Raw genomic sequence first — 111,980 nt, 5'->3', positions numbered from 1 at the left:
GTGGCCCTCGTCCAGATCGGCGGCGAGCACCAACTCCCGTTCATCCGCTGGGCCGAGACGAAGCTGCTGCCCGCCCTGCGCGAGCTGTGAGGCCTCGGCCTTCAGCCGCGCGTGCCGACGGGGTCCGGCTCGCCGCGTCCACACTTTTCCACATCGTGGGAAGGTCGCGGGTAGCGACGAGGAGCGGTGAGCCGGGTTCCCGCCGGGGCGGGGTGCCCGTCGCGCCGTGCCCCACGCGGGCGGTCAGCCCGTGAGGACGCCCGGCAGTGCGAGGGCGCCGAGCAGGGCGGTGCCTGCCAGCAGCCAGGCGACGTAGTCCCCGATGTGGCCGGAGTGCAGCCTGCGCAGCGGCTCGCTCCAGCGGTACGGTTCACGGCGCGCCCCACCGCGCACCGCCGCGGTGGCCAGACCCGCCGCCAGGGCCGCCGATGCGAGCCCGAGCATCACGCCCGGCGGCGTCCAGTGGGGCGCTTGGTGCGCGTCCACGCCGAACGCCCGGCCCGTCGCGTGCGCCAGTGCGGGCACCAGCCCCGTCGTCAGCGACCCTGCGAGCAGCAGCGCGGGCACCGCGAGCATGGTGGCGGGCACCCGGCCCAGCCGGCCCTCGGTCTCCGGCTCCTCGCCCTCGCCGCTCGTCTCGTACGCCGGGTCGCCCAGCGGCGCCGGCCCGATGCCCAGGAACACCCGTGCGGCCACCCGGAGCACGGCTCCCGCGGTCAGCGCCGACACGGCGACGAACAGCACGGTGAAGCCACCGCCCGCCGCCTCCTCGGTCACCGACTTGCCCAGCCCCGTGCCGAACGGCGGCAGCCCCGCCAGCGCCAGCGCTCCGGCCGTGAAGAGGACGGCGACGAGGGGCAGCTCCCGGGCGCGGCCGTGCAGCTCGTGCTCGTCGACGCTGCCGTAGCGGTCGAGCAGGATGCCGGTGCAGGCGAACAGGGCGGCCTTCGCGCCCGCGTGGCCCAGGATGTACAGCGCCACCGCGCCGGTCGCCTCCGGCCGCAGCAGGCCGACGCCGACGAGGAAGAGCCCGGTGTGGGCGACCGTCGAGTAGGCGAGCAGCCGTTTGATGTGCCGCTGCTGCCAGCACATCAGCGCGCCGACCAGTGCGGTCAGCGTGCCCAGCACGACCAGGGCGCGCTCGGCGTCCGGCGCGGGCAGGCCGCCGGGGCCCGCGAAGACGGTGGTGTGGACCCGCCAGGTGCCGTACACCCCCAGCTCCACCATCACCCCCGACAGCAGCATGCACACGGGCGTCGGCGCCACCGCGTGCGCGTCGGGCAGCCAGAAGTGGAAGGGCGCCGCGGCCGCCTTGACCAGCAGGCCGGTCAGGACGAGGGCGAAGGCTGCCAGGGTCAGCGCGTCCGGCCCGCCGTGCGCGTCCAGGCGCGCCCCGATCTGCCGCATGCCCAGCTCGCCCGTGCGGGCGTAGAGCAGCACGATGCCGGTCAGGGTGGCGTACGCGCCCAGCGAGTTGACCACGCCGAAGGTGAGCGCGCCCTGGACGGCCTTCGCCTCCTCGACGCGGTAGCCGGTCAGCGCGTACGCCACCACGCTCATCAGCTCGAAGAACACGAACGCGTTGAACAGGTCCCCGGTGAGCGCGAAGCCGCACATGCCCGCCTGGAAGAGCAGGACCAGCGCGGGGAAGGAGCCCGCCTGGCGCCGGGGCGGCTCGTCGAAGTAGCGCCAGGAGTAGACGAGCACGGCGACGACCAGCACGGAGACCAGTGCGGCGAGCCCGGTGCCGGGGCCGTCCCCGACCAGCACGATGCCGACGCTCGCCCCGTCCTTGGGGCGCCAGCCGCCCACCCACTCCTCGGTCGCGGCGGGACCGGCGCAGGAGTGGACGAGGAGGACCAGGCACAGGACGGCCGTCGCCGCGGCGGTGCCGGCGCCGACCGACTCGGCGACGATCCTCGGCAGCCGCCGCCCGGCGGCCACCAGAGCGGCGGCGCCGAGCAGCGGCAGGGCCACGACCAGTGGCAGCAACTGGCTCATCCGCGCAGCTCGGACAGCTCGTCGGGATCCACCGTGCCGTGCCGCTTGGCCACCTGCATCACCAGCGCGAGCAGCAGCGCGGTCACCGTCGCCCCGACCACCACATCGGTCAGCGCCAGCGCCTGCACCACGGGGTCGACGACCGGCCGGGAGCCCGGTTCCAGGTCGGAGTGGACCGGCGCGGTGGCGCCGTCCCGGTAGCCCACCGAGAGCAGCAGCACATAGGTGGACGACTGGCAGACCGCCAGACAGCCCACCGCGTGAACCAGATGGCGGCTGGTGGCGAGGCCGTAGCAGCCCGCCAGGAAGATCCAGCCGGCGACCAGGTACGGCAGTACGGACATCACCGCGCGCTCGTGCCCCCGTTCATGCGTCTCGGTCCTTTCCGCCGGCCGTGGTGCTCTGCTCGATCTCCACGGCCTGGTCGAGGAAGCGGGCGAGCAGCACCACCACCGCGCAGCCCACCTCCATGCCGACCGCCGCGTTGAGGAGCGGGACGGTGCCGCCCGAGGCCAGGGTGTTGAACGTGCCGTACGGCAGCAGGGTGTTGGCGAGGAACGCCGAGCCGCCGACGAGTCCCGCGACGCCGAGGATCAGATAGGTCGCCTCGCCCGCCGCGTCCCCGACCTCGTAGATGCCGACCGGCCGGATCCGCTCCAAAGCGCGGTAGTCGGCCCCGATGTAGAGCAGGTGCAGTGCGGTCGCCACGACCACACCGCCCTGGAAGCCGCCGCCGGGGCTCAGCTGTCCGTGCGCGATGACGTAGAGGCCGGTCAGCAGCGCGATCGGCAGCAGGGCCAGGGCGTACCGGCGGACGGGAGCGGCCACCTTCTCGGGGGCGGGGCGCACCTGGCGCTCGTCGCGGGTCTGGCGCAGCAGGACGACGGTCCCGAGCACCGAGGCGAACAGGATGGTCTCCTCGCCCAGGGTGTCGAACGCCCGCTGGTCGAAGTTGACGGACGCGATGGTGTTGGAGGTGCGGCGGGCCAGGGAGGCCTCGACGGCCCGGTCCCCGTAAGGGTGGACGGCGCCGCCGAAGTCCGGCAGCCGCAGATACGCGGCGGCCAGCAGCGCGGCCACACCGAGGCCGCCCAGCGCCAGCACCCACAGCCGCAGCCGCCGGCTCACCGGCCGCCGTCCTTGGGCCGGCCCCGGCGCCGCACCTTGCGTACGGACAGCAGGATCAGCAGCGGGGTGAGCGCGGAGCCGACCGCGAGCTGCGACAGGGCCACGTCCGGTGCCTGCAGCACGGTGAACAGGACGGCCAGCGCGAGTCCCAGCACCGCGAGCACCAGCGCCTGGCGGGCCGGGTCGCGGACCGCCACCGCCGCCGTCGCGGACGCCGCGACGAGCAGCAGGGCGACGACCACGGGCAGCTCAGCCATGGGACGCCTCCGTGTTCCGGTAGCCGCCCGCGACCGCCCGGGACGCCACGACGTTCCCGGCGACCAGCAGGGCCCCGGTCGCCAGCAGTTTGGCCATGGCCCGGCCCGGTCCGGTGGCCGCGCTCGTCGCCACGACCACCGCCGTGGTGGCGAGGGCGGCGGCCGCGGTCAGCACATCGGTGTGGGCCGGGCGGGGGACCAGGTCGTCGGCGAGCAGCCGTGCGTACACCAGGGTGCCGACCGGGCCCAGCACGGCGAGCACCAGGGCGAGGTCGGTGTACGACGGCCGCCCGTAGCCCTGCGCGAGCAGCAGCATCACCAGACAGACCACCGAGGTGGCGAAGTTCTGGGCGACCACCCGGCGTCCCACCGGCCCCGTCGCCACGCCCCACACCACGGGTGCGAACCCCACCGCGAGCAGGACGGTCGCACTCCACAGCCAGCCGTTCACCGGCCGCTCATCGCCCGTCGGGCCGCGCAGGCGGCGATCGCCGCGAGCAGGGCGCTGCCCGCCCCGACGAACGCCTCCAGGAGGTCGACCGTACTGATAAACACCAGCCACGCGGCCATCAGCAGGAGCCACCACGCGAGGAGTTCGGCGGTCACGGCCGCCGCTCGACCCATCCGTACATCACCTCGACAGCGGTCGGGAGCCGGTGGGCGCGCCCGGGCCGGGCGCGTCCGCGTCGTATGGAGTGCGCTCATGAAAGCACCGTGAGCACGCGGGCCGCGGACGGCGCGCGGCGCCACCGCGGCACACCGCGCGCCTGGCCGCCCCGGCCCTCTCCGGGCGAGCGGGTACCCGGCGGCCGGGGCGGCAATCCCCCGGACGGCGGGGCCGCTGTTTCGCCGGGGCCACCGAGGGCACCCGGCACCGGGCCGCGGCCCATGTGGCCGGATACCCGGCGGTCGGAGATGCTCGGTCGTAACGCGGCGCAGGGCCGGGTCCGCACGCGGTGCGACACGAAGGGAGCGCACGCCATGCAGGTGGCATCGACCCCGTGGGTGCGCGATGACGTCCACGGCGGCTGAGGGCGACGACGGCCGCGAGCCGGAGCCGTCGTCGGCGGGGCCGGAGCGCACGGGTGCGCTGCGGGGTGCGAGCCGCCGGGGTGTGGGCGGCCGGTCGTGGTTCGCCGTCGGGTTCTCGCTGGGCCTGGGCGCGACGCTGGCGTGGCTGACCGTGCAGACCGTGCTCGAGGTCGGCAGTCTGCTCACCCTGCTGCTGCTCGCGGTGTTCCTCGCGCTCGCCCTCGAACCCGTCGTCGTCTGGCTCACCCGGCACGGGATGCGCCGCGGCTGGGCGGTGGCGGCCGTCCTGGTGCTGCTTCTCGCGGTGTTCGCGGGGTTCCTGGCGTTGGTCGTCCCACCGGCCGCCGACGAGATCGACGCGCTGGTGAAGGCCGTGCCCGGCTGGCTGCGGGACTTGCACGACCACAACTCCACGCTGGGCCGGTTCGAGGACCGCTACCACCTGGTGGAGAAGGCCAAGCGCCAGTTCTCCTCCGGCGGGGCGGCCGGGCTCGCCGGAGGGCTGCTGGGCGCCGGGAAGTTCGTGGTGGGCGCGGTGACCTCGGCCGCCATCGTCGTCGTGGTGACGGTGTACGTGATGGCGTTCCTGCCCGCGCTCAAGGAGTTCTGTCTGCGCTTCGTGGCGGCCCGCAAGCGCCCGCACGCGCAGGAGGTCACCGAGGAGGTCCTCAACCGCGTGGGCCGTTACATGCTCGGCAACGTGGCCACCTCCGTGATCGCCGGCGCCGCCACCTTCGTCTGGTGCATCGCCCTGGGGGTCCCCTATCCGGCGGCCATGGGCGTCTTCATCGCCCTGATGGACCTCATCCCCATCGTCGGCACCACCATCGGCGGCATCGTCGTCAGCCTGGTGGCCCTGTCGGTGTCCCTGCCGGTCGCCCTGGCCACGGCGGGCTTCTACGTGGGGTTCCGGCTGGCCGAGGACTATCTGATCGTGCCCCGGGTGATGCGGTTCGCCGTGGACGTCCATCCGCTCGTCACGGTGGTGGGCGTCCTGGTCGGCGGGGCGCTGCTGGGGGTCGTGGGCGCCCTGGTCGCCATCCCGGCCGCCGTCGCCATCGGGATCGTGCTGGACGAGCACGTCTTCTCGCGGACGGACGCGTCGTGACGGCGAGTGTCCGCTCACTCTCGTAACGGCGGGCGTCCGCTCACTCTCGTACGCCGGGCCACGGGGAAGGGGCTGGATGCCGAAAGGCGGTCCAGCGGGGCGTCGCGCTAGCCGGACGTCGGCGGGGGAGCGGCCGGGGCGAGCGGGGCGGGGCGCGCGCGCCGCAGGTAGCGCTCGGCGGCGTGCACGGCCTCGCGGGCGGTGCGCTCGCCCATGAGCACGCAGAGCGTGTACGCGGTGTCCTCGAAGCGTCTGCGCAGAGCGGGATCGTGGGGCTGTGCCAGGACCGCGCGTTCGTGCGCCCGGTAGTGCGAGAGCAGCCGCGCGAGGATCTCCTTGTCGGGCAGCAGCATCATGTCCTCCTGAACAGGGGGCGGGCCCCAGCCCACCCATCCTGACCGCGTCCGCCGAACCGCGCGAGCCGTAGCGCTGCGCTCCGTGACGATCCATGCGAGCGGGGCCCCGCGGAGTGCTCCGCAGGGCCCCGCAGCGCCAGGGGCGCCGGCTACTCCCGGAAGGCGTCCTTGGCCTTCTCCTTGGCCTGCCGGAGGTCGCCCTTCGACTTCTCGGCGCGGCCCTCGGCGGCCTTGCTCTCGTTGCCGACCGCGCGGGCCACCGTCTCCTTGGCCTTTCCCTTGGCCTGCTCGGCCTTCGCCTTGGCCTTCTCGTTCTTTGCGGTCACGGTACTCACACCTTGATCTTTCGGGAATTCCGTCGGTCACATCCGAGTGTGACCGCTCAGTGGGTTCTCAAACGTGCACCCGCACGCCGGGAATTGCCCCGGTTAGCGCATTCACCATCGGTACCAACGGCTTCGCCGCCCGCTGCCGGCGGCCGGACGCGCGACGAAACCCACGAGCCACAGCACCAGAACGACAAGGGCGACCCACCACAGGACCTGGAGTGCGAAACCGGCGCCGAAGAGAAGCAGCGCGAGCAGCAGAACGACAAGCAGGGGAACCATGCTATGCACCTCCGATAAAAACGAGTCCCCCGGTCGGGCCGGGCCATGCCCGGTGAATTCAGGACAGGTCTTTCCGGGAATTCCGTGGCCGGGATCCGTTCAGGCCGTACGGTCGCCACGCGTGCGGCGGCCGGCCGTGGCGGCGTCCGTCACGTCGAGGAACACCTGGTCGGCGTCGGGCCAGATGTTGGCCACCGAGTCCTTGATCCGCTCGCAGACCAGCTCGATCTCCTCGCTCTCCATCCCCGGCACCAGATCGACCCGGGCCGCGACCAGCGCGGAGTCGGTGCCGAGCCGCATGGTGAGCAGTGCCTCCACGCTGTCGATCTCCGGCTGGGCGGCGAGCAGCGACCTGATGCGGTCGCGCATCTCGGGGTCGACCGCCTCGCCGATGAGCTGGTCGCGCGCGTCCTTGCCGAGCCGGTAGGCCACGTAAAGGAGCAGTACGCCGATGGCCAGCGAGGCCGAGCCCTCCCAGACGGCCTGCCCGGTCGCCATGTGCAGGGCCATCCCCGCGATCGCGAGGGCCACGCCGAGGACGGCCGTCCCGTCCTCGGCGACCACCGTGCGCAGCGCGGGGTCGCGCCCGATGCCGCCGGACTGGCCGCGCACCTGGTGCAGGGCCCGCAGCAGGGACGCGCCCTCGGCCACGAGGGCGACCCCCAGGACGATGAGTCCGGCGATGTACCCGGAGTGCGACTCGTGGGCGCCGGAGCGCAGCGCCTCGATGCCCTGGAAGACGGAGAAGCAGCCGCCCATCACGAAGATGCCCACCGCCGCGAGCAGGGACCAGAAGAAGCGCTCCTTGCCGTAGCCGAAGGGGTGGCGGTGGTCCGGCGGGCGGCGGCTGCGGCGCAGCGCGGCCAGCAGGAAGACCTCGTTGAAGCTGTCCGCGACGGAGTGGGCCGCCTCGGAGAGCAGCGCCGGCGACCCGGCGACGACCCCGCCGACCGCCTTGGCCACGGCGATCAGCAGATTGGCGCCGAGCGCGACGAAGACGGTGAGCCGGGTACCGGAGTCCTTGCTCCCGCCGGCCTTGGCCGTCCCGCCGCCGCTGTTCCGGCTCACCGTCCGAGCTCCTCACCGGGACCGCCGCCACCGGGACCGTCCGCGCCGGAGGGCTCCACCGGCAGCAGCGGGCCGAGCGGGCCGAGGTCGATGTTGAGGTCCTCCGGGCGCAGCCCGAACCTCGACCTCAGTTCGCCCATCCGGTCCTCGAGGAGCATCAGGGTAAGCCCGATGCGCTCCTCCTGCTCGTCCGTGAGCTCGCCGGTCTCGACCCGGCGCAGCGCCTGGCGCTCCATGAGCTGGCGCAGCAGTTCGACCACGGTCAGCACCAGCCGCGCCAGATCGCGCTCCACCGTGTCGGGGTCCAGCTCCACGCGCCGCCGCCCGCTCATGCGCCCTCCTCGGAGCCGAAGGGGCCGTACGGGTCGTCGTCGGCGGGCAGCGCGGGCGCGTCGCTCCCATAGCCGAGCGGCGCAGCGCTCTCACAGGCGCTCTCGAACGGCGAGGGCACCTGTGCGCTCACCGAGCTGATCAGCGCGTTCAGGTCGATCCGGACGAGGTCCACGTCCGCGATGCGCAGGGTGAGGTCACCGGCGAGCACCACGCCTCCCGCGAGCAGCCGGTCGAGCAGGTCGACGAGGGCGACCTGCCGCTCGGCGTACGCGGCCTCAGTGGACGGCGTCGGGCTCACCGGCTCCTCCTCCCCGCGCGTCCACCGTGCCCGCGAAGGAGTACGGCGCCCACGGCCCGGTGACCTCCACCCGCACGCCCGCCGCCTGCGACCGGTGCCGCTCGACGAGCGAGACGAACTCCGCGCTGCGCTCGCGCGGCACCAGATAGGCGGCGTTGAGCACGTTCTCGCCGGGCTGCCCGGAGACCCGCGTGCTCTGCGGCCGGTGCAGCCGCTGCGCCTCGGCGTGCCCGGACAGCTCCCGGTGCAGACTGCGGGAGAGGTCGCCCGCCCGGCGCCAGGTGTCCTCGCGCTCCTGGCGGTGCCCCAGCCTGCGGCGCAGATACTCCCGCCCGGTCGCGGGCTTCGCCCCCGGCGCCGCCGCGGGCTTGGGGCTCGCGGCCTCCGCGTACACCTTGACGCCCCATTCGACCCGCCCGTCCAGCCGCTCCAGGGCCGGTACGAACATGGCGCGCCCCTCGTCGAGCAGCCGGCGCACCCCGCTCGTCTCGCGGCAGACCGTGGCGAGCCGCAGGGGAACCGCGCAGGTCACCGAGGACAGCGCGGCCACCACCGCCTGATGGGCGCGGGCAGTCGCGGCGAGCCAGTCCAGGTCCTCCAGATGCCTGCGCAGCGGGGCGGCGTCGAAGTCCGCGGCGGGCACCGGGCTCGCCGCGGCGCACAGACCGCCGTGCTCGATCAGCCTCGGCGGCTCGCCGTCCAGCGCGCGCACACCGTCGGGCAGCGCGCCCTCGAAGGGCCGCACGACCGCGTAGACGTACCAGAGCGACTCATTCATCACGTGTCACCTCCGCCCGTTCCTCCGGGGAGCCGTAGCGGCTCTCCAGCTCGGCGACCCTGGCCTGCAACTGCTCGTTCTCGCGGGCGAGTTCCCGGCGGCGGGCGGCGCCGGAGAGCGCGGGGTCGTCCTCCCACCAGTCGATGCCCATTTCCTTCGCCTTGTCCAGCGAGGCCACGATGAGACGCAGCTTGATGGTGAGCAGTTCGATGTCGAGGAGATTGATGCGGATGTCCCCGGCTATGACGATTCCCTTGTCGAGGACGCGTTCGAGGATATCGGCGAGATTCGCGCTGCCACCGTCCGACGCATACGGATCGGAGAGCCGTCCCGGGGTGGTCATCAGCGCCTCCGCGAACCGGACTTGGCGGGGCGGCGACCGGATTCCTCGGGCTCGGGCTCGTCGGCCGCGTCCTCTTCCCATTCGTCGTCGTATTCGACGGCGTCGGATTCCTCGGCGTCCTCGGGAGCGGTGTCGGCGTCTTCCTCGGGAAGCTCCTCGTCCTCCTCCGGCTCTTCCTCGTATTCGCCCTCGACCGGCTCCTCGCCCTCAGCGGGCTCCTCCTCGTGCTCGTCCGGCTCGTCGTCATAGGCCTCCTCGTAGCTGTCCTGCGAGGCCTTCTCGCTGCCTTCCACTTCCTCGTCGCGCGTCTTCTCCTCGCGCTCCAGCGCGTCCTCGTGGCTGAGGACCACCTCGCCGTCGCGGATCTCGCCGCGCCAGCCGTCGGGGGCCTCGCCGCGCAGGGCGATGTGCCGGGCGTAGTTCTTAAGGTCGAGCCGGGCCCGGCGGCCCTGGGCGCGCCAGATGTTGCCGGTCCGCTCGAACACGCCCTTGGGGTAGTACTCGATCACCAGCAGCACCCGCGTCAGGGAGTCACCCAGCGGATGGAAGGTGACCACGCCCTTGGTGGTGCCCTTGGCGCCCTCCGAGGTCCAGGAGATGCGCGCGTCGGGGATCTGCTCGGTGGTGTGCGCCTTCCAGCTGCGGCTGGACCAGAAGACCTTCAGCTTCCAGTCGGAGGTCGTGTCGTCCGCGCGCTCGGCGCTGCGGACCCCCTTGGTGAAGTGCGAGAACTCCTGGTACTGGGTCCACTGGTCGTACGCGTCACGGACCGGCACGCCGACGTCCACCGACTCCATGATGACGGTGGGCTTGCGGCCGCCGCCGCCCTTGCCGCGCTTGCCGCCGAGGTTCTTGACCGCCTCGGTGACGTTGTCCTTGAGGTGGCCGGCGCCCAGCTCCAGGGCGGTGCGCATGGGCCCCTTGCCCTCGGTGAGCTTGCGGCCGCCCTTCAGGGCCAGCGCCGAGAACCCGGGGCTGCGCCCCTCGGCGATGTCGTTCAGCTTCACCGTGGACTCGCCCAGTTTGCGCCCGATGCCGGTCAGCGCCCGCTCCAGCTGGGCGAGCGCGAGGGCCTGGACCTCGGACTTGAGGCGGTCCGTGACCGCGCTGTCGACCAGCCGCGTCGCCTGCTTCCCCTCAGTCACGGGAGCGGCCCCCCTTCGCCTCCGCGCGCTCCGAGGAGCGGCTCTTGGTACCGGTGGTGCGGCGCGCCGCGGTCTTCTTGGCGCCACCGACCGCCCGGCGCGCCGGCTCGGACTTCTTCGCCGACTGCGCCTTCTTCGCCGGCGCGGACCGCTTGGCCCGGTCGGTGGTCTTCCTGGCGGTGTCGCCTGCCTTCTCGGCTCCTTCCTTCGCGTCCTCGGGCACCACCCCGGCGATCCGGTCCTGGACGTCGAGGGTGCGGTCGTGCAGCCTGTCCGCGATCCCTTCGAGCTGCCGGTTGACCAGGGCGCCGGTGGCCGCCTTGCCCACCCCGCGCAGGTCCTGGCGCAGTTGGTCGCCGATCTCCTTGAACTGGGGGTTGTGCTCCAGCTGCCCGGCCGCGAACTCCGCGAGCGCCCCGGGGCTGAGTTTGAGCCGTTTGCCCAGCACCATGGTGCCGATGCCGAAAGCGAGCTTGGCCTTCTTGGTGCGACCGAGCACATAGCCCGCGCCTACCGCGAGCCCTATTGCCAGCCGGTTGTTCATCGTGATGGATTCCTGTTCTCCAGCCGGTCGAGGAGCTCGTCCTCGCGGCGGTCGAACTCGGCCTCGTCGATCTCGCCCGCCATCAACTTCTCCTCCAGCAGGGCGAGTTCGTTGCGTATGGCCGAGGGGTCGTAGTACTGCTGTTCCGCCTGCGCCACCACCTGCTCCAGCACCCAGAAGGTGCCGCGCACGGGTGCCGCCGGGAGCAGCAGCAGTTCCTTGAGCAGGCCCACGCGGACCCTCCCGTCGGCTCGCTCAGTCCGTGAAGCTGTACGGGGGCAGCGGGCCGTGCACCTGGACGACGAGGTGCGGGGCCTCCTTGCGCAGGGCCGCCACGGACGCCACGAACTCGTCGGCGCGCTCGCGTGCCACCAGGTACGAGAGGTTGGCGAGCCAGCCCGTGGACTGCGGCCCGGGCCGCTCGTCCTCGGCGGCGTGCTCCAGGGCCCGCTGGATCAGCACGGCGTCCCGCGCCTCGCGCTGCTGGACCGCCGCGGCGATCCGCTCGCCCAGGTGCAGCTTCTGCTCGTAGGTGCCGCCGCCCGCCTGGCGGTTGGCCTCGCTCATGGCGCGCAGCTCGGGGCTCTCGGAGAGCACCTGGTGCAGCACGGCCTCCTCGTCGTGGGCGGCCTTGATGTTGTACTCGACCTTGCCCTCCAGCGCTTCGAGGCGCTCCAGATACCGCTCGCCGTGCTCGGCGAGCGCGGCCCGTACGGCCTCGTCGTCGGGGGAGACGCCGCCGAACCGCATCGGCAGCACCGCGCCGCCCGCGCCCGCCTCGGCCAGCACGCTCTGATGCGCCATCAGATCGCGCCGCTTGGGCCGCAGGTCCTCAGGGGCGTCGCTGACCAGCGCCACCAGATCGCCCTCGGCGACGGTCCGCACCGGGCGCGGCGGATCGCCGACGCCGCCCATCTGCTCGGGCAGGTGCGCGTGGGTGCGGTGCGCGATCCCGTAGACGTACGTGGTCATTCCTGCTCCTCCTTCCGGCGAGCGGCGGGGCGCCGGGTGCGCGGGCGCTTCTCCGGCTCCGACTCGCCTTCCTCACGCGCCTGCTGGAAGGCGTCGGAGATGGTCTGGGCGGCGCCCGAGAGCGCGCCCTTGGACTTGCCGCGCGCACCGGACTCGGTGATCTCGCCGACCAGGTCGGGCAGTCCGGGGCTCTTGCGCGGGCCCGCCTCCAGGTCGAGCCGGTTGCAGGCCTCGGCGAAGCGCAGATAGGTGTCGACGCTCGCGACGACCACCCGTACGTCGATCTTGAGGATCTCGATGCCGACGAGGGAGACGCGCACGAACGCGTCGATCACGAGCCCCCGGTCGAGGACGAGCTCCAGCACGTCGTAGAGACCACTGGTCCCGCCGCTGCCGCCTTGTTGTGCCGGGACAACCGTCATGGTGTCCGCCCCTCCTTGTCTGTGAAGTCGTACCTGATGTGACGTGGTGTCAGGCGCAGGTCGTGTCCGTGGTACGCGCTCACGGGTTGCGGTCGGCCCGCCCCCGCTCGTACCGGCGCAGCCGCCGGTAGCCGGTCAGCTCGCCGTGCCGGTCCAGCTCCACCTCGTAACTGGCGAGCAGGCTCATGGTGTCCGGCACCCGGGCGAGCTCCAGGACCTCGATGCGCAGCAGCCAGCCGTTCTCCGAGCGTTCGAAGGAGGAGACCGACTCCGCCTCCATGCCGGTGAGTTCGGCGAGCTGGGCCCGGGCGCCGCGCAGCACGTCCATAGCGCCGGGCAGCTCCTCCTCCTCGGCCTTGCGCCTGTCCGCTGACTGGTTCTCTGATGTGTTCGCCATGTCACCTCGCGTCTGAGGCCTTTCGGGTAGCCCCGCGCGGGCGGGGCAAACCCGTTCGATCAGCTGGTGACGACCCGTTCGTAGAGCACCCGGACGGTCGCCGTGATGGACGCCGCGTCGATCCCCGCCTCCGCCAGCTGCTCCTCGGGGGTGCCGGAGCCGGGCATGTTCTCCACCGCGAGCCGGACCAGGCGGGGCATCGTGCGGCCGTCGGAGAAGCACTCGGCGACCGCGTCGCCGATGCCGCCCTCGACGCGGTGGTCCTCGATGGTGACCAGACACCCCGTCAGAGCGGCCGCCTCCTGGAGCACCTGCTCGTCGACCGGCTTGACCGAGTAGAGGTCGACCACCCGCACCGGGATGCCGCCCTCCTCCAGCGCGTCCGCCGCGACCAGCGCCTCGTGGACCGTGACGCCCGCCGCGACCAGCGTCACCTTGTCGTGCGGCGAGGAGCGCAGCACCTTGGCGCCGCCGACGGGGAACTCCTCGTCGGGCCCGTAGAGCACCGGGGTGTCGCCCCGGGTGGTGCGCAGATAGCGGATGCCCTCCCCGTCGGCCGCCGCCGCGACGAGCCTGGCCGTCTGGTTGGCGTCGCAGGGGTAGAGCACCGTACTGCCGTGCACCGCGCGGAACATCGCCAGGTCCTCGAGCCCCATCTGCGACGGCCCGTCCTGCCCGATGGCGACCCCGGCGTGCGAGCCCGCCACGGTGAGCGAGGCCCGGCTGATCGCGGCCATCCGCAGGAAGTCGTGGGCGCGGGTCAGGAACGCGGCGAACGTGGCGGCGTACGGGGTCCAGCCCCGGGTCGCCAGTCCCACGGCGGCCGCGATCATCTGCTGTTCCGCGATGTAGCACTCGAAGTAGCGCTCGGGGTGCTCCTTGGCGAAGAGCTCCGCCTTCGTCGAGTCGCCCACCTCGCCGTCGAGCACCACCACGTCGCCGCGCGCGGTGCCGAGGGCGGCGAGCGCCTGCCCGTACGCCGTGCGGGTCGCGACCTTGTCGCCGACTTCGTAGCGGGGCAGTTCGAGGCGGCCGGACGGCGGTTTGGGCGCGCGGCCCGACGGCGGCGCCGCCACGTCGACACGGATGAAGCGGGGGCCGCCGAGCTCGGTCACGGCGGCCTCGGTGTCCGGCAGCGGTTTGCCGTGCAGGCCCTCGCGGTCCTCGACGGAGGCCACGCCCTTGCCCTTCACCGTGCCCGCGAGGATCGCCGTGGGCTGCCGCGAGGTGGACGCCGCCTCCTTGTAGGCCGCGTCGATCGCCTCGACGTCGTGGCCGTCCACCTCGATGGTGTGCCAGTCGAAGGCGCGGAACCTGCGCGCGTAGGCGGCGAGGTCGCGCTGGTGGCGGGTGGGGCCGCGCTGGCCGAGCCGGTTGACGTCGACGATGAGGGTGAGGTTGTCCAGATGCTGGTCCCCGGCGTGCTCGGCGGCCTCCCAGACCGAGCCCTCCGCCAGCTCGCTGTCGCCGCACACCACCCAGACGCGGTACGGAAGGCGGTCGAGGTGCTTGCCCGCGAGCGCCATGCCGACCCCCACCGGCAGCCCCTGGCCGAGCGAGCCGGTCGCCACGTCCACCCAGGGCAGCTTCGGCGTGGGATGGCCCTCCAGACGGCTGCCGAGCCTGCGGAAGGTGAGCAGCTCCTCGTCGTCGACCACCCCGGCCGCGCGGTACATCGCGTACAGCAGCGGGGAGGCGTGCCCCTTGGAGAGGATCAGCCGGTCGTTGGCGGGGTGCTCGGGCTTGTCGAAGTCGTACCGCAGATGTCCGGCCAGCAGCACGGCGGCCAGATCGGCCGCGGACATCGAGGAGGTGGGATGGCCGGAGCCGGCGGCCCCGGCGGCGCGGACGGCGTCGACCCTCAACTGCTGTCCGAGCTCGGTCAGTTCGGTGCGGTCGGCGGTGCGGGCGCTCTTCATGGTCAGTCCTTTCGGGTCGTGGCCGCGGGGCCGCCGGGAAGGCGGGCCTGCTCCGGCGTCGCCGTGTCCAGCGGCACCGACCAGGACCGCACCAGGCCCAGCTGGACACCCTGGCGGGGGAGTGCGGCGTCCAGCAGCCAGTCGGCCGCCACCCGCACCCGGTTGCCGGGCATGGCGGCGAGGTGGTAGCCACGGGTGACGGCTCCGGCGAGCGGGCCCGACAGCGGCACGCCCAGCGGGTTGGCCGCGGCCTGCACCCCGCCGAGGTCCACGGCGAACCCCAGGTCATGGTGTTTGTAGGGCTGTTGGACGCCGTGGCCGAGGGAGGCGGCGACGTTGAGCGCGGCCGTCTTGCCCTGTCGGGCGGCGTGCTGCGCGGTCATCGGGGTGAACTCGCCCGGCCGGGTCAGATCGGGCACCGCCGCCGCGTCGCCGCAGGCGAACACCTCGGGCCGGCCCGGCACGCTCAGCTGCGGCTCCACCAGCAGCCGCCCGCGCTCCACGGACAGGCCGAGCTCGGAGACCAGCGGATCCGGCCGCACTCCCACGCACCAGATCAGCGTGCGGGTCGGGACGAACTCGCCGTCGTCCAGGTGCACGCCGTCCTCGGTCGCCTCCTTCACCGAGGTGCCGGTGCGTACGTCCACACCCCGGCGGCGCAGCACCCGGTCGGCCGTGCTGGACAGCCTGCGGTCGAGTTCGGGCAGCAGCCGGTCCGCGATGTCGACCAGGATCCAGCGCGCCGGTGCCCGCCGGTCCAGGGCGTCCGTGAACATCTTCCCGTGCGCGGCCACCTCGGTGCCGGTGTAGCCGCCGCCGACCACCACGAAGGTGCGCCGTGCGGACCGCTCCGCCGGGCTGTCGGTGCCCTGCGCGGCCAGCTCCATCTGCCGGGTGACGTGGTCGCGCAGATACAGCGCCTCGGGCATCCCCCGGAAGCCGTGCGCGTGCTCGGTGACCCCGGGCACCGGAAGCAGCTTGTTGACGCTGCCGACGGCGAGCACCAGCCGGTCGTACTCCAGCTCGCCCTGCCGCCCCTCGGGTCCGGTGTAGTGGACCTTCGAGCCGTCCAGGTCGACCCGGTCGGCCTCACCGAGGACGAGCCGTACGCCGGGCAGCGTCCCGCGCAGCGAGACGGTGACCCGGCGCGGCTCCAGGATCCCGGCGGAGACCTGGGGGAGCAGGGGGAGGTAGAGGAAGTAGTCCGTCGGGTTGAGCAGGGTGATCCGGGCGCGGCCGCGCATCCGGCGGGAGAGGGTGCGGGCGGCCTGGTATCCGGCGAACCCGGCCCCCACGACGACGATGCGGGGACGGTCCGGAGTATGGGTGGTCACGTACGGCTCCCGTGGGCTGGGGGCAGGCGGACAGATCTCCCGCGTGCCCTCGGCGGGCGGTGCCAAACACGGTGGTGGTGTCACCCGGCCGGATGACGGAGGCAACCCCGGAGCCCCATCCTCCGTCCGGCCGGGTACGAAGCCGCTGTACGAGCCGTGACGCGAAGCCGGGTCGTGGTCAGAACGCGGAGTGGGTGAACCAGCGCTCCAGCAGCTCCGCGTCCCCGTCGGTCCGCACCGCCTCCGACGAGCGGTCGAGGCGGCCGTAGACGAGCAGCAGGAGGTCGGCGGCGGTGGCCCGGACGGTGGCGTCGGCGGCCCTCCCGTCCTCCCCCCGGACCGGGCCGAAACCGTCGGGACGCAGCTGTACGAGCCAGTCACCGTCCGCATCCGCGCAGGTGAAGCGGATGTGCTGGACCCGGCCGGCGCCCCGCAGCTCGGTGACCCCGGGCGCGAAGAACGCGGCGAAGGGCAGGTTGACCAGGAACTCGTCGACGCCGTCCCGGGCGAGCGCCGGGTCGATTTCGGACGGCAGGCCCAGCGTCCGCTCCGCGTCGAAGCGGTGCACCAGGGTCTCGAAGAGCATCCGGCGCACCCAGAAACGGGCGTGGCCGTCCGCGCCCCACACCCACATCGGAGCGTCGAGGTCGGTGCTCGCGAACGCCTCGGCGGCCTCGTCCGCGCCCGCCGCCAGCCAGTCCGCGTACCCCTCCGGCCGCTCCGGCAGCCGCATCTCCACGTCCCGGCTCCTGGGCCGCTCCTGGACCAGGCCGCGCAGCAGCGCGGTGAACATGCGCTGGGCGCCGCCGGTGTGCCGCACCAGGTCGAGCAGGGTCCAGCCGGGGCAGGTGGGCACGGGGAGCGTGAGGTCGGCGCCCTCGAGCAGGCCCGCGAACCGGGCGCTCTCCGCGGCGACGGCCGTGCGGTGGTCGAGCGGTTCGGCAGTGTTCATGGGTGCGCGCCTCCTGGCAGACCGGGTCTTTCCCCGGAGAGCGTGTCACAGCCGCCCCGGCCCCGGGCCGGGGGTACCCGGGCGCCGGGGCGCGGGTGCCTCGGCCCTGCCCTACTCCACCGCGGCGCTGGCCAGCACCGCGTCCACCTCACGCCCGTCGATCTGCTCGGCGGGCTCGGACGCCCCGGCCGGGGACTCCGTGACGCCGAGGAGGAAGGCCGACCGGTCGTCGCCGCGCTCGACGATGGTCAGCCGGATCCGGCCCGCCCTCCCGCTGTCGTCGTGCACGTTCAGCACCACGGTGTGGGCGGGGCGTCCGCTCACCGTCGTGGCCCGCGACTCCTCCCGGCTCGATGTGCCGTCCGGATAGAAGAACTCCGCGTTGGAGCGGGCCGCCGTCTCCGTCCGCTGCTTCAGGGAGGACTCGTCGACCGGCGCGCCCCGCCCGGCGAGCACGGCGGCTCCGCCGTGGCCGTCCGGCCCCTTGGTGGTGATCGACGAGGTGAAGGCCTGGATCAGGTCCTTGCCGTCATTGCGCTTCCAGCCCTCGGGAACGCCGTACGAGAGCCCGGCCGCGCTGTCCGTGACGCGCGGCCGCCCGGCGAGCGGGGAGTCGTCCTCGTCGCGGGCCAGCCACCACACCGCCGCCCCGGCGAGGAGCACCAGGACCAGCGCGCCGACGGCGCCGGCGAGCCAGGCGCGCCGGGCGGGCGGCCGCCCGGGCTGGAACGGAGGCGTGGGCGGAAGGGGCGGCGGGCTGACGAAGGACGGTGTGGTCATGCCCCCAGCTTCCGGCTCCCGGCCGGGCGCGCACCTGAGCGGTCGTACTCAGTTCCCTACTCAGATCCCCCTGGTGGACACCCGTATCGGGTGGAGGGGCACACCAGTTCCCCCAAGCGCCGTTTCGATCCGGCTGAGCCCGGGGAAGGAAAGGCGCCATGACCACACTCGGCGCCGTCTTCCGTCCGCAGAACGCTCCCGAACGTCTCCGCTCCGTCGCCCTCGCCGCCGACGCGGCCGGTCTCGAACAACTCTGGCTCTGGGAGGACTGCTTCCTGGAGAGCGGCATCGCCGCCGCGTCGGCGGCGCTGGCGTGGACCGAGCGGCTGCACGTGGGCGTCGGGCTGCTGCCGGTGCCGCTGCGCAACGTGGCGCTGACCGCGATGGAGAGCGCGACGCTGCACCGGCTCTTCCCCGGTCGCGTCACCCTGGCCGTCGGGCACGGCGTGCAGGACTGGATGGGGCAGGTCGGCGCCCGGGCCGAGTCGCCGCTGACGCTGCTGCGGGAGCATCTGGAGGCGCTGCGGGCGCTGTTGGGAGGCGAGAGCGTCACCGTCGCCGGGCGGTATGTGCGCCTCGACGGGGTCGCGCTGGACTATCCGCCGCACGGGCCCGCCCCGGTGCTCTCCGGCGCGACCGGCCCGCGCACCCTGCGGCTGTCCGGCGAGGCGTCCGACGGCAGCGTCCTGGTGGCGGGCACCGGCCCGGACGGGGTGCGCCGGGCCCATACGCTCGTCGACGAAGGGCGCACCGCCGCCGCCCGCACCGGCCACCACCCCTTGGTCGTCTATCTGCTCGCCGCCACCGGGCCGGACGCCGGCGCCCGGGTCCGCGCGGAGCTCGCGGCGAAGAAGGGCGGGGACGGGTTCGGCGTCGCCGGGGACGCCGCTGCCGTCGCGGACGCGGTGCGCGCGCTCGTCGAGGCGGGGGCGGACAGCGTCGTCCTGGAGCCGACCGCCGACGAGCCGGACACCGAGGCGTTCGTACGGTTCACCGCCGAGGAGGTCCGCCCGCTGGTCCCGTGACCGGCCTCACCCGGCGCTGGAGCGCGCGAGGGCGAACCCGGCGCCCTCGCGCCGGATTTCGACGACCCCGCCCCGCCGGGAGGAGGCCACCGGCCGCTGCCGGGAGGCCCGTCGGGGAGATCCCGCCCGCGCGACGCCGTGGCCGGGGGACGATGGGGGCGTGCCGATACGCAGACGAACCACGCCGCAGCCCGCCCCGGTCGACGACCCTCTCCTGGAGCAGGCCCTCTCCGACCTCGACTGGTACGCGCGGGCCCGCGACCGGGCCCGGCGGTGGCACTGGGTCACCGAACTCGGCGCCCTGTCCACCGGCGCCGCCACCGTGGTGGCGGCGGGCATCCAGGCGCCCCCCGCCACCACGGCCACCCTGGCCGGACTCAGCGTCTTCATCGGGGGGTTCCGGCAGGTGTTCAACCACACCGAGCGCCATGTGCTGGCCGCCGAGGCCTGGTCGAGGCTGCGGCTGGCGATCCGGCGCTACCGGCTGATCCCCGAGGCCGAGCGGGACGAGGAGACCCGGCGGCGGCTCCAGGAGGAGATGGAGGACGTGGCCACCAGCGAGCTGCGCGACTGGGCGGCGAGCCGCCGCGCACTCCAGGCCGGGCCGCTGCCGGGGGGCGGGCTCACGCAGTGACACCGCGGGAGCCCGCCCGGGCCGTGACGCCTCAACCGACCTGCCACCGCTGGTACGCCGAGCCGTCGGGCTTCTGCTGGGTGACCAGGGCGCCGTCGGTGGCGGACGCGGTGGTCAGCAGGAGCGCGCTGTTCTTGTTGGCCACCGAGTAGCCGCCCGCGCCGAGCGCGGTGAGCTGCCAGTGCTGACTGTCGCGGCCGGTGCAGCCGGCCTGGACGACGGCCGCGCCCGCGGTGGTGGAGCTCCCGGCCACGTCCGCGCACAGTTTGGAAGCGCCGTTCACCATCGTGTAGCTGCCGTCGCCGTTGAGGGTGAGCTGCCACTGCTGGTTGGGACCGCCGTGCGGGGTCCAGGTGATCAGCTGGGTGCCGGACGTGCCGGAGCTCGCCGGGTCGTCGAGCGCCTTGCCGCTCGCGGTGAGGGTACGGGTGCCGCTCAACTGGCCGCCGTACACCTCGAACTCGTACAGCGAGTAGCCGTACGAGGTGCCGCGCTGGGTGCCGTACAGGCGGATGTAGCGGCCGGAGCCGGAGAGCCCGGTGAGGTCCTGGACGCCGCCGCTGCCGCTGGTGGTGGAGTAGAGCGTGCGCCAGGTCGTGGCGTCGTCGGAGACCTGGATCTGGAAGGCCTTGCCGTACGCCGCCTCCCAGCGGAGCACCACGCGGCCGACGCTCTGGGTGGAGCCGAGGTCGACCTGGAGCCACTGCGGGTCGCTGTAGGCGCTGGACCAGCGGGTTGCCGGATCTCCGTCGGTGGCAGAGGCGGGCGGGAAGCCGGCCGTCTCGGTGCTGGAGGCGGTGGTGGGGCGGTTGCGGGCGAGGTTGCCGGGCTGGGCGAGGCCGGGCCAGGCGGGGTTGTGGCCGACGGCGGCGACGATCGGGGTGAAGGCCGCGTAGCCGCTCACCGGCTTCGGGGACCCCCAGGTCTGCTGGGCCAGGCCGCGCAGCGGGTACATGATGCCGCCCGCGATCTGGTCCTCCGTCTCGGCGCCCGGGTTGTCGCACCACACATGGATCAGCGAGCCGGGGTTCTTGGCGGGGTCGCTCAGGGTGGTGCCGCCCTGGAAGAGGTCCGGGGTCCACGTCTCGTACATCCACTTGGTGTCGGGCTTGGCGCCCCCGAGGACGTAGTAGGTGGGTGTCCAGGACTCGTTGGCCACGGTGTGCCCGGCCGCCGCCAACTGCTGCGGGGTGAGGCCGTAGTTGTACCAGTACTCGACGAGGATGTCCGCGTTCGGGGTGACCGTGCCGTCGCCGGACTTGATGCCGTCGTTCCACATCCGGGTGGTCTTGCCGCCCGCCCGCACCAGCGCGTCGGCCCAGTTGACGTATCCGTAGTAGGTGTCCTTGGCGGTGGCGTTGGACCCGTAGTGGGCGCGGGCGTAGCCGAGCAGCTGGGGGTAGGCGTTGTAGTCGGTGACGTACTCGTCCGCGCCGATGTGCCAGTAGCGGGCGGGGAAGAGCGGCAGGTACTCCTCGACCAGGTCCTTGATCAGGGTGTACGAGCCGGGCAGCGACAGGTCGATGAACTCGGCGCTGGCCGTGCCGGAGCTGTTCTTGAGCCTGAGCTCGGGGTGGGCGGCCAGGATCGCGTTCATATGTCCCGGGGTGTCGATCTCCGGGACGATGGTGACGTGGTACTTCTGCCCGAGCGCCACCAGATCGGCGATGTCCTGCTTGGTGTAGTGGTCGGCGGAGACGATCTCGGGGTGGGTGGAGCTCTCCAGCCGGAAGCCGAACGTGTCCGACAGATGGAAGTGGAAGTAGTTGAGCTTGAGGTAGGCCAGCTCCTTGATGTGCTGCTTCACCCAGGGGACCGTGAAGAACTTCCGGCCCTGGTCGATCATGAGGCCGCGCTCGGGCTTGGTGGGCCAGTCCACCGCCGTCCCGGCGGGCACCGAGGCGGACTGGTGCAGCAGCTGGAGGAGCGTGCGGGTGCCGTAGAAGGCGCCGGTGCCGGTCCCGGCCCTGATGGTGACGGCCGGGCCGACGGTCATCCGGTAGCCCTCGGCCGGCAGGGAGGTGTCGCCGAGGGTGAGGCCGATGTCGCCGGTGGCGGGGGTGCCGGTGACGACGGCGACGGTCCGCCCGGTCTGCGCGGCGAGGTCGTCCGCCAACGTGGCGGCCTCGTCGGCGAGTTGGGTGGCGTAGGCGGGGTCGACGGTGATCCGGCTGGTGGCGGTGAAGGTGTACGCGCCGGAGCCGGCCGTCCACTGCCGCAGCGCCGGAACGGTCTGCGGGACCGCGGCGGCGGCCCGTGCGGGAGCGGCGGCGACAGCGGGCAGGGCGAGCGCGGCCAGTGCGCAGACCGCGGCGATCAGGAATCTGAGCAGTCGCATGGCGAGTCCCTGGTCATGGGAGGGGCAGGGGGCGTGCGAGCGGGTGGCGCGGTGCACCAGTGCAGCGCAGCGCCGCACACATGTCAATAGATGCTCGAAACCTCGCTGGAACGAGCACGATCGAGCAGAGAGTGGCGGGGAAACGGGCCGCCGGCGCGCGAGAAAAACCCAAGAGGCGGCGACGAAAACACATGTACTCCGGCCGCCCCCGGCAGTGGGATCGGGGCCACCGCCCCTCGGAGAGAAAGGACGACGAGCTGTGTCACGCCTGCGAAGAGCCCTCGCGACAGCGGCCGCCGCCATCCCCCTGCTGTCCGGCGCCGTACTGGCCCCGGACACCGCCTCGGCCGCCGCGCCCGACCCCACGTACACGGTCTCGATCGGGTCGGTGAGCCCCTACAAGTACCCGACCGACACCCCGGCCTCCTCCTACGTCGACAAGGACGGCACCTTCTACTTCCAGCAGTCCGCCGCGCTCTACGGCGCCAAGGACCCCCGGTACTGGGACTTCTACACCGGCAGGGACTTCGACGACGCCACCCGTTCGACCGCGGTGAGCGACGCGGTGAACCCGGCCAACCCCAGCGACCGCAACAACGACACCACCTGGCGCTGCAACAACAGCCCCACCGGCGTGGAGGCGACGGCGGCCGGGTCCGGCTCGGGCTACTCCCAGAAGAACTTCTGCGACCTGGTCGGGGTGTGGGTCGACCCGGACACCGGGGACTGGTACGGCCTGGTGCACAACGAGTTCACCCCGCAGCCGTTCGGCGACGGGCTGCACTACGACGCCATCGACTACGCCGTCTCCCGGAACCAGGGCAAGGTGTGGACCATCCTGGGCCACGCCATCACCTCGCCGTACCCCACGGCCCGCGGTGACGCGAAGACCTTCCCGAAGCAGACCTACGACTACGGCGACGGCGACCAACGGCTCTTCGTCGACCCGGCCTCGGGCTACTTCTACGTGTACTACGGCTCCCGGATCGTGCCCAAGGGCGGCGTCGGCGGGAGCACCGGCGGGCTGGCGCATGTGGCGCGGGCGCCGATCTCGTCCAAGATGGCGAGCGGCTCCTGGTCCAAGTGGTACGACGGCGCCTGGTCGCAGCCCGGTGTGGGCGGCCGGGAGAGCAACATGGTCCCGGCGACCCCGGCCAACCCCGGCGGCTACACGCCCGTGGCCGACGACTACGACCCGGCCAACGGCGGCACCGTCGACCAGCAGGTCGCGGCGGGCGAACTCCCCGCCAAGTCGGACCTGTTCATCATGAACATCGCCTACGACGCCCATCTGGGCCGCTACATCGGCGAGCCCGAGGTCGTCTCGGGGACGGCGCCCCAGCGCTTCTACGTGACCGACGACCTGGCGACGCAGAAGTGGCGTCTGATCGGGGACTCGGGCAGCTACACCTCCGGCTCCTGGTACCGCTGGATGGTGGACTCCGCGAACCGGACGAACTCCACGATCGTCGGCAAGACCTTCCGCTCGTACTGCTCCATCGCCTGCGCCCGCTCCGACGGTGAGTACGCCGACGTCACGGTGAGCTCGTCCGCGCCCGCCGCGCCGCCCGTCGACCCGGCGAAGACCTACCGCATCGGCAGCGGGTCCGGCCGGGTGCTCGTCCAGGCCCCGGGCGGCTCGTCGGTCACCTCGGCGGGCTCCGCCACCGGGTCGGCCCTGGAGGCGTGGACCTTCACGGGCAACGGCGACGGCTCGTACCGGATCGCCAACGCGGCCACCGGAAGCCTGCTGGGCGTCGACTCCGCCGGGAAGTCCGGCCGCGCCTGGGCGGCCAAGCCCTCGGCGACCGCGCCCGGATCCGGCGGGCCCACCGTCGGGCAGCAGTGGTTCCTGGTGCCCGAGGTGTCGTCCGGCGGTGCGCGCAGCGGCGCGTACCGGCTGGTGAACCGCTACAGCGGACTGGTGCTCGGGATGTCGTCGCAGGCCACCCGGCTCGCCGAGACCACGCCGGTCCGCACCTGGACCGACCCGACCGGCGGCGGCGTCGGCGGTTCGCGCACCGCCGCCGAGCAGACGCTCACCCTGACCGCGGCCGGCCCGGCCCCGGCGAACCTGAACGGCCCGCACACCCTCGCCGTGTCCGGCAAGGCGCTCGACGACCCCGACTGGTCCAAGGCGACCGGGGTGCGGCTGGTCACCTGGTCGCTCACCGGCGGCGCCAACCAGACCTGGAACCTCACCCAGCAGTCCGACGGCTCGTACACGCTCGTCAACGCCCACTCCGGCCTGTGCGCGGACGACGAGGGCGGGGGCACCGCGCCGGGCACGGCGGTGATCCAGTGGACCTGCACCGGCGGCGCCAACCAGCACTGGAGAGTCACCCGGCTCACCTCGGGCGCGTACACCCTCACCAATGTGCACAGCGGACTGCTGCTGACGACGTCGTCGGCCTCCGACGGCGGCCTGGTGACACAGCAGGCCGACGCCCGGACGGCACTTCAGCAGTGGACGATCACCTGACGGGGGCGCTGGTGCGGCTCAGTCCCGCGCGGCCGTGAACACCCCCGCGCGTGCGGCGGCGGCCGCGGCCTCGGCGGCGCGGTCGGCGGCTGCCTCGTCGAGGGGGGCGCCGGTGGTCAGCAGCCGGTAGTACAGGGGGGCCGACACGGCGCGGATCACCTCGCGCGCGTCGGTCCCCTGCGCCAACTCCCCGCGCTCGACGGCCTGTTGTACGCACGGCGCCCACTCCGTGACACGTGTCTCGTAGAAGCGGTGCAGGGCGGCGGCCGTCTGCTCGTCGCAGGTCGCGGCGGCGATCACGGCCTTGAAGAGCGGGCCCTGGCGGGCGTCGGCCAGGGTGCGCTGGACGAGCCGGGCGTTGGCGCGCAGATCACCCAGGAGCGTGCCCGTCTCGGTTCGCGGGAGCGACTGCTCGGCCATGTCCGCGAGGAGGTCCGCGACCAGGCCCGCCGGAGTGCCCCAGCGCCGGTAGACCGTGGTCTTGCCGACCTCGGCGCGGCGGGCCACCTCGGCGAGGTCCAGCTGGGCGAGCCCGCCCCGCGCGAGCGCGTCACCGGCGGCGGCCAGCACCGACGCCCGTACGCGCGCGGTCCTCCCACCGGGCCGGACGGTCCCTGGATCTGCGTCTCCCGGATTCATAACGGGACTCCTGTTCCATTAATGGCCGATGCTCTGCTACGTTGAGGGCACATCCTAACGGAACCGCAGAACCGTTAGCGGTCGCCAGTGCGGGCGGCCGCACCGGCTGTGCGGAGAGCTGCGCACGGAGAGCCGTGCACGGAGAGGAACGGTCATGGAATACAGGAGGCTGGGCGCGTCGGGGCTGATGGTGCCGGCACTGAGCTTCGGCGCCGGCACGTTCGGCGGCCGGGGCGAGCTCTTCGGCGCCTGGGGCGACACCGACGCCCAACAGGCCCGCCGACTGGTGGACATCTGCCTGGAGGCCGGGGTCACCATGTTCGACACCGCCGACGTCTACTCCGCCGGCGCCTCCGAGGAGGTGCTCGGGGCGGCGGTCAAGGGGCGGCGCGACGAGGTGATCCTCTCCACCAAGGCCGGACTGCCCACGGGTGACGGGCCGGGCGACGCGGGCACCTCCCGCTCACGGCTCATCCGGGGCGTCGAGGACGCGCTGCGCCGCCTCGGCACGGACTACATCGACCTCTTCCAGCTGCACGCCTACGACGCGGGGACGCCGATCGAGGAGGTCATGGCCACCCTCGACGACCTCGTGCGGGCCGGAAAGATCCGCTACACCGGCGTCTCCAACTTCTCCGGCTGGCAGCTGATGAAGTCGCAGGCCACGGCGGACCGCCACGGCTACCAGCGCTACGCGGCCCACCAGGTCTACTACTCCCTCGTGGGCCGGGACTACGAGTGGGAGCTGATGCCGCTCGGGGCCGACCAGGGGGTGGGCGCGGTGGTGTGGAGCCCGCTCGGCTGGGGGCGGCTCACCGGGAAGATCCGCCGCGGGCAGCCGCTGCCGGAGCAGAGCCGGCTGCACACCACCGCGGACTTCGGCCCGCCCGTCGAGGACGAGCTCCTCTACCGCGTGGTCGACGTGCTCGACGAGCTGGCGGGGGAGACCGGCCGGACCGTCCCGCAGATCGCCCTCAACTGGCTGCTGCGCCGCCCCACCGTCTCCTCGGTCATCATCGGAGCCCGCGACGAGCAGCAGCTGAGGCAGAACCTCGGCGCGGTCGGCTGGAGCCTGACCGACGACCAGGTCGCCCGGCTGGACGCGGCGAGCACCCGGACCGCGCCCTACCCGTACTTCCCGTACGAGCGCCAGGAGGGGTTCGCCCGCCTCAACCCGCCGATGACCGGCCGGGGGGCGCAGGGGCAGGCGTGACCGGGGTCAGGCGGCGTACTCGGGGACGTTCGCCCCGGCCCAGGCGGCGAGGACGCGGGCGCACTCGGCCACCGACTCCCGCCACGTCCTGGCCGCGCCCTCGCCGGCCTCGTCGCTGACGTGCTTGACCATCTGGAGCGGGACCCCGGCCCGCTGGGCGACGGACGCGAGCGCGTAGCCCTCCATGTCGACCAGGTGAGCGCGCAGCGCCAGCCGGGCGCGCGCCTCCTCGTCCGCGATGAACGTGTCGCCGGTCGCCAGCGTCGGCCCGTCCCGGTCCGACATGTCCAGCTGCGGGCCGTACAGCTCGCCGGTCAGCGCGGCCAGCACGTCGCTGTCCAGGTCGTGCTGGAGCACCGAGCCTATGACGTGGGTGCCCGTCCACCCCGGGCGCAGCGCCCCGGCCGTCCCCAGGTTGACGACGCGCGAGGGGCGCGGGCCGCGCCCCAGGACGGTGGCCAGCGCGCTCGCCGCGTTCACCTTGCCGATACCGGTGAGCAGGACGGGCAGATCCGTGTCGAGGAACTGCGCCTCCTCCTTGACGGCCAGCACGAGCAGCGGGCGGTTGGTGTCGATGTGTCCGGAGAGCTCCATGGGGACCAGGGTATTTCCGCGCGGCCGGTGCTCCGGCAGCGGGTGGGGTGTCCGAGGGTGAGCGGCTGACCTGCGCCCCGTTTGATCCTCGCGTTTCAAGGAAGGCGCAGCGGAGGGACGGCGCACCACGCCTCCCGCACACTTCCCGCACACCGGGACCAGCAACTGAGGGAATGGAGAACGCCATGGCTGCCGTGAAGAGCTCGCTGCCGGATGCCGACCTGAAGGTCGTGGGGACCGCGCTGCAGGGCGCCCTGGTGGATCTGGTGGATCTGTCACTCGCGGCCAAGCAGGTGCACTGGAACGTGGTGGGCCCGCGCTTCCGCTCGGTCCACCTCCAGCTCGACGAGGTGGTCACCACCGCGCGTACGCACTCCGACGTGGTGGCCGAACGCGCCTCCGCGCTCGGCATCACCCCCGACGGCCGGGCCGCCACCGTGGCGGAGTCCTCCGCCATCGGCACCGTGCCGGAGGGCTGGATCAAGGACACCGAGGCCGTGCAGGTGCTGGTGGTGGCGCTGGGCCGGGTGGTCGAGCGGATGCGTGAGCGCATCGCCGCCACCGAGAAGCCGGACCCGGTCACCCAGGACCTGCTCATCGCCGTCACCGGCGAGCTGGAGAAGCACGCCTGGATGTTCCAGGCGGAGAACGTCTGATCCGCGGTTGGAGGGCCCAGGGCGTACGCCCTGGGCCCTCCAACCGCCGGGTCGCTACGACGTGTGGTGGTCGTGCTCCGGGGCGTCCGGCCCCTGCGGGTGACCCGGCGGGGCCTCGGCGTCGGGCGTCTGCCAGGAGTCCGCGCGCGGCTGGGGCTCCTGCGGGGGCGCCGGCCGCCGCGCGGCCCGGCGGCTGCCGTACCAGAAGGCCGCGATCAGCACGGCCACCACGAGGGCGCCCACGATCACGAACAGCCAGGACGACGAGGTGCTCGCGGCGAGGGTCTGGGACAGCGTGACGGTGTTCATGGGTGGCTCCTAAACGAGCTGGGGTCCCGGCCGGGCCGCCGTCCTAGGCGAGCTGCGGCAGGACCTTGGTGCGGTAGAAGTCGAAGAAGCCGCGTTGCTCCTTGCCGATCTGGTTGACGTACACGGTGTCGAACCCGGCGTCGGCGTACTCGCGCACCGCGGCGAGGTGCACGTCCACCTCGCTCCCGCAGGGCACGTTCTCGCCCACCCGCTCGGGCGTCACCAGCTCGGACGCCTGCTCGAAGTGGCGCGGTGTCGGCAGCACCTGAGGCAGCTCGCCCGGCAGCTGCTCGTTGGCCCACAGCCGGTGCGCCTCGTGGACCGCCGCCTCGCGGTCGGGCCCCCAGCACACCTTCAGCCCGGCGGACACGGGCTTGCCGCCGCCTCCGCCGCGCCGGAAGCGCTCGATCAGCGCCTGGTCCGGTGCCATGGCGACGAGACCGTCGCCGGCCCGGCTCGCCAGCTCCCCGGCCTGCGGGCCGAAGGCGGACACGTCGATCGGCACCGGCTCGTCAGGAACGGTGTACAGCCGCGCGTTCTCCACGGTGTAGTGCTTGCCCCGGTGGCTGACCTGATCACCCGTGAACAGCAGCCGCATCACCTGGATGGCCTCTTCCAGCATCTCCAGCCGCACCGAGGCCTCCGGCCAGGCGTCACCGAGGATGTGCTCGTTGAGGGCCTCGCCCGAGCCGACCCCGAGGCGGAAGCGGCCACCGAGCTGTACGGCGCTGGTCGCGGCGGCCTGGGCGACGACCGCCGGGTGCATCCGCACGGTCGGGCACGTCACCGCGGTCTCCACCGGCAGCGAGACGGCCTCCGACAGTGCGCCGACCACCGACCAGACGAACGGGGACTGGCCCTGGCTGTCGTTCCAGGGGTGGTAGTGGTCGGATATCCACAGTGAGGTGAATCCCGCCTGCTCGGCCATCCTGGCCTGCTCGACCAGCTCGGCGGGCGTGTGCTCCTCGCTCGACAGGAAGTAGCCGTACTCGGTCATCGCCGCTCCTCGGGACGCGCTGGTGCACGCCGGGTGACCGGTGGGCGCGAAAGAAAACATCCACCGGGCGGCCGTGTGAGGTGCCCGCGCGCGGGTACCGGGCCAAGCGCGCCGGTCGGGCCCCCGGCGGCCGGGCCGCGGCTCGACGGTCCGGCGTTTTCAGCGGGTCCGGCGGATGCGACGGTTCGACGGTTTCGACGGAGAGGGTTTTCCATGGGCGCGACCGGCGGGACGGCCTCACGCGGTGGCGAGCCGCAGGAGCGCCCCTCCCTGGAGCAGGCGCTGCGCGACCGGGTGGACGGCGAGGTGCGCTTCGACGCCGGCAGCCGCGGGGCCTACGCCACCGACGCCTCCAACTACCGCCAGGTGCCGATCGGCGTCGTGGTGCCGCACACCGTCGAGGCCGCGGTCACCGCGATCGAAGTGTGCCGTGAGTACGACGCCCCGGTGCTCTCGCGCGGCGGCGGCACCAGCCTGGGCGGGCAGTGCACCAACACCGCCGTGGTCCTCGACTGGACCAAGTACTGCAACCGCCTGGTGTCGGTGGACCCCGAGCGGCGTACGTGCGTGGTCGAGCCCGGTATCGTCCTGGACGAGCTGAACCGTCAACTGGCGCCCCACAAGCTGAAGTTCGGGCCCAAGCCCGCCACCCACAACCACTGCTCGCTGGGCGGCATGATCGGCAACAACTCGTGCGGTGCCTCGGCCCAGGCGTACGGCAAGACCGCCGACAACGTACGGCGTCTGGAGGTCCTCACCTACGACGGCACCCGGATGTGGGTGGGGCCGACGACGGACGCCGAGTTCGAGGAGATCATGGCCGCGGGCGGGCGCCCGGCCGAGCTGTACGGCGGGCTGCGCGAGCTGATCGGGCGCTATCTGGGCGAGGTGCGGCGCGGCTATCCGCCCATTCCGCGCCGGGTGTCCGGCTACAACCTCGACGCCCTGCTCCCGGAGAACGGCTTCGATGTCGCCCGAGCCCTGGTGGGCAGCGAGAACACGCTGGTCATCGTGGTGCGGGCGGAGCTGGAGCTGGTGCCGGTGCCGCCCTTCGAGTCGATGCTGGTGCTCGGCTACGACGACATCTGCGCCGCGGCGGACGACGTGCCCCGGCTGCTCTCGCACAGCGAACCCACCCAGCTGGAGGCGCTGGACGACCGGATGGCGCAGCTGATGCGCGCCGAGCACGCCCATGTCGAGTCGCTGGACAGCTTTCCGGCGGGTCGCAGCTGGCTGCTGGTGCAGTTCGCGGGCGACACCCAGGAGGCGGTGGACGAGCAGGCGCACGCGCTGCTGCGGGCGCTCGGGCGCGACGCCGAGGACGACACCGTCACGTTCTCCGACGACCCCGCACGCGAACAGGAGATGCTCAAGGCCCGCGAAGCCGGACTGGGGGTGACCGCGCGTCCGCCGGACGAGCGCGAGACCTGGGAGGGCTGGGAGGACTCGGCGGTGCCGCCGGACCGGCTCGGCGACTATCTGCGCGACCTCAAGGAGCTGTTCCACGAGTTCGACTACGACCACCCCTCGCTGTACGGGCACTTCGGGCAGGGCTGCGTCCACACCCGAATCCCCTTCGGGCTCAAGACCGCCGAAGGGGTCGCGGACTTCCGCGCCTTCCTGTTCAAGGCGGCGCGGCTGGTGAGCTCGTACGGTGGCTCGCTCTCCGGTGAGCACGGCGACGGCCAGGCCCGCGCCGAGCTGCTGCCGGTGATGTTCGGGGACGCGCTGGTCACCGCGATGAGCGAGGTCAAGGCGCTCTTCGACCCCGGCAACCGGATGAACCCGGGCAAGGTCGTCTCGCCCGGGCCCGCCCAGCCGCACCGCGTCGACGAGAACCTGCGGCTCGGCCCCCGCTGGCGCCCCGCCGCCTCACGCACCCGCTTCGCCTACCCGGACGACGACAACTCCTTCACCCGGGCGGTGCTGCGCTGCGTCGGCATCGGCAACTGCCGCACCCACAGCGGCGGGGTGATGTGCCCGTCGTTCCGGGCGACCGGCGAGGAGGAGCACTCCACCCGGGGCCGGGCCCGGCTGCTCTTCGAGATGCTCGACGGACACACCGACTCGCCCGTCACCGACGGCTGGCGCTCCACCGCCGTACGCGACGCCCTCGACCTGTGTCTTGCCTGCAAGGGCTGCAAGTCCGACTGCCCCACCGGCGTCGACATGGCCACCTACAAGGCCGAGTTCCTCTCCCACCACTACGCCGGCCGGCTGCGCCCGGCCGCCCACTACGCGCTGGGCTGGCTGCCGCTGTGGGCCCGGCTCTCCCGGGTGGGCCCCGGCGCGGTCAACGCGCTGCTGCGGGCGCCGGTGCTCGCCAAGGCCGGCAAGCGGCTGGCCGGGGTCGCGCCCGAACGCGAGGCCCCCGCCTTCGCCGGGCAGTCCTTCCTCCAGTGGTGGCGGGCCCGCGCCACGGCCGAGCCCGTGCCGGGCGACCCGAAGGCCGTGGTGCTGTGGCCGGACACCTTCAGCACCTACTTCCACCCGGCGGTCGCCCGCTCCGCCGTGAAGGTACTGGAGGACGCCGGGTTCCGGGTCGCGGTGCCGAGCCGCCCGGTGTGCTGCGGCCTCACCTGGATCTCCACGGGCCAACTCGGCGTCGCCAAGCGGGTGTTGCGCCGCAGTGTGCGCGTGCTGCGGCCGTGGATCGAGGCGGGTACGCCGGTCATCGGCCTGGAGCCGTCGTGCACCGCGGTGTTCCGCGCCGACGCGCCCGACCTGCTGCCCGAGGACGAGGACGTACGCAGGCTCGCGGGCCGCTTCCGCACCTTCTCCGAGCAGCTGGTCAACCACGCCCCGGACGGCTGGCACCCGCCGACGGTGAGCCGGGCCGCCACCGTGCAGACCCACTGCCACCAGCACGCCGTGCTGAAGGACGACGCCGACCGCGAGCTGATGCGCCGCAGCGGCCTGGACGCCGACGTCCTGGACGCCGGCTGCTGCGGTCTGGCCGGGAACTTCGGCTTCGAGCGCGGCCACTACGACCTGTCCATGAAGATCGGCGAGCAGGGCGTGCTGCCCGCCGTGCGCGACACCGCGCCCGATGCCCTGGTGCTCGCCGACGGCTTCAGCTGCCGCACCCAGATCGAGCAGGGCGGCACCGGCCGCCGCGCGCTCCACCTCGCGGAGGCGCTGGCCCTGGGCCTCGGCGGGCCCCTTCCCGCCGACCACCCGGAACGGGCCGCCGACCGCCCCGCCACCCCCTGAGCCTCCTGTCCCCACCCCTTGGAAAGGTCACATCACATGTCGATGAAAGTCTCCGACTACGTGCTGGAACGGCTGCGGCAGTGGGAGGTCGAGCACGTCTTCGCCTACGCGGGCGACGGCATCAACGGCCTGCTCGCCGCCTGGGGCCGGGCCGACGACCAGCCCCGGTTCATCCAGGCGCGGCACGAGGAGATGGCCGCGTTCGAAGCGGTGGGCTACGCCAAGTTCTCCGGCAAGGTGGGGGTGTGCGCGGCCACTTCGGGCCCCGGCGCGATCCATCTGCTGAACGGCCTCTACGACGCCAAGCTCGACCATGTGCCGATCGTGGCGATCGTCGGGCAGACCAACCGCAGCGCCATGGGCGGCTCGTACCAGCAGGAGGTCGATCTGCTGAGCCTGTTCAAGGACGTGGCCTCCGAGTACTGCGAGATGGTGACCGTCCCCGAGCAGCTGCCCAACGTCATCGACCGGGCCATGCGCACGGCCGCCGCCCGGCGGACCGTGACCGCCGTGATCATCCCGGCCGATGTGCAGGAACTCGACTACGAGCCGCCCGGCCACGCCTTCAAGATGGTGCCCTCCAGCCTCGGCGCCGCCCGCTACGCGCCCGTCCCCGCCGACGACGAGATCGCGCGCGCCGCCGAGGTGCTGAACGCGGGGGAGAAGGTGGCCGTGCTGGTCGGCCAGGGCGCGCGGGGCGCCCGGGCCGAGGTCGAACAGCTCGCGGACGTGCTGGGCGCGGGCGTCGCCAAGGCGCTCCTCGGCAAGGACGCCCTCCCGGACGACCTGCCGTACGTCACCGGGTCCATCGGCCTGCTGGGCACCCGGCCCTCGTACGAGCTGATGCAGGACTGCGACACCCTGCTCGTGGTGGGGTCCAGCTTCCCGTACACCCAGTTCCTGCCCGAGTTCGGCCAGGCGCGGGCGGTGCAGATCGACATCGACCCGTTCATGGTCGGACTGCGCTATCCCTTCGAGGTCAACCTCGTCGGCGACTCCCGGGAGACGCTGACACGGCTGCTGCCGAGGCTCAAGCGCAAGAAGCACGACAAGTGGCGGAAGAAGATCGAGAAGGACACCGCCCGCTGGTGGGAGGTGATGGAGCGGCGGGCGGCCGTCGACGCGGACCCGATCAACCCCGAGTACGTGGTGCACTCCCTCGACGCGCTGCTGCCCGACGACGTCATCCTCGCCGCGGACTCCGGCTCTGCCGCCAACTGGTACGCGAGGCACCTGCGGATGCGCGGCACGATGCGCGGCTCGCTCTCCGGCACGCTGGCCACGATGGGGCCGGGCGTCCCGTATGTGATCGGCGCCAAGTTCGCCCACCCGGACCGCCCGGCGCTGGCCATCGTCGGTGACGGGGCCATGCAGATGAACGGGCTCGCGGAGCTCATCACCGTCTCGAAGTACTGGCAGGAGTGGGAGAACCCGCATCTGATCGTCGCCGTGCTCAACAACCAGGACCTCAACCAGGTCACCTGGGAGATGCGGGCCATGTCCGGCGCCCCGCAGTTCCTGCCCTCGCAGCAGCTGCCCGATGTGCCGTACGCGGACTTCGCGCGCTCCATCGGGCTCGACGGCGTCCGGGTGGAGAAGCCCGAGGACGTCGAGGGCGCCTGGCGGCGGGCGCTCGCCGCGGACCGGCCGTGCGTGGTGGAGTTCCTCACCGACCCGGCGGTTCCGCCGATCCCGCCGCACGCCTCACTGGACCAGATCGAGGCCGCCGCGGCGTCGATCGTGAAGGGGGACAGCGACCGGGTCGGCATGATCCGGCAGGGCCTGAAGGCGAAGGTCCAGGAGATGCTGCCGGGCGGCAAGCACCGCGAGTGACCGGCCGGGTGGCCACACCCGACGACCGGCGAACCACAGTGAACGAGGCAGAAGGAGTCACCCCATGAAGCCCACCGCCGCATCCCAGGCGCCGCCGGAGCAACGAGTCCAGGTGGTGCTCAGCGCGTGCTCGGCCGCCGACGCCGAGACGGTGCTGGCCGCGCTGTGCCGGTACTTCTCGGTGGACGCGGGCGACGAGGGAACCGGTCACGGGCCCGCGAGCCCCGATCCGGCGCGTCCCACCGTGTGGACGGCGAGGTTCGACACCTCCCGGGTGCCGGAGGAGGTCAGCCGGTCCGCACTGGGCGACACGGTGACCGTCGACGCCCAGGGCGGACCCGTCGCGGTCGCCCGGCTGCGGGACGTCCTGCACCGGACCTTCGAGGTGGAGGACGCCGGGACGGCCTCCGGCGACCAGGAAGTGGATCTGCAGATGCGGCTGCGGGGGCGGTAGGCGCCGGCGTACGCGGACGGGTGCGGGCCGAGCCCGCGACCGGCGTGCACGGGGCCTCCCGAGGCCCCGCGCACGCCCGCGCTCGTCCTCGGACCGCACGCGGCAGGGGCTCCTGGACTCCTCCCCGTGCCCCACGGCCCGTGGCTGAGCGGAGCACTCCGGCCGCGGGCCGTGTTCCGCCCGGGATAGGTCAGCCCCGCTGTTCCAGCTCCGCCACCGGGCTGTCGTCGAGCGCGGCCAGCAGCGCCGCCGGGTCGTCGTACACCGCCGTCGCCCCCGACTCCTCCAGGTCGGCGCGTGGGATGCCGCCCGCCAGCACGCCCACCGGCCGGACCCCGGCCCTGGCCGCCGCCTTCATGTCCCAGACCGTGTCACCGACGAACACCGACGACCCGGCGTCGCCGTCGACCAGCTCCAGCGCCTGGTGGACGGGGTCGGGGGCCGGCTTCCCGGACTCGACGTCGTCCGCGCTGGCCACCCCCGCGATCACGTCGTCGGCGTCGATGGCCTTGCGCAGCGCGCCCAGTTCGGCTCCGCCCGCCGAGGTGGCGAGCACCACCCGCCAGCCCCGCCCGTCCAGTGCCCGCAGGAGATCCGCGGCGCCCGCGACGGGAGCCAGCCGCTCGAAGTACGTGGCGTACAAGGCCGTGTGCGTGGCGCTGAGCTCCTCGTCCTCGTCCTTGTCGCGGTCCTCGCCCAGCAGATGGGCGATCAGGTCCTCCGAGGGCAGCCCGACCGCCCGGTGGATGTCGTGCGTCGCCACCTCGTGTCCGGCCTGCCGGAACGCCTCCCACCAACACACCACATGCAGATGGTTGGTGTCGACGAGGGTCCCGTCGACATCGAAGATCGCCGCGCGCGTCATACCGGCCGCCTTTCGCCCTGCCCTGACCTTGACCTTGACCTTGCTCCGACCGTACGGGTCGAGCGGCTCAGCCGCCCGTGCGGCGCGCCCTCGACCACCGCAGCACCGCCGCCCCCGCCAGGGCGCCCGCCCCGGCCGCGAGCGCGGGGTGGCGGGCGAGGGCCGCCTGGGGCGAGCGCCCGGTCGCGCTCTCGTCGAAGGCCCCGTGTGCGCCGTGGTCCTCGCCGGGGCGCTCGTCCAGCGGCTGCCACAGGTTGCCGGGCCCGGCGACCGGCGGAGGCGAGTCGGTTTGCTGCGAGGAGTAGCCCGTACGGGCCAGATAGCGGTCGAGCGCAGCAGGGACGAACCGGTTGGCCCAGAGGGTGGCGACCGTGGAGGCGCCGACGTAGTACTGCTTGCGTCCCGGGTGGTCCGCCGCGTACCCGATCGTCCGGGCCACGACCTCGGGCTGGTAGATCGGCGGCACCGGCTGCGGGTGCTTCGGCAGCCGTGAGCGCACCCAGGAGAACTGCGGGGTGTTCACCGCCGGCAGCTGCACCACGGTGATCCGCACGCGGCTTCCGTCGTGCAGGAGTTCGGTGCGCACCGACGAGGTGAAGCCGTTGACGGCGTGCTTGGCGCCGCAGTACGCCGACTGGAGCGGGATGGAGCGCTCGCCGAGGGCGGAGCCGACCTGGACGACGGCGCCGCGGTCGCGCGGGACCATCCGGGCCAGGGCGGCGCGGGTGCCGTTGACGTAGCCCAGATACGCCACGTCCGTCACCCGCTGGAACTCCTCCGGGCCGATCTCGGCGAAGGGCGCGAAGACGGAGGTGAAGGCGACGTTGATCCATACGTCGATCGGCCCGAACTCGGCCTCGGTGAGCTCGGCGGCCTTCTCCACCTCCTGGTGGTGGGCGACGTCGGTGGGCAGCACCAGGGCCCGCCCGCCGGCCGCCGCCACCTCCTCGGCTGCGGCTTCGAGCCCTGCCCGGCCGCGGGCGAGCAGCGCGATGTTCGCGCCGCGCCGCGCGAAGAGCCGGGCGGTGGCACGGCCGACGCCGGCGCTGGCGCCGGTGATCACCACGGTCTGCGGCATGATCTCGTCCCGTCCTTCTTTCCACGTCTTCACGGGGCCCGCCCGGCCGGTTCCGGCGGCCCGGCGACGGGGTACCCCGCGAAAGGCCGCCCATTCCCCTGAACGGACACCGTTTGGACTCCGGAAATGCGGTCACCGAAAAGGGGTCACCGATAAATCGTCCCCCGAAATGTGTGTGGCCGCCCAATGGGGGCACACGGAGGGCTGGAGGTTGATTTCCATGGTCCCGTTGCTTCTCGTTCTACTGCTGGTGCTGATCCTTTTCGGCGCCGGCTTCGCACTCAAGGTCCTGTGGTGGGTCGCGATCGCCGTACTGGTGCTGTGGCTCATCGGCTTCGTCGCGCGTCCCAAGGGTGGCTCGGGCCGCTGGTACCGCTGGTAGCGGCGGTTCCCGCGGCAGGTTCCGTCAAGGCCGAAAACGCGATGTGTCGGCCGGGGGAACTCGGGCACCCGGCTTGTCGGGAGAGAGCGTCACCGAGTGGTTTACGCGGCGACGCTCTTCCGGCGCACAACACGAAAGGAAGCACGTTTCATGACGGAGAACATCTGGGGCTACCCGGAGACCAGTGGCCACCTCGCGGGCGCGGATCTGCGCGGCTGGAGCGTCGAGGCCACCGACGGGAGCATCGGTAAGGTCGACAAGCACTCCGACGAGGTCGGCTCCGCGTACATCGTGGTCGACACCGGTGTGTGGATCTTCGGCAAGCACGTGCTGCTGCCCGCCGGTACCGTGACGCAGCTCGACGCGGCCGAGAAGAAGGTCTACGTGAACCGGACCAAGGCCGAGATCAAGTCCGCTCCCGAGTTCGACCGGGAGAAGCACATCGGTGACCCCGGCTACCACGACCAGGTAGGTGGCTATTACAGCGGCCGCCCGCCGGTCGTCTGACACCGGCATCAAAACCGTCTGACAACAGCAGGTCGTGCCTCAGCGGGGCCGCCCGGGCCGAGAGCCCGGGCGGCCCCGCTGCCGGTGCGCCCGAATTCACCAACTGCCGGGAACAATAGGCGAGTCGGCGGCATTGCGGATTCCGGCCTCGCCCATTCCGTAACCGTGCACTTCCGGTGAAACGGGCTGTATGGATGCTGCGGGGGACAATTGTGTGAACTCCGTTGTGCGCGCGGGAAACGGATGGAGATACGCGGCCGAGGGAATGCCAGGGGCGCCGTCGTACGGGTGTGGGCATACGCGGGACGCCGTCGGCCGGAGCTGGTTAGATCGGTTGAGCGCGATCTGGGCGTGGATCGCGAACGGCGCCCGCCAGGGCAGAGGGAGACACGATGACCACGGCCAGCAGCACGGACACGGGATCGCCCGCCCGGCGCGGTGCGGAGAGCCACGATCTGCTCCGTGTGCACGGCGCGCGCGTGAACAACCTGAAGGACGTCAGCGTCGAGATCCCCAAACGGCGGCTTACCGTGTTCACCGGTGTCTCCGGCTCCGGCAAGAGCTCGCTGGTCTTCGACACCATCGCCGCGGAGTCGCAGCGGCTGATCAACGAGACGTACAGCGCCTTCGTACAGGGCTTCATGCCCACGCTGGCGCGGCCCGACGTGGACGTCCTCGAAGGGCTGACCACCGCGATCGTCGTCGACCAGGAGCGCTTGGGCGCCGACCCCCGCTCCACGGTCGGCACCGCCACGGACGCCAACGCGATGCTGCGCATCCTCTTCAGCCGGCTCGGGCAGCCGCACATCGGGCCGCCCAACGCGTTCGCCTTCAACGTCCCCTCGGTCCGGGCCAGCGGCGCGATCACGGTGGAGCGCGGGGCCGGGAAGACCGAGGCCGTGAAGGCCACCTACCAGCGCACCGGCGGTATGTGCACCCGCTGCGAGGGCCGGGGTTCGGTCTCCGACATCGACCTGAGCCAGCTCTACGACGACACCAAGTCGATCGCCGAGGGCGCGTTCACCATCCCCGGCTGGAAGTCGGACAGCTTCTGGACCGTGCGGGTGTACGCCGAGTCGGGCATCCTCGACCCGAACAAGCCGATCCGGAGGTTCACCAAGAAGGAGATGCACGACTTCCTCTACGGGGAGCCCACCAAGGTGAAGGTGGAGGGTGTCAACCTCACCTACGAGGGGCTGATCCCGAAGATCCAGAAGTCGATGCTCTCCAAGGACCGGGAGGCGCTCCAGCCGCACATCCGGGAGTTCGTGGACCGGGCGGTCACCTTCACCGCCTGCCCCGAGTGCGACGGCACCCGGCTCAGCGAGGCGGCCCGGTCCTCGAAGGTCGCGGGCATCAGCATCGCCGACGCCTGCGCGATGCAGATCAGCGATCTGGCCGCCTGGGTACGGGAACGCGACGAGCCGACCGTGGCGCCGCTGCTCGCCAACCTCGGGCGCACGCTCGACTCGTTCGTGGAGATCGGCCTCGGCTATCTCGCGCTCGACCGGCCGTCGGGCTCGCTGTCGGGCGGTGAGGCGCAGCGCGTCAAGATGGTTCGCCACCTCGGCTCCTCACTCACCGATGTCACCTATGTCTTCGACGAGCCCACCACGGGTCTGCACCCCCATGACATCGCGCGGATGAACGACCTGCTGCTGCGGCTGCGCGACAAGGGCAACACGGTGCTGGTGGTGGAGCACAAGCCGCAGACCATCGCGATCGCCGACCACGTCGTGGACCTCGGCCCCGGCGCGGGGACCGCGGGCGGCACCGTCTGCTTCGAGGGCACCGTCGAGGGGCTGCGGGCGGGCGACACCGTCACCGGCCGCCACCTCGACGACCGGGCCGCCCTCAAGGAGAAGACGCGTACGCCCAGCGGTGTGCTAGAGATCCGGGGCGCGACCGCGCACAACCTGCGCGAGGTCGACGTCGACCTGCCGCTGGGCGTGCTCTGCGTGGTCACCGGTGTGGCGGGCTCCGGCAAGAGCTCCCTGGTGCACGGCTCGGTGCCGCCGGGCGCGGGCGTGGTCTCGGTCGACCAGGGACCCATCAAAGGCTCCCGGCGCAGCAACCCCGCCACGTACACCGGGCTGCTGGACCCGATCCGCAAGGCGTTCGCCAAGGCCAACGGGGTGAAGCCGGCGCTGTTCAGCGCCAACTCCGAGGGCGCCTGCCCCGGTTGCAACGGCGCCGGGGTGATCTACACCGACCTGGCGATGATGGCCGGTGTCGCCACCACCTGCGAGGAGTGCGAGGGGAAGCGGTTCGAGGCGTCGGTCCTCGATCACCACCTCGGCGGCCGGGACATCAGCGAGGTGCTGGCGATGCCGGTGAGCGAGGCCCTTGAGTTCTTCGCCGACGGCGAGGCGCGCACCCCGGCGGCGCACCGGATCCTCACCCGGCTCACCGACGTCGGGCTCGGCTACCTCACCCTCGGCCAGCCGCTCACCACCCTGTCCGGCGGCGAGCGGCAGCGGCTCAAACTTGCCACCCATATGGCCGAGAAGGGCGGCGTCTACGTCCTCGACGAGCCGACCACCGGTCTGCACCTGGCCGATGTCGCGCAGTTGCTCCAGCTGCTGGACCGGCTCGTCGACGCCGGGAAGTCGGTCATCGTCGTCGAGCACCACCCGGCGGTGATGGCGCACGCGGACTGGATCGTGGACCTCGGCCCCGGGGCGGGCCACGACGGCGGCCGGATCGTCTTCGAGGGCACCCCGGCCGACCTGGTCGCGGCGCGCTCCACCCTGACGGGTGAACACCTGGCGGACTACGTCGGCGCGTGAGCCGAACGGGGCCCGGCAGCCGCCGGGCCCCTGCCACAAAACCCACAAAACCGCTCAGGCCTTGACGCTCTGGCTCGTGACCAGGTCGATCACTGCCGGAATGCCGCCTTCCGTGAAGGCCCGGTGCTGCCGGTCGGCGCCGGTTCCCCGCCGCAGCAACCGCTGCATCAGGGAGTGCACCTCCAGTCCGTCGCCCGCCGCCTCCAGGGCGGGGCCGATGTGCCGGGCCAGCTGGCACAGCACATCGCCGCAGCTGCGCCGCTGCCCGGCCGGGTCCAGGAGCACACCGTTGAGCCCTTCGCGGGCCGCGCGCCAGGTCGCGGCCTGGAGCAGTTCGAGCGGGCACTCCGGCACCGGGTCGCCGTCCTTGTGCTCGCGGATCGCGGTGGCGACCAGGGCGCGGATGATGCCGGCGAGCATCACCGCCTCGTCGACCCGCACCTGCACGTCCAGACAGCGCACCTCGATGGTGGGGTAGCGCTCGGAGAGACGGGCGTGCCAGTAGAGCTGCCCGCTGTCGCTGACCGCCCCGGCGCTGATCAGCGCCTCCGCGCGGCTCTCGTAGTCGTCGAGGTCGACGAAGCGCGGCGGCGGTCCGCTGACCGGCCAGCGGCTGAAGACCAGGGTGCGCCAGCTGGCGAAGCCGGTGTCCCGGCCGTGCCACAGCGGTGAGTTGGCGGACATGGCCAGCAGGGTGGGCAGCCAGACACGGATGCGGTTGAGCACCGCGACACCGACCTCCCGGTCGGGTACGCCGACGTGCACATGCATCCCGTTGATCAGCTGCTCGTCGACCAGCTGTCCCGCGTTCGTCTGCATCGCCAGATAGCGGGGACGCGGCGTGACCGGGACGGGTCCGGCGCCGTTGACGGGGGCGGCCCCCACGGCGGCGACCCGGCACCCCAGCCGCTCCGCCGCGGTCCCCACCGTGTGCCGCAGCCGCACCAGATGGCCCCCAAGCTCCGCCATGGCCACGCAGACCGGGGTCGCGACCTCCACCTGAGCCTGGAGCAGCTCGAGCTGCACCTCCGGCTCCTCGACCGTGTCCGGTCCGGTCAGCGCCCGTACCTCTTCCGAACGGGGCAGGGGCCGGCCGGTCACGGGGTCCACCAGCAAATACTCTTCTTCGACCCCAAAGGTGAGCATGAGAGGTGGTTACCCGCCCGTGGACCGCGCGAACCGACGTGCGTTTGCGCCACTCGGCCGGTACGGGCCCGGCGCAGACCCGGCGCGTGGGGCGCACACGTGGCGGTCGGAGCAGTGGGACGGGCTGCCGAGATGCCGGAGGGCGTCGGCTGTACGAGGGTGGAGACTCCGCCGACCCGAGGAGCCGTGAGGATGGAAGCAAGCGATGGCCCGCGTGACCCCGGCACCGAACCCGGCTCCGCAGCGGCCGAGCGCGGAGGCGTACTCCCGCCGACACACTCACGCGTCACCCTGCGGGTGAACGACACCGAGCACGTCCTCGAGCTCGACCACCGCACCACGCTGCTCGACCTGCTGCGCGAGCACCTCGCCCTGACCGGCTCGAAGAAGGGGTGCGACCAGGGCCAGTGCGGGGCGTGCACGGTGCTGCTCGACGGTCGGCGGGTCAACAGCTGTCTGCTGCTGGCCGTGTGCCAGGAAGGGCGCGAGGTGGTCACCGTGGAGGGGCTCGCCGAGGCGACGGTCGCGGACGGCGGTCTGCACCCCCTGCAACAGGCGTTCCTGGACCGCGACGCGCTCCAGTGCGGCTACTGCACACCGGGCCAGCTCTGCTCGGCCGTCGGCATGCTGGAGGAGGCCAAGTCGGGTCAGCCCTCGGTCGTCACCGACACCGAACGGCCGGGCGACGCCCCCGTACAGCTGACGGTGGAGGAGATCCGGGAGCGGCTCAGCGGCAACCTGTGCCGCTGCGGGGCCTACCCGCACATCGTGGAGGCGGTTCAGGAAGTGGTCGTACGGGACATGGCCGCCAGGGAGGTGACGGCGTGAAACCGATGACCTATGTGCGCGCCCGCAGCGTCGAGGAGGCTGCCGCTGCCCACGCGGGCCGCCCGGACGCCCGGTATCTGGCGGGCGGCACCAACCTCGTCGACCTGATGAAGCTCGGTGTGGAGCGGCCCGAGCTGCTCGTGGACATCACCCGGCTTCCCCTCGACCGGGTGGAGGAGCTGCCCGACGGGGGGCTGCGGATCGGCGCGACCGTGCCGAACAGCGACCTCGCCGGGCACCCCGTGGTCCGCGAGCGGTACCCGGTGCTGTCACAGGCGCTGCTCAGCGGCGCCTCCGGCCAGTTGCGCAACGTGGCCACCACGGCGGGAAACCTCCTCCAGCGCACCCGCTGCGCCTACTTCCAGGACCTCGGCAAACCGTGCAACAAACGGGTGCCGGGCAGTGGCTGCGGCGCCCTGGAAGGCGTCAACCGCGACCACGCGGTGCTCGGCCACTCGGAGCACTGCGTCGCCACCCACCCCTCCGACCTCGCCGTCGCGCTGGCGGCCCTGGACGCGGTGGTGGAGATGGCGGGGCCCGGCGGCGGCCGGACGGTGGAGCTCACCGAGTTCCACCGGCTGCCGCAGGACAGCCCCGACCAGGACACCGTGATCCGCCCCGGCGAGCTCATCACCGGTGTGCTGCTGCCGGCCCTGCCCACCGGTGCGCTCTCGCGCTACCGCAAGGCGCGCGACCGGGCCTCGTACGCCTTCGCCCTCGCCTCGGTGGCCGCCGTGGTCCAGCTGGACGGGGGAGTGGTCCGCCAGATCGGCGTCGCGTTCGGCGGTCTGGCCCACCGCCCGTGGCGCGCCCGGCGCACGGAGGCCGCGCTCCTCGGCAGCAGGGCCACTCCCGAGGCACTCGCCCAGGCCGTGGACGCCGAGCTCGCGGCCGCCGTCCCGCTGCGGGACAACGCGTACAAGGTGTCGCTCGCCCGTGACCTCGCGCGCGAGGTGCTCGGTTCGCTGATCGCCCGGTCCTGAACACCCCGTAAGGAGAGCCGCCGTGGGATCGAGCTCCAGTGCCCTGGGTGCGTCCGTCGAGCGCCGGGAGGGCCGTGCGAAGGTGACCGGCGCCGCCAAGTACGCGACGGAGTACGGGCCGCCCGGCCTGGTGTACGCCTGGCCGGTGCCCGCCACCGTCGCGCGTGGGGAGGTCGCCTCCCTCGACACCTCGGCCGCCCTGGCGCTGCCCGGTGTGCTCGCCGTCCTCACCCCGGACTCCGCGCCCCGGCTCGCCGACGCGGACGATCCGACGCTGGCCGTGCTCCAGGACTCCCGGGTGCCGCACCACGGCTGGCCGGTCGCGCTGGCCGTCGCCGAGACCCTGGAGACGGCACGGGCCGCCGCCCGGGCGGTACGGGTGAGCTATACGAGCGAACCGCACGATGTGACCCTGACCTGGGACCACCCGGACGCCTATCTCCCCGAGGAGGCCAACGGAGGGCACCCCGGGGAGCGCCGGCAGGGCGATCCCGAGGGCGCCTTCGCCGAGGCGGCGGTGCGGGTGGACGTGTCGTACACGGTGCCGCCGCTGCACAACCACCCGATGGAGCCGCACGGGGCGATCGCGCTGTGGCGGGACGACGACCTCACCGTCTTCGACACCAGCCAGGGCGCCGACACCGTACGCACCGTCCTGGCCGGGCTCTTCTCGCTGCCCGAGGAGCGGGTGAGCGTCGTCAGCGAACACGTCGGCGGCGGCTTCGGCTCCAAGGGCACCCCCCGCCCCCATGTCGTCCTCGCCGCCCTGGCCGCCCGGCACACCGGCCGCCCGGTCCAACTCGCCCTGCCGCGCAGGGAGTTGACCGAGCTGGTCGGCCATCGCGCGCCCACCCTGCACCGTGTGCGCCTCGGCGCCCTGCCCGACGGCACCCTCACCTCGCTGATCCACGAGGTGACCACGCACACCTCGCGGGTCAAGGAGTTCGTCGAGCAGGCGGCCGTGCCCGCCCGGGTGATGTACGCCAGCGGCAGCAGCCGCACCACCCACCGGGCGGTGGCCCTGGACGTGCCCACCCCGTCCTGGATGCGCGCACCCGGGGAGACACCCGGTATGTACGCGCTGGAGTCCGCCGTCGACGAACTCGCCTGTGCGCTGGGGATGGACCCGGTCGATCTGCGGGTGTACAACGAACCCCCGGTCGAACCGGACAGCGGGAAGGCCTTCAGCAGCCGCCACCTCGTGGAGTGCCTGCGCGAGGGCGCGCGGCGCTTCGGGTGGGCGAGCCGCGACCCCCGGCCGGGGGTGCGCCGCTCGGGGCCGTGGCTGACCGGCACCGGAGTCGCTGCCGCCACCTACCCGGTGCTGGTCTCGCCCAGCCGCGCCACGGTCACCGCCCACCCCGACGGGCTCTACGTGGTACGGATCAACGCCACCGACATCGGCACCGGCGCCCGTACCGTACTCGCGCAGGTCGCCGCCGACGCGCTGGGCGTCGGGGTGGACTCGGTGCGCACCGAGATCGGTGTCACCGGGCTGCCGAAGGCCGCGCTCGCGGGCGGCTCCGCCGGCACCGCGTCCTGGGGCTGGGCCGTGCACGAGGCGTGCCGGGATCTGGCCCGTCAACTCGCCGACGGCCAAGGCCCGTTGCCGCCCGGGGGCCTAACCGCGTCGGCCGACACCGAGGGCACGGCGGACGCGGAATCCCCCTACGCGCGGCACGCGTTCGGCGCCCACTTCGCCGAAGCGGCCGTCGACACCGACACCGGCGAGGTCCGGGTGCGCCGGCTGCTCGGGGTGTACGCGGCAGGGCGGATCCTCAACGCCCGCACCGCCCGCTCGCAGTTCATCGGCGGCATGGTCATGGGCCTGGGCATGGCGCTCACCGAGGCAGGCAGCGTGGACCCCGCCTCCGGCGCCTTCATCGGCAGCGACCTCGCGGGCTATCACGTGCCCAGCCACGCCGACGTGCCCGCGATCGAGGCGCACTGGATCGACGAGGAGGACCCGCACCTCAACCCGATGGGCAGCAAGGGCATCGGCGAGATCGGCATCGTGGGGACGGCGGCCGCCATCGGCAACGCCGTCCACCACGCCACCGGGGTGCGCCTGCGCGAACTGCCGCTCACCCCGGACCGCGTACACGGCACACTGCCGCGCGGGTGAGGGTCACACGCGGCGGCGGTGGCTGGTGTCGCACCACGGGTAGGTGCGGCTGCGGCGGCAGGTGCACAGGGCGACCACACAGCGGTCGGAGAACGCGCTGGTGCCGTCCTCCAGGACCACTTCCACCGGCCCCTCGACGAGGACGGGCCCCTCGCGCCGCACCCGGATGCGGCGCGGCTCCTCAGACGGGTCGTTCGGCACGGATGACCACCAGCTCTTCCGTCGTCCTGTCGTCCTCGATCAGCCCCTGCTCGTCGAGCCACTCCCGCCGGGACCGCAGCACGGGCCCGAAGGGGATGAACCGGCGCGCGATGACCGCCGCTTTCAGGCCCGCGGCACGCAGCTCGCGCAGGCTCGCCTCGGGCCCGCTGAGCGCGGAGTGGACCATCAGCAGCACACCGCCGGGGCGCAGCAGCAGCGGTGCCTCCTGGCAGATGCGGCGCACCAGGAGCCGCCCGTCGTGGCCGGCGTCCCAGGCCCGGGCGGCGCCGTGCCGGGGTGCGGTCGCGGCGCGCGCGGGAACGTAGGGAGGGTTGCTCAGAATGAGGTCGTAGGCGCGGTCCGCGACCGGTTTCAGCAGGTTGCCGCGGACCACCCGGACCGGCAGCCCGGCCAGCCGGGCGTTGAGACGCGCGGTGACCACGGCGCGCCAGGAGATGTCGACGGCGGTCACCCTCGCTCCGCGCCGGGCCGCGGCGAGGGCCAGCGCGCCGGTGCCGGTGCCCACGTCCAGGACCTGGGCGCCCGGGGGCACCGGCTCGTCGCGCAGGGCCTCGGCCAGCAAGGCGGTGTCGGCCTGCGGGGTGTAGACGCCGGGTGGGGCCAGAAGTGTCATGAACCCCGAGTGCCCGGCAATCCGGGAAAGATCCTCGCAAATACGCGTTTATCGGTCCGAAGACGGCTCCGGCCCGTCCTCGGCGCCGTCCTCGAAGGAGCCCGCGAGCGGCTTGCGCAGCGAGGTGCGGCCCGCTCGCCAGTGACCGAGCAGCTCCTCACCGAAGCGGTCCTCCAGGAACACCGTGGCGTCGATCCCGAACGCCACGTCGGCCGCGAGCTCCGGCTCCTGCTCGAGCAGACCGCCGATCACCTCGTGCCGCACCACCTGCTCGTGCACCGCGTCGGCCTCCACGTGCTCGGTGTAGAAGAGCTCCGCGGCCGGGCCCGCGCCCGCGCGCTTCATCGCGAGCGCCAGACGCCGGGACCCGGGCGAGGAGGTGACCTCCAGGGTCGCGAAGTGGCCGACCAGCGCGCCCCGCAGCGCGCGGTGCAGCCCCAGCAGCGACATGAGGTTGACGGTGGCGAGCATCGCCGCCGACCCGGCGTCCAGATAGCGCCCGTAGGCGGTGTCGAGGCCGAGGTCGGTCATCAGGTCGGCGAAGAGCTTGGCGTGCACCCGCTCGGCGCGCCCGCCGCCGAACTCGTCGAACTCCACCGCCGCCATCCCCGCCTTGGCCCGCCCCCACAGCCTCGGAAGCACCCAGGCGTGCGGATCGGCCTCCTTGAGGTGGTAGAGCGAGCGCTGGGCCGCGTACTCGCGCAACTGCCACAGCCGGCCCTCCTCCTGGAGGTAGTGCGAGACGCCGGTGCCGTGGACGGGCTCCACCAGGAGCTCGCCCATCGCCTCGTCCACGTCGTGCCCGCGCGCCGCGTCACGGCGCAGCGCGGCCAGGAAACGGGCCTCCAGCAGGGCGCGCGCGGTGAGCAGCGCCGGATCCCACTCGCAGGCGTCGTCCACCCCGGCGAAGCCGCGGTAGTGGGGCTCGTAGCAGACGTACAGCGCCAGCTGGAGGTCGTCGCCGTAGGGGTCGGCGCGGTCGACGGCCGCCGCGTCCGGCAGCGGGGTGTCCTCGCCGCGCAGGTGGGCGATCACCGCCGCGGAGACCTCCCCGCGGGCTTCCGGCAGGGCGGGGCCCCGTTGATCGATGGTCATGACATGTGGGTACCCGCAGAACGCCGTCCGCAACGGGCGCCCCGGCCGTTCCGCCGGGGCGGGGCCCGGCTGATTGCGATCCGTGAGAGCGGGTACCGATGCGTGACCGCGCGCGCCACGCGCGGCAGCGGGCGGCCGTGCCGGGACGCGTACGAGTGGCAGGAGGACGTCATGGACAGCGACGGCGACAGCGGGCGGCGTTCGGACGACGGGCGCGACGAGAGCCCCGCGGACCGCGCCGACCGCAAGTGGGGCGACCTGCTCCAGGAGATCAGGGTCGCCCAGACCGGGGTGCAGATCCTCTTCGGCTTCCTCCTGACCGTCGCCTTCACCCCGCTCTTCCACCAGCTGGGCCACGTGGAGAAGGGCATCTACGTCTGCACGGTCGTCCTCGGCTCGGTGACCACGGGCGCCCTGGTGGCTCCCGTGTCCTTCCACCGGATCCTGGCCGGCCGCCACATCAAACCCACCGCCGTCATCTGGGCCTCCCGGCTCACCGTCGTCGGCCTGGTACTGCTGCTGGCCACCATGACGTCCTCGCTCGTCCTGGTGCTGCGGGTGGCGTCGCACGGCGGGTACTGGCCGTGGCTGGTGGCCGGGGTGGTCCTGTGGTACCTGGTGTGCTGGTTCGTGCTGCCGCTGTGGGTGCGGCAACGGCACTCGACGGACCGGCGGCAGTGAGCGCGTACACCTCCCCGCGCCGGGCGGCTGACCGAGAGCCGGGGGCGCCGCGCGGGTAAAATCCGCAGGAGACACGCCGGCCCGCTCTGCGACCACTCGGGACGGGGGATGCCGTGAACAAGCCGGTGCAGCAAACCTCGGAGACCGTGGGCGGGCAGACGGCCGCCACCATCGCCGCGCTCTTCGCCGAGGCCGGCCGGCTCCGCGCCGAGCGCGCCCGCCGGCACCTCCTCGACCTGGCCACCGGCGTCCTCGCCGCGCAGCTGGAGGTCGGCCCCGCCCAGGCGCGCGAGCACCTGGAGAACCTCGCGCGGGCCGCCGGTGTGCACCTCGAGGACCTCGCCGCGGACGTGGTGAACGGCGTCGCGGGCGAACCCGGGGCCGCCCCCGCCGTCGAGAGCGGAACACCCCTCGCCGACGCCCGCAGGTCGCGCCGCGCCCTGGCGGCCGCCGAGACCCACGACACCGTCGACGAATCCGCCCGGGCCCTGCTGGAGGGCGGACTCGCACCCCTGGGCGCCCAGAGCCTGTGGCTGTGGCGCCTCACCGAGACGGGGTGTCTGCGGCTCACCGGGCACGCGGGGGTCAGCGCCGCCGAAGCGGTCGTGTGGCAGTGGATCCCGCCGGGCGCCCCGGCGGTGTTCCACTCGGCCGTCGTCGAGGGCACCCCCCGCTGGCTCGGCTCCGGCCCGCCCGTGGGGGAGGTGCTGCCGGGTCCCGGCAGACGGGCGGCCCGGGCGCTGCTGCCGCTGGCCGTCCAGGGGGCCGTGGTGGGCCTGGCGCTCGTCGTGTGGCCCGGCCAGGTGGATTTCGAACCACGGCTGCGCCGCGCCCTCACCGGCCTGGTGGAGGTCGCCGGGACCGTGCTCGAGGGGATCGAGGGCGGGCCGCCGGACCTCCCCACTCTGATGGACGTACTGGATGCGCTCGGCCACCCCGCGATGGTGCTGCGGGGAGCCCCGGAGACCCTGGCGCTGTCCGTCGAGTACACCAACCCGCCCGCCGACCGGAGCCTGGGCGCCGCCGCGCCGCCCGTCGGCCGGCCGCTCGCCCTCGCCTTCCCGTACGTCCACGCCGAGCTGGCCCGGCTGGCCCGCGGCGCCCACGCCTCGGCCCGGCGGCAGAGCGTGGCCCGGCTGCCGCGGAGCGCGGGGGAGGGCACGGGGGCCCCGCTCCTGGACGTACGGGTGCTGCCGGCGGGCGGCGACCGCACCGTGGTGCTCTGGCACGCCAGCAGCGACCCCGAGATGTCCGCCACCCGGGCCGTCGGCCACCTCGAAGGCGTGGCGCTGTTCCGGGACAGCGTGGTCGGCGGCGAGTCGGTGTGGTCGGCGCCCGCCTACCGCATCTTCGGCATCGACCGGGCCGCGGCGCCCGTCCCGCTGCTCGCCATGCGCTCGTGGCTGCACCCGGACGACGGCGACGTCCTGACGCAACTGCTCACCACCCTCACCGAACACCAGCGGGGCGCGCTCGCGGTGCTGCGGATCATCCGGGCCGACGGCACCCTGCGGTACGTCCGGGTCGCGGCCGAGCCGCTGGTCGACGACGGGGTGGTCACCGGCATCAGCGGCGTCTACCAGGACGTCTCCGCGAGCCGGCGCACCGAGGCCGCGCTCACCGCGACGTTCGACCAGCTCACCGCCGTGCAGAAGCAGGCGGCCATCCGCGACGAGATGGCCCTGCGGCTCCAGCGGGCCATCGTCCCGGAGTCCCTGGGGATCCAGGAGCTGCCCGGCCTCTCGGTGGCGGCCCGCTACCGGCCGGCCGCGCAGGAGTACCGCGTGGGCGGCGACTGGTACGACGCGCTGCCGCTGCCCGACGGCCGGGTGCTCCTCGCGGTCGGCGACATCGCCGGACACGGCATCGACTCCGCGACCGGCATGGTGGCGCTGCGCAACGCACTGCGCGGACTGGCCTTCAGCGGCCACACCCCGGGGCGGCTGATGCAGTGGCTCAACGAGGTGACGCTGCGCACCAGCGGCAACCCCACCGCCACCGCCGTGTGCGCCCTCTACGACCCGGCCGACCGGTCGCTGCGCTGGTCCAGCGCGGGCCATCTGCCGTTGCTGCTGCTGCGCGAGGGACGTGCCCGGCTGCTCGACGGGCCGCACGACCTGCTGCTCGGCGCGACGCCTTCGGTGACCTACCAGGAGGTCCACACCCCGCTGCGCCGCGACGACACGCTGCTGCTCTACACCGACGGCCTGGTCGAGCGCCGCCACGACGCGCTGGACCAGGGGCTGGAGACGCTGATGGGCCTCGCCGAACGGTGGAGCGGCTGCGCGGTCGACGAACAGGTGGACCGGCTGCTCGAAGCGGCGACCGGGGACACCGACGACGACACCAGCGTCGTCGCGATACGTGTACGGTGCTGAACGCCCTTCGTACGTACGGGAGTTGGTCACCCCCTTCTTGCCCCTCCCGGCTCACTCCGCCTTGAGGTGGTCGTGGATGACGGCCAGCAGCCGGTCCGCGTCGACGGGTTTGGCGACGTACTCGTCGACCCCGGCCGCGAGTGCCTTGGCGCGCTCGCCGGGCATCGCCTTCGCGGTCACCGCGATGATGGGGAGATGGGCGAAGCGGGGGTCGCGGCGGATCTCGGCCGTGGCGGCGTAGCCGTCCATCCCGGCCATCATCACGTCCATCACCACCAGGTCGACGTCGTCCCGGGCGGTCAGCAGATCGATCCCGGCCTGGCCGCCCGCCGCCGTCAGCACCGCCATCCCCGCGTGTTCGAGGACCTGGGTGAGCGCGAACACGTTGCGGGCGTCGTCGTCGATCACCAGCACGGTGTGCCCGGAGGGCGCGGGCAGGACGTCCGGTGCGGGCCGCGGTACGGGCGGCTCCTCGGTGAGCCGGTCCGGGCGCCGGCCGGACGGGCCGCCGAGCGGCAGGAAGAGCGTGAAGGTGCTGCCCCGGCCCACCGCGCTCTCCGCGACGATCACCCCGCCGAGCAGCCGGGCCACCTCGCGGCTGATCGACAGACCGAGGCCCGTGCCGCCGTAGCGCCGTGCGGCGGTGCCGTCGCCCTGCTGGAACGCGCCGAAGACGCTCTCCAGCCGGTCCTCGGGGATGCCCACCCCGGTGTCGGTCACCCGGAAGGCCAGCGCGGGCCCCGACAGGCCGAGCGCCGGCGGGAGCTCGTCGGCGGCGGTGGTGTGGATGTCGAGCTGGACATGGCCGGTCTCGGTGAACTTCAGGGCGTTGGAGAGCAGGTTGCGCAGGATCTGGCGCAGCCGCGCCTCGTCGGTGGTGAGCTCGTCGGGGATGCCGGGGGCGGCCACCACCTGGAAGTCCAGGGCGCGTTCGGCGGCCACCGGGCGGAACGTCGCCTCCAGGTATTCGAGCAGCTGGCGCAGGGAGAACGGCTCCGGCCGGATGTCCATCTTCCCGGCCTCAACCTTGGACAGGTCCAGGATGTCGTTGATGAGCTGGAGCAGGTCGGAGCCCGCGGAGTGGATGACCTCGGCGTAGTCCACCTGCTTCTCCGTCAGATTGCCCTCCGGGTTCTGGGCCAGCAGCCGGGCCAGGATGAGCAGGCTGTTCAGCGGAGTGCGCAGCTCATGGCTCATGTTGGCGAGGAACTGCGACTTGTACATCGACGTCCGCGACAGCTGCTGGGCCCGCACCTCCAGCTCCTGGCGGGCCTGCTCGATCTCCAGGTTCTTGCCCTCGATGTCACGGTTGCGGTCGGCGAGCAGCGCGGCCTTCTCCTGGAGTTCGGCGTTGGAGCGCTGGAGCTCCTGCTGCTGCTCCTGCAACTCCTGCGAACGGGCCCGCAGTTCGGCGGTGAGGCGCTGGGACTCCCCGAGCAGCTGGTCGGTGCGGACGCTGGCGATGAGCGAGCCGACGTTGACGCCGACCGTCTCGATGAACCGGTCCAGGAAGTCCCGGCGCAACTCGTCGAAGGGGCGCAGTGCGGCCAGTTCCACGACGCCGAGCACCTGCTCCTCGACGACCACCGGCAGGATGACCAGCTGTCCGGGTTCGGCGTGACCGGCCCCGGAGGCGATCGTGGCGTAACCGGGCGGCACCTGGTCGACCACGACCGTACGCCGTCTGCGGGCGGCCTCGCCCACCAGCGACTGGCCGAGGAGGAAGCGGCGCGGCGCCGCGGCCGGGTCGTCGGGCGAGCCGTAGGAGGCGGTCATGACCAGTTCGGTGCCGCGCCGGTCCTCCTCGGTCAGGAAGAAGGCGCCGTACTGCGCGCCCACCAGCGGCGGCACCTCGCTCATGATCAGCTCGGCGAGGTCGGAGAGGTTGGCGGCGCCCTGCACCAGCCCCGAGACCCGGGCGAGGTTGGTCTTGAGCCAGTCCTGGGCCTGGTTGGCCCGGGTGGTGGCCCGCAGGGACTCCACCATCGCGTTGATGTTGTCCCGGAGCTCACCCACCTCGCCCGGCGCGTCCACGGTGATCGAACGGGTCAGGTCGCCCTCGGCGACGGCGCTGGTCACCTCGGCGATCGCACGGACCTGACGGGTGAGGTTGCCGGCCAGCTCGTTGACGTTCTCGGTGAGCCGCTTCCAGGTGCCGGAGACGCCCTCCACCTCGGCCTGACCGCCGAGCCGCCCCTCCCTGCCGACTTCCCGGGCGACCCGGGTGACCTCGGCGGCGAACGACGACAGCTGCTCGACCATCGTGTTGATGGTGGTCTTGAGCTCCAGGATCTCCCCGCGCGCGTCCACGTCGATCCTGCGGGTGAGGTCGCCGCCCGCCACGGCGGTGGTGACCTGGGCGATGTTGCGCACCTGGCTGGTCAGGTTGCCCGCCATGAAGTTGACGTTGTCGGTGAGGTCCTTCCAGGTGCCCGACACCCCCCGTACGGTCGCCTGGCCGCCCAGCTTGCCCTCGGTGCCCACCTCCCGGGCCACCCGGGTGACCTCCTCGGCGAACGAGGAGAGGCGGTCGACCATCGTGTTGATGGTCTCCTTCAGCTCCAGGATCTCCCCGCGCGCGTCCACCCGGATCTTCTGGGTGAGGTCACCGCGCGCCACCGCCGTGGCCACCTGCGCGATGGAGCGCACCTGGGAGGTGAGGTTGTCGGCCATGGTGTTCACACCGGAGGTCAGCTCCAGCCACACACCCCGTACCCGTGGCTCCCTGGCGTGGCCGCCGAGCAGCCCCTGGCCGCCCACCTCCCGGGCCACCCGGGTGACCTCGGAGGTGACCAGGGACAGCTGCTCGACCATGCCGTTGTAGATGGTCGCGATCTCGCCGAGCAGGCCGCCCTCCTCGGCGGGCAGCCGGGCCGACAGATCCCCGTCCCGTACGGCCGTGAGCCCCGCGAGGAGTCTGCGCAGCGCGTCCTCGGCGGGCTCCGCCGGGGTGTCGGGGGAGCCGTCGCCGGGGATGCGGGCGGGGACGTCCATCGCAACCTCGCATCGAGCCGTCAGGGCGCACGGCCCGTGAGCGGCTCGCGCGTGCGGAGGTCCGCGCGTGCGGCGCACTCAGCGGGCGCCTCCACTCTGGCACGATCGGCCCGCACCGACATCCCGGGGGCGCCGCGTCCCCTTTACTGCGGCCGGTCCCTTTACCGCGGTCTCAGTGGGCCGTTCCGGGCGTGCGGGGCACCGGCACCTGGAACCACACGGTCTTGCCGTGCCCCCGTGGCACCCAGCCCCAGGCCGAGGACAGCCTCTTCAGCAGATACAGGCCGTGCCCCGAGGAGCGGGCGGCGCGGTGTCTGCCGTGCGGGTGCGGCCGCTCAGGGTTGTTGTCACTGACCTCCACCCACAGTTTGCCGTCCGTGCGGTCGAGCCGAAGCTCGTAGGGGCCGTCGCCGTACGTGCACGCGTTGGTGACCACCTCGGAGACCAGCAGCAGGACGTCCTCCACGGCGGCGCGCTCGTGCGCGCCACGGGGGCCCAGCCACTCCTCCAGGACCTGACGGGTCAGATCACGGCACTGGCCCACCACACCGGGCCCTGCGGCCAGGCTGAACCGGCGGCTGTCGGTCACACGCTCCTTCGTATGTCCGCTATACATACCAAGACGCGTGCCCCCGCCCTCGACAGATGAACCACCTTCGGCATCAAACAGCACGAAAACGGGCATCATGCTCTCAGGACGCTCGGCCGACGGACCCGCCGCCACCCGGCGGCGCAGGCCCCGCCCCGTCGAAGGAGCCCCATGTCCACCGCCCGTGAAGCCATGATCCGCACGCAGCCGCCGACGGCACCCGCGTCAGCGGTGCGGCGCCGTGCGCTGGACGGCATACCCGAGACACCCCGGCCCCAGGACCTCGGCACCGAGGCCGCGCAGTCCCTCTCCCACGCCATGTTCCGCCGCCTCGCCGCACTTGACGAGGGCACGCCGGAGCACGCGTACGTACGCAACACACTGGTCGAACTCAACCTCAGCCTGGTCAGGTTCGCGGCCCGCCGGTTCCGCAACCGGGCCGAGCCGATGGAGGACATCGTCCAGGTCGGCACCATCGGACTGATCAAGGCGATCGACCGCTTCGACGTGGAGCGGGGCGTGGAGTTCTCCTCTTTCGCGCTGCCGACCATCACCGGCGAGATGAAGCGGTTCTTCCGGGACACCAGCTGGGCGGTCCAGGTGCCGCGCCGGCTCCAGGAGCTGCGGCTGCGGCTGACCGGGGCCACGGCGGCGCTCGGGCAGGAGCTGGGGCGCCCGCCGACGACGGCGGAGCTCGCCGCCCGCCTCGGCGTCTCCGAGGCGGAGGTCGTCGAGGGTGAGAAGGCGGCCAACGGGTACATGGCGCGCTCCCTGGACCTCCCGGACGAGGACTCCGGAGCCGGACACGGGCCGCTGCGCGGGCTGGGCGAGGAGGAGGGTGCCTTCGAGGTGATCGACTCGCTGGAGTCCCTCAAGCCGCTCATCGCGGGCCTCACGGACCGCGAGCGCACACTGCTGTCGCTGCGCTTCGGCGAGGAGCTGACGCAGGCAGAGATAGGCGCCAGGGTGGGGCTGTCCCAGATGCACGTCTCGCGGCTGCTGGCGCAGCTTCTGGAGCGGCTGCGCGGGGCGCTGCTGGAAGACGCACCCGAGACCGGCCCGGACCCGGGAGGGGCCGGGGCGGCCCCCTCAGCGAGTCCGTGAGAGCCGAGTCCCCGACAGCCGCTCAGTGAGTTTCTGAGTCCCCGCCGGGCGCTCAATCAGCCGGCACGTGCGGGATCAGCGCCCTTCGGACAGGTGCGCCCGCTCCACCCACGACGGCAGTGCCACCTCCAGCCAGACCACCTTGCCCGCCCCCACCGGCGTCGACCCCCACTCCTCGGCGAGCCGGTCGAGCACCATCAGACCGTGGCCGCCGGGCAGCGAGGGGGCACGGGGGCGGCGCGCCGGGACGAGGGGGCTGCCGTCGGCCACCTCGACCCGCAGCCGGCCGTCCTGGTGGCGCAGCACCAGCTCCCGGGGCCCGCCCGCGTGCAGACAGGCGTTGGTGACGACCTCGGAGACCAGCAGGAGTACGTCGTCCACGCGCTCGCGGTCGTCCCTCGCCGGTGTCGTGGTCCACCCCCAGTCGGCCAGTGCGACCGCGGTGAAGTCACGGCAGCGGGTCACCACACCCTTCGTACCGAAGAGCTCAAGGCGGCGGATCTGGCTCCGCCCGGCCCGGCTGGTCTCACCCATCGCCTTCTCCGCTACCCCGGTGGAGTGCCCGCGAACGCCTCGTCCAGATCGGCGTGGACACGGAACACCGCGTCCGCGCCAGTGATCTCGAACATCCGGGCGACGGGCGGTTGGAGGGCCGCGAGCTCGATCTCGGCGCCCTCGGTCTGCGCGGCCGCCGCACGGGCCCGCAGCAACGCGTTGAGTCCGGTCGAGTCGCAGAACCGCAGACCTGCGCAGTCGACCACGATCCGTGCCGGAGCGGCCTCGATCTGCTGCGCCAGGGCGGTGCGCAACGGCTCGACCGTGTCGTGGTCCAGCTCGCCGGTGAGCGAGAGCACCGCCGCCCCGGCGACCTGCCTCGCCGCGACGGCGAACCGTCTCTCCTCGGCGGTGTTCCCGCCGTGCGAGTCGTCGGCCGTGTCCGCTGCCATGGGTTCACCCGTCCTTCGCCACTGCTCGGTGGTGCTTCGCACCGGGGCGCCCGACGGCGCCTGTAGGAGAAGAGTGCCCAATGATCGGCACTCTAGTGCGCAGGGCGGGGCCCGGCGCGGCCCCGGCCCACCCATCCTCCCCGGCGCGGCCCGCTTCCGCGATCGGTGCGGCCGGGCCGGTGGAGCCCGGCGCGACACGGTTTGAGCCGCTGTCACCGGGTGACCCGGCAGAAAGCGTGACAACCGAGAACGAGAGAAGGGGACCATGGGCATCAGCGACAGCGCGGCCCGGCTCGCGGCCGAGGCGGACATGAAGCAGCGCGCCGAGCACGCCACGCACCACACGAGCACGGCGGCGGGCGGGGCCCAGCGGGCGGTCGGCCAGGCGGCCCGTACGGTCCGGGACCACACCCCCGCGCCCGTACGCCGGGTGACGGCCGCGGCGGCGATGGCCGGGCGCGCCCGGCCCCGGCAGCTCGCCTCGGCCGCGGTGGCCGTGACGGGAGCCCTCCTCGTACTGCGGCGCCGGCGCGACCGGAAGAGGTGACCGCGGGCGGCTCACCCCTTCCGGTCCCGTCGACGGCACCCGGCCGGAGACCCGCCCGGGCTCGTTCGGCGTACCCACCGGAGACCCGCTCCGCCCTGTTCGGCGTATCCGGCCGGAGACCGAACCGTCCCGTTCGGCGTACTTGACCGCAGAGCGCGCCCCCGTACCGCTCGGCTTGTCCGGGAGGCCGCCCAGCCGCCCCGACCGGCCCTCCAGGCCGCCCCGACCGGCGCTCCAGCCGCTTCCCGACCGGCCGCCCGGCCCCTCCCGCCCCGCCCGACCGCGCCCCCGGCCCCCGCCCCGGTCGCACGCCGGGGCCCGTGGGCGCAGCATGGAAGGCGGAAAGTCGTGCCGATCGGCCTGGGCCTGGCCAGCGGGCGTGTCCCGCGCAGGGGCGTACGGGTGAGGAGGCCGGTGATGGCTGGTGCGCAGTCCTACCCGGCCGGTGCGGGGGCGAGAGACCCCTCGCTGGTGGCGGGCGGCCTGCTGGACGTGCTCGGGGTGGCCGCGGTCGTCCTCGACGACGAGGGCCGCATCCGGCTGTGGAGCCCGCAGGCCAAACGGGTGTACGGGTACACCGCCGAGGAGGCACTCGGGCAGTACGCCGCGAAGCTGCTGGTGTCCGAGGAGCACCGGCACGTCGTCCTTGAGCTGTTCGCCCAGGTGATGTCCGGCGAGGGCACCTGGGCCGGGGTGTTCCCCGTCCGCCACAAGGACGGCAGCACCCAGCTGGTGGAGTTCCGCAACGTACGCCTGGAAGCCGGCAACGGCCGGATGTTCGCGCTCGGCCTGGCCTCCGAGCAGGCCACCGTGCGGCGGGTGGAGCGCGATCTGGCCCTGTCGCTGCGGCTCGTCGACCAGTCGCCCATCGGCCTCGCCGTCCTCAACACCGAGCTGCGGTACGTCCTGGTCAACCCCGCCCTGGAGCGCATCAACGGCATTCCGGCCGACGAGCACCTCGGACGCCGGATCGTCGACGTCCTGCCCTTCCTGGACGGGACCGCCGTCGAGGCGCGGATGCGCGACGTGATGGCGAGCGGGCGCCCGGTGCTCGACGAGTTCACCACCGGCCGCACCCCCGCCGACCCCGAGCGCGACCACGCCTGGCTGGTGTCGGTGTACCGGCTCGACGACCAGGCCGGACACGTCCTGGGCGCCGCGGTGTCCGTGGTCGACGTGACCGAGCAGCACGAGGCCGCGGTCTCCGCCGCCCAGGCCCGCCGCCGCCTCTCGCTGATCGCGGACGCGTCGGTGCGTATCGGCACCACCCTCGACCTGGAGGTGACGGCCCGTGAGCTGGCCGACGTCGCCGTCCCGGAGGTCGCCGACATCGCGGCCGTCGACGTGCTCGACACCGTGCTCGCCGGGCCCCGGCCGGAGGCGGACGGCGGCGCGGTGCGGTTCCGCGCGCTGGCGCTCAACGCGGCCTATCCCACCGAAGCCACCGCCGCCGCCGACCCGGTCGGGGACGTCGCCCTGTACGGGCCCACCCGGCTGGTCACCCAGTGCGCCCGCACGGGCCGCCCGGTGCTCGTCCCCAAGGTGCGCCCCCAGGACCTGCCGCGCATCGCCCGCAACGAGGACGCCGTCCATCTGCTGGCCGCCGCCGGGGTCCACTCCTATCTGGCGGTGCCCCTGATCGCCCGTGGCCAGGTCCTCGGCGCGCTCGACCTCAAACGCGCCCGCAACCCCGCCCCCTTCAGCAAGGACGACGTCCTGCTCGCCACCGAGCTGGCCGCCCGCGCGGCGGTCTCCATCGACAACGCCCGCTGGTACCAGCGCCAGCGCGACACCGCCCTGCTGCTGCAACGCCATCTGCTGCCCCAGCGCCCCGCCGCGCCCAGCGGGCTGGACATCGCCTACCGCTACCAGCCGGCCGCCGCTGACGACGAGACCGGCGGCGACTGGTTCGACGTCATCGCGCTGAGCGGCGACCGTACGGCCCTGGTCGTCGGCGATGTGATGGGCAGCGGCATCAACGCCGCCGCCACCATGGGCCAACTGCGCGCCACGGCCCGCGCCCTGGCCCGTCTCGACCTGGACCCCGCCACCGTACTGACCCATCTGGACGCGGCCACCGCGGACCTGGGGGACGCGACGGCGACATGTGTGTACGCGCTCTACGACCCGCACACACGGCTGTGCCACATCGCCGTGGCCGGTCACCCGCCGCCGGTGCACGTACGGCCCGGCCGCCCGCCCCGGCTCCTGGAACTGCCCACCGGGGCGCCGCTGGGGGTGGGCGGTGTGCCGTTCTCGACCACCGCCGTCACCCTCGACCCGGGCGAGGACCTCGTGCTGTACACCGACGGTCTGATCGAGACCCGCGACCAGGACATCGACACCCGCCTGGCGACCCTCACCGATCTGCTGACCGGGCCCAGCCGCCCGCTGGAGGACACCTGCGACTTCCTGCTCGCCGCGCTGCGCCGCCCGGACACCCACGACGACGTCGCCCTGCTCATCGCCCGCGCCCACGCACTCGCGCCCGCCTGACCGGCCGCCGGCCGTGTCCCAGAGCCTGCTTCCGCGCAGAGGCTCTTACATCCGGGTGCCGAAGTCCTGTGTCCACCAGGGCCCGCCGGAGCCGTAGTGGATCCCGACCCCCAGCTCCTTGAAGGCGCAGTTGAGGATGTTCGCGCGGTGCCCGGGGCTGTTCATCCAGGACTTCATGACGTCGGCCGGGGTCTGCTGGCCCCGGGCGATGTTCTCCCCGTAGGTGGACCACTGGTAGCCCGCGGCGTGGATGCGCTCGCCCGGGCCCGCCCCGCTCGGGTCGGTGTGGTCGAAGAACCCCTGGGCCGCCATGTTGTCGGAGTGGCGCTGGGCGGCCGTGGCGAGCTGGGCGTTGTCGGTCACGGGGCCGCAGCCGTTCCTGGCCCGCTCGTCGTTGACGAGGGCGATCACCTGCTGGGCGCCGGACCCCTGCTTGGCGAGGCCGTTCGGCGTGCTGGGGGTGTGCTTGGCGGGAGGCTGTGCGGCGGCGCTGTGCGGCGACGGGCTGTGCGCGGACGGCTTCGGCGAGGCGGCCGAGCGGCTCGGCGAGGGCGAGGAACTCGGTTTGGCGGAGGGCGAGTTGGTCGATCGCACGGGCGACGGACCGGTGGCGGTGGCGCTCTCGGGGGTGGCGGAGGCGACGGCGGCGTCGGCCGGGGCGTCCGCGACGGTGTGGCCGGGCCCGGCCGGGTCGTTCGAGAGGTGGATGACCACGGCCAGGCCGCCTATCGCGGTGGCGCCCGCCAGCACCGCGGCGGCCCGGCGCCGCCGTCTGGCCCGGTCCCGGTCGCGCCGCAGCTCGCTCCGGGTGGCCGCCTCGGACTGGGTGCCCCGGCCCCGGGGAGCCTGCCGGTGGCGGCCGGGCGTCTGCGGGCGCGGGGGTTCCGTCGCACCCGCTTCGGCCGTCCCGTACGCCGTGGGCGCGAGGCCCGGCCCCCGGTGGGCGGCCAGCGCCGCGAACAACCCGGCGACCGGGGCCACCGGCACCAGGGCGAGCCCCGCCAGCAGCCCTTCCGGCGGTACGAGTCCGGCGCCCAGCCCCGAGCACGCCGGGCACGCCCGGGTGTGCCGGGTGATGCGCTTGCGCCACAGGGCCGAGGGCACCCCGTCCCAGAGCGCGAGCAGACCGGTGAGCTCGTGGCAGCGCGGGGCGACCGCGAGGGTCCGCACCACCTGGCGCGAGGCGTCGAGCCGCTCCTTCATGCGCTGGACCCGTACGGCCGTGTGCTGCGGGGACAGTTCAAGCGAGTCGGCCACCTCGGCGCGGGTCAGACAGCCCGCCGTCTCCAGCCACCACAGCGAGAGCAGCCCCCGGTCCTCGGGCTCCAGCCAGCGGGTGGCCTCGGCGGCCTCCCGGCGCTGCCCGGAGAGCCCGAGCCGCAGGATCGTCAGGTCGACGAAGTCGGCGCCGGGGTCGGGCAGGTCGCTCGTCTCCTGGATGCCGGTGGCGTCCTGGCGGGTGCGGGCGCGCTGCCAGTACTGGCGCAGCTGGTTCATGGTGATGGCCACCACCCACGACCGGAAGCGGTCGGGGTCCCGGAGCCCCGGCAGGCCGTCGAGCATCCGCAGCACGCTCTCCTGGACCACGTCGTCGACGTCGGCGTGACCGTTCAGCGCCCGCCCGACGATGTTGTAGACCAGCGGCAGACAGGCCGCGACGAGCTCGTCCTGGGCCTGCTGATCACCGGCTCGCGCCGCCGCGACCGTCGCCGTCCCGTACTCCATGTCCACGCCTCGTCCACTCTCCCCGGGCCCCGGTGGTATCCGGGCTCCAACCGACTGCTTCTCCACCGTGGGAGAGGGGCGGGCGAGGGGCGGATAACGAAAATCCGCGGAGATTTTCTACTGTCACGTCACGTCATGTGCCGTCACGCCGGGCCGGGTCGCACCGGCTGGAGTCGCGTCGGTCGAGGAGTGGGTGGCGTCGGGTGGCGCGGGGCTCGGCGGACAGGTGCTGTCCGCCGGGCTCCATGCTGCTGATGCCGTATGGCGAGAAAGCCATCGACCCGGTCCAACCCCCGACGGACGAGAGGTGTCAGGCCTTCACGGGCACGGCGTCGGCGGTGGGTGTGCCGGTGGCCCGGCCGCCCGGCTTGCCGGGACGGGCGGTGTAGAAGACGGAACCCTGCTTGCGCTCGCGCTCGAGCTCGCCCTTGGCGACGAGTGCTTCGAGGGTGTTGCGCACCACCTGCGGGCTGGTCGTGCGGTCGGGGTGGGCGGCGGTGAGTTCGGTGAGGATGTCGGCGACCGTACGCGGCTCCTGGTGGCCGGCGAAGAGGCCGAGGACGACCTCGCGCAGGGTGGGACCGGAGGTCTCCGCCTTGGCGCGGGAAGTGGCCTTCTTCGCCGGAGCGGTGTTCTTGCGCGGGGTCCGGGCGGGCTTGGCCGCGGACTTGACCTCGCTCTTCTTCGACCGGGGGGTGGGCACCTTGGCCGGTGCGGCCTCGGTGGCCGCGGCCTTCGCGGTGTCCCGGTTGCTCGTGGTGCCGCGCGCGGCCTTCGGGGTGCTCGCGGGGGTGGGGGCCGCCGCCGCGGCGGCGGCACCGGTGAGGGTGTGGTGCATGGTCTGGAGCAGACCGTGGTCCTGCTCCAGGGACTCCAGTCGGCCCTTGAGCGCGTCGAGTTCGGCGCGGATGCGTGCCTGGTCCTGCTGGTTGGCTTCCAGATCGGCGGTGACCCGCGCCGCGTACTGGTCCTTGAGTGTGTTGGTGTCCGGCTCGTCCGCCATGGGAGTTCGCTTTCCTCGTGCTGGATGGTGCCGCCGGGTGCCGGCCCTTGCTGCGGGCACAGCACAGGCGATTACGCAAAAAGATACACACGTTGCCCAAACAACCGCAGCCCGTCTGAATCGCCTGCACACTAAAGAGTTGATGAGAGAAACCCCCGCCGAGGTCGCCGCGAGTGCCGTTGACAGTTGCCGGGTGAGTGGGATCACAGGGTGTGCGGGGGAACGGTGTTGGGGTGGGGCGCATCTGTTTGCCCGGAGCGGGGATTTCGATCGGCGTGTGTGCGGAGGTACGGCGCGGGTGTTCCTTTCCCGCCCGGTGCCGTCTTCCGCGGTGCACCGCCCTTCGACTTTCGGAGTTTGTGATGAAGCGCCTCTCCACGGGACCGGCTGCGGTGCTGGCTCTCTGCTCGGCCCTGCTGGTCGCCGGTTGTTCCAGCGACAGCGAGCCGGTGAACTTCGGCAAGGAGGACGGCAAGGGAGCGAGCCGGAGCAGTCAGCCGCCGAAGAACAGCAGGGTGCGGTTCCCGACGAACCCGCGCGAGTGGAGCACGCAGCGCGAACTCAAGGACGGCACCAAGGTGGTGCGCACGACGCTCAAGGGCCCGAAGTCGGGCTTCGAGGGCAAGGTGTGGGCGTGGGCGCCGAAGGAGTACTTCGAGGACAAGTACAAGGACAGTGCTTTCCCGGTGCTCATCGCGCTGCCCGGCAGCAACGGCTATCCCAGCAACTACTGGTACGGCGGTGACCTGAAGCTCCAGGAGACCATCGCCGAACAGGCGAGGAAGGGCAAGAGCCTGCCGTTCGTCGTGATCATGCCGGTGCTGAACGCGGACAAGAAGAACTACTACGACGGCAGCGACATACCCGGCCGGGCGAAGATGGGCACCTGGATGTCGGACGACGTGCCGGACCTGGTCCGGGAGAACTTCCGCACCTTCAAGGACCCCAGGGGGTGGGGTTTCTTCGGCTCGTCGTCCGGCGGATACGTCGGGATGAAGATGATGCTGCAATACCCCGACCGCTTCGGCGCCGCGATCGCCGGTGGCCCGGACACCCGCCCGGACTCCCCGCTGTGGAACGGGCACGAGAAGGAGAAGCAGGCGAACAACCCGGAGAAACTGGCCCAGGACCTGATCAACAAGGGCGGCCCCACGGTGAATCTCTCGATCATGCTCGGGACCAAGGAGTCGGGTCAGCGCAAGGTGAAGGACTTCCTCACCACCTACGGCAAGGGTCCGGTCAAGACCAGTCTGCATATGATCCAGAACGGTGAGCACAGCGGACGCCAGTACGCGAAGTCGCTCGCGGACGGCCCGCTGGAGTGGATCAGCAAGCGGATGCTGGCGCCGTCGTCCTCGTAACGGCTGCCGCACCGCCACCAGGAGTGTGACCGGCGTCACGGGCATGGACCGGTCGCCCCGGGGCATTCGCACGTCAGGCCCCGTCGCGTCCCCCGTCGCGACGGGGCCCACCCCCCTCCCGAAAGCGAGGGGATTGACTTGTGGGAACCCTGGGCAGGTGCGCAGGGGTGAAGGCGGGCGGTTCCGCACGCAGGACGGGGGCAGTGAGGTGAGTGAGGAAACGGCTCCGACGTGGAGGACCGGACTGGTGCCGGTCGACGCCGCCGAGGCGCGCCGGCGCGTGAAGGCGCTGCTGGGCGCGGCGCTGGGCCGTCCTTCCGTGTCGACGCAGGACCCGGTGGTCGCGGACGCGCTGCTGGTGACGTCCGAGCTGGTGACGAACGCGCTGCGGCACGCGGGCGGCGTCACCGCCTTTGAGGCGATGGCCGACCGCGTCGGGCTGCGACTGGTGGTCGAGGACGCGAGTTCCGGGCTGCCCTCGATGAAGGAGCCCGGCGGTGACTTCACCCCGGGCGGCTACGGATGGCCGATGATCTGCCGACTGGCGACCAGCGTCACCGTGAGCCTGATGCCCGCGGGCGGCAAGCGCATCCAGGTCTTCCTGCCGCTGGGATCGGCCTGAGTGCTGGACGCGCTGTTGCGCGTGCCGGCCGCGCTGTGAGTGCGCCTCTACCTCTGCTTTGAGCCCGTTTTGAGCGCGTCTGAGCGCGGTGATGAGCCGCACCAGGCGGTACGGCTTCGCCATTGCACGGCGACTCCACTGCGTGTCCACTGCGCGGCGAGCCGGTGCCAAGGTGCTCTGTCGCACCTTGGCACCGGCCCGGAACAGGGGCGTCGCGCGTCAGTCCGCGACGACACCCATCCCGGTGCGCAGCTTGGTGAGGATCCGGCGCAGGATGCGGGACACCTGCATCTGGGAGACGCCGAGCGCCTCACCGATCTCCGCCTGGGTGCGCTCCTCCACGAACCGCAGATGGACGACGAAGCGCTCGCGCTCGGTCAGGGTGTCCATCGCGGGTGCGAGCGCGTGGAAGTCCTCGACCAGCTCCATCGCTGGGTCCTCGCAGCCGATGATGTCGGAGAGGGCGGCCTCGCCCTCCTCCTCGTTGCCGGAGAGGGCGGCGTCGAGGGACGAGGAGTGGTAGCCGTTGGCGGCCAGCTGGGCCTCCAGGACCTCCTCCTCGCTGATGTCCATCAGCTCGGCGAGCTCCTTGACGGTGGGGGAGCGGTCCAGGCGGCTCTCCAGCTCGGCCCGGGCCTTGCCCAGCTCCGTGCGGCGCTCCTGGAGCCGGCGCGGGACGTGCACGGCCCAGGTGGTGTCGCGGAAGAAGCGCTTCATCTCGCCGACGACATAGGGCACGGCGAACGTGGCGAACTGGGTCTCGCGCGACAGCTCGAACCGGTCGATGGCCTTGATCAGACCGATCATGCCGACCTGGACGACGTCCTCGATCTCGTCCGCGTACTGGCGGAAGCGCCGCGCGGCGAAACGCACCAGTGACATGTTCATCTCAATGAGGGTGTTACGCGCGTACTGATAGGCAGGCGTTCCCTCCTCCAGTACCGCGAGTTGCTCGAAGAAGAGGCGTGACAGCTCCCGCGCGTCACGCGGAGCGAGCTTGTCGGGGCACTCCACCAGGGGCAGCTCGGGCGCCACCTGGGTCCGCTGACCCGCCATGGTGCTGACCTCGACCGTCGTCATGATCTCTCCCTGGATCGACCTAATGGCTTTCACGCGTACCAACGCGAGGAGCGTGTACCCGGTAACCCACTTTCCACACGGACCTGTTCTCGAGCGGCTGAAATTCGGTGGTCGGGGGCCGCGCCGACGGGCTCAGAACCTGCGCCAGCGTGCCATCGCGAAGGAGAACAGCCCGAAGAGCGCCAGGCCCGCGGCCACCGCCATCAGCAGCCAGGGCCCCGCCGGGGTGTGCGCGAAGGAGCGCAGGGTGTCGTCCATGCCCTTGGCGCGGCGGGGGTCGAAGCCGACAGCCGCCCACAGCGCGAAGCCGCCGGCCGCGGCGAAGACGGCGCCCCGGGCGACCCCGCCCGCCACACCCGTGCAGTCCACCGCCAGACGGGTGCGCGGTGACATCTCGGTGAGCCGCATGCGGTCGTGGTACTTGCGCAGCGCCGCCCGTGCCGCGAGCCATCCGCCGACCCCGATCGCGACGACTCCGGCCGCCCCCACCATCCACCGCCCGCCCGGCAGGTCCAGCAGCCGGGCCGTGAGGTCCTGGGAGGTGCGGTCGCTGGAGCCGCCCTCGCTGCGGCGGTCGCCGAGGGCGTACGTCGAGACGGTGTACGCGACGAAGCCGTAGAAGAGACAGCGCCCCCCGGAGACCAGCCGTTTGCGCGCCTTGCGGCCATCGGCTCCAGCGGCGCCGAACAGCGCCTCGGACAGGCGCCACACCGCCATCCCGGTGAGCCCCACCGCCAGCGCCCACAGCGCGACCGTGCCCAGCGGGCGGTGGGCGATCTCCGCCAGCGCCCCCTCCCGGTCGGCCTGCCGGCCGCGGTCGCTGCCCATGGCGACCCGCGCCGCCAGCAGTCCCACCAGCACATAGATGGCCCCGCGCGCGACGAACCCGGCCCGTGCGGCCCCCTCGACCACCGGACCCCGAGCCGCCCGCCGGGCCCGGACCCGTCCGGACACCGTCACCGTACCCACCTTCACGGCACCTCCCGGGGTGCGGGTTCCCCCGGCCGACGACCGCAATCCCGCCATGCGCCGGGCGGGGGCGTTCACGGTCCGGACCGGTTGTCCGCGTCTTTCGACGGACAACCGCCGGCTGTGCCGTGACTGCTCCACAGTGGTGCTCCGAGCGAGTACGAGGAGAGCGGATGGCAAGCCGGGGCGGCCGGCCGTGGGGGCCGTTACGGGGGACGACCCCCCAGGAGAACCAGACGGCGGCCCTGCTGCGGAGCTGGCTGGAGGAGACGGGCGTCACCGTCGCCGCTCTGCACGCCGCGCTGCGCCGCGGCGACGTCCTCAGCGGGCCGGTTCCGTGCCGTACGACGGTGGCCGAGCGGCTGGCGGGCCGCCACCTCTCCGGTGAGTTCGTCGACGCGGTGGCGACGGTCTGCTTCGACGCCGCCGACCGGCCCGACCGCGTCACACAGGCCCGCCGGCTCCTCGCCTCCCCCGTCCGCCCGCCCGAGACCTACGTTCCGCTTCCGGCGCCCGGTGGCCGTGCGCCGGGCGCGCCGCCTCCCGTGGCCGGGGCGGCCTCGCCCGAGGAGGTCGCGCAGCTGCGTCTGAATGTGGTGGAGATGCGCCGACGGATGCGCAGGGCTATGGACGACAACGCCGTCCTGATGTCCGAGCGCGACGAGCTGTCGCGGCGCTGCGCCATCCTGGCCCGCGCCCTGTCGGCGTCGCAGTCGGCGGTACGGGGGTTGACCGAGCGGTTGGAGAAGCGCGCCGCGGCGGATGATCCCGGCGACGAGGACTCCGGGGGGCCCGAGCCGCCGGTGGAGGGTCCGGGCGGTGGCCCGGGAGGCGTGGGGAGCTCCGGCGGTGGCCCGGGAGGCGTGGGGAGCTCCGGCGGTGGCCCGGGAGGCGTGGGGAGCTCCGGCGGTGGCCCGGGAGGCGTGGCCGGCTCGGGGCGCGGTGGTCCCGTACCGCATCCGAGCTCGGCCCCCGCCCCCGCGCGAGGCCCGGTCGCCACCCTGGTCGCCGACACCCGCGCGCCCGGTCGGGGCCCCGGCCTGCCGACGGGCGCGGCCGGTCTGCCGCCCGCCTTCGAGGCCTTCTTCGCCATGAACGTCTCCCGCTACGCCGCCTACGCGCGGCTGCACCTGCGCGAGGCAATGGCCGAGACCGCCGTCATGGCGACCTTCGAGGCGATCCTCGGGGACTGGCTGCTCTTCCTCCAGCAGCCCCACCCGTCGGCCTGGGCGTGGCAGATACTGCGCCGCCACGTCACGGAGCAGGCCCGCCGGGTGTCACCCCAGCAGGTGCTGCGCCAGGCGATGCGGGACGCGCGGGTGTCCCTGGGCGGGATGGACAGCGAACTCGGCCTCTACGACGCCATCGCGCAGCTCCCCGAGCGGCAGTTCGACGTGATCGTGCTGCGCTTCGTCCTCGGCTACTCGACCGACCAGGTCGCCCACGTCATGGGCCTGTCGCCGGGCACGGTCCGCAGCCATCAGCGCATGGCCCAGCGGTACCTGGCCGCGCGGATCGGCGTGCGGGAGGCGGAGGTGGAGGGGTGAGGCGCACGAGATGGACGCGGAAGTCGACGACGTTCCCAGAAGGAGACCCCGTTGAGCGACCAGAACGACGACGGCCACGGCCGGGCCCCGCACCACGTACCGCCGCCGGTCATCAGCATCGTCGCCCACCGGGGCGCCCAGGTCCGGGTGGACGCCGCGATCACGAGTGCGGACCTGCTCGGCCGTACGGCCGTGCCGCCGAGCGGAGAGCCGGCGTCCGGGGACCGGCCCTTCTGGCACCGCACCTCGGTGGTGTGGAGCGCGCTGGCGGCGGTCGCGGCCGTCGCGGCGGTGGTCATCGGCTGGGCGGCGGGCCGGTGAACGCGGTGGTCCGTACAGAGCAGGGACGCGGTGAGGTCCGACCGCCGGGAGTGGCTGTGGCTCGCGGTCAGGTGAAGGTGGCCGCGTGGTCGGCCGCCCAGCGCGCGAAGGGCAGCGGGGGGCGGCCGAGGACGCGGCGCGCGGTCCCTGTCGCCGGGGAGCCGCCCCGGGCGGCGGCGACGATGAACTGCACGACCGAGGCGGCGACCCGCGGCGAGCCGAAGCGCTCGAACTCGCGGCGCGCCTGAGCCTCGGTGAGCTCCTCGATACGGATGCGCCGACCCGCGGCCGCTCCGATCAGCTCGACCTGGCGGCGCTGCGACACCAGCTCGCCGCCCGTGAGGAGGTCGCTGACCGCGGCGTCGGGGCGGCCGGTCAGCGCGGCGACCGCGGCGGCGGCGACATCGCGCTCGTGGATCGGCGCGGTGGCCGCCTCCGGGTGCAGCAGCCGCACCACGCCCTCCGCGCGGATCGAGGACGACCAGGCCAGCGCGTTGCCGGCGAGGACGAGCGGGCGGATGGGCGTCCAGCGCAGCCCGGAGGCGGCGAGTGCCGCCTCCGTCGCCCGGTGCTCCTCGGCGATCGCGTTGCCGCGCGCGTACGGCAGGAGCACGCTCCCGGAGGACAGCACCACCACGTGCTCGACGCCCGCCGCACGGGCGGCCGCGGCGAAGTCGGCCATGCCCGTGGCCGTGGCGTACACGAACACCTTCCGTACGCCGTCCAGCGCGGCCGGGAGCGTCCGCGGCCGGGTGAGGTCGGCCGCGACCACCGGGACCTCGGCGGGCAGGTCGGCCTTTCGCGGGTCGCGGGCCGAGGCCCGGACCGGCTCGCCGAGGGCGAGTAGCTGGTCGAGCACCTGCCGTCCGACGCTGCCGCGCGCCCCGATCACCAGGGTGGTCATGGGTGTCCTCCTCGGTCGCCTTCGTCACCTCGGTCGCTTTGGTGGGGAGCAGTTTGGGCGGAGATTTCCGGCAGGTGCAAGCATGCCAGAACGGGGCTTACCGGGACATACGGCATAAAATGCATTTACCGACCAGTCCGCTTCCGAGGGAGGCCTCGATGCGAGCGAGCGAGGGTGACCAGCTGGTGCAGCACGGCAGGGTCGTCGGCCAGCACGACAGGATCGGTGAGATCGTCCAGGTCCTGGGCGAGAACGGCACACCGCCCTACCGGGTGCACTTCCCGGACGGCCATGAGTCGATCATGGCGCCGGGTCCCGACTGCGCGGTTCATTCGAAAGCCGGGTCGAAGGAGGAGTACCGGTAGCCGAGGTTACGGAGTCGTCCCGGGTGTCCCGGGCGGGCGTACGGCGGTGCACGACCTGGAGGCCCCGGGGTGCGTCACGGTGTGAGCGTCGCCGGGGACTGGGCGTCCTCGACGAGGACGCGGGGGCTGCCCGTTCCGTCGGCCGGGGTCTGCCAGATGTCGGCGTGGTCCCTGCCCCGGCGCAGCGCGTAGGCGACCGTGCGGGAGTCGAGCCAGACCGCCTGGTCGTCTACGCTGTGCTGCTCGGCGAGCGGGGTGACGTGGCCGGAGGCGAGGTCGAGCACCGAGAGGCGCCAGCCGTGGCGGGGGTCGCCGTCGCGGGCCGCCTTGAAGGCGATCCGGGTGCCGTCGGGGGAGAGGGAGGGGCACTCCACACCGTCCCGCACGGTGTTCAGCCGGCGGGTGGCGAGGTCTCCGCGCACCAGATAGCGGTGGCCCGCCGTGGACATCGTGGCGTAGAAGTGGCGGTCGTCCAAGGCGAAGGTGACGCCCCAGAAGTTGAGGTCCTTCGCGTGGTAGGGCCGGTCCGCCACCGTGACCGCCCAGTCCTCCAGGGTCGCAACGAGCGTGTCGGTGCGGGTGTCGAGGATGCCGACGCGCGTGGAGAAGCGGCCGCCGTTGTAGGAGTCGCCGGTGACGAACACCGTCCAGGCCACCAGATGCCCGCTCGGCGACACCCGGGCCCGGTTGGGCACGCCCACCAGCGGTATCTCGGTGCGGACCCCCAGGTGGGCGTCGAGGACCGTCAGCTGATAGGTCGTCAAGTTGCTGTCGAGGCGCAGACACAGGCCGGTGCCCGCCGCCGCGTGGAAGCGGGCGCAGTTCAGGCGGGCGACGGTTCGGGGGGCGGCCGCGGACACCGTGATCAGCCGGCCGTGGCTGTCGGAGGCGGTGCTCAGCGCCGCGAGCCCGGGCCGCTCCTGGACGGAGGGGGAGCCCGGGAGCAGCGTCACCGCGCCCTGCTCGGCCACCTTGGCCGGGGCGTCCGGGCGGGCCGCCACGATGGCCGAACCGGCCAGCACGGCCAGCGCGGTGAAGCCGACCGACGCGCCGATGACCCGCCGCCGGGGCGAGCGCGAGAGCCGGTCGAGCCAGGTGGTGGTCATCGGACGGTCTCCTTCGTACGGTGGCCACGCAGAGCCGTGAGCGTCACACCCGCGGCCGCCGCCACCGCCACCACCGCGAACCTGCACGCGGTGGCCGGACCCCAGGCGGCCCAGGCGAGGCCGAAGGCGACGGACGAGGTGACATAGGCGAGGGCCTGCGCGGTCTGGACGCAGGCGAGGCCGGTCGTGCGCAGGGCCTCGGGGAAGGCGGGGGCGGCCAGGGCCATCAGGACGCCGTCCGTGGCCGCGTAGAACGCCCCGTACAGACACAGGCACGCCACGGTCACCGGGGTGCCGGAGAGCGGGCTGCCGAGCAGCAGATACACCCCGCCCAGCGCCAGATAGCCCCAGCGCAGCATCACCGCCCGGCCGTGGCGGTCGGCGAGCGCGCCGAGGGGCGGGGCGAGCAGGAGGTAGACGAGGCTGGTGCCCACCGCGAGCCAGGGGAACCAGCCGGTGGAGAAGCCCTGGCGGCGCAGCAGCACCAGATAGACGAAGCCGTCGCCGACGGTGCTCAGGCCCAGCGCGGTGGCCGCGTACAGCAGGCGCCGGGTGTCGGCGCGGCGCAGCAGGCCCAGTGCCGCACGCGGTGAGGGCGCGGCGGTGGGCGACGGGCGCCGTTCCACTCGGTCGCGGGTGAAGAGGGCGAGGACGACAAGGGCCGCGGCCGCGATGCAGAAGCTGGTGAGGAAGAGCGCGGAGAACGCCTGGGACGTCGTGCTGCCCGCGGCCGACAGCACCGCGAGCGCGACCAGCGGCCCGGCGAACGCCCCCGCGCTGTCCATCGCGCGGTGCACCCCGAAGGCCCGGCCGAGCAGGGGCTCGGGCACCGACAGGGTGATCAGGGCGTCCCGGGGCGCGGTGCGCAGACCCTTGCCCGCGCGGTCCGCGACGAGCACCGCGCCGAGCGCCGGCACGCTCCCGGCGGCGATGAGGCCTAGCTTGGCCAGCGCGGACATGCCGTAGCCCGCCGCCGCGACGGCCTTGCGGGTGCGGAAGCGGTCCGCCACATAGCCGCCGACCAGGCGCAGCAGGGCGGTCGCCCCGGTGTAGAGGCCGTCCATCACACCGTAGGCGGCCGGGCCGAGGTGCAGGGTGAGGACGAAGTACAGCGGCAGCACGGCCGTGACCATCTCCGAGGAGACGTCGGTGAGCAGGCTCACCGTGCCGAGCGCCAGCACGTTGGCGCCGACGGCCGTGAGCGCGCCGCGCCGGCCCGGGCCCGCGCCGCCCCGCGACGGGCGGTCGATGGTGGAGAGATACACGGCGTTGCCGCCTCCTCGGAGGATGTACGTATGCCGGGGTGCACGGACGGGTGGTGCCGGTGCCCCGGGGGCTCTGGTGGGCGCCCCGGGGCACCGGTCGAAAGGGCCGCGGATCAGCGGCGGCCCTCACCTCCCCCCGTCAGGAGGTGGTCCAGGCGTCCGTCACCGGGGACTTGCCGGCCGCGCCGCCCAGGGCGGGCAGCCCGTTGATGTCCTCCAGGGTGCGCAGCAGGCCGTAGTGGTTGAGCTGCGTGGCCGACTTGTAGCCGGTCTTCACATGGGCGCCGACGAACGCGGTGTAGATCTGGTTGACGGAGGTGGAGTGGTCCTCGTCGAAGGTGACGACGAGGAGGCTGTTGTGCGTCTTGGCCCACTGGGCGTAGCCGTCCAGCCTGCTCTTGAGCCAGGAGTCACCTGTGCCGATGGAGCAGTCGTGCATGTCGTCGCACATGTCCGGCGTCACGAACGACACGGTGGGCAGCTTGGTGTAGTCGCTGGGGAAGGTGGAGAACGGCACGTTGTACGAGGCGCCATTGACGGTGGGGAAGTCCACCCAGGGGGCGTGCTTGCGGCGGTACTTGCCGCTGCCGCACCCGGTGTACCCGGCGCTGGGCAGGGCCTCGGAGTAGCCCTTGAAGGTCTTGCCCGCGGCGAGGAGCTGTTGCCCCAGGTTGCCGGTGCGGAAGTCCTTGGGGCAGTCGTCGTTGCTGACGCCCTGCTGGGAGCCCGAGAAGAGGCCGATGTAGTTGGGCTGGCTGGGGTGGGTCAGGGCGAAGGACTTGGTGAAGAGGGTGCCCTGGGAGGCGAGGTTGGTGAAGTACGGGGCGCTGGAGCCGGTGATGGAGCTGTAGTTCTTGTTCTCGAACAGCACGACCACCACGTGGTCGAACGCCGGGAGTGCGGCCGCCTGGGCCACCGGCTGGGTGGCGGGGGCGGACGGTGGGGAGCCGTCCGGCGCGCAGACGCCCAGCGCCAGGAGCGCGAGGGCGGGTACGCCGGCCAAAGCCGAGGTGCGCAGGAAACGCATCACTTGATCTCCTCTTGGTTGGTGTGGGGGGTGGGTGTGGGGGGTGGCGGCCGGTGGGGAAGGGGCGGCGGCTCGCTCGGCGGGGATGTCCGAGGGCCCGGTGGGTCAGTTCCGGGCGGTGGTGGCGCCGGTGTACAGAAGCCGGTTGGGGGTGCCGCTGCCGGCGTTGGAGACCGCACCCTGGGTGGCGGTGTCGGTCAGCTGCCGCTGTACGTCGGCGGGCCGGGCGTCCGGGTGCGCGGACACCCACAGCGCCGCCGCGCCGGTGACGTGCGGCGCGGCCATCGAGGTGCCGGAGAGCGCCTTGGTCGCGGTGTCGCCGCTGTTCCAGGCCGAGTTGATGCCGGTGCCGGGGGCGAAGAGGTCGGTGCAGCGGCCGTAGTCGGAGTCGGAGCGCCGTTTGTCGGAGGAGTCCGCGTTGTTGACGACGACGGCCTCGGCGATGTCGCCCGGCGAGTTGCGGCAGGCGTCGGTGTTCTTGTTGCCCGACGACACCACCCAGGTGATCCCGGCCGCGATGGACTTCTTGATCGCCGTGTCCTCGCTGCTGATCACGGACGTGCTGTTGAGGCTCATGTTGACGACCGCCGGTCGGGCCGCGTGCGCGGTGATCCAGTCGGCCGCCGCGATGATCGCCGAGGTGCCGGCGCTGTCGTGGCAGTCGGTGACGCGGACGGCGACGAGCTTGACGCCCTTGGCGACGCCGTAGTCCTTGCCGCCGACCGTGCCCGCCACATGGGTGCCGTGGCCCAGGCAGTCCTGCCCGCCGCGCCCGTCTCCCACCTCGTCCACGCCGATGCTCGCCCGCCCCTGGAACTGCGTGTGCGTGGTGCGCAGTCCGCTGTCGACGAGGTAGACGGTGACGTTGCTCGCGGTGGTGGCGTACGTATAGCTCTTGTCCAGCGGCAGGGTCCGCTGGTCGATGCGGTCCAGGCCCCAGGACGGCGGGTTGCTCTGGGTCGTGGAGGAGTGCTGGGCCGCGTCCTGCTCCACATATGCCACGGTGGGGTCCGCGGCGGTGGCCGAGGCCTGCTCGGCGGTCATGTCGGCCGCGTATCCGTGGAGAACCGTGCCGTAGGTGTGCCGTACGGTCCCGCCGTGCAGGCGCGTGAGGTGTTCGGCGGCCGCGGCGGGTGAACCGGCGGCCGCGGTCCGGTCGTCGAGGACCACGATGTACCGGCCGCCGATCGCGTCCGGTATCTGGCGCACTCCCGCCGGTGGACTCGCCCCGGCCGGTGGCCGGTTCGCCGCGTGCGCCAGATGCAGGGGCAGTACGGAAGCGGTGGCGAGCAGGGCGGTCAGGGCGCAGAGTCGGGCACGTGCGTGCACGTCAGCTCCTAGGGGGAGGCGGTGAGGGGGCGGACCTTCCGCGTCCGTTTGGTGTACTGCCGTTGCGGGACGCGTGGTGTCCCGTCGTCGCCAGTGGCGAGAACGGGCACCCGCGCCGATGGCGCAAACCGGCTCGAACGTCACCTTCCGTATCCCGCCGCGCGCGGCCGTACCGGCATGGCACGATGTCCGCCATCGACGACACGGGCCTGCCCGAGGAGCTGCGCCGGCTGGGACTGGGGCCCGGCGAGGCCGCGGTGTACACCACGCTGCTCCGGCGCGGGCGCATGCCGGTGGCCGAACTCGCCGAGCGGCTCGGCCAGGAGCCCGGGGAGGCGGAGCGCCTCACCCGCGGGCTCATCGGCCTCGGGCTGGTCGCCGTGCTCGACGGCGAGGCCGACGCCGTCTCGCCGGTCGAGCCGACCATCGCCCTGGACCAGCTCGCCCACGCCCGCGCCGCCGAGCTGCGGCAGGCGCATGTGGCGGCGCTCAACGCCTTCCGCGACTTCCGCCGTTCGGTGCACTCCCAGCCCACCGACGACCTGGTGGAGGTCGTCTCCGGGCCACGGGTCGCCGAGCGCATCTGGCATGTGGAGGGAGCCGCGGAGAGCGAGGTGCTGCGCTTCGACTCACCGCCCTACCACACGGCCGGGGGCCCGAACCCGACCGAAGTGGAGAAACTGGCCCGGGGCGTGGTGTACCGGGTGGTGTACTCCGCGTCCGCGGTGCGCAACACCTCGTACTACGCGGGCAACATCCAGCCGTGCATCGCGGCGGGGGAGCAGGCCCGGGTGCTTCCCACCGTGCCCGTCAAACTCACCGTCTTCGACCGGCGGTTGGCGATCGTGTCGATGTCGTCGGTGGAGGCCGAGTCCAATGACTCGCTGCTGCTCGTGCGCCCCTCCAGTCTGCTCTCCGCCCTCACCGGACTCTTCGAGACGGCCTGGCGCTCCGCCTATCCGATGCATCTGAGCGGTCAGGTGCCGCGCGCGCTGCGCCCCGCGCAGCGCCGGATCCTGGAGCTGCTCGCCACCGGGGTGAACGACGAGGACATCGCCGACCTGCTCGGCATCAGCCGCCGTACCCTGTCGCGGAACCTGGAACAGCTGCACCAGCTCGCGGGCTCCGTCTCCCGCTTCCAGCTCGCGCTGCACGCGGCGCGCCACGACTGGATCTGACGGGAGAGCCGGGCCCTGGTGGGGCCAGGGAAATTGACGGGACTCCGCGCCTCCCGCGTACTACCCTCCCCGGATGCCTGAACTCACCGGTGACGAGCCCCTGTCGGCCCGCTCGCGTGCGCTGTGGCGCGACCGCGACTTCGGGGTCTTCTGGGCCGCGCAGACCCTCTCCGTCGTCGGTGATTCCTTCGCCCTGGTCGCCCTGCCGCTGCTGGTGCTGCACGCGACCGGCTCCGTCGCCCAGATGGGTCTGCTGACCGGCAGCGCGGCGGCGGCCGCCGTCGTCGCGGGGGTCTTCGCCGGGATCGTGGTCGACCGGCTGGACCGCCGGAAGCTGCTGATCGTCTGTGACCTGGTGCGGTTGGCGCTGTACGCGCTGATCCCGCTGGCCTGGGCGTTCGGCCCGCGGATCTGGCTGCTGTACGTGGTGCTGCCGCTCGCCGAGGCCGTCGGGATGCTGTTCTCCGTCACCTATGTCACCGCCGTACGGGCGTTGGTTCCGGGCGACCGCATCACCGAGGCCAACGGCAGGCTGAACGCCACGGCCGCGGCGGCGGGCGTCGTGGGGCCGCTGCTCGCGGGCGTGGTGGCGGCCTGGCTGGGCCCGGCGGCCGCCGTCGCCGTCGACGCGGGGAGCTTCGGGGTGTCGGCCGCCTGTCTGAGCCTCGTACGGTTCAAGGGCCGCGCGCGGCCGTCGGGCGACGAGGCGCGGGGCCCGAGGCGGGAGTCGATGGGCAGGGAGCTGGCCGCCGGGGTGTCGTTCCTGCGGCGGCATCCGGTGCTGCGCAGCCTCACGATCCTGCTGTCGTTCTTCAGCTTCCTGACGCTCGGCCTCAACGACCTGATCATCTATCACCTCAAACACGACCTCGGCCAGGGCGACGACGCCGTCGGCACCGTCTTCGCGGTGGGCGCCCTGGGAACGGTCGTCGGGGCGCTCTTCGTCGCCCCGATCCGCCACCGGCTCGGTTTCGGGGTGACCTGGACCAGCGGGGTCGCGGTCTGCGGGCTCGCCCTGGCGGCGATCGGCTCGGCCGGGAGCGTGGCGGGCGTCGCGGGTCTGACCGCCGCGTTCCTGGGCTGCGTCAGCGTGGCGGGCACCTGCTCGATGTCGCTGCGGCAGGAAGTGACCCCGGACCATCTGCTCGGCCGGGTCACCTCGGCCTTCTGGACCATCCACTACTCGGCCGCCCCCGTCGGCGCGGCCGTCCTCACCTGGGCCGCGCAGCGGTACGGCACCGGCTCGGTGTGTCTGACGGCCGGGGCGTGCTGTCTGCTCGTCGCGGTGCTGGCGCTGTTCACCCCGGTCCGGGCGCGCCGCCCCGAGCAGGCCGGGGCGGTGGCGGGCGGCCCGCTCGGGAGCGAGCCTGGTCAGGAGTCCGCCCGTAGTGGATCATGAAGGGATGAGTGAATCCCTGTCCTCGGCGGCGCCCGCCGTGGTCCGGCTGGCCGGATACACCCGGGCCGACCAGAACGAGATCCTGGGCGACGGCGCCGACCCGTTCGGCGTCGCGGACGCCGGACTGACCTGGCTGCCCAAGGAGGACCACTTCGGCGTCCACCACGAGGGCCGGCTGGTGGCGCACGCGGGGCTGCTGCCGCTGCCGATGTCGGTCGGCGGCGTCGAGGCGCAGGTGATGGGCGTGGGCGGCGTGGCCGTCGCGCCCGATCTGCGCGGCCACGGCCTGGCGCGGCTGGTCGTGGGCGCGGCGGTCGACCACGCGCGCACGCGGGGGCCGAGGCACGCGCTGCTGTTCTGCCGGCCGCCGCTCGTCGCGCTCTACCGGCGCCTCGGCTGGCGGACCCTGGACCGGGACGTCGAGGTGGAGCAGCCCGCGGGGCCCGTGGTGATGCCGCTGCGGACCATGTGGATTCCGCTGCATGACGACGAGCCCTGGCCGGAGGGGCCGGCGCGGCTGCTCTCGTACCCCATGTGAGCCTGGACGGGCGGCGGTTCGAGGGCAGGCCCCGGGCCCGGTCAGCCGTGCTGCGGCGCGGGCTTGAGGATGGCGAAGGGGGCGCCGTGGGGGTCGGCGAGCCAGGCGATGCGGCCGACGTCCGGCACGTCCGACGCGGGCATGATGACCGTGCCGCCGCTCTCCCGCGCCCGCTCCGCCGTGGCGTCCGCGTCGGCCACCGCGAAGTACGGGATCCACCGCGGCTCCATGCCCTCCTGGGCCGGGGCGAGGCCGCCGAACGAGGCGTCCTGCTGGTCGCCCTCGGAGGTGGACAGCACGGTGTACGTCATCCCGGGCGCCGCCATCTCCTGGGAGCGCCAGCCGAACAGCGAGCGGTAGAAGGACAGCGCGGCCGGTACGTCCTGGGCGTGCAGCTCGGCCCAGCACAGCGCGTCCTCCTCGTGCGTGCGCTCCAGGCCCTTGGTGGCGGCGGGCTGCCACACCGAGAAGTCGGCGCCGCCCGGGTCGGTGAGGCACGCCATCCGGCCCGCGTCCATGACGTCGAAGGGCTCCACCCGCACGGTCCCGCCCGCCTGCTCGACCGCCTTGGCGGTGGCGTCCGCGTCCGGTGTCCGGAAGTACACCGTCCACGCCGGGCTCGCGCCCTCCTCGGTGAGCGGGCCCAGCGCGGCGACCGTCCGGCCGTCCTTCTGGAAGAAGCCGTACCCGCCGGCCTCGGGGCCCGCGGACTGGAAGTCCCAGCCGAAGACGGAGCCGTAGAACTGGGCCGAGGCCGCCGTGTCGGGGCTGCCGAGGTCGAGCCAGTTGGGTGCGCCGGTGACGAAGTCGGTGCTGAGCATGGGTGCGTGCCTGCCTTTCGCGGATCCGGCCGGGAGCGGGGAGGCCGCGGCCGGGCCGGTGTCTCCCGAGGGCGAACCGGCCCATGGGCGAACCAGCCCATGACGGATCGTATGGGCACGCTCACGCGGAGGGCATACGGAGCGGCGGAACGGGTGACGCGCGGCCGGGCCGGTCCGGTACGGGCGGGCCGCGTACCCCTCGGCGGGGCGGCCCCCGCCTCTCAGCGGCGTGCCGCGGTCCGCCGCAACCCGAGGCGCCAGGTCCGGCTCGGCTTCCGGCGCTCCCGAGGCTCTTCCCCGAGGTGGTGGAAGCCGCGGCCGAGGCGGCGGCCCAGCAGCAGATACGCCAGCAGCGCGCCGGAGGTGTTGAGGATGACGTCGTCCACGTCGAACGCGCGCCCCTCCACCAGCGCCCCCTGCACCAGCTCGATGAGGACCATCACCACGACCGTGTACAGCAGCACCCGCACCGCCCGCAGCCGTCGGCGCACCAGCACCGGCAGGATCAGCCCGAAGGGCGCGCCGAGCAGCAGGTTGCCGCCGACCTGGCGGCAGGCGGCGAGGAAGGTGTAGTCGTCGGCGTATTCGCGCAGCGAGTGCCCGGGCCGCAGGTTCGACCCCGCGATGTCGCGTGACGCGGGCGAGGGGGTGAGCGTCAGTTTGGCGAGCACGACGGCGAACGCCGCCAGCGCCGCGATCGCGACCAGCGTGATCAGCACCCGAACGGCCATGACCCGCCTGGCAGTTCGGGCCCGGGCCCGCTCGGCTTGAGTGGTCATGCCGAGCGGATTCCCCGGAACGCGGACGGTACGCCCCGGCGCGCGGGGCACGTGCCGACCGCCGCCGCGCCTGCCTTCCGGGCGGACGGCGGGGGGCGGGATCAGGCCCTCACGCGAGGAGCGTGAGGGCGCCGGGCAGGACGCGCGCGGTGACCGGGAGGACCGCCTCGACCTCGCCGTCCGCCCCGTACGGCAGCGGCCGGTCCGCCTCGATGCGCACCTCGCGGCCGCGCAGCACCTCCACCTGCGGGCGGCGGATGTGGCGGCCGTCCTCCAGCTCCCGCATGACGGTGAAGAACAGTCTGCGCGGGGAGTCGTTGAGGATGACCACGTCGAGGAGGCCGTCGTCCACGGCGGCGTCCGGCGCGATGTGCCGTCCGAAGCCGTAGTAGCCGGAGTTGGCGGCGATCACGGTGTAGCCGCTGCGCTCGTGGAGCGTGCCGTCGACGGTGACGCGGTAGTGGGCGGTGCGCCAGCCGAGCACCGCGCGCAGTCCGCCCATGTAGTACGAGGCGGCGCCGCGCAGCAGCCGGGAGGCGTTGGCGTGCCGGTTGGCCACCGCGTCGACCCCGGCGTAGACGCTGCCGAGGACGGCGACCTTGTCGTGCACGGCCGACTCGACCTCGATGGCGTCGACCTTCCTCGGCTCGCCGCGCAACAGCACCTCGGCCAGCGCGGCGGGTTCGGAGGGCAGCCCGAGCGCGCGGGCGAAGTCGTTGCCCCGCCCGGCCGGCACGATGCCCACCAGGGCGTCGGTGCCGGCCAGCGCGCCCGCCACGCACCCGGCCATGCCGTCGCCGCCGACCCCGAGCACCACCCGGCCCCGCTCGGCGGCCCGCCGGGCCAGGGTGCGCGCGTGGTCGAGGCCGCGGCTGTACTCGACCTCCAGCTCCGCACCCCCTTCGCGCAGCAGCCGGGCCAGCGGGATCAGGGCGGCGGCGCCCTGGGACCCGCCCGCGGTGGGGTTGACGACGGCCGTGAACTGTCGCATGGCTACGCTCCGATGGGCGACGACGCTGTGCTGGCGGGCGGGGGAGGAGGTGCCGCGCACCTCAGAGAGCGGGCAGCGGCGGCAGCAGGATGCCGGGGTTCAGGATGCCTGCCGGGTCGAGCCGGTCCTTCACCGCGTGCAGGACCTCGACGCCGAGCGGACCGATCTCCCGGGCGTACCAGTCGCGGTGGTCGGTGCCGACGCCGTGGTGGTGGCTGATGGTGCCGCCCGCCGCGAGGATGGCGTCGTTCGCCGCCCTCTTGGCCGGGGCCCAGTGCGCCACCGGGTCCTCGCCCTGGGCGCTGACCACCGTGAAGTAGAGCGAGGCGCCCGCCGGGTAGACGTGCGAGACGTGGCACATCACCAGCGGCGGGGTGCCCGCCTCGGTGAGCGACCGGGTCAGCGCGGTGCGCACGGCCTCGTACAGGGCGGGGATGTCGGACCAGAAGGCCGCCGTCTCCAGGGTCTCGGCGAAGGCGCCGGTGTCCAGGAGGGCGTCGCGCAGATAGGGCGCGTTGTAGCGGCCGTGGGCCCAGCCGGTGCCGGGCTCCTCGCCGAGCGGCTCGCCGCCCGCCTCGCCGAGGGCGGCGCCCACCCGCGCCCTGCGGTGGGCGACCTCCTCGGGAGCGCCTTCGTACCCGACGATGGCCAGACAGCCCGCGTCGGAGGAGAGGCCGCCGCCGATGGCGTCCGGCTTGGCCAGGCCGATCATGGTCTCGGTCTCGTCGGAGAGGCGCAGCACGGTGGGTAGCGGCCCGTCCTGGGCGAGGGCGCGCAGCGCGGCCTGCCCCTGGGCGAAGGACCCGAAGCGCCAGCCCTCGTAGACCTTGGTCTCGGCGGTGGGGTGCATCCGTACGGTCACCGAGGTGATGACGCCGAACGCGCCCTCGGAGCCGAGGACGAGCTGGCGCAGGTCCGGCCCGGCGGCCGAGCGCGGGGCCCGGCCGAGGTCCAGGGTGCCGCGCGGGGTGGCCACCTGAAGGGCCGTCACCATGTCGTCGAAGCGTCCGAAGCCCGCGGAGGCCTGGCCGCTGGAGCGGGCGGCCGCGAACCCGCCGACCGTCGCCCACTCGAAGGACTGGGGGAAGTGGCCGAGCGTGTAGCCGCGTTCGGCGAGCAGCGCCTCCACCTCGGGGCCGCGCAGCCCGGGCTCCAGGGTGGCGGTGCGCGAGACCTCGTCCAGGGCGACGAGGCGGTTCATCCGGCGCAGGTCCAGCGCGACGAAGGCGTCGTGCCCCTGGGGGGCCAGCCCGCCGACGACCGAGGTGCCGCCGCCGAAGGGGACGACGGCGACCCGGTGTGCGGTGCAGGCCGCGAGGACCGCCAGGACCTCGTCGTGACCGGCGGGCAGCACCACGGCGTCCGGGGCGTCGGCGACCTCGCCGGTGCGGATGCGCAGCAGGTCGGGGGTGGACTTGCCCCGGGTGTGGCGCACCCGGCTCTCGTCGTCGTCGCGAACGTGCTCCTCGCCGACCGCCGCCCCCAGGGCGGCCCGGGCCGCCCCGGTCAGCCGCGACGGGCCGGGCGCGACGGCCGCCAGGTCCTTGGCCGGGGCGGCTGCCGGGCGTACCCCCAGCAGGTCCCGCAGCAGACCCGTCACCTCTTCGGGCAGTGGCGCCGCCTTGGCCGGATCGCCCCAGCCGCTCCACAGCATGTCCACCGAACCCACCTGATCACCCGCTTCGTCGCGCAGTTGTTCCGGTCCCACGGCGTGGGGGGCGGCTTGCCGTCGCCCGTTCCGTCGTTACACTGTGACAGATGAAGCCCATTCGTCACAACCGTCGGGACGACGAGGCGGTGCTCGACGCCGCCCGGGACTGCGTTCTCGCGGTCGGCGTCCGCCGGACGACCCTCACCGACGTCGCCCGCCGGGCCGGGGTCTCCCGGATGACCATCTACCGGCGCTGGCCCGACGTGCGCACCCTGGTGGGCGACGTCATGACACGGGAGTGGGTGTCCGTCACCCTCGGGGACGCGCCCAGCACCGACACCACCCGCCCCGTGCGCGAGCAGCTGGTCGACGGGCTGGTGGCCGGGCTGCGCGCCTTCCGGTCGCACCCGCTGCTCCGCAAGATCCTCGACGTCGACCCGGAACTGCTGCTGCCGTACCTCTTCGACCGGCGCGGGGCCAGCCAGGACGCGCTGCTCGCCTTCGTCCAGGAGGCCCTGGAACAGGGGCACAAGGACGGGTCCGTACGCGCCGACCACCCCACGCGCCAGGCCAGATCGCTCTTCCTGGTGATCCAGTCCTTCGCGCTGTCGCTCCAGACCATGGCCGACGCGGCGGACCCCGACCTCGCCGACGAAGCGTTCTACGACGAGCTCCGGCACATCCTCGAGAGGACCCTCGCCCCATGAGCCCTGCCGAACCCCGCCCGGACTTCTCCCTCACCGCCGCCCGCCGGGCCCGCGACCTGGACCGGCTGGCCGCCGGGACGACCGTCGACGTCCTGGTCGTCGGGCTCGGCGCGACCGGCGCGGGAGCCGCCCTGGACGCCGCCTCGCGCGGACTGTCTGTCGCCGCGATCGACGCGTACGACCTGGCCTTCGGCACCTCCCGCTGGAGCTCGAAGCTCATCCACGGCGGACTGCGGTATCTGGCCTCCGGGCAGCTCGGTGTCGCCCACGAGAGCGCGGTGGAGCGCGGGGTGCTGATGGAGCGCACCGCCCCCCATCTGGTGCGCGCGCAGCCGTTCGTGCTGCCGCTGACCTCCCTGACCTCCCGGCGCAACGCCGCGCTCGCCCAGGCCGGGCTGCGCGCCGGCGACCTGCTGCGCGTCGCCGCGGGCACCGCACGGCGCACGCTGCCCGGCCCGCGCCGCCTCTCGGCCGTCGAGACCCTGCGCACGGGTCCGGGACTGCGCCCGCACGGCCTGTACGGCGGGCTGCTGTCCTGGGACGGCCAACTCGCCGACGACGCCCGGCTGGTGACCGCCATCGCCCGTACCGCCGCCGGGCACGGGGCCCGTGTCCTGACCCGGACCCGCGCCCTGTCCGTATCCGGCGCCGGCGCCCTCGTACGCGACGAGCTGACCGGCCAGGAGCTGACCATCCGGGCCCGGGCGGTCGTCAACGCCACCGGTGTCTGGGCGGACCAGCTGGTCGACGGCGTGAAGCTGCGCCCCTCGCGCGGCACCCACCTGGTGCTGCGGGGCAGCACCCTGCCCGGGCTGACCGCCGGGCTGCACATCCCCGTGCCCGGCGAGACCAACCGCTTCGTGCTCGTCCTGCCGCAGGGCGACGGCCGGGTGTACGTGGGGCTGACCGACGAGCCTGTCGACGGCCCCGTCCAGGACGAGCCCACGCCTCCCGAGTCCGACATCGGCTTCCTGCTCGACGTCCTCAACACGGCCCTGGACACACCGGTCCACCGCGACGACGTGGTGGGCGCCTTCGCCGGGCTGCGGCCGCTGCTCGACGACGCCCCGGAGGAGGGCTCGGGCAGCCGCACATCGGACATCTCGCGGCAGCACGCGGTGCTGACGTCGAGCGAGGGCGTCGTGACCGTCGTCGGCGGCAAGCTGACCACCTACCGGCGGATGGCCCAGGACGCCCTCGACGCGGCCCTCGCCGCCCGGGGCATGGCGGCCGCGCCCTGCCGCACCGCACGGCTGCCGCTGGTCGGCGCCGCCGCGCCGGCGGCGCTCGCGGCCCTGCCCGTACCGCGCAGACTGCTCGCCCGGTACGGCACCGAGGCCACCGCCCTGCACGCGCTCGGCGAGGCCGACCCCCGGTTGCGGGAGCCGGTGGCCGACGGGGTGGAGACCACCCGGGCCGAACTGTGGTGGGCGGCCCGGCACGAGGGCGCACTCGACGCCGGCGACCTCCTGGACCGCCGCACCCGCGTCGGCCTGGTGCCCGCCGACCGGGTCGCGGCCCTGGACGCCGCCCGCGAGGCGCTGGACGCGGCGGCGCACGAGCCCGCCGGTCCCTGAGCACCGCTGCCGGAAGGCCAGGGCCGTCCTGGGCCGGATGGAGCAGCGCGAAGGCGGGCGGCGGCACGGCGTCCGATGCTCTCAGGGGAGACGGGCGAGCCGGACCCGGCCGCCGCCATGCCTTCAGGAGGTACCCACGTGGTCGCACACCTGGCCGGACGCCGCTCCAGGCTGCCGCTGGCCGTCGCCGCCCTGCTCGCCGCCGCGTCGGCCGGCGCCCTCGTCCCGCCCGTGCAGGCCGCCCCGGCGCCCGAGCCGTCGCACGACCGGGGGCTGCAACGCGGACTGGAGCAGCTCGTGGGCGTGCCCGGCGGCCCGCCCGGCGTCATCGCGGTCCTCACCCGTGGCGGCCGGGCCGAGGTCTACCGGGCCGGCGTCGGGGACCTCGGGACCGGGCAGCCGCCCCACGCCACCGACCACATGCGGATCGCGAGCATCGCCAAGGCGTTCAGCGGGGCCGTCGCCCTGCGCCTGGTCGACCAGGGAAAGCTGTCGCTGGACACCACAGTGGGCAGACTGCTGCCGGACCTGCCCACGGCCTGGCACAAGGTGACCCTGCGTCAGATGCTCAACCACACCAGCGGGCTCCCGGACTTCACCGGGTCCGCCGAGTTCCGGGCGATCCTCACCGAGGATCCGCACCACGTCTTCGACTCGCGCAGGCTGCTGGACTTCGCCGCCGGGCAGCCGCTCGCCTTCCGGCCCGGCTCGCGCTACCAGTACTCCAACTCCGACAACATCGCCGTCGCGCTGATGGCCGAGGCCGCGACCGGCTGCCGCTACGAGGACCTGCTCAAGCGCCTCGTGTACCAGCCGCTGGGCCTGCGGCAGACCAGTCTGCCCCCGGGGTTCCGGCTGCCGCGCCCTTATCTGCACGGCTACGCGGTCGACCCGCCCGCCCCGCCGGAGGACGTCACCGAGCTCTTCGACACCTCGGGCGTCTGGGCCTCCGGAGCCGTCGTCTCGACCCCCGCCGACCTGGGCCGGTTCTTCCGCGGCTACGCCGGAGGCAGCCTCGTCTCCCCGCACACCCGCAAGGAACAGCGGAAGTTCCTCCCCGGCGCGGCCTCCGAACCGGCGGGCCCGGGCGTCAACTCCGCCGGACTGGCCCTCTTCCGCTACGCCACGCGCTGCGGTGTGCTCTACGGCCACACCGGCAACACCGCCGGATACACCCAGCTGGCCGCCGCGACCCCGGACGGCAGGAAGTCCCTCACGTTCTCGATCACCACGCAGATCAGCAAGAGCGTCAAACCCGAGTTGCTGCCCCAACTGCGCAAGGTGCAGGAGGACTTCGCCTGCGCGCTGCTGCGCCGCTGAGCGGGCGGAGGTTCAAGGCGCGGGGGAGGCGGGGCGGTGGATCCCGGCGTTCTCACCAACGCCGGGATCCACGCGCTCACTACGAGGCGTCCCGTACCGTCCCGGTGAACTCCGGGCCCGGATGCGGCTGCCATCGCGCGTCGTACGTGATCAGACGGGCGCGCAGCGACTCCACCGGCTCGCTGACGCCGTCCGCGACCGTGGGTACGGACACGTCGGTGCTCGGCCGGCCCGCGGGCACCGTGACCGGGATGTACGGCTCCTCCACGACCTGGGAGAGCGGGCGTGCCGGGGCGGGGGACGCGTCGAAGGTGTCCTTGAGCCACTGCTTGTCGACGTCCGCCGTGGAAAGCTCCGGGCCGCCGCCGACCGGCAGCAGCGGCAGGTCGGCCGAGATCTCGGCGTCGGCGACCGTCGACAGGGACACCCGCCAGGTCAGCGGCTTCCCCTCGACCACATGGTCCGCGACGGGTGTCACGGTGACCTTCGGCATCGGGTCGTCGTCCTGCGCGGTGACACCGCCGCGGTGCGAGCCGACGACCGTGCCGTGCACCGCCTTGACGAATGCTTCCCGGGTGACGTCGTAGCCGTAGCGGGTGTTGCCCCGCACCACGACCGGGACGTCGATCTCATGCCCGCCGGGGCGGACCGTGACCGTACGGGAGGTGACCTTGTCCGTGCCCGGCTCGGGCACGAACAGCCGGACCTGGCCGCTGCCGTGGCCGACGACGCGGACCGGGACGCGGTAGGTGCGCGTACCGGAGTCGCCCTCCTTGACCGTCAGCCGGCCGAGGTCGACCCGGGGCAGCGCGGGCGCGTGCACGGCGGGTGTGCCCGGCTTCCAGCCCCAGGCGTCCATCAGCCACGCCTGCCCGTTCCCGGTGCGCGGGGTCAGCTCCAGGGCGGCGACCCGCTTCAGGTCCAGCCTGTGGGCGGCGGACAGCGGCATACGGATCTCACGCGCCCAGTACGAGGCGGTGCGCCCGGTGCCCGGGAGCCCGTCCACGCGTGCCCGGCCCAGCGCCGCCCGGCGGCCCGAGGCGTCGACGAGGGTGACATCGAGCTGGCTGCCGGTGGTGTTGGGCGGCACGATCAGCCGCAGGGCCAGCGCGTCGCTGCCCGCCAGGGAGACCGGACGGGCGAGCCGTACGGCCGTCGGCGACCCCGCGCCCGTCCAGCGCAGTGCCACCGCGTCACGGCCGGGCTCCCGAGGGGTCTCCCAGGCCGCGAAGTGCGGAGAGGCGCCCTCGGTGCCGGGTGCCAGACAGGCGCGGGCCGGGTCGGGGTCGACCTGGGCGCACACCCGCCCGCCGGAGACGCTGACACCGGGGCCCGGCAGGAACGCGGGGGTGCGGTTGGCGCCGACCGCGTGGGACAGCACCCGGGCGGGGTCCGCCGAGGGGGCGCGGCGGCCGGAGCCGTCGAGGAGCGGGCGCACCCGGTCGTCGCCCGCGACGAACAGCCGGGCCGCCGCCGCGATGTAGGTGGCGCCCGCGCTCTGCTGCCGGGTGGCCGTCAGCCGGGTCTTCGCGCTCGGCGCGCACACCCGGTCGGTGGTGTCGTCGGAGTCGAAGTCGTCCGTGGCGGGCGCCTTGGCCTGGCCCGGTGTCCACTCGCTGTTGAAGAAGTTGTGGTTGGCGCCGACCATGTACACCGCGCTGTGCAGCGCGGCGCCGCGGCTGACCCCGCGGGTGCCGTCCACGTAGATCTCGCCCTGGAGATCCGACACATCGCCGTCGCAGCCCGGCAGGATGGTGAGCGAAGGCACGTCGGGCGCGGGGTTCTGGCCGAAGACGGTCGGGCCGATCAGCACGGTGCCACGGATGTTCCAGCGCACCGGGCCGTGGTAGCCGTCCTCGGCGGCGGGCGGCGCGTAGAGGCTGTCCAGGGCCGCCCGGTTGACGCCCTCACCGCCCCGGGAGTGGCCGACCAGCAGCACCCGGGACGGGTCGGCCGGGGCGACCGCGCGCACGGCGGCCGGTGCGCCGGACCGCTTCGCGCCCCACTGTGCCCAGCGCGCCAGATGCAGCCGGACCAGGGAGGAACGGGCCTGGGCGCCGCCGTCGGCGGCGCTGTCGTCCTGCCCGTTGATGCCGTTGGCCGCGATCGACACCGTCACATACCCCTGCGAGGCGAGGAACTGCTGGGCGCGCAGATAGCCGTCCTGGCTGGGCACCGGCAGCGCACCGGCCGCACACGGCCACTGGCCGGGGTCGCCGTCGTCGGCGCGGTAGCAGGTGTAGTGGCGGCCGTGCAGGAACAGCGCCAGCGGGCGCCTGCCCGGGGCGTTCGTGGGCCCCACCACGGTGCCGCGCATCTCCACCGGAGCCTTGAAGCCCGGCAGCCGCACCGAGTCGAGCGTGTACGCGCCCTTGGCCGTGCGGTACGGGCCCGGTACGCCGGGGTCCACCCGGTTCGCGGGCAGTGGGGCCTGTGGCAGCGCCGGCGCGCTGGGGGCGAGGCCGCTGGGCGGAGGCGGGGTGCGGCCGGTCCCGGCCGCGTCCAGGCGCCGGCCGCCCGCCAGCACCTTCAGCTGGTCGGCCGCGCCGAGCCGCGCGCCGCCGAGCGCCAGCCGGAAGGAGCGCCCGTCCCGCTCGGCCACCGGGTGCCCGAGCAGCCGGTCCCCGGCGTGGAACTCGACCCGGGCGTCGCCCATCGGCACCGCTTCGGGGGAGGTCCAGACGAGCTGGCGGGCGGCGCCGGTGCCGGTGATTCGCCAGCCCGGTGGGAGGCGGTCGTCGTCGGCGGGCCTGGTCAGGGGGCCGGCGGGGCGGGTGGCGGGCTGGGCGTGTGCCAGTTCCGGTGACACCGCCGCCAGCGTGAGCACCGCCAGCGCGGCGGTCACGACGCGTTTCACACGTATCACAGTGGTCGTCCTCGTCGTCGTTCTCGATGGTTCTCGCCGGAGCGCCCCGGGCGACGCCGAGGGTCCTTCGTGATCCGGAGGACGGCAACTCCTGTGAGGGGGTTGCCCGGTGGGGTGCGAGGCACGGTGAGCATGGCCGGAACCCGGCCCGGTGGCGGATACGTGTCCGCCACCACGGGAGCGGTGCGTCCGACGGCCGGCCGGACACACCGCTCTGTCGCGGGAGCATGGCTGACTACCTGTCAGTGAAGTCAGGTCCGGTACGGGGGCGCCCCGGCCGCTCCGGCTCCGGGTCGTCCGCCTCCAGTACGGACACCGCGTGGGCCGCCGAGGCCAGCGTCACATGGCGGTGCCAGCCGGCGTACGAGCGGCCGGTGAAGTCCCGGATGCCGAGGCGGTCGGTGGTCTCCCGGAAGTCCTGGTCGGCGCGGCGGACGAGGCGGCTCAGCCGCATCAGGGTGGGCAGCCGGGTCTCCGTCATATCCGTGAGCCACAGCTCGACGGGGCCCTGGCGACGGCTCTCCGCCACACCCAGCAGGGCCAGTTCACCCGGCCCCGCCAACTGCCGTACGGCGGGCGAGGGGCGGACGCGGATCTTCGTGGTGAGGTGCATCGGGCGGCCGTTCCCGGCGCCGCGCCCGGGCACCGGCGCCGGGCGCATCCGGTCACGCGCCGCCGTCATGATCTGGAGGGCCTGCTGGATCTCGGGCGTCCGGCCCTGCGGCCCGGGGTCGGTCACGGTGAGCTGGACCGCGCCGCTGATCCGGGCGAGGAAGGGGACACCGGCGGCCCGGAACGCGGCGATGGTGGAGGCCAGATCCATATGGCGGGCGTCCAGGACGACCGGCCGCCGCGGCAGGCCCCAGTGGCTCGCCGTCTCCACGGCCGCCTCCACCGCCGAGTCGCCCAGGGTGCGGTCGCCGAGGTCGTCGGGGATGGACGCCTGGCGGCGCCGGATGCGGTCGTCGAGCCAGGAGGAGGACAGGTGCAGCCGCCAGTTGAGCGGGACGCTCATCCGCTCGTTGGCTGCCCACACCCCCACCGCCTGCTGGGCGTTGACGAGCTGGCCCAGCTCGGAGACGAACTGCCGGTCCACACCGACGGAGTTCTCCCCGGTCTTCGGGATCACCATGGGCCGCACCACATACGCCAGCGGGGGATCCAGCTGGGTGATGTGCCGGGCGAGCGAGCGGCGCACCGGGACCCAGTCCCAGGTGGAGTCGCTCACGAAGTGGTGCAGGCTCTGCTCGGTGGCCGAACCACCCAGCAGGGCCGCCATGTTCCGTATCGACCGGCGCCCCTTCGCCCCGAGGAGGCCGCGCAGATACGCGAGGCCCCGCAGGCGCTGGTCCCTGCGGCGCAGTGAGGCGAACAGCACGGTGCTCACCTCGGTGAGCACCCGCTCGTCCCAGCTCGCGGGTGTGTCGGGCACCTGGGCGCCGGGTGAGTGGATGCCGGGTGAGTGGGATTCGTCGTCCGACGGACAGTTCTCCAGTGTCTGCGCAACGGCGTTCATGAGTCCCCCGTGGACCTTGGAATGAGTGGGAGGGCGGCCCGCCCGAACCGGCGAGCCACTTGATTCCGGATCCAACGATGCTCGGCGGGCGCTCGCGCGCCAAGGTAGAGGGGGCACCCTCTGGCCGCCCCGGGGCGAGGGGTAACGCCCCTCCCACGGCTTCCAATCTTCCACCCCGCACTTCTTGCCGGAGAGACATGTCACACGGGTCGATCCGAGGTGGTGGCGGACACCACCGGGAACGGCACGTTCCAGTAAAGGACCGGGTGACCGACTGGTTCCGGCTGTCGAAGTGCCTGGTCAGGGCGGTGTGGAGGCGCCGGTCGGCGTCAGCGGAGGTGTGGTCCGGCCACACATGACACACCCGTGAGGAGGCCGCTCGGAGTCGATGCCGTGCTACCGGCGGTACGGGCCGGGGCGCTCGTCGTATGCCCGCGCTCCCGACGCCTGACACCCTGCCGAGCACGCGAGAACGCCCGGCCGCGAAGACCGTGGAGGTCTTCGCGGCCGGGCGTTCGGGGGCGCGGGAGCGGGACGCGGTGGTGGGGCGCGGCTCAGGCCGAGCGGGCTCCGCTGTGGGCCAGCAGGTCGAGCGAGAGCAGCGGGGCGGTCTTCGCCGGGGCGTCGATCACCGGGTCGCAGGCCAGCACCGCCTGATGGAGACGGTTCATCCGGGGCGACGGTTCAAGCCCGAGCTCCTCGCCCAGCATCCTGCGCAGCCGCTGCACGACGTCCAGTGCCTGGGTGCGCCGGCCCGAACGGCTCAGCGCCAGCATGAACTGGGCGTGCAGATTCTCGTGCGTCGGATACAGCGCGCACAGCGCGCTCAGTTCACCGAGCAGATCATGGTGTCTGCCGAGCCGGAGATCGGCGTCGATACGCTGTTCCTGGACGCTGATCCGGGTTTCCTCCAGGCCCGCCAGATGAATACGCAGAACGGGTCCCGCCTGGACGTCGGAGAGCGCCGAACCCTGCCACAACCCCAGTGCCGTGGAGAGCAGTTCGGAAGCGGCGGCGTCGTTCTTTCCGAGTTCCGCCCTGCCCTGCCGTACGAGGTCGTGAAAGAGATTCACATCGAGCTCGTCGTGGTGGACGGCGAGCATATATCCGCCGTCCCTCGTCTGGAGCAATTCACGCGCCGCCTTGAGGCTGCCGATGCGCGGCACCCGCTTCAGGATGCGCCTGAGCTGCAGAACGTAGGACTGAAGCGTGGAAAGCCCGGTATCCGGAGGGCTTTCTCCCCACAGTTCCTCGATACAGGTGCCGACCGTGACGACCTGATTGGCGTTGAAGACGAGCAGCGCGAGGAGCTGACGCTGTTTGGGCGCCGTGGGGGCGTAATCGTGACCGTTTTCCCGCACGCGCAGCGAACCCAGCACCGAGAATTCCATGACGACCTTCCGCTCGTTCTGGGGGATTGGTGAAACCGTCGACGGCCGACGGCCCCGTTGTTCAGCGAGACTATCCCCGGGCCCCGGTCGGCTCTCCCAGGAGAGTTCAGGATCCGTCAACTCGCTCCATCGCGGCCCCCCATCGGGAGTTCAGTCAGCCTCGCTCGGGATTCCGTAGCGTCGGCACCCGTCGACACGATCCCCGAGGAGGCACACGTGCGACTCGCAGGGAAGGTCGCCATCGTCACCGGTGGCACCAAAGGCCTGGGGTACGCGATCGCCCAGGCATACGCCAAGGAAGGGTGCCGCGTCGTCTGCGCCGCCCGCGAGCCCGACGAGGGGCGCGAACTGCCGCCGGTGGGCGAGGGCGACCTCGCCTACCACCCCGTCGACGTCCGCGACCCCGACTCGGTGGAAGCGCTGATGCGCGACACGTACGAGGCGTACGGACGCCTCGACATCCTGGTGGCCGGCGCGGGCGTCAGCCGGGCCGGACCGGCCGAGCGGCTGGACGCCGCGCACTGGTCGGACGTCATCTCCACCAACCTCAACGGTACGTTTCTGTGCGTGCGTTCAGCGGTCCCGTACCTCGTGCGCGACGGCGGAGGCCGCGTCATCACCCTGTCGTCGGCGCTGGCGACCCGGGTGGCCCCGGGTGCGTCCGCGTACGCGGCGTCGAAGGCCGGGATCGAGATGCTCACCCGGGTCGTGGCCGTCGAGCTGGCGGGCCGGCCCATCACGGTGAACTGTCTGAGCCCGGGCTTCATCGACGAGGGCATGGGGCGCCAGCTGGCCCGCAACGGAGCCGTCTGGGACTACTACCGGGGCAAGATCGCGGCCGGCCGCGCCGGGCGGGCCGACGAGGTCGCCGACGCGGCGCTCTTCCTCGCCGACGACGGCTCCGACTACGTCAACGGCCATGTCCTGGAGGTCAACGGCGGGCTGAGGTGGTGACCGACGGCCACCCCGGCCCGACCGACACCTTCGACAGGCGAGCCCCGTAACGCTCGTATCCGTAACCCTCGTATCCGTGACCCTCGTATCCGGCAGAACACCCCGCAGAACCTCACACAAGGAGAGCGACAACCATGTCCCCATGGACCACAGCGGCTTGGGCGGCGGCCTCGTGAAGGCACTCGTGTCCGGTGACGCCGGACTGCGCCTCGACTCGGTCGCCGAGCCCGAACCGCGCCCGGACCAAGCGCTCCTGGAGGTGCGCGCGATCGGCGTCAACCGCGGTGAGCTCGCCCTGATGGGGCAGCTGCCGCCCGGGTCCCGGCTCGGCTGGGACGTGGCGGGCACGGTCCTGCGGGCCGCCGCCGACGGCAGCGGCCCCGCGGCCGGCACCCGGGTCACCGCGCTCGCCGAGCGCGACGGCTGGGCCGAGCGGACGGCTCTGTCGCCCTCCCGCATGACCCCCGTGCCCGACGGCGTGGACTGGCCCGCCGCCGCGGCCCTGCCGGTGGCCGGGCTGACCGCGCTGTACGCGCTGGAGTACGCCGGGCCGCTGCTCGGCAGGTCCGTGGTGATCACCGGGGCGGGCGGGGGAGTGGGCCGGATGCTGGTCCAGCTCGCCGCCGCCGCGGGCGCGCAGGTGATCGCCCAGGTCGGCTCCCCGGCCCGGGCACAGGGGCTGCGGGAGCTGGGTGCCCGTACCGTCGAGACGTACGAGGAGGGCGCCGCCGGTGCTCCGGTGGACGTCCTCGTCGACAGCGTCGGCGGGCAGGTGCTCGCCGGTGCCTTCGGGCGGGTGCGCCCGGGCGGCACGGTCGTCTGCTACGGCAACACCGTGCGCGAGGAGCTGCGGCTGCCGATGGACTGGGGCCACGCGCGCCCCGGGCTGCGGATCAGCTATCTGCACCTCTTCGACGAGGTGACCCGCCGCGATGTGGCCCGTGATCTCGCCTCGCTGGTACGGCTGGTGGCCGAGGAGCGGCTCACCCCCGAGGTCGCGTCCATCGGCTCCTGGCACGACCCCGAGCCCGCGCTCGACGTGCTGCGGCAGCGGCAGGCCAACGGCAAGGTCGTCCTCACCCTCTGAGACCTTCCTCCCCGGGCCCGGCGGTTTGTGCGGACCGCCGGGCCCTTCCGCTGCCGTCCCGCGCCCCGGCCCCCTCCAGCCGCCGGTCACCGTCCCACCTCCGGTCCTCCAGGGGCCACGGCCACGGTGGAACGCATGAGCCTGCCATCCACGACGCCCGCCGACAGCCGCCCCTTCCGGGTACCGCCGCCCCGAGTGGAGGAGGTGGCCGACGGGATCTTCGCGTACGTCCAGCCCGACGGGGGCTGGTGCCTCAACAACGCCGGGATCCTCGCCGGCCCCCACACGGTGGCGCTCGTCGACACCGCGGCCACCGAGGCCCGGGCCCGCGCCCTGCGCGCCGCCGCCCTCGAACGCGGCGGGGCCGAGCCGCGCACCGTCCTGAACACCCATCACCACGGCGACCACACCTTCGGCAACGCCGTCGCCGCCCCGTACGCCACCGTGATCGCGCACACGCACACCCGCGCCGAGATGGCCGAGAAGGGCGAGGGGCTCAAGCACGTGTGGCCCGACACCCCGTGGGGCGACCTGGGCGGCCTCGGCCGCTCCCTGCCGATGGTGACCTTCGAGGACCGGCTGACGGTGTACGTGGACGAGCTGGCCGTCGAGCTGATGTACGTGGGCCCGGCGCACTCCAGCAACGACGTGGTGGTGTGGGTGCCCGAACACCGGGTGCTGTTCGCGGGCGACGTCCTGATGCCGGGGTGTACGCCCTTCCTCCTGGCCGGGTCGGTCGTCGGCTCCCTGGAGGCGGTCGCACGGCTGCGGGCGCTCGGACCCCGTACCGTCGTGGGCGGGCACGGGCCGGTGGCCGGGCCCGAGGCGCTGGACGAGGCCGAGGCGTATCTGCGCCGGCTCCAGGAGCTCGCCACCCAGGGAATCGAGGCGGGAGTCACCCCGTTCGAGGCGGCCCGGGACGCCCCGCTCGGCGCGTTCGCCCAGCTGCGCGACCCGGAGCGGCTGGTGGCCAATCTCCACCGCGCCTACTCGGAGGCGCTGGGCCGGCCCCTGGACACCCAGATCCGCTCGGCGCCGGTGATGGGCGAGATGGCGCGCCTCAACGGGGGGAGCGCGCTGGCCTGTCTGGCCTGAGCGCCCACACATGACTTCGCCCCGCCGGTCCGACCGGCGGGCGAAGCCGTATAGGTGCGCCGTTACAAGGACGAGGGCGCTAGCCGCGTCCGGCCGGTGTCTCGGCGGAGGGCGCGACGGTGTGCAGGGCGCCCCGGTGGAAGACCAGCGGCGGGCGGGCGGCGTCCACCCCGAGGCCCACCACCTCGGCGACGGCGAAGAAGTGGTCGCCGAGCCGCTGGACCTGGCGCACCAGACAGTCCAGCCAGGCCGTGGTGCCCGGCAGCACCGGGTTGCCGTGCGGTGACTCCCACCAGGTGAGCCCCGCGAACTTGCTCGCGGGGTCGGATGAGCCGCCGCTCTTGGCGAAGCGCGCGCACAGCTCCTGCTGGTCGTGAGCGAGGATGTTGACGGTGAAGGACCCCGCCTCGCTCATCGGCGGCCAGCTGACGGACTTCTCGTCGATGAAGATCCCCACGAGCGGTGGCTCCAGCGACACCGACACGAAGGACCCCACCACGAGTCCGGCGGGCCCGGTGGCCGTTGCCGCGGTGACCACGGTGACGGGACTCGGGACGTGGCCGAGGATGTGCCGGAACAGCTGCGGCTCCACGAACGCCCCCACAGGCGGTGCCCAGGACATGTCGACCTCCCAATGGTGTTCTCCGGTTCACCAGCCATGCTGCGGCCCGCGGTTGGGGAACCGGTCTCAGGCCGATGCAGAGCCGCCGATGAGAGCGTCGGGCGGAGCCCGGCGTCGCCGTGATCCTCCATCCGTCCCCCATCGGCCCGCTCGACGATGGGGGACACCCGTATATGGATGGAGGAGCCGGCCATGCCCGTGCCCCAGCAACGTGACCCCGAACTCACCCGGAAACATCTGACGACCTGGCTCGCCGAACGGCTGCCGCAGGCGCCCGACCTGCAAGTCCGTGTCGAGGTGCCCGAGGGCCTCGGCTTCTCCAACGAGACGCTGCTGGTGGACACCAAGTGGGGGCCGCGAGGCGCCGAGGAGCACCGGCGCCTCGTCGTGCGGGTCGCCCCCACCCGCTACCGGGTGCTGCCGGGCTCGCGGCTCGACGAGGAGTACCGCGTCCTGGACGCGCTGCGCGGCACCGATGTGCCGGTGCCCGGCGTCCTCGGCTTCGAGCCCGACCCCGGGCTGCTCGGCGCGCCCTTCTACGCCATGGACCGCGTCGAGGGCTGGGTCCCGCCGGATCTGCCCTCGTACCACCGCGACGGCGGCCCGGTGGCCGCGCTCGACGAGGCCGGCCGGGCCGCGGTGTGGTGGGGCGGTGTGGAGGCGCTGCACCGCATCCACCGTCTCGACGCCGGCGCGCTGGGCCTGGACGGCCTGCGCCACTCGGAGCACGGGCCGTACGGGCTCGGCGCCCAGCTCGACTACTACGAAGCCCACACGGACCACTTCGGCGGCGCCGACAGCGTCCCGGTCCGCGAGGCGCTGGCGCTGCTGCGCGACGGCCTGCCGCCCGAGCCGGAGCGGCCCAGCCTGCTGTGGGGCGACGCGCGGCTGGGCAACCTGATGTTCTCCGGAGTGGCCCCGGTGGCCGTACTGGACTGGGAGATGACCTTCCTGGGCCCCGGCGAGGCCGACCTCGGCTGGTACCTCTACCTCGACCGCCACCTCAGCGAGGGCGTCGGCGCGCCCCGGCTCCCCGGGCTCCCCGGGCGCGCGGAGACGATCCGGCGCTACGAGGAGCTGGCCGGGCGGCCGGTCGCGGCGCACATGGACTGGTACGAGGTGTTCGCGGGCTTCCGGTTCGCCCTGATCGCCTCCCGGGTGGGCCGGCTCCTTGTCGAGCACGGCCTGGTCGCCGCCGAGGCGGACGTCCCGCTCGCCCGCAACGCCGCCAACCTGCTCGCCCGCACCCTGCGGCCGCTGACCTGAGCCCCACGCTTCCCCCCACGCCCAACCCGCCCCACCCTTACGTAGGTTCCTACCCGTTCAGAGAGGCCGTCCCATGGAAACCCATCAGCACCGCACCGACGCCCTGGTCGTCGGCAGCGGTTACGCCGGATCGATCGCGGCCCTGCGGCTCGCCGAGGCCGGGGTCGCCACGATCGTGCTGGAGCGCGGCCGCCGCTGGCAGGTCGGCGCCGACGGCGACACCTTCGCCACCCAGCACCGGCCCGACGGCCGCGCGTCCTGGCTGAGCCCGAAGTCCCCGCTCACCGACCAGTCGCTCGACATCTACCCCGGCGTCCTGGAGTCCCTGGAGGGCGAGGGCCTGACGATGATCGCCGCGGCCGGTGTCGGCGGCGCCTCGCTGCTCAGCAACGGCACCATGGTCGAGCCCTCGCCGGAGCTGTTCCGCCGCGCCTTCGGGGACTTCCTCGACCAGCGGGAGATGCACGACGTCTGGTATCCGCAGGCCCGGGAGCTGATCGGCTGCTCCCCGATTCCGAAGGACGTCCTCGACTCCGACTTCTACCGCTCCTCGCGGGACTTCATGGACCAGCTGGAGCGGGCGGGCATCCCCTACGACCTGGTCGACCTGGCCGTCGACTGGGACGTGATCCGCGAGGAGATGGCCGGCCGCCGCACCGCCTCGCACATCGCCGGGCTCAACGTCTTCGGTGTGAACAGCGGCGCCCAGCGCAGCATGGACCTCACGGTGCTGGCCCGCGCCGAGGAGAGCGGCCACGTGGAGGTCCGCCCGCTCAGCGTGGTCACGGGCATCCGCCCCGACGGCGAGGGCCACCTCGTCTCGTACGACGAACTGGACGAGCGCGGCACGGCGGTGGCCCGGCACGAGGTGCGCACCACCCATCTGGTGCTGGCGGCGGGCACGCTGGGCACCACCCGGCTGCTGCTGCGCGCCAAGGCCCTCGGACACCTGCCCGGCCTGGACGCCTCGGTCGGCACCCGGGTCGGCAACAGCGAGGTGATCACCGCCCGGACGGGGATGGCCCCCAACAACCCGGCGCAGGGCGGTCCGTGCTCGGTCATCGTCAAGGACTGGCAGGACAACCCGCACGCCCCGGTGACCCTGCTCAACTTCCCCTGGGTGGACGCCCCGTCCGACGAGGGGTGGATCACCACGATCGGCGCATCGCCGACCGAGCCGCTGGGCTCCTTCCGCTATGACGCGGACAAGGACGACGTCGTTCTGAACTGGCCCGTCGAGGACCCGCGCGCGGTGCGGGCCACCCACGCCGTCCAGCACACCCTGGACCGGCTCAACGCGGCCACCCCGGGCAGCAGGACGGCCTTCAACCGCATCGGCACCACCGGCGGCAACGTGGTGGGCGGTGTGCCGCTGAGCCTGGCCACCACCGCCGACGGCGGTGTGCGCGGCGCGCGCAACCTGTACGTCGTCGACAGCTCGCTGCTGCACGGCTCCTCCGGCGCCGTGCCGCCCGCGCTGACCATCTCGGCGGTCGCCGCCCGGGTGGCCTCGCTGCTGGTGGCCTCGGTGACCGGCGCCTGACGCACCCGGTCCGGCCGCGGACATACGAGAGGGGCTCCCCCGATGGTTTCGGGGGAGCCCCTTCCTCGTGCCTGGCGCGGTGCGAAGTCGCCGTCCGTTACCGGAAGTTCGGGATGACCTGCTCGGCGAAGAGGCGGGCGGTACGGGCCGTCTCCTCGTAGGGCGGGTTGCCGGAGATCATCTGGAGGCTGATGGTGACGTCGCCGTACCACTCGCGGATGGTGCGCAGCCGCTCGGTGACCTCCTCGGGGGTGCCGACCAGCGTCTTGTTCTCGGCCACCGACTTGTCGAAGTCGGACTTCTTGATCTTGTCGACGATGGCCTCGTACCCGGCGTACCCCTCGCTGCGGCGGGTGCCCCACGCGGCGACGGCGTCGACCATCACGGCGTTGGTGCGCTGCGAGTACTCACGGCCCTTGGCCATCGCCTCGGCGGAGTCCTCGCTCAGGTAGCAGCCGTAGCTCAGGTGCACCTCGTCGCCGCCCGGGGCGTGGCCCGCCTCGGCGTACGCCTTGCGGTACAGGGTGAGCATCTCCTGCACCTTCTCGCGCTTGGAGATGGACGGCACCAGCAGCAGCCCGTGGCCGTCGTGGCCCGCCTGCTCGCAGGACGAGGGGGTGATGGCCGCGGCCACCAGGATCCTCGGGTGCGGGCGCTGGTAGGGCCGCGGCAGCAGGGTGACCGGGCCGAACTTGTAGAACTCGCTGTCCCAGACCACGTTCTCCTCGGCCCAGAGCTTCTGGCAGGCCCGCAGACCGTCCAGGAAGCGCGGCCGGCTCTCGTCCATGGCCAGCTCGAAGGCGTCGAACTCGTCCGGCAGGAAGGCCCGGCCGAAGCCCACCTGGAGGCGGCCCTTGGAGATGTTGTCCAGCATGGCGAGCTTGCCCGCCAGCTTCAGCGGGTGCGTGAACGCCGGGATCACCGCGCCGGTCACCAGCTTGATGCGGCTGGTGCGGGCCGCCGCCGCGGCCAGGAAGGTGACCGGGTCGGGGCTGTAGCCGCCGTACTTGAAGAAGTAGTGCTCCACGGTCTTGACGTGGTCGTAGCCGAGCTCCTCGGCCAGCTCCACGAGCCGCAGCGCCTCGTCGAAGTAGACGTCGGCCGGCTTCTCCTCGGGGCCGACGGTGGGGAAGAAATTGATACCGAATTCCATGGTCACTCCATGTCGTTGGGGTGTGCGGTGTGCGGTCAGAAGACGACACCGGCGCCGCCGTCCACCGGCAGCACCAGGCCGGTGGCGAAGGACGCCTCGGGGCGGGCGAGGTGGACCAGCCACCAGGCGATCTCCTCGGGCTGTCCGACCCGGCCGAGCGGCACCCGGGCGCGCTGGCGCGCCCGCATCCGCTCGATGCCGGCGGCGTCGAGCCCGGCGTGCTCGCCGATGGGGGTCTCCACCGGCCCGGGTGCCACGGCGGCGACCCGGATGCCGCGCGGCGCGAGCTCCAGCGCCCAGGTGCGGGTGAGGAAGTCCAGCGCCGCCTTGGTGGCGCCGTAGACGGAATGGCCGGGCCAGCCGCGCTGGTTGCCGGCGGTGGTGACGTTGAGGACGGTGCCCTTGGCCGCTTCCAGGTGGGGGAGTGCCTCCTGGGTGAGGAAGAGCGGCGCGAGCAGGTTGGTGGCGACCTGGCGGTGGGTGTCGTCCGCCTCGATGGCGCCGAGCGGGGCGGAGCGCATGGTCACCGCGTTGTTCACCAGGACGTCCAGCCCGCCCAGTTCGCGCACGGCCGCCTCGACGACCAGCCGCGGCCCCTCGGGCGTCGAGATGTCGGCGGCGAAGGGGCGGATCCCGGGGCGCCCGGCCGCGGTCTGGGTGAGCCGCGCGGCTCCCCGTCCCACCGCCAGCACCCGGGCGCCCTCGGCGGCGAAGGCGTGCGCCACCGCGCGGCCGATGCCGGTGCCGGCGCCGGTGACGACGACGCACCGCCCGGCCAGCCCGGCCTCCGCGCCCTCGGCCGGGCCGGTCACAGCTCCGTGCGCTCTCCGTCGGTGCCCACCGGCGACCACCACAGGTTGCCGCGCGTGACCCCGTCGGCGAACAGGGCGCTGCGGCCCTCGACGATCTTGCCGTTCTCCCAGCGCAGCATGTGTACGCCCTCGACCTGGAGCCGCTCGTACGGGGAGACGGTGCCCTCCTCGGCGTGCGCGCGGTAGCCGTCGAGCCGGTAGATGTCGACGGAGATGCCCTCCGCCTCGTTGATCAGGATGCTCAGCGTCTCGGCCTCGATGCGGCCCCCGCACGCCTCACCCAGCTTGCCCATCTTCTGGAGATAGTCGTCCAGGCCGTTGAACCAGCCGGCGAACTGGTGGTTGCCGGGCATCTGGAAGCGCAGGTCCTCGGACCAGTATTCGGTGATCTTGTTCCGGTCGCCGGTCATGAGGGCCGCGTAGGCAGCCTCCACCCGCTCACGTGTCAGATCGGCCATGGTGTTCCTCCTGCTGGGGGCCGGTGTGCGAACCGGCCACGCTGTCATGGGAGTTGACCCGGTGCCGAACGAGCCAGCCGTCGTCGTGACGGACCAGCTCGTCCCGCCCGGTGGTGCTCAGATGGAGCTCGCAGGGCTCGCCGTGGGGGGTCTGGACGAGCACCGCGTAGTAGCTGGTGTGCAGGGCGCCGTCGGCGGCGGGGCGCACGGTCAGCATCCCGATCAGATACCGCCGCACCCGCCCGTCCGCCCGGCGCTCGCCCACCGCCCCGCGGGCCGCCGCAGCGATCGCGGCGCGCCCGGTGCGTACGGGCGGGGCGTTCCCGGCGAAGACCTTGTCCGCCGGGGCCTCCTGCTCGAAGACGGCGTCCTCGGTGAAGGTGAGCGCCCAGCGGTCCACGTCGCCCTCGCCGAGGAGGCGCACCTGGCGGGCGTAGAACCGCTGGACCTCGTCGTAGAGGCGGCCGTCCACGCTCTCCGCGGCCCGGGGCGCCATCGGCTCAGGCCCCGTCGTGGGCGATGTCGCGGTGCTTGATCAGCCACCGGCCGGCCCGCCGGACCAGCACGTCCTCGCCGGTGGTGCTCAGATACACCGAGGCCTTGCCGCCGTGCGGGGTCTCGAAGACCACCGCGTAGTACTGGGTACGGACCGCCTCCTCGTCCCCGGCGCCGGTGCTCTCGGGGGTGGCGACCACCATGGAGAACCAGTGGCGGCGCTGTACGCCCCGCCCGGCGAGCCGGTCCACGCCGCGGCGCATCGAGGTGGCGATGTGCGAACGGCCCTTCCACGGCTCGGGCTTGACGTTCTGCGCGAACACCCCGTCCTCGGTGAAACCCTCCGCCCACTCCTCCGCGTCGCCGGCGTCCAGCAGCTGCATATGGCGGGCGTAGAACTGGAGGATCTGGGCGTACGTGTCCGCCGGGACGGCGGGCAGCTGGGTGCCGGCGGACGCCATCACCGCGGCGACGTCGGGGGTCACCGGGCCGCTCCGGCCTTGCGGGCCACGCCCTCGACCACGACGTCGCTCAGGTGCGGCTCGCCCTTGATGACGGTGCCCAGCGCCTTGAGGCGGGCCCGGAACTCGGGCTCGGCGAGCGCCGTGTCGAAGGACTCCTTGCTGTCCCACTCGGCCACGTTGAAGTAGATGCCCGGCTCCTTCTGGGAGCGGATCAGCTGGTAGCGGATCAGACCGGGCTGCTCCTCCATGAACTCGGCGACGTGCGCGTAGATCCGCTCTAGCTCCTCGGGCTTGCCGATGAGCGTCAGCTTGTTGACGAAGACGACCACGAAGACTCCTCGTTAGGGCGAACGGTGACACCCGGCCACCGGCGCGGTTCCGGGGCCCGATGGCTCCGGCCGCGGGGTGGTGGTGGCCCCGGGGCGCTCTCCACCCTCCGCCGCGCCGCTGATGCCTGGTTGGTGACTCGTTGGAGGAACGACGGCGCCGCGGCGCCACGACCGGGCCCCCAGCCCGTCGGCATCGCGCCCCGATCCGGTCACCGTCCCGGCTGCCGATGCTGAAGGCACCGTCTTGTCCACCGAACCCGGGAGTGTCCGTGTCCGAGGCATCCGTGCCCGTCCTCATCGCCGGCGGAGGTCTGTCAGGCCTGTCCACCGCGCTCTTCCTCGGCCTGCACGGCGTCCGGCCGCTGGTCGTCGAGAAACACCCCGGCACCTCCGCCGTGATGAAGGCGCGCGGGCAGTACCCGCACACGATGGAGGCGCTGCGCATCGGCGGTGTGGCCGACCGGATCACCGCCGCGTCCCCCGGCGGCACCGGCGACTTCTACATGGCGCTCGCCGAGACCCTGTCCGGCCCGGTGCTGCGCGGCATCATGACGCAGGGCGAGATGAGCATGGGCCATGTCTCGCCCGAGGACTGGGCGATGGCCAGCCAGGAGCACACCGAGGTCATCCTCGCCGAGCGCGCCCGCGAGCTCGGCGCCGAGCTCGCCTTCGGCACCGAGCTGGTCTCCTTCACCCAGGACGCCGACGGGGTCACCGCGCTGCTGCGGGACGTGGCCACCGGCGCCGAACGCACCGTGCGCGCCGCCCAGATGGTGGCGGCGGACGGCCGCAAGAGCCCGGTGCGCCGGGCCCTGGGCGTCGGCATCCACGGGCGCGGCCGCCTCGGCGAGGTCTTCCGGGTGTTCTTCGACGCGGACATGAGCGGCCCGCTCCAGGGCCTGGAGGGCGGGGTGGCCGAGGGCCGCCGGTTCGCCCTGTTCCACCTCCTCCAGCCGGTGCCGGGCGTCTTCTACACCACGGACATTCCGGGCCGCTACGGCTACATCCACGGCATGACCAAGGACCAGCCCGACTTCCGCGACTGGAGCGAGGAGCAGTGCGCCGCCCTCGTACGCACCGGTCTGGGCATGCCCGACCTGGAGCTGACGGTGGCCGGCTCGGGCCGCACCGAGATCGTGTGCGAGGTCGCCGACCGCTTCTCGGTGGGGCGCGTGCACCTGGTGGGCGACGCGGCCAAGGTGGTCCCGGCGCCCGGTGGGCTCGGCGGCAACACCGCCATCATGGACGGCTTCTACCTGGCGTGGAAGCTGGCCATGACCGTCCGCGGCCAGGCCGGTCCCGGGCTGCTCGCCAGTCACGACGCGGAGCGCAGGCCGGTCTCCGACATGATCGCGGAGCAGCAGTTCGCCAACACCGTGGAGCGCCTGGGCCCCGACCTCGACGACGGCACCGCGGCCGAGCCCATCCACCCCGTCGTCCAGGTCTTCGGCTACCGCTGTGCCCAGGGCGCCGTGGTCCTGGAGCCGGGCGACGAGGGCGAGCTCCTGGAGGACCCGACGGCCCCCACTGGCCGCCCGGGCTCGCGGGCGCCGTACGTAAAGCTCGACGGCGGCGGCTCCACCACCGCCCTGTTCGGCCGCTCCTTCGTCCTGCTCGCCGGGGCCGAGGCCACCGGGTGGCAGGACGCGGCGAAGAGCGCCGCCGCGGCCCTCGGCGTCGACATCGCCGTACACCGGGTGAGCGGCTGGGAGAAGAGCTACGGCGTGACGCCCTCGGGCGCGGCCCTGGTGCGCCCCGACCGCTTCATCGCCTGGCGCGCGGCCGACGACTCGGGCACCGGCGCCCTGGAGGCCGCCCTGCGCACGGTCCTCGACCGCCCCGCCGGCTGACCACCGCACTTCCCAACCAGCTGAATCGGAGAGAGACATGACCATTCTGGTGACCGGGGCGACCGGCAACGTCGGCGGCAAGGTGCTGGCGCGCCTGCACGCGGCGGGCCATTCCGTACGGGCCCTGACCCGCGACCCCGCCCGTGCCGAACTGCCCGCCGGGGTCGAGGTGGTGGGCGCCGACATGGGGCTGCCGGACACCCTGCCGGACGCGCTCGACGGGGTGCGCAAGGTCTTCCTCATGTCGCTCGGCCACAACAAGCGCACCCACGACGCCAACCTGGTGGCCGTCGCGCGCAAGACCGGGGTGGAGCACATCGTGCAGCTCTCCACGCTCGGCGTCGCGGAGGTCGAGGAGGAGAACGACACCCCGCTGGGCCTGTGGCACCGCCAGGCCGAGAAGGCGCTCACGGAGTCCGGCCTGGCCTGGACGATCCTGCGGCCCAACGGCTTTATGACGCACGCGCTCGGCTGGGCCCGGGCGGCGCGCGGGGACGGCGTGGTGCGCAGCCCCGTCGCCGATCTCCCCGAGGCGCTGGTCGACCCGCAGGACATCGCCGAGGTCGCGGTGCGCGCGCTGACCGAGCCGGGCCACGAAGGCCGCGTCTACGCGCTGACCGGCCCCGAGGCCCTGACGGCACGGCAGCAGGTCGCGGTGCTCGGCGCGGCGATCGGGCGGGAGCTGCGCTTCGAGCAGATCTCCATCGAGGAGCACCGCGCGGTCATGGCGGGGCTGTACGGGGAGGCGACCGCGGACGGCGTGGTGGCGGCGCTGCGCAAGGCGCTGGAGTCCGGCGACGACTTCCGGGGGCGGCTGTTCCCGGACGTGCGGAACGTGCTGGGGCGCCGGGCCCGCAGCTTCCAGGACTGGGCCGAGGCGCACGTCGCCGACTTCGCCTGAGCCTCGTTACGGCACGGTGCCCGGCGTCCCCCTCCGGACGCCGGGCACCGTCGTGTGCGCGGGACGGGCGGTCGGAGCGGCTGCGCTCCGGCCGCCCGGCGGACGGGCGCTCAGGCCGCGGCGCGCGAGAAGGCCCGGGTGCGCTTCTCGTAGCGCGGGCGCCAGACCGCCTTGAAGAGGAAGCGCACCGGCGGCGGCACCACGGCGAGCGCGGTGCGCCGGGTCTCCTCCGAGGCGCCGTCGAGCACCCAGGGGAAGTACAGGGCGCCGCCCTTGACGCCCAGCATCCGCCGCTGCTCGGCGCCGAACGTGTCGTACTCCTGGGCGCTGAGCACCTCCAGGACGACCGGCAGGGCCGCCCGCTCCTCGTGGTCGAGGTGGTGGACCAGTTTGTCGGCCACTGCGGCGACCAGCGCCGGCAGCCGCTGCTGCTGCCCCTGGGCCAGCGCGTCCTCGACGGCCTCCAGCGCCGGGTCGATGGCCTCGTGCTCGGCGTCCATGTCGTCGAGCATCCGCAGTTGGGCGGGGCTGTCGGCGAGCTTGGCGCGCATCAGCGGCCACAGCACCTTGTCCTCGGCGGTGTGGTGGATCGTCAGGAAGGTCTGGAAGGTCTCCCACCCGGTCCGGAAGGGCGAGCCGGGCGCGGTGCCGTTCTCCCGGGCGGCCGCGGCCAGCAGGCCCAGGTCGCGCCGGAAGGCGTCGTGGGTCGCGTACATCAGCGTCAGATCGGGCTGGACGCGGCCCTCGGTGGCGGTCATGGCAGGGGTCCTCTCGCGTGCGGGGTCGGTGGTGCTGCGGACAGCTGCGGCGGCGGTTCGGGATGGTTCAGGGCGGCGCGGCGGCGGGGGAAGACGCCGGGACCGGCAATGCAGCGGTGCATCGTGTTCCGTACCTATGGAACAGCATGCCCCACACAAAGTTGTGGGGCAAGTTGTTCCATAAGCTGGTTCGGGGCAGACTGTCGACAACAGGCGGTACGGGCCGGGGTGTTGTGCCGTCGACCGGCGTGACCTGCGCGGACGCCGTCGCGCTGGGGCAGGCGGGCCGGCCGCGCGCCCTACACTCGTGCCACCACGACGACAGGACGGAGCCGGATGTCCGCCCCCACCGAGCCGAGCCGCACCTCCGAGGCACCGGGCCGCGGGCCCGATCCGCGCGCCGAGCGCAGCCGTGCCGCCGCCCTGGCCGCCGCCCGCGACCTGCTCATCGAACAGGGCTGGGCGGCGGTGACCCATGTCGCCGTGGCCGCCCGCAGCGGTGTGGGCCGCACGACCCTGTACCGGCACTGGCCGGACGCCTCCGGTCTGGTCCGGGACGTCATCGCCGAGCGGATCTCCACCGCGCACACCCCGCCGACCGGCGTGCTGCGCGAGGACCTCGTCCGTGAACTCGACGGGCTGCGGCGCCTGCTGCACGACCCGGTGAGCGACCGCGGGCTGCGCGCGGTCATCGAACGCGCCGGGGTCGACCCGGTCTTCGCCCAGCTCAAGGAGGCGCTCTACCGCGAGGGCTCGCGCGTCTTCCGTACCGTCCTGGACGCGGCGGCGGCGCGCGGCGACCTGGCCGCCGACCTCGACGCGGACCTGGCCGTCGACCAGTTGGCGGGCCCGCTGATGTACCGGCGTCTGCTCGCCGGGCGGGAGATCACGGCCGAGTACATCGAGCGCGTCGTCGACGACTTCCTCGCGGCGCACGCCCCTGACTGAGGGCCTGTCTTCGCGACTGCGACTGCGCCCGCGAGTGCGACTGCGCCCGCGCCCGCCCCGGCACGCGTACCCGGGCGGGCGCGGTGAGCCCCGCGCGGCCGGTCAGCTCACACCCTGCCCGGCCACCGCGTGGCCCCGCAGGGACCCGCTGACCTTGGACAGGCGCAGGGCGAGCTGGATCTCCAGGGCCGGGCCGGGCTGCTGCCACTCGGGGCCGAGGAGCTGCGAGACCCGCTCCAGGCGCCGCGTCACCGTGTTGGTGTGCACCCGCAGCGCCTCGGCCGCGTACGTGGGACTGGCGCCCGCCGCGAAGTACGCCTCCAGGGTGGCCGCGAGATTGGTGGAGCGCCGCTCGTCGTAGGTGAGGATCGGGCCCAGCGTCTGCTCGATGAACGCGCCGATGTCACGGCTGCCGCCCAGCAGCATGCCGACGAAGCCGAGTTCGTCGGCCATCACCGGGGCGTCCGCGTCCTCCTTGCCGAGGATCGTCAGGACGTCCAGACAGGCGGCGGCCTCCCGGTAGGCGGCCAGCAGCTCCTGCGGACCGCCGCTGGCCGAGGCCGCGCCCACCGGGACCGGGCGGCCGAGCGTCTTGGCCAGCCGCTGCTTCACGTCGCGGGCGGCCTCGCGGGCGTCGGAGTGCGGCAGCAGGATCACGAGATGGCCGTTGTGGACCGTTCTGGCGCCCCCGCGGAGCCAGACGAAGGTCGACGTCCAGGTCGACAGGGCATGTCCCTCGCCGGCCGGGAACGGGGTGACGATCACAGCGTGCCGCCGGTTCAGGTCGAGCCCGAGCCCCTTGAGGCGGCGCTGGCAGCGGCGGCTGAAGGGCACGCCGTCCAGCAGCCGGTCCAGCGCCTCGTCGCGGAACTTGCGGTCGGCGGACTCGGCGCCCCGGTTGAGCGTGACCAGGATCGCCGCCGCCTGGACCGCGTACCGCACCAGGTCCATGTCCGGCGCGCGGTCCGCCCCGCAGCGCAGGACGAACGCGCCCCGGTCCTCCTCCCCGGCCCGCACGGGAGCGACCACGGTGCCGTCGTCCAGGTGGACGACGCGCTGCTCGGCGCGGGCGGTGAAGGCGGCGGCGGCCAGCTCCTGCACGTCGTCCCACCGGCCGTCGCCGCGCGCCATCGTGTCGTCGTTCTCGTCGCGCAGCCACAGGGCGCCGTCGAGCAGCCGGCCCGCGGTGGCCGCGAACGCCTTCACGTCGACGCCGCCGAGGGCGAGTTCGACGAGCCGCCGGCCGCTCTCCGCGGTATGCCGCTGGGCCCGCTCCCGGGCACGCAGCCGGTCGACCTCGGCGGCGAGGTCACCGGCCCGGCCGCGGGCGAGGTCGAGGGCCTGGACCGACTTCACGGCGGAGACGGCGTAGGTGGCGACGGTGGACATCGTCGCCACCTCGTCCGCCGTGTACGAGCGGGCGACCCGGTCGCCGCCGAAGAGCACCCCGACCACCCTGCCCTCGCTGCGCAGCGGCACCGCGAGCAGCGCCGTCAGCCCCTCTTCGAGGACGACGGCCTCGATGTGCTCGGAGCGCGGCAGGGTGTCGTCCCGGTGGCAGTCGGCGGTCCACACGGGCGACTGGCCCACCGCGTTGACGGCGTTCAGACCCTGCCAGACGGGGACGCGGGCGACCCCGCCGAGCACGGAGATCGCGCCGTCGGCGGCGCGGATGCACGACCCGTCGTCGCTGTCGAGGAGCAGCACCCAGGCCATGTCCACGTGCAGCAGCAGCCGGGTGCGGCGGACGAGGGTGGTGAGCAGCGAGTCGAGGTCGCCCTGCTCGGCCAGGGCGCGGGTGGAGTCCATCAGGAGGGCGAGCTCGTTCTTGCGCCGCTCCAGGTCGGCCATCTGCTGCTCGATGCCGAGCGCCAGCTGCTCGGCGCGCTCCAGGTCCTCCACGACGTGCGGGGGAGCGCCTCCCCGCCTCGCCTGGGAGGCCGGATGACTGAAGGCGCCGCGGGAGGCCCGCATCGCCAGCAGCTCCAGATAGGTGACGGCATCGCTCAAAGTGGCGGTGTCTTCGGACATTTCACTCCGTACTGTGCACAGGGGGGACCCTCCGTCGAGGCGTTGTGCCGACGCGACGGAGGGCATGGGGGTGAAGGAGGGGGTGTCTCGTCCGCGCCGGTGCGCGCCGCGGGGGACGGCGGCCCGGCGCCCGCAGGCGCGCATCGCGTGGCAGAGCGGCCGTGGGACCGCTGACCTGCTCTTCAGTTCTCCGGCTGCGTTCTTCGTCACCACGACAGGACCCCCCGCGGCCATTAGGACTTCATGACGATGGCGCGATCAAGTAATTTCCCGTGTTTTGGCCAGAACTATGCGTCGTCGGGGGCAGCGGTACGAACGGGTCCGCGGAACCCGCCGAAGGAGCGCCCGGCACCGGGGCCGAAGCGGCGGCCCGCGCGGGCGGCGATTAGGCCGCCGCCAAACCGTTCGCCACCCCGGCCGCCCCCGCCGTAGCCTGCGGGCATGCAGATCCCGACCCATGAACTGACCGCCGACGACCTCGAACTCATCGAGTACGCCCGTGCCATCGTCGAGGCCAACACCGACGGGGAGGCCGGTGTCCACACCATGGGCGCCGCCGTCCGCGGGGCCGACGGCACGATGTACGGCGGCATCAACCTCTACCACTTCACCGGCGGGCCCTGCGCCGAACTCGTCGCCCTCGGCAACGCCCGCGCCTCCGGCGCCCGCGAGCTCTCCACCATCGTCGCCGTCGGCAACCTCGGCCGAGGCGTCGTCGGCCCGTGCGGCCGGGACCGCCAGGTGCTCTTCGACTACCACCCCGGCATCCGCGTGCTCCTCCCCACGGCCAGGGGAGTGGTCGCCGGCGTCCAGATCAAGGACCTCATGCCGTTCGTGACGGCCTGGAGCCTCGAGGAGGGGTCGAAGACCTACGACGGCGAGCAGCCGGGAACGCCGTGACCCCGGCCGCCGCCCCGTGGCGGCCTCACCGCCCGCACAGCGCCCCCGGCGCATGACCCGGCGCATAGGTCCGCCAGGTCCCCTGGGTGATCCGGCCCCCGGAGACGACGCACGCCAGCGCCTCCCACTCCCGCAGGGCGAACGGCCAGCGCACCACCGTCGTCGCGCTGCCCGCCACCACGGCGCGTCCGCCGGGCGCGAGGGCGAGGGCGGTGACATCGCCCTCGTTGTAGCGCAGGGGGCTGCCGACCGGGGCGCCCGTCGCCGGGTCCCAGAGGCGGACCGTGCCGTCCTCCGCCCCGGAGGCCAGCAGGTCCTCGCCCCACACCAGCGAACGTACGGTGTCGGTGTGGCCCGTCAGCGTCCGTGCCGCATGGCCGGAGCCCGTCTCCCAGAGGATGACACGGCGGTCGTCGCTGCCACTCGCCAGCATCTGGCCGTCCGGGGAGAACGCCAGGGCGGGGACGTAGAGGTCGTGGGCCCGCAACTCCGCCGGCGGGGAGGTGTAGGCGGTGTCCGCCCTCCACAGGAGGACGCGTGACCGCTCCCCTCCCCCCACGCCCACCGCCAGCTCGCCGTGCGGGCCCAGCGCCACCGACCTCACCTCGCCCGACCCGCCTGTCCGCACCGGCGGGCCGTCGGCGCCCGTCGGTGTCAGGAGCAGCACCGGCCCCTCCCGCCAGGCGGCCACCGCCGTGCCGTCGGGGGCCGTGCGCACGTCCACGGCGTGCGGGTGGCGAACCACCACGTGCTGGGCGCCCGTCCGGGTGTCGAGCTCGCGCAGGGCCCCGTCGGCGGTGAGCGCCAGGAGCGCCGTGGGCGAGCGCCAGGCCAGGCCGGACACCTCGGAGCCGCCGGTGCTCCACGAGGTGGGGGTGGCGAGGAGGCGGACGCCGCCGTCGGCGGTACCCACGGCGAGTGCGCCGCCGGGGCCGTACGCGAGCGAGGTGACCGCGGCGCCGAACGTGCCCACCGGCTGGGACGCGGGGGAGCGCCGACCCGTCACGTCCCAGGACACCAGCCGGTGTTCGGTGCTGAGCGCCACCAGCGTCCGGCCGTCCGTGGCCAGGTCCCGGACCGCCTGGCCGGGAGGCCCCGTACGGGTCGCACCCTGCGGTACGGGGGAGCCGCGCAGCACCCAGCCGCGCACCCGGCCCACCTCGTCGCCCGTGTACACCACCCCCGTGAGCGGGTCCGCCACCACGGCCGTGGCCACGGGAGCAGCCGCCGTGGCGGGCGTGCCCGCCAGCGCCCGCGTGCCCGGCCAGCCGCTGATCCAGGTGCCGTCGACCGCCACGGGGCGCCGGTCCGGGCCCATGGCCAGCCGGATTCCATAGGGAGCCGCGTGGAGTTCCGCATCCGCCGCCGTCGCCTCGCCCACCGCCGCGACCCGAACCGCCACCACATGCCCGCCCGCCGCCACCGCGGCCAGATGCTCCCTCTCGTCCACGACGATCGACGACACCGAGCCGGGCAGCCTGACCGACGGGAGGGGCAGGGGCGCCTTGCCCGGCACCAACCGCCAGCGCAGCAGTGCGCCGTCGTCCGTTCCGGACAGCAGCACCCCGGCCGACTCGTCGACCGCGACCGCGCCCACCCGTACGCGTGTCGGCGACCCGGCCCGTACGGCGGCCTGTCGGCCCTCCACGTCCTGCACCACCACGGACCCCGCCTCGTCCCCGGACACCAGCCGGCCCGACCGCGTCAGGGCCACCGCCGTCACCGTGTCCTCGTGGCGCGTCCCCGCGCGGCGCACCTCCCGTCCGGTGAGCGGGTCCACCAGGCGCACGGTGCCGTCCGAGCAGCCCACCACCGCCGACCCTCGCGCCGTGAGCTCCGGGGCGAGCACGTTCGCCGCCACGCCGCGCAGATCCGGGACGAGGGACGCCAACTGGCCGTCGGGGGAGGACAGGACGTTCACCAGCGTCTCGCGCGTGGCCCGGGTGTCGCGCACCCGTACGCCGGCGAGCGCGATGAGCGCCGCCGCGTCGCGCCGCTCGCCCGCCGCCGTCCGCGCCTGGGCCGCGAGCCGCAGGGCCTCCACGGTCGTCCTCGCCTCGTCGGCGGTCCGCCACTGCCGGTACACCACCACCCCGGCCACCAGTGCCAGCACCAGCCCGAGGGTGATGAACACCTGCTGCCGGAGCACGGTTCGCGTCCGCTTCTCCGCCTTCCTGGTGCGCTCCTCGGCCTGGCGCCGGTCGTCCTCCGCCGCGCGCGAGGCCCGGACGAAGTCCCGCTCGGCCGGGTTCAACGACCAGCGGGCGCCGTCGAGCTCGTCGATGCCGCGCAGCTGCCCGGCCGGCAGCAGGAAACCGGGGTCCCTGCGCTCCTCCAGCCAGCGGCGCGTCTGCGCGGAGATCTCGTCCTGGAGCCGCTTGGCCTTGACGTCCTCGAACAGCCACTGCCGCAGCAGTGGCCACTTCTCCAGCAGCACCTCGTGGGCGACCTCCAGCGTCGGCTGTGCCGTCCGCCGCTCCCGGTCCACGAGCAGCAGCCTCGCCTCGACAAACGGGCGTACGGCCGCGAGCACCGCCGCCTCGCTGTCCGCCTCGGTGACCAGCTCCGCCGCGGGCGCCCGGTGCCGCGTCGGCCGCTCCCCGGCGCCCAGATAGGCGAGGCGGGTGAAGACCCTCCGTACGGTGGCGTGCAGATCCGGATCCAGGGCGCGCCAGATCCCCTGCACCCCTTCCTCCAGGACCGCGCCGATGCCGCCGAGCCGCTGGTACGCCGACAGCGTCAGCTCGTTCTCCGGGGTCCGCAGCTCCCACAGCCGCTTCAGGGTGTACGCGATCAGGGGCAGACTGCCCGCCCCGGCGCCGGCGTCCTCGATGATCCGCCGGACCAGCGTCTCCTCGACATGGCAGCCGACGGCCTCCGCCGGGCCCCGTACCGCGGCGCGCAGCCCGGCGTCCGAGAGCGGGAGCAGCCAGTACTGATGCTCCGTCACCAGCCGGGCGAGCGGGGCGCTCGCCGCCAGCCGGTGGTACAGGTCGGCGCGCAGCGCCACCAGCACATGAGCCAGCCCGTCCGCCTCGTCGGCGACAGAGAGCAGGGCCTCCTCCACGCACCGGCGGTCCGCCTCCAGGACCGTGGGCTGCAACAGCTCCTCGAACTGGTCGACCAGCCACGCCACCCGGCCACCGCTCGCCCGCGCGAGCCGCGCCGACCACCGCCCGAACAGCGCCGGATCGCGCCGCAGGTCCGCCGCCTCCGGCAGCGGACCGCCGCCCTCCACCGGGCCCCAGGCGTCGCGCAGTTGCTCGGCGAGCCGCTCCACCGGCAGCTCACCGGGCACGAGATGCCCCACGGTCCAGCGCGGCAGCCCGGGAAGGCCGCGATCGCGCAGTCGAAAGCGCACCCCCGCGTACAGCAAGGACGACTTTCCGCTGCCCGAGGGCCCCACCAGCGCGCTGACCGGCTGCCGTACCAGCCGGCGCAGCACCTCGTCTCTCTCCTCGGCCCGGCCGTGGAAGAACGCCTCCCACTCCTCCCCGAAGGGCTGGAGCCCCGGGTACGGGCAGCGGGCCGGGGCGGGGGTGCGGGGAGCGGCGCTCTGCTGGATCAGGAACTGCTGGAACGCGCCCACGTGCACGTCCCGGCCCGCCGCGATGCCGTGGGCCCGGATGGTGACGCTGCCGGACCCCTGGACGACGGGGCCGATGTCGCGCACGCCGAAGGGCGGCCCCGCCGGTTGCTCGGGCTCCTGCGCGTCCGCCGTCATGCCGACGGCACGGCGCTGCCCGACGCGGTCACCGTATAGGCGCGCTCGGGCAGATACACCCGGGTCGCGGTGTGGTCGGACGCCATGGAGCCGTTCATCCGGCACACTCCAAAGGCGCCGCTCGGCTTCGACGGGCGCACCTTCACCGTGACGATGGGATCGTTGACGCCGATGGTCTGCGGTGTGTCCACGAGCGCGCAGGCTCCCTCGGCGGTCACGTTCATCAGCCCGCCCTTGAAGGGGTCGGGGCTGGAGACGTGGATCCGGACGGCGACGGGCGCGGAGGGATACCTCATGGGCTGTCTGGCGTCGGCCCAGGAGAGCGAGACCACCTGGTAGCCCACGGCGAAGTCACCGCGCACCGGCCCGGCCGGAGCCCAGGTGGCGTCACCGTCCTGGGAGGCGAGGACGGTGCATTTGCCGGTGGTGCTGTTTCCGATGGTGACGCTGGTGGTGCCGTTCGCCGTCGTCAGCCGGCAGTCGCCGAACTCGTCGGCCAGCGCGTAGCGCACGGGCAGACCGGAGGTCGCGCAGGCGTGCAGGGCGACGCTGGTGTGCGGATAGGTATGGGCGGTGCCGGGTCCGGGGAACACCACGGTCTGGGTGCGCCGCCCACCAGTCGTGCCGGTGGGCGGGGACGGCAGACCGCAGGGGCCGGACTTGCCGCCGCTGCCGGGGGAGTGGGAGGAGCGGGTGGAGCT

At 73.3% G+C, this 111,980-nt stretch carries 107 protein-coding genes (2 of these 107 cut by a window edge); 41 read left to right on the top strand and 66 right to left on the bottom strand.

Translation table 11 applies throughout. From position 1 onward, the window contains the following. On the top strand, positions 1-90 hold the final stretch of the coding sequence (locus tag ABD236_RS09210) for an LLM class F420-dependent oxidoreductase (RefSeq protein ID WP_344072216.1). Its footprint begins 876 nt before the window's first position; 90 of the gene's 966 nt are visible here — the last part of the coding sequence; its start codon lies off the left edge, out of view; its stop codon occupies positions 88-90. Positions 91-243: 153 nt separating this feature from the next. On the opposite strand, the gene ABD236_RS09205 is transcribed toward ABD236_RS09210, so the two are convergent. The 6 genes from ABD236_RS09205 to ABD236_RS09180 are packed head-to-tail and all read right to left on the bottom strand — an operon-like array spanning position 244 to position 4,010. Continuing rightward, positions 244-2,001 carry a complex I subunit 5 family protein gene (locus ABD236_RS09205; RefSeq protein WP_344072214.1) on the bottom strand — a complete coding sequence of 586 codons (1,758 nt, stop codon included), beginning with the start codon at positions 1,999-2,001 and terminating at the stop codon, positions 244-246. Beyond that, a complete protein-coding gene (locus tag ABD236_RS09200; RefSeq protein WP_344072213.1) occupies positions 1,998-2,345 on the bottom strand; it encodes a sodium:proton antiporter in 348 nt (115 codons plus the stop codon). Before ABD236_RS09200 ends, ABD236_RS09205 begins: the two co-directional genes overlap by 4 nt. 22 nt (positions 2,346-2,367) lie before the next feature. Next, entirely contained in the window at positions 2,368-3,129 is a 762-nt protein-coding gene (locus ABD236_RS09195; protein WP_344072211.1) for an MnhB domain-containing protein, read from the bottom strand. Beyond that, positions 3,126-3,386, bottom strand: a complete 261-nt coding sequence (locus ABD236_RS09190) for a Na(+)/H(+) antiporter subunit B (protein ID WP_344072209.1) — start codon at positions 3,384-3,386, stop codon at positions 3,126-3,128. The genes ABD236_RS09195 and ABD236_RS09190 overlap by 4 nt, the downstream gene beginning before the upstream one ends. Next, entirely contained in the window at positions 3,379-3,837 is a 459-nt protein-coding gene (locus ABD236_RS09185) for an MrpF/PhaF family protein (protein WP_344072207.1), read from the bottom strand. The genes ABD236_RS09190 and ABD236_RS09185 overlap by 8 nt, the downstream gene beginning before the upstream one ends. Beyond that, complete coding sequence (locus ABD236_RS09180) at positions 3,834-4,010, bottom strand: hypothetical protein (protein WP_344072204.1); 177 nt, start codon at positions 4,008-4,010, stop codon at positions 3,834-3,836. Before ABD236_RS09180 ends, ABD236_RS09185 begins: the two co-directional genes overlap by 4 nt. A 388-nt stretch (positions 4,011-4,398) precedes the next feature. On the opposite strand from ABD236_RS09180, the gene ABD236_RS09175 reads away from it, so the two are divergent. Continuing rightward, positions 4,399-5,526: an AI-2E family transporter gene (locus ABD236_RS09175; RefSeq protein WP_344072202.1), complete on the top strand. Its 1,128-nt coding sequence runs from the start codon at positions 4,399-4,401 to the stop codon at positions 5,524-5,526. 107 nt (positions 5,527-5,633) lie between these two features. Here the strand turns inward: ABD236_RS09175 and ABD236_RS09170 are convergent, their stop codons facing one another. The 18 genes from ABD236_RS09170 to ABD236_RS09085 all read right to left on the bottom strand — a co-directional run bounded on the left by ABD236_RS09170 (position 5,634) and on the right by ABD236_RS09085 (position 17,775). Beyond that, on the bottom strand, positions 5,634-5,882 hold the full coding sequence (locus ABD236_RS09170; RefSeq protein ID WP_425543846.1) for a DUF5133 domain-containing protein: 249 nt from the start codon (positions 5,880-5,882) through the stop codon (positions 5,634-5,636). Positions 5,883-6,031: 149 nt separating this feature from the next. Continuing rightward, positions 6,032-6,208, bottom strand: a complete 177-nt coding sequence (locus tag ABD236_RS09165; protein WP_425543845.1) for a CsbD family protein — start codon at positions 6,206-6,208, stop codon at positions 6,032-6,034. A gap of 111 nt (positions 6,209-6,319) precedes the next feature. Further along, a complete protein-coding gene (locus tag ABD236_RS09160; protein WP_344072200.1) occupies positions 6,320-6,490 on the bottom strand; it encodes a hydrophobic protein in 171 nt (56 codons plus the stop codon). A gap of 99 nt (positions 6,491-6,589) precedes the next feature. Next, positions 6,590-7,558: a cation diffusion facilitator family transporter gene (locus ABD236_RS09155; RefSeq protein ID WP_344072199.1), complete on the bottom strand. Its 969-nt coding sequence runs from the start codon at positions 7,556-7,558 to the stop codon at positions 6,590-6,592. After that, on the bottom strand, positions 7,555-7,890 hold the full coding sequence (locus tag ABD236_RS09150; RefSeq protein ID WP_344072197.1) for a gas vesicle protein K: 336 nt from the start codon (positions 7,888-7,890) through the stop codon (positions 7,555-7,557). The genes ABD236_RS09155 and ABD236_RS09150 overlap by 4 nt, the downstream gene beginning before the upstream one ends. Then, a complete protein-coding gene (locus tag ABD236_RS09145; RefSeq protein ID WP_344072196.1) occupies positions 7,887-8,189 on the bottom strand; it encodes a gas vesicle protein in 303 nt (100 codons plus the stop codon). Before ABD236_RS09145 ends, ABD236_RS09150 begins: the two co-directional genes overlap by 4 nt. Continuing rightward, complete coding sequence (locus ABD236_RS09140; protein WP_344072194.1) at positions 8,167-8,967, bottom strand: GvpL/GvpF family gas vesicle protein; 801 nt, start codon at positions 8,965-8,967, stop codon at positions 8,167-8,169. Before ABD236_RS09140 ends, ABD236_RS09145 begins: the two co-directional genes overlap by 23 nt. Next, a complete protein-coding gene (locus ABD236_RS09135; RefSeq protein WP_344072191.1) occupies positions 8,960-9,310 on the bottom strand; it encodes a gas vesicle protein in 351 nt (116 codons plus the stop codon). Before ABD236_RS09135 ends, ABD236_RS09140 begins: the two co-directional genes overlap by 8 nt. After that, positions 9,310-10,455 carry an SRPBCC family protein gene (locus ABD236_RS09130; protein ID WP_344072189.1) on the bottom strand — a complete coding sequence of 382 codons (1,146 nt, stop codon included), beginning with the start codon at positions 10,453-10,455 and terminating at the stop codon, positions 9,310-9,312. Before ABD236_RS09130 ends, ABD236_RS09135 begins: the two co-directional genes overlap by 1 nt. Then, the gene (locus tag ABD236_RS09125; protein WP_344072187.1) at positions 10,448-10,999 is read right to left on the bottom strand and encodes a DNA primase; all 552 of its coding nucleotides are present in this window, start codon (positions 10,997-10,999) and stop codon (positions 10,448-10,450) included. Before ABD236_RS09125 ends, ABD236_RS09130 begins: the two co-directional genes overlap by 8 nt. Further along, complete coding sequence (locus tag ABD236_RS09120; protein ID WP_344072185.1) at positions 10,996-11,232, bottom strand: gas vesicle protein GvpG; 237 nt, start codon at positions 11,230-11,232, stop codon at positions 10,996-10,998. Before ABD236_RS09120 ends, ABD236_RS09125 begins: the two co-directional genes overlap by 4 nt. Before the next feature lie 22 nt (positions 11,233-11,254). Beyond that, the gene (locus ABD236_RS09115; RefSeq protein ID WP_344072182.1) at positions 11,255-11,971 is read right to left on the bottom strand and encodes a GvpL/GvpF family gas vesicle protein; all 717 of its coding nucleotides are present in this window, start codon (positions 11,969-11,971) and stop codon (positions 11,255-11,257) included. Continuing rightward, positions 11,968-12,393, bottom strand: coding sequence for a gas vesicle structural protein GvpA (locus tag ABD236_RS09110; protein WP_344072180.1), 426 nt, complete (start codon positions 12,391-12,393; stop codon positions 11,968-11,970). The genes ABD236_RS09115 and ABD236_RS09110 overlap by 4 nt, the downstream gene beginning before the upstream one ends. A 79-nt stretch (positions 12,394-12,472) precedes the next feature. Beyond that, on the bottom strand, positions 12,473-12,790 hold the full coding sequence (locus ABD236_RS09105; protein ID WP_344072178.1) for a gas vesicle protein GvpO: 318 nt from the start codon (positions 12,788-12,790) through the stop codon (positions 12,473-12,475). A 59-nt stretch (positions 12,791-12,849) separates the two neighbouring features. Continuing rightward, positions 12,850-14,709, bottom strand: a complete 1,860-nt coding sequence (locus tag ABD236_RS09100) for a transketolase (RefSeq protein ID WP_344072175.1) — start codon at positions 14,707-14,709, stop codon at positions 12,850-12,852. 2 nt (positions 14,710-14,711) lie between these two features. Next, on the bottom strand, positions 14,712-16,043 hold the full coding sequence (locus tag ABD236_RS09095; RefSeq protein ID WP_344072173.1) for an NAD(P)/FAD-dependent oxidoreductase: 1,332 nt from the start codon (positions 16,041-16,043) through the stop codon (positions 14,712-14,714). A gap of 178 nt (positions 16,044-16,221) precedes the next feature. Then, on the bottom strand, positions 16,222-16,995 hold the full coding sequence (locus ABD236_RS09090) for a maleylpyruvate isomerase family mycothiol-dependent enzyme (RefSeq protein WP_344072170.1): 774 nt from the start codon (positions 16,993-16,995) through the stop codon (positions 16,222-16,224). Between the two features lie 111 nt (positions 16,996-17,106). Beyond that, positions 17,107-17,775: a hypothetical protein gene (locus ABD236_RS09085; RefSeq protein WP_344072168.1), complete on the bottom strand. Its 669-nt coding sequence runs from the start codon at positions 17,773-17,775 to the stop codon at positions 17,107-17,109. Positions 17,776-17,933: 158 nt separating this feature from the next. Here ABD236_RS09085 and ABD236_RS09080 point away from each other — a divergent pair, with 158 nt between their 5' ends. Further along, positions 17,934-18,800 (top strand): LLM class flavin-dependent oxidoreductase, encoded by an 867-nt coding sequence (locus ABD236_RS09080; protein ID WP_344072166.1) that lies wholly within the window; start codon positions 17,934-17,936, stop codon positions 18,798-18,800. A 160-nt stretch (positions 18,801-18,960) separates the two neighbouring features. Further along, positions 18,961-19,434, top strand: a complete 474-nt coding sequence (locus ABD236_RS09075) for an SLATT domain-containing protein (protein WP_344072164.1) — start codon at positions 18,961-18,963, stop codon at positions 19,432-19,434. 31 nt (positions 19,435-19,465) lie between these two features. Here ABD236_RS09075 and ABD236_RS09070 read toward each other — a convergent pair whose 3' ends face one another. Beyond that, positions 19,466-21,772 (bottom strand): family 20 glycosylhydrolase, encoded by a 2,307-nt coding sequence (locus ABD236_RS09070; RefSeq protein ID WP_344072162.1) that lies wholly within the window; start codon positions 21,770-21,772, stop codon positions 19,466-19,468. Positions 21,773-22,031: 259 nt separating this feature from the next. Here ABD236_RS09070 and ABD236_RS09065 point away from each other — a divergent pair, with 259 nt between their 5' ends. After that, positions 22,032-24,254, top strand: a complete 2,223-nt coding sequence (locus ABD236_RS09065; protein ID WP_344072159.1) for an RICIN domain-containing protein — start codon at positions 22,032-22,034, stop codon at positions 24,252-24,254. An 18-nt stretch (positions 24,255-24,272) separates the two neighbouring features. Here the strand turns inward: ABD236_RS09065 and ABD236_RS09060 are convergent, their stop codons facing one another. Next, positions 24,273-24,893 carry a TetR/AcrR family transcriptional regulator gene (locus ABD236_RS09060; protein ID WP_344072157.1) on the bottom strand — a complete coding sequence of 207 codons (621 nt, stop codon included), beginning with the start codon at positions 24,891-24,893 and terminating at the stop codon, positions 24,273-24,275. 154 nt (positions 24,894-25,047) lie between these two features. On the opposite strand from ABD236_RS09060, the gene ABD236_RS09055 reads away from it, so the two are divergent. Beyond that, positions 25,048-26,106 (top strand): aldo/keto reductase, encoded by a 1,059-nt coding sequence (locus tag ABD236_RS09055; protein WP_344072154.1) that lies wholly within the window; start codon positions 25,048-25,050, stop codon positions 26,104-26,106. Positions 26,107-26,112: 6 nt separating this feature from the next. On the opposite strand, the gene ABD236_RS09050 is transcribed toward ABD236_RS09055, so the two are convergent. Further along, a complete protein-coding gene (locus ABD236_RS09050; protein ID WP_344072152.1) occupies positions 26,113-26,700 on the bottom strand; it encodes a nucleosidase in 588 nt (195 codons plus the stop codon). 185 nt (positions 26,701-26,885) lie between these two features. Here ABD236_RS09050 and ABD236_RS09045 point away from each other — a divergent pair, with 185 nt between their 5' ends. Then, positions 26,886-27,356, top strand: a complete 471-nt coding sequence (locus ABD236_RS09045; RefSeq protein WP_344072150.1) for a Dps family protein — start codon at positions 26,886-26,888, stop codon at positions 27,354-27,356. Positions 27,357-27,410: 54 nt separating this feature from the next. Here the strand turns inward: ABD236_RS09045 and ABD236_RS09040 are convergent, their stop codons facing one another. Together ABD236_RS09040 and ABD236_RS09035 are read right to left on the bottom strand one after the other, a co-directional pair. Next, a complete protein-coding gene (locus ABD236_RS09040) occupies positions 27,411-27,665 on the bottom strand; it encodes a DUF6479 family protein (protein WP_344072148.1) in 255 nt (84 codons plus the stop codon). A 43-nt stretch (positions 27,666-27,708) separates the two neighbouring features. Then, positions 27,709-28,662 (bottom strand): LLM class F420-dependent oxidoreductase, encoded by a 954-nt coding sequence (locus ABD236_RS09035; RefSeq protein ID WP_344072146.1) that lies wholly within the window; start codon positions 28,660-28,662, stop codon positions 27,709-27,711. A gap of 213 nt (positions 28,663-28,875) precedes the next feature. Here ABD236_RS09035 and ABD236_RS09030 point away from each other — a divergent pair, with 213 nt between their 5' ends. The 3 genes from ABD236_RS09030 to ABD236_RS09020 all read left to right on the top strand — a co-directional run bounded on the left by ABD236_RS09030 (position 28,876) and on the right by ABD236_RS09020 (position 34,162). Continuing rightward, the gene (locus tag ABD236_RS09030; RefSeq protein ID WP_344072143.1) at positions 28,876-31,875 is read left to right on the top strand and encodes an FAD-binding and (Fe-S)-binding domain-containing protein; all 3,000 of its coding nucleotides are present in this window, start codon (positions 28,876-28,878) and stop codon (positions 31,873-31,875) included. Between the two features lie 36 nt (positions 31,876-31,911). Next, on the top strand, positions 31,912-33,708 hold the full coding sequence (locus tag ABD236_RS09025; RefSeq protein ID WP_344072141.1) for a thiamine pyrophosphate-requiring protein: 1,797 nt from the start codon (positions 31,912-31,914) through the stop codon (positions 33,706-33,708). Positions 33,709-33,772: 64 nt separating this feature from the next. Continuing rightward, positions 33,773-34,162, top strand: coding sequence for a hypothetical protein (locus ABD236_RS09020; RefSeq protein WP_344072139.1), 390 nt, complete (start codon positions 33,773-33,775; stop codon positions 34,160-34,162). Between the two features lie 190 nt (positions 34,163-34,352). Here the strand turns inward: ABD236_RS09020 and ABD236_RS09015 are convergent, their stop codons facing one another. Together ABD236_RS09015 and ABD236_RS09010 are read right to left on the bottom strand one after the other, a co-directional pair. After that, complete coding sequence (locus tag ABD236_RS09015) at positions 34,353-35,027, bottom strand: HAD family hydrolase (RefSeq protein ID WP_344072137.1); 675 nt, start codon at positions 35,025-35,027, stop codon at positions 34,353-34,355. 67 nt (positions 35,028-35,094) lie between these two features. Then, entirely contained in the window at positions 35,095-36,105 is a 1,011-nt protein-coding gene (locus ABD236_RS09010) for an SDR family oxidoreductase (RefSeq protein WP_344072134.1), read from the bottom strand. Between the two features lie 220 nt (positions 36,106-36,325). On the opposite strand from ABD236_RS09010, the gene ABD236_RS09005 reads away from it, so the two are divergent. The 3 genes from ABD236_RS09005 (at position 36,326) to ABD236_RS08995 (ending at position 39,783) form a co-directional block, all read left to right on the top strand. Continuing rightward, positions 36,326-36,487, top strand: a complete 162-nt coding sequence (locus ABD236_RS09005) for a hydrophobic protein (RefSeq protein ID WP_344072131.1) — start codon at positions 36,326-36,328, stop codon at positions 36,485-36,487. Positions 36,488-36,637: 150 nt separating this feature from the next. Continuing rightward, the gene (locus ABD236_RS09000; protein WP_344072125.1) at positions 36,638-36,994 is read left to right on the top strand and encodes a PRC-barrel domain-containing protein; all 357 of its coding nucleotides are present in this window, start codon (positions 36,638-36,640) and stop codon (positions 36,992-36,994) included. A 392-nt stretch (positions 36,995-37,386) separates the two neighbouring features. Next, positions 37,387-39,783: an ATP-binding cassette domain-containing protein gene (locus ABD236_RS08995; RefSeq protein WP_344072123.1), complete on the top strand. Its 2,397-nt coding sequence runs from the start codon at positions 37,387-37,389 to the stop codon at positions 39,781-39,783. Positions 39,784-39,837: 54 nt separating this feature from the next. On the opposite strand, the gene ABD236_RS08990 is transcribed toward ABD236_RS08995, so the two are convergent. Beyond that, positions 39,838-40,929, bottom strand: a complete 1,092-nt coding sequence (locus ABD236_RS08990; protein WP_344072121.1) for a carboxylate-amine ligase — start codon at positions 40,927-40,929, stop codon at positions 39,838-39,840. A gap of 192 nt (positions 40,930-41,121) precedes the next feature. Here ABD236_RS08990 and ABD236_RS08985 point away from each other — a divergent pair, with 192 nt between their 5' ends. The 3 genes from ABD236_RS08985 to ABD236_RS08975 are packed head-to-tail and all read left to right on the top strand — an operon-like array spanning position 41,122 to position 44,865. Then, on the top strand, positions 41,122-41,757 hold the full coding sequence (locus ABD236_RS08985; RefSeq protein WP_344072119.1) for a 2Fe-2S iron-sulfur cluster-binding protein: 636 nt from the start codon (positions 41,122-41,124) through the stop codon (positions 41,755-41,757). Next, the gene (locus tag ABD236_RS08980; RefSeq protein ID WP_344072116.1) at positions 41,754-42,740 is read left to right on the top strand and encodes an FAD binding domain-containing protein; all 987 of its coding nucleotides are present in this window, start codon (positions 41,754-41,756) and stop codon (positions 42,738-42,740) included. Before ABD236_RS08985 ends, ABD236_RS08980 begins: the two co-directional genes overlap by 4 nt. Before the next feature lie 22 nt (positions 42,741-42,762). Continuing rightward, positions 42,763-44,865, top strand: a complete 2,103-nt coding sequence (locus ABD236_RS08975; RefSeq protein WP_344072114.1) for a xanthine dehydrogenase family protein molybdopterin-binding subunit — start codon at positions 42,763-42,765, stop codon at positions 44,863-44,865. Between the two features lie 3 nt (positions 44,866-44,868). On the opposite strand, the gene ABD236_RS08970 is transcribed toward ABD236_RS08975, so the two are convergent. Genes ABD236_RS08970 through ABD236_RS08960 form a run of 3 tightly spaced genes read right to left on the bottom strand, consistent with a single transcriptional unit; the run spans position 44,869 to position 46,795 of the window. Further along, positions 44,869-45,066, bottom strand: a complete 198-nt coding sequence (locus ABD236_RS08970) for a CDGSH iron-sulfur domain-containing protein (protein ID WP_344072112.1) — start codon at positions 45,064-45,066, stop codon at positions 44,869-44,871. Then, positions 45,047-45,700 (bottom strand): HemK2/MTQ2 family protein methyltransferase, encoded by a 654-nt coding sequence (locus ABD236_RS08965; RefSeq protein ID WP_344072109.1) that lies wholly within the window; start codon positions 45,698-45,700, stop codon positions 45,047-45,049. The genes ABD236_RS08970 and ABD236_RS08965 overlap by 20 nt, the downstream gene beginning before the upstream one ends. A gap of 48 nt (positions 45,701-45,748) precedes the next feature. After that, positions 45,749-46,795, bottom strand: a complete 1,047-nt coding sequence (locus ABD236_RS08960) for an iron-containing redox enzyme family protein (RefSeq protein WP_344072106.1) — start codon at positions 46,793-46,795, stop codon at positions 45,749-45,751. A gap of 171 nt (positions 46,796-46,966) precedes the next feature. Between ABD236_RS08960 and ABD236_RS08955 the strand changes: the two genes are divergently transcribed. Together ABD236_RS08955 and ABD236_RS08950 are read left to right on the top strand one after the other, a co-directional pair. Beyond that, the gene (locus ABD236_RS08955; protein ID WP_344072271.1) at positions 46,967-47,476 is read left to right on the top strand and encodes a DUF6328 family protein; all 510 of its coding nucleotides are present in this window, start codon (positions 46,967-46,969) and stop codon (positions 47,474-47,476) included. 113 nt (positions 47,477-47,589) lie between these two features. Next, complete coding sequence (locus ABD236_RS08950; protein WP_344072104.1) at positions 47,590-49,854, top strand: SpoIIE family protein phosphatase; 2,265 nt, start codon at positions 47,590-47,592, stop codon at positions 49,852-49,854. Between the two features lie 51 nt (positions 49,855-49,905). Here ABD236_RS08950 and ABD236_RS08945 read toward each other — a convergent pair whose 3' ends face one another. Both ABD236_RS08945 and ABD236_RS08940 read right to left on the bottom strand, forming a co-directional pair. Further along, positions 49,906-52,848, bottom strand: a complete 2,943-nt coding sequence (locus ABD236_RS08945; protein ID WP_344072102.1) for a hybrid sensor histidine kinase/response regulator — start codon at positions 52,846-52,848, stop codon at positions 49,906-49,908. A gap of 172 nt (positions 52,849-53,020) precedes the next feature. After that, positions 53,021-53,437, bottom strand: a complete 417-nt coding sequence (locus ABD236_RS08940; RefSeq protein ID WP_344072100.1) for an ATP-binding protein — start codon at positions 53,435-53,437, stop codon at positions 53,021-53,023. A gap of 171 nt (positions 53,438-53,608) precedes the next feature. Between ABD236_RS08940 and ABD236_RS08935 the strand changes: the two genes are divergently transcribed. After that, entirely contained in the window at positions 53,609-54,541 is a 933-nt protein-coding gene (locus tag ABD236_RS08935; RefSeq protein WP_425543844.1) for a SigB/SigF/SigG family RNA polymerase sigma factor, read from the top strand. A gap of 75 nt (positions 54,542-54,616) precedes the next feature. Here the strand turns inward: ABD236_RS08935 and ABD236_RS08930 are convergent, their stop codons facing one another. Together ABD236_RS08930 and ABD236_RS08925 are read right to left on the bottom strand one after the other, a co-directional pair. Next, positions 54,617-55,075 (bottom strand): ATP-binding protein, encoded by a 459-nt coding sequence (locus ABD236_RS08930; RefSeq protein ID WP_344072098.1) that lies wholly within the window; start codon positions 55,073-55,075, stop codon positions 54,617-54,619. 11 nt (positions 55,076-55,086) lie between these two features. Continuing rightward, complete coding sequence (locus ABD236_RS08925) at positions 55,087-55,488, bottom strand: STAS domain-containing protein (protein ID WP_344072096.1); 402 nt, start codon at positions 55,486-55,488, stop codon at positions 55,087-55,089. Positions 55,489-55,753: 265 nt separating this feature from the next. On the opposite strand from ABD236_RS08925, the gene ABD236_RS08920 reads away from it, so the two are divergent. Beyond that, positions 55,754-56,035 (top strand): hypothetical protein, encoded by a 282-nt coding sequence (locus ABD236_RS08920; RefSeq protein ID WP_344072094.1) that lies wholly within the window; start codon positions 55,754-55,756, stop codon positions 56,033-56,035. Positions 56,036-56,452: 417 nt separating this feature from the next. After that, on the top strand, positions 56,453-58,531 hold the full coding sequence (locus ABD236_RS08915) for a SpoIIE family protein phosphatase (protein WP_344072092.1): 2,079 nt from the start codon (positions 56,453-56,455) through the stop codon (positions 58,529-58,531). Positions 58,532-58,576: 45 nt separating this feature from the next. On the opposite strand, the gene ABD236_RS08910 is transcribed toward ABD236_RS08915, so the two are convergent. After that, complete coding sequence (locus ABD236_RS08910; RefSeq protein ID WP_344072090.1) at positions 58,577-60,256, bottom strand: sigma-70 family RNA polymerase sigma factor; 1,680 nt, start codon at positions 60,254-60,256, stop codon at positions 58,577-58,579. 310 nt (positions 60,257-60,566) lie between these two features. Beyond that, a complete protein-coding gene (locus tag ABD236_RS08905) occupies positions 60,567-61,259 on the bottom strand; it encodes a hypothetical protein (RefSeq protein ID WP_344072088.1) in 693 nt (230 codons plus the stop codon). 362 nt (positions 61,260-61,621) lie between these two features. On the opposite strand from ABD236_RS08905, the gene ABD236_RS08900 reads away from it, so the two are divergent. Together ABD236_RS08900 and ABD236_RS08895 are read left to right on the top strand one after the other, a co-directional pair. Next, positions 61,622-62,620, top strand: a complete 999-nt coding sequence (locus tag ABD236_RS08900; RefSeq protein WP_344072086.1) for an alpha/beta hydrolase — start codon at positions 61,622-61,624, stop codon at positions 62,618-62,620. A gap of 247 nt (positions 62,621-62,867) precedes the next feature. Further along, on the top strand, positions 62,868-63,242 hold the full coding sequence (locus ABD236_RS08895; RefSeq protein WP_344072084.1) for an ATP-binding protein: 375 nt from the start codon (positions 62,868-62,870) through the stop codon (positions 63,240-63,242). Positions 63,243-63,461: 219 nt separating this feature from the next. Here the strand turns inward: ABD236_RS08895 and ABD236_RS08890 are convergent, their stop codons facing one another. Further along, on the bottom strand, positions 63,462-64,322 hold the full coding sequence (locus tag ABD236_RS08890) for a SigB/SigF/SigG family RNA polymerase sigma factor (RefSeq protein ID WP_344072082.1): 861 nt from the start codon (positions 64,320-64,322) through the stop codon (positions 63,462-63,464). Positions 64,323-64,454: 132 nt separating this feature from the next. Further along, complete coding sequence (locus ABD236_RS08885) at positions 64,455-65,297, bottom strand: DUF1206 domain-containing protein (RefSeq protein WP_425543843.1); 843 nt, start codon at positions 65,295-65,297, stop codon at positions 64,455-64,457. Between the two features lie 167 nt (positions 65,298-65,464). Between ABD236_RS08885 and ABD236_RS08880 the strand changes: the two genes are divergently transcribed. Together ABD236_RS08880 and ABD236_RS08875 are read left to right on the top strand one after the other, a co-directional pair. Continuing rightward, a complete protein-coding gene (locus ABD236_RS08880; protein WP_344072076.1) occupies positions 65,465-66,838 on the top strand; it encodes a sigma-70 family RNA polymerase sigma factor in 1,374 nt (457 codons plus the stop codon). A 51-nt stretch (positions 66,839-66,889) separates the two neighbouring features. Beyond that, the gene (locus ABD236_RS08875; RefSeq protein WP_344072074.1) at positions 66,890-67,159 is read left to right on the top strand and encodes a hypothetical protein; all 270 of its coding nucleotides are present in this window, start codon (positions 66,890-66,892) and stop codon (positions 67,157-67,159) included. A 67-nt stretch (positions 67,160-67,226) separates the two neighbouring features. On the opposite strand, the gene ABD236_RS08870 is transcribed toward ABD236_RS08875, so the two are convergent. Next, positions 67,227-68,063: an NAD(P)H-binding protein gene (locus ABD236_RS08870; protein ID WP_344072072.1), complete on the bottom strand. Its 837-nt coding sequence runs from the start codon at positions 68,061-68,063 to the stop codon at positions 67,227-67,229. 158 nt (positions 68,064-68,221) lie between these two features. On the opposite strand from ABD236_RS08870, the gene ABD236_RS08865 reads away from it, so the two are divergent. Continuing rightward, positions 68,222-68,428 (top strand): DUF1918 domain-containing protein, encoded by a 207-nt coding sequence (locus ABD236_RS08865; RefSeq protein WP_344072070.1) that lies wholly within the window; start codon positions 68,222-68,224, stop codon positions 68,426-68,428. A gap of 74 nt (positions 68,429-68,502) precedes the next feature. Here ABD236_RS08865 and ABD236_RS08860 read toward each other — a convergent pair whose 3' ends face one another. The 4 genes from ABD236_RS08860 to ABD236_RS08845 all read right to left on the bottom strand — a co-directional run bounded on the left by ABD236_RS08860 (position 68,503) and on the right by ABD236_RS08845 (position 73,155). Beyond that, positions 68,503-69,534 carry a hypothetical protein gene (locus ABD236_RS08860; protein ID WP_344072068.1) on the bottom strand — a complete coding sequence of 344 codons (1,032 nt, stop codon included), beginning with the start codon at positions 69,532-69,534 and terminating at the stop codon, positions 68,503-68,505. Beyond that, entirely contained in the window at positions 69,531-70,799 is a 1,269-nt protein-coding gene (locus ABD236_RS08855; protein ID WP_344072066.1) for an MFS transporter, read from the bottom strand. The genes ABD236_RS08860 and ABD236_RS08855 overlap by 4 nt, the downstream gene beginning before the upstream one ends. Positions 70,800-70,938: 139 nt before the next feature. After that, entirely contained in the window at positions 70,939-71,826 is an 888-nt protein-coding gene (locus ABD236_RS08850; RefSeq protein WP_344072064.1) for an alkaline phosphatase family protein, read from the bottom strand. Between the two features lie 105 nt (positions 71,827-71,931). Beyond that, positions 71,932-73,155, bottom strand: a complete 1,224-nt coding sequence (locus ABD236_RS08845; protein WP_344072062.1) for a S8 family peptidase — start codon at positions 73,153-73,155, stop codon at positions 71,932-71,934. 185 nt (positions 73,156-73,340) lie between these two features. On the opposite strand from ABD236_RS08845, the gene ABD236_RS08840 reads away from it, so the two are divergent. The 3 genes from ABD236_RS08840 (at position 73,341) to ABD236_RS08830 (ending at position 76,270) form a co-directional block, all read left to right on the top strand. Continuing rightward, complete coding sequence (locus ABD236_RS08840; protein ID WP_344072060.1) at positions 73,341-74,333, top strand: helix-turn-helix domain-containing protein; 993 nt, start codon at positions 73,341-73,343, stop codon at positions 74,331-74,333. A gap of 73 nt (positions 74,334-74,406) precedes the next feature. Beyond that, a complete protein-coding gene (locus ABD236_RS08835; RefSeq protein WP_344072058.1) occupies positions 74,407-75,732 on the top strand; it encodes an MFS transporter in 1,326 nt (441 codons plus the stop codon). Between the two features lie 4 nt (positions 75,733-75,736). Further along, positions 75,737-76,270, top strand: coding sequence for a GNAT family N-acetyltransferase (locus ABD236_RS08830; RefSeq protein WP_344072057.1), 534 nt, complete (start codon positions 75,737-75,739; stop codon positions 76,268-76,270). 41 nt (positions 76,271-76,311) lie between these two features. Here the strand turns inward: ABD236_RS08830 and ABD236_RS08825 are convergent, their stop codons facing one another. The 4 genes from ABD236_RS08825 to ABD236_RS08810 form a co-directional block, all read right to left on the bottom strand. Further along, positions 76,312-77,091, bottom strand: a complete 780-nt coding sequence (locus ABD236_RS08825) for a VOC family protein (protein WP_344072055.1) — start codon at positions 77,089-77,091, stop codon at positions 76,312-76,314. A 221-nt stretch (positions 77,092-77,312) separates the two neighbouring features. Continuing rightward, a complete protein-coding gene (locus ABD236_RS08820) occupies positions 77,313-77,870 on the bottom strand; it encodes a VanZ family protein (protein WP_425543842.1) in 558 nt (185 codons plus the stop codon). A gap of 109 nt (positions 77,871-77,979) precedes the next feature. Continuing rightward, positions 77,980-78,861, bottom strand: a complete 882-nt coding sequence (locus ABD236_RS08815) for a diacylglycerol/lipid kinase family protein (RefSeq protein ID WP_344072053.1) — start codon at positions 78,859-78,861, stop codon at positions 77,980-77,982. A gap of 61 nt (positions 78,862-78,922) precedes the next feature. Further along, entirely contained in the window at positions 78,923-80,521 is a 1,599-nt protein-coding gene (locus ABD236_RS08810) for an FAD-binding oxidoreductase (protein WP_344072050.1), read from the bottom strand. Between the two features lie 98 nt (positions 80,522-80,619). On the opposite strand from ABD236_RS08810, the gene ABD236_RS08805 reads away from it, so the two are divergent. The 3 genes from ABD236_RS08805 to ABD236_RS08795 all read left to right on the top strand — a co-directional run bounded on the left by ABD236_RS08805 (position 80,620) and on the right by ABD236_RS08795 (position 84,116). Beyond that, a complete protein-coding gene (locus tag ABD236_RS08805; RefSeq protein WP_344072048.1) occupies positions 80,620-81,219 on the top strand; it encodes a TetR/AcrR family transcriptional regulator in 600 nt (199 codons plus the stop codon). Continuing rightward, positions 81,216-82,796: a glycerol-3-phosphate dehydrogenase/oxidase gene (locus ABD236_RS08800; protein ID WP_344072046.1), complete on the top strand. Its 1,581-nt coding sequence runs from the start codon at positions 81,216-81,218 to the stop codon at positions 82,794-82,796. The genes ABD236_RS08805 and ABD236_RS08800 overlap by 4 nt, the downstream gene beginning before the upstream one ends. A gap of 138 nt (positions 82,797-82,934) precedes the next feature. Next, positions 82,935-84,116 (top strand): serine hydrolase domain-containing protein, encoded by a 1,182-nt coding sequence (locus ABD236_RS08795; RefSeq protein WP_344072044.1) that lies wholly within the window; start codon positions 82,935-82,937, stop codon positions 84,114-84,116. Between the two features lie 79 nt (positions 84,117-84,195). Here the strand turns inward: ABD236_RS08795 and ABD236_RS08790 are convergent, their stop codons facing one another. The 3 genes from ABD236_RS08790 to ABD236_RS08780 form a co-directional block, all read right to left on the bottom strand. Further along, positions 84,196-86,982 carry an alpha/beta hydrolase family protein gene (locus ABD236_RS08790; protein WP_344072042.1) on the bottom strand — a complete coding sequence of 929 codons (2,787 nt, stop codon included), beginning with the start codon at positions 86,980-86,982 and terminating at the stop codon, positions 84,196-84,198. A 235-nt stretch (positions 86,983-87,217) separates the two neighbouring features. After that, positions 87,218-88,498 (bottom strand): IS701 family transposase, encoded by a 1,281-nt coding sequence (locus ABD236_RS08785; protein WP_344072040.1) that lies wholly within the window; start codon positions 88,496-88,498, stop codon positions 87,218-87,220. Positions 88,499-89,052: 554 nt separating this feature from the next. Beyond that, a complete protein-coding gene (locus ABD236_RS08780; protein WP_344072038.1) occupies positions 89,053-89,889 on the bottom strand; it encodes an AfsR/SARP family transcriptional regulator in 837 nt (278 codons plus the stop codon). 216 nt (positions 89,890-90,105) lie between these two features. On the opposite strand from ABD236_RS08780, the gene ABD236_RS08775 reads away from it, so the two are divergent. From ABD236_RS08775 to ABD236_RS08765, 3 genes are all read left to right on the top strand, one after another. Then, positions 90,106-90,843 (top strand): SDR family NAD(P)-dependent oxidoreductase, encoded by a 738-nt coding sequence (locus ABD236_RS08775; RefSeq protein WP_344072036.1) that lies wholly within the window; start codon positions 90,106-90,108, stop codon positions 90,841-90,843. Positions 90,844-90,985: 142 nt separating this feature from the next. After that, positions 90,986-91,930 carry a zinc-binding dehydrogenase gene (locus ABD236_RS08770; protein ID WP_344072034.1) on the top strand — a complete coding sequence of 315 codons (945 nt, stop codon included), beginning with the start codon at positions 90,986-90,988 and terminating at the stop codon, positions 91,928-91,930. A gap of 135 nt (positions 91,931-92,065) precedes the next feature. Then, positions 92,066-93,025: an MBL fold metallo-hydrolase gene (locus tag ABD236_RS08765; RefSeq protein WP_344072032.1), complete on the top strand. Its 960-nt coding sequence runs from the start codon at positions 92,066-92,068 to the stop codon at positions 93,023-93,025. A 79-nt stretch (positions 93,026-93,104) separates the two neighbouring features. Here the strand turns inward: ABD236_RS08765 and ABD236_RS08760 are convergent, their stop codons facing one another. Next, positions 93,105-93,647 (bottom strand): flavin reductase family protein, encoded by a 543-nt coding sequence (locus ABD236_RS08760; RefSeq protein WP_344072030.1) that lies wholly within the window; start codon positions 93,645-93,647, stop codon positions 93,105-93,107. A 192-nt stretch (positions 93,648-93,839) separates the two neighbouring features. Here ABD236_RS08760 and ABD236_RS08755 point away from each other — a divergent pair, with 192 nt between their 5' ends. Further along, positions 93,840-94,913: a phosphotransferase family protein gene (locus tag ABD236_RS08755; RefSeq protein ID WP_344072028.1), complete on the top strand. Its 1,074-nt coding sequence runs from the start codon at positions 93,840-93,842 to the stop codon at positions 94,911-94,913. A 73-nt stretch (positions 94,914-94,986) separates the two neighbouring features. After that, positions 94,987-96,456, top strand: a complete 1,470-nt coding sequence (locus ABD236_RS08750; RefSeq protein WP_344072026.1) for an FAD-binding protein — start codon at positions 94,987-94,989, stop codon at positions 96,454-96,456. Between the two features lie 97 nt (positions 96,457-96,553). On the opposite strand, the gene ABD236_RS08745 is transcribed toward ABD236_RS08750, so the two are convergent. From ABD236_RS08745 to ABD236_RS08720, 6 genes are read right to left on the bottom strand one after another with little or no spacing between them, the layout of a single operon-like run. Further along, positions 96,554-97,609 carry an LLM class flavin-dependent oxidoreductase gene (locus ABD236_RS08745; protein WP_067165190.1) on the bottom strand — a complete coding sequence of 352 codons (1,056 nt, stop codon included), beginning with the start codon at positions 97,607-97,609 and terminating at the stop codon, positions 96,554-96,556. Positions 97,610-97,644: 35 nt separating this feature from the next. Continuing rightward, entirely contained in the window at positions 97,645-98,421 is a 777-nt protein-coding gene (locus ABD236_RS08740) for an SDR family NAD(P)-dependent oxidoreductase (RefSeq protein WP_344072023.1), read from the bottom strand. After that, on the bottom strand, positions 98,418-98,879 hold the full coding sequence (locus ABD236_RS08735; protein ID WP_344072021.1) for a nuclear transport factor 2 family protein: 462 nt from the start codon (positions 98,877-98,879) through the stop codon (positions 98,418-98,420). Before ABD236_RS08735 ends, ABD236_RS08740 begins: the two co-directional genes overlap by 4 nt. Then, positions 98,860-99,375 carry a nuclear transport factor 2 family protein gene (locus ABD236_RS08730; RefSeq protein WP_344072019.1) on the bottom strand — a complete coding sequence of 172 codons (516 nt, stop codon included), beginning with the start codon at positions 99,373-99,375 and terminating at the stop codon, positions 98,860-98,862. The genes ABD236_RS08735 and ABD236_RS08730 overlap by 20 nt, the downstream gene beginning before the upstream one ends. 4 nt (positions 99,376-99,379) lie before the next feature. Next, positions 99,380-99,859 carry a nuclear transport factor 2 family protein gene (locus ABD236_RS08725; protein WP_344072017.1) on the bottom strand — a complete coding sequence of 160 codons (480 nt, stop codon included), beginning with the start codon at positions 99,857-99,859 and terminating at the stop codon, positions 99,380-99,382. Beyond that, positions 99,856-100,167, bottom strand: a complete 312-nt coding sequence (locus ABD236_RS08720; RefSeq protein ID WP_344072015.1) for an antibiotic biosynthesis monooxygenase family protein — start codon at positions 100,165-100,167, stop codon at positions 99,856-99,858. The genes ABD236_RS08725 and ABD236_RS08720 overlap by 4 nt, the downstream gene beginning before the upstream one ends. A gap of 269 nt (positions 100,168-100,436) precedes the next feature. On the opposite strand from ABD236_RS08720, the gene ABD236_RS08715 reads away from it, so the two are divergent. Further along, positions 100,437-102,017: an FAD-dependent monooxygenase gene (locus ABD236_RS08715; RefSeq protein WP_344072013.1), complete on the top strand. Its 1,581-nt coding sequence runs from the start codon at positions 100,437-100,439 to the stop codon at positions 102,015-102,017. A gap of 37 nt (positions 102,018-102,054) precedes the next feature. Next, positions 102,055-102,918, top strand: coding sequence for an NAD(P)H-binding protein (locus ABD236_RS08710; RefSeq protein ID WP_344072011.1), 864 nt, complete (start codon positions 102,055-102,057; stop codon positions 102,916-102,918). A 110-nt stretch (positions 102,919-103,028) separates the two neighbouring features. On the opposite strand, the gene ABD236_RS08705 is transcribed toward ABD236_RS08710, so the two are convergent. Beyond that, positions 103,029-103,676 carry a hemerythrin domain-containing protein gene (locus ABD236_RS08705; protein WP_344072009.1) on the bottom strand — a complete coding sequence of 216 codons (648 nt, stop codon included), beginning with the start codon at positions 103,674-103,676 and terminating at the stop codon, positions 103,029-103,031. Positions 103,677-104,012: 336 nt separating this feature from the next. Here ABD236_RS08705 and ABD236_RS08700 point away from each other — a divergent pair, with 336 nt between their 5' ends. Next, positions 104,013-104,624 carry a TetR-like C-terminal domain-containing protein gene (locus tag ABD236_RS08700; protein WP_344072007.1) on the top strand — a complete coding sequence of 204 codons (612 nt, stop codon included), beginning with the start codon at positions 104,013-104,015 and terminating at the stop codon, positions 104,622-104,624. Positions 104,625-104,726: 102 nt separating this feature from the next. On the opposite strand, the gene ABD236_RS08695 is transcribed toward ABD236_RS08700, so the two are convergent. Next, the gene (locus ABD236_RS08695) at positions 104,727-106,655 is read right to left on the bottom strand and encodes a helix-turn-helix domain-containing protein (protein WP_344072005.1); all 1,929 of its coding nucleotides are present in this window, start codon (positions 106,653-106,655) and stop codon (positions 104,727-104,729) included. Between the two features lie 441 nt (positions 106,656-107,096). On the opposite strand from ABD236_RS08695, the gene ABD236_RS08690 reads away from it, so the two are divergent. After that, positions 107,097-107,555, top strand: a complete 459-nt coding sequence (locus tag ABD236_RS08690; protein ID WP_344072003.1) for a cytidine deaminase family protein — start codon at positions 107,097-107,099, stop codon at positions 107,553-107,555. Between the two features lie 25 nt (positions 107,556-107,580). Here ABD236_RS08690 and ABD236_RS08685 read toward each other — a convergent pair whose 3' ends face one another. After that, positions 107,581-111,279 carry an nSTAND1 domain-containing NTPase gene (locus ABD236_RS08685; protein ID WP_344072000.1) on the bottom strand — a complete coding sequence of 1,233 codons (3,699 nt, stop codon included), beginning with the start codon at positions 111,277-111,279 and terminating at the stop codon, positions 107,581-107,583. Then, positions 111,276-111,980 carry the 3' portion of a hypothetical protein gene (locus ABD236_RS08680; protein ID WP_344071998.1) on the bottom strand. Its footprint extends 297 nt past the window's final position, so 705 of the gene's 1,002 nt are visible here — the last part of the coding sequence; the start codon falls outside the window, past its right edge; it ends in the stop codon at positions 111,276-111,278. The genes ABD236_RS08685 and ABD236_RS08680 overlap by 4 nt, the downstream gene beginning before the upstream one ends.

Origin of the sequence: Streptomyces crystallinus (genome assembly GCF_039521265.1) — a bacterium.
GTDB classification, from domain to species: domain Bacteria; phylum Actinomycetota; class Actinomycetes; order Streptomycetales; family Streptomycetaceae; genus Streptomyces; species Streptomyces crystallinus.
Note: the sequence above shows the minus strand (reverse complement) of the source record. Positions and strands in the feature narration are given on the sequence as shown.

Coding starts and splice junctions, on each gene's coding strand:
- ABD236_RS09205 (WP_344072214.1), bottom strand. CDS start 2,001: ATGAGCCAGTTGCTGCCACTGGTCGTGGCCCTGCCGCTGCTCGGCGCC.
- ABD236_RS09200 (WP_344072213.1), bottom strand. CDS start 2,345: ATGTCCGTACTGCCGTACCTGGTCGCCGGCTGGATCTTCCTGGCGGGC.
- ABD236_RS09190 (WP_344072209.1), bottom strand. CDS start 3,386: ATGGCTGAGCTGCCCGTGGTCGTCGCCCTGCTGCTCGTCGCGGCGTCC.
- ABD236_RS09180 (WP_344072204.1), bottom strand. CDS start 4,010: ATGGGTCGAGCGGCGGCCGTGACCGCCGAACTCCTCGCGTGGTGGCTC.
- ABD236_RS09175 (WP_344072202.1), top strand. CDS start 4,399: ATGACGTCCACGGCGGCTGAGGGCGACGACGGCCGCGAGCCGGAGCCG.
- ABD236_RS09170 (WP_425543846.1), bottom strand. CDS start 5,882: ATGATGCTGCTGCCCGACAAGGAGATCCTCGCGCGGCTGCTCTCGCAC.
- ABD236_RS09160 (WP_344072200.1), bottom strand. CDS start 6,490: ATGGTTCCCCTGCTTGTCGTTCTGCTGCTCGCGCTGCTTCTCTTCGGC.
- ABD236_RS09150 (WP_344072197.1), bottom strand. CDS start 7,890: ATGAGCGGGCGGCGGCGCGTGGAGCTGGACCCCGACACGGTGGAGCGC.
- ABD236_RS09140 (WP_344072194.1), bottom strand. CDS start 8,967: ATGAATGAGTCGCTCTGGTACGTCTACGCGGTCGTGCGGCCCTTCGAG.
- ABD236_RS09135 (WP_344072191.1), bottom strand. CDS start 9,310: ATGACCACCCCGGGACGGCTCTCCGATCCGTATGCGTCGGACGGTGGC.
- ABD236_RS09125 (WP_344072187.1), bottom strand. CDS start 10,999: ATGAACAACCGGCTGGCAATAGGGCTCGCGGTAGGCGCGGGCTATGTG.
- ABD236_RS09115 (WP_344072182.1), bottom strand. CDS start 11,971: ATGACCACGTACGTCTACGGGATCGCGCACCGCACCCACGCGCACCTG.
- ABD236_RS09110 (WP_344072180.1), bottom strand. CDS start 12,393: ATGACGGTTGTCCCGGCACAACAAGGCGGCAGCGGCGGGACCAGTGGT.
- ABD236_RS09105 (WP_344072178.1), bottom strand. CDS start 12,790: ATGGCGAACACATCAGAGAACCAGTCAGCGGACAGGCGCAAGGCCGAG.
- ABD236_RS09100 (WP_344072175.1), bottom strand. CDS start 14,709: ATGAAGAGCGCCCGCACCGCCGACCGCACCGAACTGACCGAGCTCGGA.
- ABD236_RS09090 (WP_344072170.1), bottom strand. CDS start 16,995: ATGAACACTGCCGAACCGCTCGACCACCGCACGGCCGTCGCCGCGGAG.
- ABD236_RS09085 (WP_344072168.1), bottom strand. CDS start 17,775: ATGACCACACCGTCCTTCGTCAGCCCGCCGCCCCTTCCGCCCACGCCT.
- ABD236_RS09080 (WP_344072166.1), top strand. CDS start 17,934: ATGACCACACTCGGCGCCGTCTTCCGTCCGCAGAACGCTCCCGAACGT.
- ABD236_RS09070 (WP_344072162.1), bottom strand. CDS start 21,772: ATGCGACTGCTCAGATTCCTGATCGCCGCGGTCTGCGCACTGGCCGCG.
- ABD236_RS09060 (WP_344072157.1), bottom strand. CDS start 24,893: ATGAATCCGGGAGACGCAGATCCAGGGACCGTCCGGCCCGGTGGGAGG.
- ABD236_RS09055 (WP_344072154.1), top strand. CDS start 25,048: ATGGAATACAGGAGGCTGGGCGCGTCGGGGCTGATGGTGCCGGCACTG.
- ABD236_RS09050 (WP_344072152.1), bottom strand. CDS start 26,700: ATGGAGCTCTCCGGACACATCGACACCAACCGCCCGCTGCTCGTGCTG.
- ABD236_RS09045 (WP_344072150.1), top strand. CDS start 26,886: ATGGCTGCCGTGAAGAGCTCGCTGCCGGATGCCGACCTGAAGGTCGTG.
- ABD236_RS09040 (WP_344072148.1), bottom strand. CDS start 27,665: ATGAACACCGTCACGCTGTCCCAGACCCTCGCCGCGAGCACCTCGTCG.
- ABD236_RS09035 (WP_344072146.1), bottom strand. CDS start 28,662: ATGACCGAGTACGGCTACTTCCTGTCGAGCGAGGAGCACACGCCCGCC.
- ABD236_RS09030 (WP_344072143.1), top strand. CDS start 28,876: ATGGGCGCGACCGGCGGGACGGCCTCACGCGGTGGCGAGCCGCAGGAG.
- ABD236_RS09025 (WP_344072141.1), top strand. CDS start 31,912: ATGTCGATGAAAGTCTCCGACTACGTGCTGGAACGGCTGCGGCAGTGG.
- ABD236_RS09020 (WP_344072139.1), top strand. CDS start 33,773: ATGAAGCCCACCGCCGCATCCCAGGCGCCGCCGGAGCAACGAGTCCAG.
- ABD236_RS09015 (WP_344072137.1), bottom strand. CDS start 35,027: ATGACGCGCGCGGCGATCTTCGATGTCGACGGGACCCTCGTCGACACC.
- ABD236_RS09010 (WP_344072134.1), bottom strand. CDS start 36,105: ATGCCGCAGACCGTGGTGATCACCGGCGCCAGCGCCGGCGTCGGCCGT.
- ABD236_RS09005 (WP_344072131.1), top strand. CDS start 36,326: ATGGTCCCGTTGCTTCTCGTTCTACTGCTGGTGCTGATCCTTTTCGGC.
- ABD236_RS09000 (WP_344072125.1), top strand. CDS start 36,638: ATGACGGAGAACATCTGGGGCTACCCGGAGACCAGTGGCCACCTCGCG.
- ABD236_RS08995 (WP_344072123.1), top strand. CDS start 37,387: ATGACCACGGCCAGCAGCACGGACACGGGATCGCCCGCCCGGCGCGGT.
- ABD236_RS08990 (WP_344072121.1), bottom strand. CDS start 40,929: ATGCTCACCTTTGGGGTCGAAGAAGAGTATTTGCTGGTGGACCCCGTG.
- ABD236_RS08985 (WP_344072119.1), top strand. CDS start 41,122: ATGGAAGCAAGCGATGGCCCGCGTGACCCCGGCACCGAACCCGGCTCC.
- ABD236_RS08965 (WP_344072109.1), bottom strand. CDS start 45,700: ATGACACTTCTGGCCCCACCCGGCGTCTACACCCCGCAGGCCGACACC.
- ABD236_RS08960 (WP_344072106.1), bottom strand. CDS start 46,795: ATGACCATCGATCAACGGGGCCCCGCCCTGCCGGAAGCCCGCGGGGAG.
- ABD236_RS08955 (WP_344072271.1), top strand. CDS start 46,967: ATGGACAGCGACGGCGACAGCGGGCGGCGTTCGGACGACGGGCGCGAC.
- ABD236_RS08945 (WP_344072102.1), bottom strand. CDS start 52,848: ATGGACGTCCCCGCCCGCATCCCCGGCGACGGCTCCCCCGACACCCCG.
- ABD236_RS08935 (WP_425543844.1), top strand. CDS start 53,609: ATGTCCACCGCCCGTGAAGCCATGATCCGCACGCAGCCGCCGACGGCA.
- ABD236_RS08930 (WP_344072098.1), bottom strand. CDS start 55,075: ATGGGTGAGACCAGCCGGGCCGGGCGGAGCCAGATCCGCCGCCTTGAG.
- ABD236_RS08925 (WP_344072096.1), bottom strand. CDS start 55,488: ATGGCAGCGGACACGGCCGACGACTCGCACGGCGGGAACACCGCCGAG.
- ABD236_RS08920 (WP_344072094.1), top strand. CDS start 55,754: ATGGGCATCAGCGACAGCGCGGCCCGGCTCGCGGCCGAGGCGGACATG.
- ABD236_RS08915 (WP_344072092.1), top strand. CDS start 56,453: ATGGCTGGTGCGCAGTCCTACCCGGCCGGTGCGGGGGCGAGAGACCCC.
- ABD236_RS08910 (WP_344072090.1), bottom strand. CDS start 60,256: ATGGAGTACGGGACGGCGACGGTCGCGGCGGCGCGAGCCGGTGATCAG.
- ABD236_RS08905 (WP_344072088.1), bottom strand. CDS start 61,259: ATGGCGGACGAGCCGGACACCAACACACTCAAGGACCAGTACGCGGCG.
- ABD236_RS08900 (WP_344072086.1), top strand. CDS start 61,622: ATGAAGCGCCTCTCCACGGGACCGGCTGCGGTGCTGGCTCTCTGCTCG.
- ABD236_RS08890 (WP_344072082.1), bottom strand. CDS start 64,322: ATGACGACGGTCGAGGTCAGCACCATGGCGGGTCAGCGGACCCAGGTG.
- ABD236_RS08880 (WP_344072076.1), top strand. CDS start 65,465: ATGGCAAGCCGGGGCGGCCGGCCGTGGGGGCCGTTACGGGGGACGACC.
- ABD236_RS08870 (WP_344072072.1), bottom strand. CDS start 68,063: ATGACCACCCTGGTGATCGGGGCGCGCGGCAGCGTCGGACGGCAGGTG.
- ABD236_RS08865 (WP_344072070.1), top strand. CDS start 68,222: ATGCGAGCGAGCGAGGGTGACCAGCTGGTGCAGCACGGCAGGGTCGTC.
- ABD236_RS08860 (WP_344072068.1), bottom strand. CDS start 69,534: ATGACCACCACCTGGCTCGACCGGCTCTCGCGCTCGCCCCGGCGGCGG.
- ABD236_RS08850 (WP_344072064.1), bottom strand. CDS start 71,826: ATGCGTTTCCTGCGCACCTCGGCTTTGGCCGGCGTACCCGCCCTCGCG.
- ABD236_RS08840 (WP_344072060.1), top strand. CDS start 73,341: ATGTCCGCCATCGACGACACGGGCCTGCCCGAGGAGCTGCGCCGGCTG.
- ABD236_RS08835 (WP_344072058.1), top strand. CDS start 74,407: ATGCCTGAACTCACCGGTGACGAGCCCCTGTCGGCCCGCTCGCGTGCG.
- ABD236_RS08830 (WP_344072057.1), top strand. CDS start 75,737: ATGAGTGAATCCCTGTCCTCGGCGGCGCCCGCCGTGGTCCGGCTGGCC.
- ABD236_RS08825 (WP_344072055.1), bottom strand. CDS start 77,091: ATGCTCAGCACCGACTTCGTCACCGGCGCACCCAACTGGCTCGACCTC.
- ABD236_RS08820 (WP_425543842.1), bottom strand. CDS start 77,870: ATGACCACTCAAGCCGAGCGGGCCCGGGCCCGAACTGCCAGGCGGGTC.
- ABD236_RS08815 (WP_344072053.1), bottom strand. CDS start 78,861: ATGCGACAGTTCACGGCCGTCGTCAACCCCACCGCGGGCGGGTCCCAG.
- ABD236_RS08805 (WP_344072048.1), top strand. CDS start 80,620: ATGAAGCCCATTCGTCACAACCGTCGGGACGACGAGGCGGTGCTCGAC.
- ABD236_RS08800 (WP_344072046.1), top strand. CDS start 81,216: ATGAGCCCTGCCGAACCCCGCCCGGACTTCTCCCTCACCGCCGCCCGC.
- ABD236_RS08785 (WP_344072040.1), bottom strand. CDS start 88,498: ATGAACGCCGTTGCGCAGACACTGGAGAACTGTCCGTCGGACGACGAA.
- ABD236_RS08780 (WP_344072038.1), bottom strand. CDS start 89,889: ATGGAATTCTCGGTGCTGGGTTCGCTGCGCGTGCGGGAAAACGGTCAC.
- ABD236_RS08770 (WP_344072034.1), top strand. CDS start 90,986: ATGGACCACAGCGGCTTGGGCGGCGGCCTCGTGAAGGCACTCGTGTCC.
- ABD236_RS08765 (WP_344072032.1), top strand. CDS start 92,066: ATGAGCCTGCCATCCACGACGCCCGCCGACAGCCGCCCCTTCCGGGTA.
- ABD236_RS08760 (WP_344072030.1), bottom strand. CDS start 93,647: ATGTCCTGGGCACCGCCTGTGGGGGCGTTCGTGGAGCCGCAGCTGTTC.
- ABD236_RS08755 (WP_344072028.1), top strand. CDS start 93,840: ATGCCCGTGCCCCAGCAACGTGACCCCGAACTCACCCGGAAACATCTG.
- ABD236_RS08750 (WP_344072026.1), top strand. CDS start 94,987: ATGGAAACCCATCAGCACCGCACCGACGCCCTGGTCGTCGGCAGCGGT.
- ABD236_RS08745 (WP_067165190.1), bottom strand. CDS start 97,609: ATGGAATTCGGTATCAATTTCTTCCCCACCGTCGGCCCCGAGGAGAAG.
- ABD236_RS08735 (WP_344072021.1), bottom strand. CDS start 98,879: ATGGCCGATCTGACACGTGAGCGGGTGGAGGCTGCCTACGCGGCCCTC.
- ABD236_RS08730 (WP_344072019.1), bottom strand. CDS start 99,375: ATGGCGCCCCGGGCCGCGGAGAGCGTGGACGGCCGCCTCTACGACGAG.
- ABD236_RS08710 (WP_344072011.1), top strand. CDS start 102,055: ATGACCATTCTGGTGACCGGGGCGACCGGCAACGTCGGCGGCAAGGTG.
- ABD236_RS08705 (WP_344072009.1), bottom strand. CDS start 103,676: ATGACCGCCACCGAGGGCCGCGTCCAGCCCGATCTGACGCTGATGTAC.
- ABD236_RS08700 (WP_344072007.1), top strand. CDS start 104,013: ATGTCCGCCCCCACCGAGCCGAGCCGCACCTCCGAGGCACCGGGCCGC.
- ABD236_RS08695 (WP_344072005.1), bottom strand. CDS start 106,655: ATGTCCGAAGACACCGCCACTTTGAGCGATGCCGTCACCTATCTGGAG.
- ABD236_RS08690 (WP_344072003.1), top strand. CDS start 107,097: ATGCAGATCCCGACCCATGAACTGACCGCCGACGACCTCGAACTCATC.
- ABD236_RS08685 (WP_344072000.1), bottom strand. CDS start 111,279: ATGACGGCGGACGCGCAGGAGCCCGAGCAACCGGCGGGGCCGCCCTTC.